Origin of the sequence: Paraburkholderia unamae (genome assembly GCF_003268775.1) — a bacterium.
GTDB classification, from domain to species: Bacteria; Pseudomonadota; Gammaproteobacteria; order Burkholderiales; family Burkholderiaceae; genus Paraburkholderia; species Paraburkholderia unamae.
The window spans coordinates 1-113,029 of the sequence record NZ_QLSU01000002.1 but is presented as its reverse complement, the minus strand read 5'-3'; the positions used below and the strand labels follow the sequence as shown (position 1 = coordinate 113,029).

At 66.7% G+C, this 113,029-nt stretch carries 104 protein-coding genes, 2 pseudogenes and 1 riboswitch (1 of these 107 cut by a window edge); of the genes and pseudogenes, 59 read left to right on the top strand and 47 right to left on the bottom strand.

Annotated elements, in window-relative coordinates; translation table 11 throughout:
* Positions 1–1,867, top strand: the 3' portion of a protein-coding gene (gene flhA / locus C7401_RS03110; protein ID WP_112169897.1) for a flagellar biosynthesis protein FlhA. It extends 233 nt beyond the left edge of the window; only the last 1,867 of its 2,100 coding nucleotides appear in the window; its start codon lies beyond the left edge, outside the window; it ends in the stop codon at positions 1,865–1,867.
* Between the two features lie 44 nt (positions 1,868–1,911).
* On the opposite strand, the gene C7401_RS03105 is transcribed toward flhA, so the two are convergent.
* Positions 1,912–2,226, bottom strand: a complete 315-nt coding sequence (locus tag C7401_RS03105) for a helix-turn-helix domain-containing protein (protein ID WP_112169896.1) — start codon at positions 2,224–2,226, stop codon at positions 1,912–1,914.
* On the bottom strand, positions 2,223–2,567 hold the full coding sequence (locus C7401_RS03100; protein ID WP_112169895.1) for a type II toxin-antitoxin system RelE/ParE family toxin: 345 nt from the start codon (positions 2,565–2,567) through the stop codon (positions 2,223–2,225). Before C7401_RS03100 ends, C7401_RS03105 begins: the two co-directional genes overlap by 4 nt.
* Positions 2,568–3,026: 459 nt before the next feature.
* On the opposite strand from C7401_RS03100, the gene flhF reads away from it, so the two are divergent.
* The 3 genes and pseudogenes from flhF (at position 3,027) to C7401_RS03085 (ending at position 7,135) form a co-directional block, all read left to right on the top strand.
* Positions 3,027–5,192, top strand: coding sequence for a flagellar biosynthesis GTPase FlhF (gene flhF / locus C7401_RS03095; protein ID WP_112169894.1), 2,166 nt, complete (start codon positions 3,027–3,029; stop codon positions 5,190–5,192).
* Positions 5,185–6,009, top strand: a pseudogene (locus C7401_RS03090) (MinD/ParA family ATP-binding protein); the annotation flags it as partial. The gene flhF and the pseudogene C7401_RS03090, both read left to right, overlap by 8 nt.
* Before the next feature lie 394 nt (positions 6,010–6,403).
* Positions 6,404–7,135, top strand: coding sequence for an RNA polymerase sigma factor FliA (locus C7401_RS03085; RefSeq protein ID WP_112169893.1), 732 nt, complete (start codon positions 6,404–6,406; stop codon positions 7,133–7,135).
* A 158-nt stretch (positions 7,136–7,293) separates the two neighbouring features.
* On the opposite strand, the gene C7401_RS03080 is transcribed toward C7401_RS03085, so the two are convergent.
* The 3 genes from C7401_RS03080 to flgA all read right to left on the bottom strand — a co-directional run bounded on the left by C7401_RS03080 (position 7,294) and on the right by flgA (position 9,697).
* A complete protein-coding gene (locus C7401_RS03080; RefSeq protein ID WP_112169892.1) occupies positions 7,294–7,737 on the bottom strand; it encodes a flagella synthesis protein FlgN in 444 nt (147 codons plus the stop codon).
* A gap of 46 nt (positions 7,738–7,783) precedes the next feature.
* Positions 7,784–8,149 carry a flagellar biosynthesis anti-sigma factor FlgM gene (flgM, locus tag C7401_RS03075; RefSeq protein WP_112169891.1) on the bottom strand — a complete coding sequence of 122 codons (366 nt, stop codon included), beginning with the start codon at positions 8,147–8,149 and terminating at the stop codon, positions 7,784–7,786.
* Between the two features lie 168 nt (positions 8,150–8,317).
* Positions 8,318–9,697, bottom strand: a complete 1,380-nt coding sequence (gene flgA, locus C7401_RS03070; RefSeq protein ID WP_258396818.1) for a flagellar basal body P-ring formation chaperone FlgA — start codon at positions 9,695–9,697, stop codon at positions 8,318–8,320.
* Between the two features lie 246 nt (positions 9,698–9,943).
* Between flgA and C7401_RS03065 the strand changes: the two genes are divergently transcribed.
* The 12 genes from C7401_RS03065 (at position 9,944) to flgL (ending at position 22,191) form a co-directional block, all read left to right on the top strand.
* Positions 9,944–10,480: a flagellar basal body protein gene (locus tag C7401_RS03065; RefSeq protein ID WP_112169890.1), complete on the top strand. Its 537-nt coding sequence runs from the start codon at positions 9,944–9,946 to the stop codon at positions 10,478–10,480.
* Positions 10,481–10,557: 77 nt separating this feature from the next.
* Positions 10,558–10,983: a flagellar basal body rod protein FlgC gene (gene flgC, locus C7401_RS03060; RefSeq protein WP_112169889.1), complete on the top strand. Its 426-nt coding sequence runs from the start codon at positions 10,558–10,560 to the stop codon at positions 10,981–10,983.
* A gap of 194 nt (positions 10,984–11,177) precedes the next feature.
* Positions 11,178–11,822 (top strand): flagellar hook assembly protein FlgD, encoded by a 645-nt coding sequence (locus tag C7401_RS03055; protein WP_112170273.1) that lies wholly within the window; start codon positions 11,178–11,180, stop codon positions 11,820–11,822.
* Between the two features lie 38 nt (positions 11,823–11,860).
* Positions 11,861–13,114, top strand: a complete 1,254-nt coding sequence (flgE, locus tag C7401_RS03050) for a flagellar hook protein FlgE (RefSeq protein ID WP_112169888.1) — start codon at positions 11,861–11,863, stop codon at positions 13,112–13,114.
* Between the two features lie 26 nt (positions 13,115–13,140).
* The gene (flgF, locus tag C7401_RS03045) at positions 13,141–13,902 is read left to right on the top strand and encodes a flagellar basal-body rod protein FlgF (protein ID WP_112169887.1); all 762 of its coding nucleotides are present in this window, start codon (positions 13,141–13,143) and stop codon (positions 13,900–13,902) included.
* A 74-nt stretch (positions 13,903–13,976) separates the two neighbouring features.
* Positions 13,977–14,765, top strand: a complete 789-nt coding sequence (gene flgG / locus C7401_RS03040) for a flagellar basal-body rod protein FlgG (protein WP_112170272.1) — start codon at positions 13,977–13,979, stop codon at positions 14,763–14,765.
* Between the two features lie 35 nt (positions 14,766–14,800).
* Complete coding sequence (locus C7401_RS03035) at positions 14,801–15,517, top strand: flagellar basal body L-ring protein FlgH (RefSeq protein ID WP_112169886.1); 717 nt, start codon at positions 14,801–14,803, stop codon at positions 15,515–15,517.
* Positions 15,511–16,710 (top strand): flagellar basal body P-ring protein FlgI, encoded by a 1,200-nt coding sequence (locus tag C7401_RS03030; RefSeq protein WP_112169885.1) that lies wholly within the window; start codon positions 15,511–15,513, stop codon positions 16,708–16,710. The genes C7401_RS03035 and C7401_RS03030 overlap by 7 nt, the downstream gene beginning before the upstream one ends.
* 11 nt (positions 16,711–16,721) lie before the next feature.
* Positions 16,722–17,711 carry a flagellar assembly peptidoglycan hydrolase FlgJ gene (flgJ, locus tag C7401_RS03025; RefSeq protein ID WP_112169884.1) on the top strand — a complete coding sequence of 330 codons (990 nt, stop codon included), beginning with the start codon at positions 16,722–16,724 and terminating at the stop codon, positions 17,709–17,711.
* A gap of 232 nt (positions 17,712–17,943) precedes the next feature.
* Positions 17,944–18,705, top strand: coding sequence for a flagellar brake protein (locus C7401_RS03020; RefSeq protein WP_112169883.1), 762 nt, complete (start codon positions 17,944–17,946; stop codon positions 18,703–18,705).
* 193 nt (positions 18,706–18,898) lie between these two features.
* Entirely contained in the window at positions 18,899–20,932 is a 2,034-nt protein-coding gene (gene flgK / locus C7401_RS03015) for a flagellar hook-associated protein FlgK (RefSeq protein WP_112169882.1), read from the top strand.
* 14 nt (positions 20,933–20,946) lie between these two features.
* The gene (flgL, locus tag C7401_RS03010; protein ID WP_112169881.1) at positions 20,947–22,191 is read left to right on the top strand and encodes a flagellar hook-associated protein FlgL; all 1,245 of its coding nucleotides are present in this window, start codon (positions 20,947–20,949) and stop codon (positions 22,189–22,191) included.
* A gap of 89 nt (positions 22,192–22,280) precedes the next feature.
* Here the strand turns inward: flgL and fliR are convergent, their stop codons facing one another.
* From fliR to fliF, 13 genes are all read right to left on the bottom strand, one after another.
* Positions 22,281–23,072 carry a flagellar biosynthetic protein FliR gene (fliR, locus tag C7401_RS03005; protein WP_112169880.1) on the bottom strand — a complete coding sequence of 264 codons (792 nt, stop codon included), beginning with the start codon at positions 23,070–23,072 and terminating at the stop codon, positions 22,281–22,283.
* Between the two features lie 37 nt (positions 23,073–23,109).
* Positions 23,110–23,379: a flagellar biosynthesis protein FliQ gene (gene fliQ / locus C7401_RS03000; RefSeq protein ID WP_112169879.1), complete on the bottom strand. Its 270-nt coding sequence runs from the start codon at positions 23,377–23,379 to the stop codon at positions 23,110–23,112.
* Between the two features lie 10 nt (positions 23,380–23,389).
* On the bottom strand, positions 23,390–24,130 hold the full coding sequence (fliP, locus tag C7401_RS02995; RefSeq protein WP_224040141.1) for a flagellar type III secretion system pore protein FliP: 741 nt from the start codon (positions 24,128–24,130) through the stop codon (positions 23,390–23,392).
* 102 nt (positions 24,131–24,232) lie between these two features.
* A complete protein-coding gene (fliO, locus tag C7401_RS02990; RefSeq protein ID WP_112169877.1) occupies positions 24,233–24,829 on the bottom strand; it encodes a flagellar biosynthetic protein FliO in 597 nt (198 codons plus the stop codon).
* Positions 24,826–25,299, bottom strand: a complete 474-nt coding sequence (gene fliN / locus C7401_RS02985; RefSeq protein WP_112169876.1) for a flagellar motor switch protein FliN — start codon at positions 25,297–25,299, stop codon at positions 24,826–24,828. The genes fliO and fliN overlap by 4 nt, the downstream gene beginning before the upstream one ends.
* Positions 25,292–26,290, bottom strand: a complete 999-nt coding sequence (gene fliM / locus C7401_RS02980; protein ID WP_112170271.1) for a flagellar motor switch protein FliM — start codon at positions 26,288–26,290, stop codon at positions 25,292–25,294. The genes fliN and fliM overlap by 8 nt, the downstream gene beginning before the upstream one ends.
* 46 nt (positions 26,291–26,336) lie before the next feature.
* Positions 26,337–26,840, bottom strand: a complete 504-nt coding sequence (gene fliL / locus C7401_RS02975; RefSeq protein ID WP_112169875.1) for a flagellar basal body-associated protein FliL — start codon at positions 26,838–26,840, stop codon at positions 26,337–26,339.
* 276 nt (positions 26,841–27,116) lie between these two features.
* A complete protein-coding gene (locus C7401_RS02970; protein WP_112169874.1) occupies positions 27,117–28,841 on the bottom strand; it encodes a flagellar hook-length control protein FliK in 1,725 nt (574 codons plus the stop codon).
* A gap of 21 nt (positions 28,842–28,862) precedes the next feature.
* Complete coding sequence (gene fliJ / locus C7401_RS02965; protein ID WP_112169873.1) at positions 28,863–29,315, bottom strand: flagellar export protein FliJ; 453 nt, start codon at positions 29,313–29,315, stop codon at positions 28,863–28,865.
* Positions 29,315–31,057, bottom strand: a complete 1,743-nt coding sequence (gene fliI, locus C7401_RS02960; RefSeq protein WP_112169872.1) for a flagellar protein export ATPase FliI — start codon at positions 31,055–31,057, stop codon at positions 29,315–29,317. The genes fliJ and fliI overlap by 1 nt, the downstream gene beginning before the upstream one ends.
* Entirely contained in the window at positions 31,051–31,728 is a 678-nt protein-coding gene (gene fliH / locus C7401_RS02955; RefSeq protein ID WP_112169871.1) for a flagellar assembly protein FliH, read from the bottom strand. The genes fliI and fliH overlap by 7 nt, the downstream gene beginning before the upstream one ends.
* Positions 31,721–32,716 carry a flagellar motor switch protein FliG gene (gene fliG / locus C7401_RS02950; RefSeq protein ID WP_112169870.1) on the bottom strand — a complete coding sequence of 332 codons (996 nt, stop codon included), beginning with the start codon at positions 32,714–32,716 and terminating at the stop codon, positions 31,721–31,723. Before fliG ends, fliH begins: the two co-directional genes overlap by 8 nt.
* Entirely contained in the window at positions 32,706–34,508 is a 1,803-nt protein-coding gene (gene fliF, locus C7401_RS02945) for a flagellar basal-body MS-ring/collar protein FliF (RefSeq protein WP_112169869.1), read from the bottom strand. The genes fliG and fliF overlap by 11 nt, the downstream gene beginning before the upstream one ends.
* Before the next feature lie 284 nt (positions 34,509–34,792).
* Between fliF and fliE the strand changes: the two genes are divergently transcribed.
* From fliE to C7401_RS02920, 5 genes are all read left to right on the top strand, one after another.
* Positions 34,793–35,128 carry a flagellar hook-basal body complex protein FliE gene (fliE, locus tag C7401_RS02940; protein WP_112169868.1) on the top strand — a complete coding sequence of 112 codons (336 nt, stop codon included), beginning with the start codon at positions 34,793–34,795 and terminating at the stop codon, positions 35,126–35,128.
* 181 nt (positions 35,129–35,309) lie between these two features.
* Positions 35,310–35,756: a flagellar export chaperone FliS gene (gene fliS, locus C7401_RS02935; protein ID WP_112169867.1), complete on the top strand. Its 447-nt coding sequence runs from the start codon at positions 35,310–35,312 to the stop codon at positions 35,754–35,756.
* Entirely contained in the window at positions 35,753–36,085 is a 333-nt protein-coding gene (locus C7401_RS02930) for a flagellar protein FliT (protein WP_112169866.1), read from the top strand. The genes fliS and C7401_RS02930 overlap by 4 nt, the downstream gene beginning before the upstream one ends.
* A gap of 56 nt (positions 36,086–36,141) precedes the next feature.
* Positions 36,142–37,818: a flagellar hook-length control protein FliK gene (gene fliK / locus C7401_RS02925; RefSeq protein ID WP_112169865.1), complete on the top strand. Its 1,677-nt coding sequence runs from the start codon at positions 36,142–36,144 to the stop codon at positions 37,816–37,818.
* A complete protein-coding gene (locus C7401_RS02920) occupies positions 37,818–38,243 on the top strand; it encodes an EscU/YscU/HrcU family type III secretion system export apparatus switch protein (protein ID WP_112169864.1) in 426 nt (141 codons plus the stop codon). The genes fliK and C7401_RS02920 overlap by 1 nt, the downstream gene beginning before the upstream one ends.
* Here C7401_RS02920 and C7401_RS02915 read toward each other — a convergent pair.
* Positions 38,221–39,639, bottom strand: a complete 1,419-nt coding sequence (locus C7401_RS02915) for a coniferyl aldehyde dehydrogenase (protein WP_112169863.1) — start codon at positions 39,637–39,639, stop codon at positions 38,221–38,223. The two genes, C7401_RS02920 and C7401_RS02915, sit on opposite strands and share 23 nt — an antisense overlap.
* 75 nt (positions 39,640–39,714) lie before the next feature.
* The gene (locus C7401_RS02910) at positions 39,715–41,442 is read right to left on the bottom strand and encodes an isovaleryl-CoA dehydrogenase (protein WP_112170270.1); all 1,728 of its coding nucleotides are present in this window, start codon (positions 41,440–41,442) and stop codon (positions 39,715–39,717) included.
* 367 nt (positions 41,443–41,809) lie between these two features.
* Between C7401_RS02910 and C7401_RS02905 the strand changes: the two genes are divergently transcribed.
* Entirely contained in the window at positions 41,810–43,438 is a 1,629-nt protein-coding gene (locus C7401_RS02905) for a GMC family oxidoreductase (protein ID WP_112169862.1), read from the top strand.
* Positions 43,439–43,672: 234 nt separating this feature from the next.
* A complete protein-coding gene (locus tag C7401_RS02900; protein WP_112169861.1) occupies positions 43,673–45,457 on the top strand; it encodes an OmpA family protein in 1,785 nt (594 codons plus the stop codon).
* Positions 45,458–45,547: 90 nt separating this feature from the next.
* On the opposite strand, the gene C7401_RS02895 is transcribed toward C7401_RS02900, so the two are convergent.
* Positions 45,548–46,495 carry a LysR family transcriptional regulator gene (locus C7401_RS02895; protein WP_112169860.1) on the bottom strand — a complete coding sequence of 316 codons (948 nt, stop codon included), beginning with the start codon at positions 46,493–46,495 and terminating at the stop codon, positions 45,548–45,550.
* A 154-nt stretch (positions 46,496–46,649) separates the two neighbouring features.
* On the opposite strand from C7401_RS02895, the gene C7401_RS02890 reads away from it, so the two are divergent.
* The 15 genes from C7401_RS02890 to C7401_RS02825 all read left to right on the top strand — a co-directional run bounded on the left by C7401_RS02890 (position 46,650) and on the right by C7401_RS02825 (position 64,142).
* The gene (locus C7401_RS02890) at positions 46,650–47,129 is read left to right on the top strand and encodes a CidA/LrgA family protein (RefSeq protein ID WP_372460394.1); all 480 of its coding nucleotides are present in this window, start codon (positions 46,650–46,652) and stop codon (positions 47,127–47,129) included.
* A gap of 39 nt (positions 47,130–47,168) precedes the next feature.
* On the top strand, positions 47,169–47,891 hold the full coding sequence (locus C7401_RS02885) for an LrgB family protein (protein WP_112169858.1): 723 nt from the start codon (positions 47,169–47,171) through the stop codon (positions 47,889–47,891).
* Between the two features lie 139 nt (positions 47,892–48,030).
* A complete protein-coding gene (locus C7401_RS02880; RefSeq protein WP_112169857.1) occupies positions 48,031–48,798 on the top strand; it encodes a glycosyltransferase family 2 protein in 768 nt (255 codons plus the stop codon).
* Between the two features lie 106 nt (positions 48,799–48,904).
* A riboswitch (S-adenosyl-L-homocysteine riboswitch) is annotated at positions 48,905–49,010 on the top strand.
* A gap of 33 nt (positions 49,011–49,043) precedes the next feature.
* A complete protein-coding gene (gene ahcY / locus C7401_RS02875; RefSeq protein ID WP_112169856.1) occupies positions 49,044–50,462 on the top strand; it encodes an adenosylhomocysteinase in 1,419 nt (472 codons plus the stop codon).
* A 158-nt stretch (positions 50,463–50,620) separates the two neighbouring features.
* A complete protein-coding gene (locus C7401_RS02870) occupies positions 50,621–50,974 on the top strand; it encodes a phage holin family protein (RefSeq protein WP_028203399.1) in 354 nt (117 codons plus the stop codon).
* Positions 50,975–51,005: 31 nt separating this feature from the next.
* Positions 51,006–51,836, top strand: coding sequence for a methylenetetrahydrofolate reductase [NAD(P)H] (gene metF / locus C7401_RS02865; protein WP_112169855.1), 831 nt, complete (start codon positions 51,006–51,008; stop codon positions 51,834–51,836).
* Between the two features lie 240 nt (positions 51,837–52,076).
* Positions 52,077–55,958: an O-linked N-acetylglucosamine transferase, SPINDLY family protein gene (locus C7401_RS02860; RefSeq protein WP_112169854.1), complete on the top strand. Its 3,882-nt coding sequence runs from the start codon at positions 52,077–52,079 to the stop codon at positions 55,956–55,958.
* A gap of 39 nt (positions 55,959–55,997) precedes the next feature.
* Positions 55,998–56,237, top strand: a complete 240-nt coding sequence (locus tag C7401_RS45310; protein WP_220092804.1) for a hypothetical protein — start codon at positions 55,998–56,000, stop codon at positions 56,235–56,237.
* A gap of 12 nt (positions 56,238–56,249) precedes the next feature.
* Complete coding sequence (locus C7401_RS02855; protein ID WP_112169853.1) at positions 56,250–57,884, top strand: ABC transporter substrate-binding protein; 1,635 nt, start codon at positions 56,250–56,252, stop codon at positions 57,882–57,884.
* Between the two features lie 126 nt (positions 57,885–58,010).
* Entirely contained in the window at positions 58,011–59,024 is a 1,014-nt protein-coding gene (locus tag C7401_RS02850) for an ABC transporter permease subunit (protein ID WP_112169852.1), read from the top strand.
* Between the two features lie 54 nt (positions 59,025–59,078).
* Complete coding sequence (locus C7401_RS02845; RefSeq protein ID WP_112169851.1) at positions 59,079–59,996, top strand: ABC transporter permease subunit; 918 nt, start codon at positions 59,079–59,081, stop codon at positions 59,994–59,996.
* 2 nt (positions 59,997–59,998) lie between these two features.
* Positions 59,999–60,997 (top strand): ABC transporter ATP-binding protein, encoded by a 999-nt coding sequence (locus C7401_RS02840; RefSeq protein ID WP_112169850.1) that lies wholly within the window; start codon positions 59,999–60,001, stop codon positions 60,995–60,997.
* Complete coding sequence (locus C7401_RS02835; RefSeq protein ID WP_112169849.1) at positions 60,994–62,028, top strand: peptide ABC transporter ATP-binding protein; 1,035 nt, start codon at positions 60,994–60,996, stop codon at positions 62,026–62,028. The genes C7401_RS02840 and C7401_RS02835 overlap by 4 nt, the downstream gene beginning before the upstream one ends.
* Entirely contained in the window at positions 62,006–63,202 is a 1,197-nt protein-coding gene (locus C7401_RS02830; protein WP_112169848.1) for a TraB/GumN family protein, read from the top strand. Before C7401_RS02835 ends, C7401_RS02830 begins: the two co-directional genes overlap by 23 nt.
* Positions 63,203–63,344: 142 nt before the next feature.
* Positions 63,345–64,142 carry a glycosyltransferase family 2 protein gene (locus C7401_RS02825; RefSeq protein WP_112169847.1) on the top strand — a complete coding sequence of 266 codons (798 nt, stop codon included), beginning with the start codon at positions 63,345–63,347 and terminating at the stop codon, positions 64,140–64,142.
* Between the two features lie 55 nt (positions 64,143–64,197).
* Here the strand turns inward: C7401_RS02825 and C7401_RS02820 are convergent, their stop codons facing one another.
* The 5 genes from C7401_RS02820 to pxpB form a co-directional block, all read right to left on the bottom strand.
* Positions 64,198–65,151 carry a DUF979 domain-containing protein gene (locus C7401_RS02820; RefSeq protein WP_112169846.1) on the bottom strand — a complete coding sequence of 318 codons (954 nt, stop codon included), beginning with the start codon at positions 65,149–65,151 and terminating at the stop codon, positions 64,198–64,200.
* Positions 65,148–65,888, bottom strand: coding sequence for a DUF969 domain-containing protein (locus C7401_RS02815; RefSeq protein WP_112169845.1), 741 nt, complete (start codon positions 65,886–65,888; stop codon positions 65,148–65,150). The genes C7401_RS02820 and C7401_RS02815 overlap by 4 nt, the downstream gene beginning before the upstream one ends.
* A gap of 284 nt (positions 65,889–66,172) precedes the next feature.
* The gene (gene pxpA / locus C7401_RS02810) at positions 66,173–66,928 is read right to left on the bottom strand and encodes a 5-oxoprolinase subunit PxpA (RefSeq protein ID WP_112170269.1); all 756 of its coding nucleotides are present in this window, start codon (positions 66,926–66,928) and stop codon (positions 66,173–66,175) included.
* Positions 66,929–67,010: 82 nt separating this feature from the next.
* Positions 67,011–68,066: a 5-oxoprolinase subunit C family protein gene (locus C7401_RS02805; RefSeq protein ID WP_112169844.1), complete on the bottom strand. Its 1,056-nt coding sequence runs from the start codon at positions 68,064–68,066 to the stop codon at positions 67,011–67,013.
* Positions 68,063–68,722, bottom strand: a complete 660-nt coding sequence (gene pxpB, locus C7401_RS02800) for a 5-oxoprolinase subunit PxpB (RefSeq protein ID WP_112169843.1) — start codon at positions 68,720–68,722, stop codon at positions 68,063–68,065. The genes C7401_RS02805 and pxpB overlap by 4 nt, the downstream gene beginning before the upstream one ends.
* 215 nt (positions 68,723–68,937) lie before the next feature.
* On the opposite strand from pxpB, the gene C7401_RS02795 reads away from it, so the two are divergent.
* Positions 68,938–69,450 carry a winged helix DNA-binding protein gene (locus C7401_RS02795; protein ID WP_112169842.1) on the top strand — a complete coding sequence of 171 codons (513 nt, stop codon included), beginning with the start codon at positions 68,938–68,940 and terminating at the stop codon, positions 69,448–69,450.
* A gap of 47 nt (positions 69,451–69,497) precedes the next feature.
* Here C7401_RS02795 and C7401_RS02790 read toward each other — a convergent pair whose 3' ends face one another.
* Positions 69,498–70,112 carry a 5-formyltetrahydrofolate cyclo-ligase gene (locus C7401_RS02790; RefSeq protein ID WP_373864416.1) on the bottom strand — a complete coding sequence of 205 codons (615 nt, stop codon included), beginning with the start codon at positions 70,110–70,112 and terminating at the stop codon, positions 69,498–69,500.
* 20 nt (positions 70,113–70,132) lie between these two features.
* On the opposite strand from C7401_RS02790, the gene C7401_RS02785 reads away from it, so the two are divergent.
* The 4 genes from C7401_RS02785 to C7401_RS02770 all read left to right on the top strand — a co-directional run bounded on the left by C7401_RS02785 (position 70,133) and on the right by C7401_RS02770 (position 75,117).
* Positions 70,133–72,106 (top strand): lytic transglycosylase domain-containing protein, encoded by a 1,974-nt coding sequence (locus tag C7401_RS02785; protein WP_112169841.1) that lies wholly within the window; start codon positions 70,133–70,135, stop codon positions 72,104–72,106.
* 111 nt (positions 72,107–72,217) lie between these two features.
* Positions 72,218–73,174 (top strand): complex I NDUFA9 subunit family protein, encoded by a 957-nt coding sequence (locus C7401_RS02780; protein ID WP_112169840.1) that lies wholly within the window; start codon positions 72,218–72,220, stop codon positions 73,172–73,174.
* Positions 73,175–73,228: 54 nt separating this feature from the next.
* On the top strand, positions 73,229–73,879 hold the full coding sequence (locus C7401_RS02775; RefSeq protein ID WP_112169839.1) for a glutathione S-transferase family protein: 651 nt from the start codon (positions 73,229–73,231) through the stop codon (positions 73,877–73,879).
* Complete coding sequence (locus C7401_RS02770) at positions 73,876–75,117, top strand: multifunctional CCA addition/repair protein (protein WP_112169838.1); 1,242 nt, start codon at positions 73,876–73,878, stop codon at positions 75,115–75,117. Before C7401_RS02775 ends, C7401_RS02770 begins: the two co-directional genes overlap by 4 nt.
* A gap of 28 nt (positions 75,118–75,145) precedes the next feature.
* On the opposite strand, the gene C7401_RS02765 is transcribed toward C7401_RS02770, so the two are convergent.
* Both C7401_RS02765 and C7401_RS02760 read right to left on the bottom strand, forming a co-directional pair.
* Positions 75,146–75,340, bottom strand: coding sequence for a DUF2905 domain-containing protein (locus C7401_RS02765; protein WP_112169837.1), 195 nt, complete (start codon positions 75,338–75,340; stop codon positions 75,146–75,148).
* A gap of 20 nt (positions 75,341–75,360) precedes the next feature.
* The gene (locus tag C7401_RS02760; RefSeq protein WP_112170267.1) at positions 75,361–76,563 is read right to left on the bottom strand and encodes a class I SAM-dependent methyltransferase; all 1,203 of its coding nucleotides are present in this window, start codon (positions 76,561–76,563) and stop codon (positions 75,361–75,363) included.
* A gap of 106 nt (positions 76,564–76,669) precedes the next feature.
* On the opposite strand from C7401_RS02760, the gene C7401_RS02755 reads away from it, so the two are divergent.
* The 7 genes from C7401_RS02755 to C7401_RS02725 all read left to right on the top strand — a co-directional run bounded on the left by C7401_RS02755 (position 76,670) and on the right by C7401_RS02725 (position 84,224).
* Positions 76,670–77,449, top strand: coding sequence for an SDR family oxidoreductase (locus C7401_RS02755; RefSeq protein WP_112169836.1), 780 nt, complete (start codon positions 76,670–76,672; stop codon positions 77,447–77,449).
* Between the two features lie 214 nt (positions 77,450–77,663).
* The gene (locus tag C7401_RS02750) at positions 77,664–78,059 is read left to right on the top strand and encodes a dihydroneopterin aldolase (protein ID WP_112169835.1); all 396 of its coding nucleotides are present in this window, start codon (positions 77,664–77,666) and stop codon (positions 78,057–78,059) included.
* A gap of 3 nt (positions 78,060–78,062) precedes the next feature.
* Positions 78,063–79,061: a tRNA 2-thiocytidine(32) synthetase TtcA gene (gene ttcA / locus C7401_RS02745; protein ID WP_112169834.1), complete on the top strand. Its 999-nt coding sequence runs from the start codon at positions 78,063–78,065 to the stop codon at positions 79,059–79,061.
* Between the two features lie 192 nt (positions 79,062–79,253).
* The gene (glmU, locus tag C7401_RS02740) at positions 79,254–80,615 is read left to right on the top strand and encodes a bifunctional UDP-N-acetylglucosamine diphosphorylase/glucosamine-1-phosphate N-acetyltransferase GlmU (protein ID WP_112169833.1); all 1,362 of its coding nucleotides are present in this window, start codon (positions 79,254–79,256) and stop codon (positions 80,613–80,615) included.
* 72 nt (positions 80,616–80,687) lie between these two features.
* Positions 80,688–82,514 carry a glutamine--fructose-6-phosphate transaminase (isomerizing) gene (glmS, locus tag C7401_RS02735; RefSeq protein ID WP_112169832.1) on the top strand — a complete coding sequence of 609 codons (1,827 nt, stop codon included), beginning with the start codon at positions 80,688–80,690 and terminating at the stop codon, positions 82,512–82,514.
* A 292-nt stretch (positions 82,515–82,806) separates the two neighbouring features.
* Positions 82,807–83,565: an SIR2 family NAD-dependent protein deacylase gene (locus tag C7401_RS02730; RefSeq protein ID WP_224040723.1), complete on the top strand. Its 759-nt coding sequence runs from the start codon at positions 82,807–82,809 to the stop codon at positions 83,563–83,565.
* Positions 83,566–83,717: 152 nt separating this feature from the next.
* The gene (locus tag C7401_RS02725; protein ID WP_181565481.1) at positions 83,718–84,224 is read left to right on the top strand and encodes a CinA family protein; all 507 of its coding nucleotides are present in this window, start codon (positions 83,718–83,720) and stop codon (positions 84,222–84,224) included.
* Positions 84,225–84,655: 431 nt separating this feature from the next.
* Here the strand turns inward: C7401_RS02725 and C7401_RS02720 are convergent.
* Positions 84,656–85,145: pseudogene (locus C7401_RS02720) on the bottom strand (aspartyl/asparaginyl beta-hydroxylase domain-containing protein); the annotation flags it as partial.
* Between the two features lie 14 nt (positions 85,146–85,159).
* Positions 85,160–86,077 (bottom strand): DMT family transporter, encoded by a 918-nt coding sequence (locus C7401_RS02715; protein ID WP_112170266.1) that lies wholly within the window; start codon positions 86,075–86,077, stop codon positions 85,160–85,162.
* Positions 86,078–86,507: 430 nt separating this feature from the next.
* On the opposite strand from C7401_RS02715, the gene C7401_RS02710 reads away from it, so the two are divergent.
* Positions 86,508–86,729: a hypothetical protein gene (locus tag C7401_RS02710; protein WP_112169828.1), complete on the top strand. Its 222-nt coding sequence runs from the start codon at positions 86,508–86,510 to the stop codon at positions 86,727–86,729.
* Positions 86,730–86,847: 118 nt separating this feature from the next.
* On the opposite strand, the gene C7401_RS02705 is transcribed toward C7401_RS02710, so the two are convergent.
* Both C7401_RS02705 and C7401_RS02700 read right to left on the bottom strand, forming a co-directional pair.
* Positions 86,848–87,132, bottom strand: a complete 285-nt coding sequence (locus C7401_RS02705) for a hypothetical protein (protein ID WP_112169827.1) — start codon at positions 87,130–87,132, stop codon at positions 86,848–86,850.
* 103 nt (positions 87,133–87,235) lie between these two features.
* Positions 87,236–88,054, bottom strand: coding sequence for a Mut7-C RNAse domain-containing protein (locus C7401_RS02700; RefSeq protein ID WP_112169826.1), 819 nt, complete (start codon positions 88,052–88,054; stop codon positions 87,236–87,238).
* A 151-nt stretch (positions 88,055–88,205) separates the two neighbouring features.
* Between C7401_RS02700 and C7401_RS02695 the strand changes: the two genes are divergently transcribed.
* Together C7401_RS02695 and C7401_RS02690 are read left to right on the top strand one after the other, a co-directional pair.
* A complete protein-coding gene (locus tag C7401_RS02695) occupies positions 88,206–89,090 on the top strand; it encodes an NAD(P)-dependent oxidoreductase (protein WP_112169825.1) in 885 nt (294 codons plus the stop codon).
* 270 nt (positions 89,091–89,360) lie between these two features.
* Positions 89,361–89,726 carry a response regulator gene (locus C7401_RS02690; protein ID WP_112169824.1) on the top strand — a complete coding sequence of 122 codons (366 nt, stop codon included), beginning with the start codon at positions 89,361–89,363 and terminating at the stop codon, positions 89,724–89,726.
* Positions 89,727–89,958: 232 nt separating this feature from the next.
* Here C7401_RS02690 and argC read toward each other — a convergent pair whose 3' ends face one another.
* From argC to C7401_RS02675, 3 genes are all read right to left on the bottom strand, one after another.
* Positions 89,959–90,906 carry an N-acetyl-gamma-glutamyl-phosphate reductase gene (argC, locus tag C7401_RS02685; protein WP_112169823.1) on the bottom strand — a complete coding sequence of 316 codons (948 nt, stop codon included), beginning with the start codon at positions 90,904–90,906 and terminating at the stop codon, positions 89,959–89,961.
* Positions 90,907–91,159: 253 nt separating this feature from the next.
* Complete coding sequence (locus C7401_RS02680; RefSeq protein ID WP_112169822.1) at positions 91,160–91,741, bottom strand: flavodoxin family protein; 582 nt, start codon at positions 91,739–91,741, stop codon at positions 91,160–91,162.
* A 178-nt stretch (positions 91,742–91,919) separates the two neighbouring features.
* The gene (locus tag C7401_RS02675; RefSeq protein WP_181565491.1) at positions 91,920–92,444 is read right to left on the bottom strand and encodes a YbhB/YbcL family Raf kinase inhibitor-like protein; all 525 of its coding nucleotides are present in this window, start codon (positions 92,442–92,444) and stop codon (positions 91,920–91,922) included.
* A 336-nt stretch (positions 92,445–92,780) separates the two neighbouring features.
* Between C7401_RS02675 and C7401_RS02670 the strand changes: the two genes are divergently transcribed.
* The gene (locus C7401_RS02670; RefSeq protein WP_112169820.1) at positions 92,781–93,479 is read left to right on the top strand and encodes a response regulator; all 699 of its coding nucleotides are present in this window, start codon (positions 92,781–92,783) and stop codon (positions 93,477–93,479) included.
* Between the two features lie 103 nt (positions 93,480–93,582).
* Here the strand turns inward: C7401_RS02670 and C7401_RS02665 are convergent, their stop codons facing one another.
* On the bottom strand, positions 93,583–94,269 hold the full coding sequence (locus tag C7401_RS02665; protein WP_028203433.1) for an orotate phosphoribosyltransferase: 687 nt from the start codon (positions 94,267–94,269) through the stop codon (positions 93,583–93,585).
* Positions 94,270–94,698: 429 nt separating this feature from the next.
* On the opposite strand from C7401_RS02665, the gene C7401_RS02660 reads away from it, so the two are divergent.
* Positions 94,699–95,946, top strand: coding sequence for an MFS transporter (locus C7401_RS02660; protein ID WP_112169819.1), 1,248 nt, complete (start codon positions 94,699–94,701; stop codon positions 95,944–95,946).
* A gap of 248 nt (positions 95,947–96,194) precedes the next feature.
* Positions 96,195–98,480, top strand: coding sequence for an NADP-dependent malic enzyme (locus C7401_RS02655; protein ID WP_112169818.1), 2,286 nt, complete (start codon positions 96,195–96,197; stop codon positions 98,478–98,480).
* A gap of 85 nt (positions 98,481–98,565) precedes the next feature.
* Here the strand turns inward: C7401_RS02655 and C7401_RS02650 are convergent, their stop codons facing one another.
* Positions 98,566–102,168, bottom strand: a complete 3,603-nt coding sequence (locus tag C7401_RS02650) for an indolepyruvate ferredoxin oxidoreductase family protein (RefSeq protein ID WP_112169817.1) — start codon at positions 102,166–102,168, stop codon at positions 98,566–98,568.
* Between the two features lie 431 nt (positions 102,169–102,599).
* Between C7401_RS02650 and C7401_RS02645 the strand changes: the two genes are divergently transcribed.
* The gene (locus tag C7401_RS02645) at positions 102,600–102,788 is read left to right on the top strand and encodes a hypothetical protein (protein ID WP_112169816.1); all 189 of its coding nucleotides are present in this window, start codon (positions 102,600–102,602) and stop codon (positions 102,786–102,788) included.
* Positions 102,789–102,956: 168 nt separating this feature from the next.
* Here the strand turns inward: C7401_RS02645 and hppD are convergent, their stop codons facing one another.
* Complete coding sequence (gene hppD / locus C7401_RS02640) at positions 102,957–104,054, bottom strand: 4-hydroxyphenylpyruvate dioxygenase (protein WP_112169815.1); 1,098 nt, start codon at positions 104,052–104,054, stop codon at positions 102,957–102,959.
* A gap of 139 nt (positions 104,055–104,193) precedes the next feature.
* On the opposite strand from hppD, the gene C7401_RS02635 reads away from it, so the two are divergent.
* A complete protein-coding gene (locus C7401_RS02635; protein WP_112169814.1) occupies positions 104,194–104,688 on the top strand; it encodes an Lrp/AsnC family transcriptional regulator in 495 nt (164 codons plus the stop codon).
* Between the two features lie 100 nt (positions 104,689–104,788).
* On the opposite strand, the gene C7401_RS02630 is transcribed toward C7401_RS02635, so the two are convergent.
* The 8 genes from C7401_RS02630 to paaA all read right to left on the bottom strand — a co-directional run bounded on the left by C7401_RS02630 (position 104,789) and on the right by paaA (position 111,070).
* Positions 104,789–105,454 (bottom strand): GNAT family N-acetyltransferase, encoded by a 666-nt coding sequence (locus C7401_RS02630; RefSeq protein ID WP_112169813.1) that lies wholly within the window; start codon positions 105,452–105,454, stop codon positions 104,789–104,791.
* Positions 105,455–105,695: 241 nt separating this feature from the next.
* Positions 105,696–106,298: a TetR/AcrR family transcriptional regulator gene (locus C7401_RS02625; protein ID WP_112169812.1), complete on the bottom strand. Its 603-nt coding sequence runs from the start codon at positions 106,296–106,298 to the stop codon at positions 105,696–105,698.
* Between the two features lie 6 nt (positions 106,299–106,304).
* Entirely contained in the window at positions 106,305–107,126 is an 822-nt protein-coding gene (locus C7401_RS02620; protein ID WP_112169811.1) for a DUF1835 domain-containing protein, read from the bottom strand.
* A gap of 164 nt (positions 107,127–107,290) precedes the next feature.
* A complete protein-coding gene (paaE, locus tag C7401_RS02615; protein ID WP_112169810.1) occupies positions 107,291–108,379 on the bottom strand; it encodes a 1,2-phenylacetyl-CoA epoxidase subunit PaaE in 1,089 nt (362 codons plus the stop codon).
* A 1-nt stretch (position 108,380) separates the two neighbouring features.
* On the bottom strand, positions 108,381–108,908 hold the full coding sequence (gene paaD / locus C7401_RS02610; RefSeq protein WP_112169809.1) for a 1,2-phenylacetyl-CoA epoxidase subunit PaaD: 528 nt from the start codon (positions 108,906–108,908) through the stop codon (positions 108,381–108,383).
* Positions 108,909–108,939: 31 nt separating this feature from the next.
* A complete protein-coding gene (gene paaC, locus C7401_RS02605) occupies positions 108,940–109,746 on the bottom strand; it encodes a 1,2-phenylacetyl-CoA epoxidase subunit PaaC (RefSeq protein WP_112169808.1) in 807 nt (268 codons plus the stop codon).
* Positions 109,747–109,755: 9 nt separating this feature from the next.
* The gene (paaB, locus tag C7401_RS02600; protein ID WP_112169807.1) at positions 109,756–110,040 is read right to left on the bottom strand and encodes a 1,2-phenylacetyl-CoA epoxidase subunit PaaB; all 285 of its coding nucleotides are present in this window, start codon (positions 110,038–110,040) and stop codon (positions 109,756–109,758) included.
* Positions 110,041–110,071: 31 nt separating this feature from the next.
* Positions 110,072–111,070 carry a 1,2-phenylacetyl-CoA epoxidase subunit PaaA gene (gene paaA / locus C7401_RS02595; RefSeq protein ID WP_112169806.1) on the bottom strand — a complete coding sequence of 333 codons (999 nt, stop codon included), beginning with the start codon at positions 111,068–111,070 and terminating at the stop codon, positions 110,072–110,074.
* Between the two features lie 264 nt (positions 111,071–111,334).
* On the opposite strand from paaA, the gene C7401_RS02590 reads away from it, so the two are divergent.
* Entirely contained in the window at positions 111,335–112,594 is a 1,260-nt protein-coding gene (locus C7401_RS02590) for an SGNH/GDSL hydrolase family protein (protein WP_112170265.1), read from the top strand.
* Positions 112,595–113,029 lie beyond the last annotated feature (435 nt).

Sequence of the window (113,029 nt, the reverse complement as noted above, 5' to 3'; positions counted from 1 at the left end):
GCTGCTGTTCTCCACGCTGCTGCGGCTTTCGCTGAACGTGGCCTCCACGCGTATCGTGCTGCTCGATGGGCACTCGGGGCCGGGGGCGGCGGGCCAGGTGATCGAGTCGTTCGGCCACTTCCTCGTGGGCGGCAATTTCGCCGTGGGTATCGTGGTGTTCGTGATCCTCATGGTCATCAACTTCATGGTGATCACGAAGGGCGCGGGCCGTATCGCCGAAGTGTCCGCGCGCTTCACGCTCGACGCGATGCCCGGCAAGCAGATGGCGATCGACGCCGACCTGAACGCGGGCCTCATCAACGAGGACGCCGCGCGCAAGCGCCGTAGCGAAATCTCCCAGGAAGCCGAGTTCTACGGTTCGATGGACGGCGCGAGCAAGTTCGTGCGCGGCGACGCCATCGCGGGCCTGCTCATCATGGTGATCAACATCGTGGGCGGGCTGATCGTGGGCGTCGTGCAGCACGGCATGCCGCTCGCCTCGGCGGGCGAGACCTATACGCTGCTCACCATCGGTGACGGTCTGGTCGCGCAGATTCCTTCGCTCGTCATCTCCACCGCGGCGGGCGTGATCGTCTCGCGCGTGGCGACCAACGAGGACATCGGCACGCAGCTCACCAGCCAGCTCTTCACGAACCCGCGCGTGCTGATGATCACGGGCACGATCATCGTCATCATGGGCCTGATTCCGGGCATGCCGCACTTCGCGTTTCTGCTGCTCGGCGGCGGCGCGATCCAGCTTGGCCGGGTGATGAAGAAGAAGACCGAAGCGAAGAACGCGAGCGCCGTGATCGCCGACGCCGTGCCGGCCGCCCTCACGCCGACGGAAAGCGCCGAGGCGACCTGGGACGACGTGGCGCTCATCGACACGCTCGGCCTCGAAGTGGGTTACCGCATCATTCCGCTCGTCGACAAGAACACCGATGGCGAGCTGCTCAAGCGCATCAAGAGCATCCGCAAGAAGTTCGCGCAGGAAATCGGCTTCCTGCCGCCTGTCATCCATATTCGCGACAACCTGGAGCTGCGCCCGAACGCCTACCGCATTGCGCTCAAGGGCGTGGAAGTGGGCACGGGCGAGGCGTATCCGGGCCAGTGGCTCGCGATCAACCCGGGCCAGGTGAGCGCGGTGCTGCCGGGCACGCCGACCACGGACCCGGCGTTCGGCCTGCCTGCCGTGTGGATCGATTCGAACGTGCGCGAACAGGCGCAGGTGTTCGGCTATACCGTGGTCGATTCGAGCACGGTCGTGGCGACGCACCTGAACCACCTCGTCGTGATGCACGCCGCCGAGCTGCTCGGGCGGCGCGAGGTGCAGGCGCTGCTCGAACGCGTGCAGAAGGACACGCCCTCGCTCGTGGACGACCTCGTGCCGAAGGTGCTGCCGGTCACGACGCTGCAAAAGGTCTTGCAGAACCTGCTGGAAGAAGGCGTGCCGATTCGCGACATGCGCACGATCATGGAGTCGCTCGCGGAGCACACGCCGCGCCTGAGCGACGCGCACGATCTCACGGCGGTGGTGCGCATCTCGCTTGGCCGCGCGATCACGCAGCAATGGTTCCCCGGCAACGCGGACATGCAGGTGATGGGCCTCGACGCGAACCTGGAGCGCGTGCTGTCGCAAACGCTCACCTCGGGTCCGAACCCAGGCCTCGAACCCGGCCTCGCGCACACGCTGCTCACGCAGACCGAGCAGGCGATGGGGCGTCAGCAGGCGCTGGGCCTCGCGCCCGTGATGCTCGTGCAGCACGCGCTGCGGCCGATGCTCTCGCGCTTCCTGCGCCGCAGCCTGCCGCAGCTCAAGGTGCTGTCGTACGCCGAAGTGCCGGACACGCGCAATGTGAAGGTGGTGAATGTGATTGGAGGGAATTGAGGCGCTGGCGTTCGACGGGCAAGGTCAGGCGCCAACACGGATCATCACAGCGCTTCGAGAAGCTCAAGCGTTTCCGGGTGCTTCTCGACGAGCTTGATGAGCACGGCGGCCTGCGCATTGGGTTTCGCCTTGCCCTGCTCCCAGTTTTGCCAGGTGCGGACATTGACACGCAGGCGTCGCGCCATCACGGCCTGCGACACGTTGACCGACTCTCGCACAGACTTGATTTCCTCCGCAGTGACGTCGATTGCGTCCGGCACGGCCAGTGTCACTTTGTGCAGCGTAAGCTTGCCCTCGCGTTCCGCGGCGAGTTCGTCGAACCCTTGTTTCAGGGCATCGAAAAGCTGGCCTTTTTTCATTTCGCTATCCTCCGCTCAATCTCGGCATCCAGCATGGCGCCGAGCGCCTTCGCTTCATGGGGCGTGAGATCGTCCATCTCATCCTTGGCGTAGATGTAGAACATCCAGAACTGTGTGCCGCCGACCCAGTAGTAGTAGATCACCCTGAGCCCGCCGCGCTTGCCTTTCTGGCGTCGCGAATCCTTGCAGCGCAGCTTGCGCAATCCGCCAGTGTGCTTGATGAGATCGCCCTTTGCAGGATTGACCAGCAGTTCGTTCTGGAGCGCGCGGTATTCCTCGTCATCGAGGTAATCCGGGCGGCGCACGCGGAACAGGGAAAGCTCGACAAAGCTGGCATCCATAAGCACGGTCCAATTATACGTAATTTGCGTATGATTTGCGGAGACTCAACTGCCGCGGAGTTTGGCAGCGAGTTTGGCAGCACCAGGAACCTCCGGCTCGCGAACGACGCTTTCGTTCGGGCGTCCACGCCCCGTACTCCTGTTAAAGCGCGCTTATTGCGTGCTCTTTTGACGCTCAACAAGTCTGGGCGGCCGGCCCGACATGCCGACGCAATCCCGTTGCAGCGGCTCGCCCCGTCGTTGCGCGAGCGCGTTCGCGCTGCGCCCTCCGCGCGCCGATTCCATGAATAGCCCACATTTCCCCGCCCTGATCCATCGATCGTGAAGGGCGTGCCTTCGAAATAATTCCAACATCGGAAAAGGCTTTGCGCGTGACGCGCGGCCAGCAGCCATTCCGCGCCATTCCAGCAACAGACGTCCGGCGGCGGCCAAAGCCGCTCACCTCATCAGGGGCTCAGCTTGAACATTCGCAAATTCATCGGTGGCAACAGCCGCGACGCGTTACGGCTCGTACGCGAAGCGCTGGGTGCGGATGCCGTCGTGTTGTCGAACCGCACGCTCGATGACGGCAGCGTCGAAATCGTCGCGCTCGCGGATCGCGACCTCGCGGCAATCGCGCCCGCCGATGGCGCCGCGCAAGGGCAGGGCGCTCAAGGCGCTCAGGCCGGCGGCTTCGCGCAGCCGTCCGCCGCCGCGACGCAAATGCCTCGCACGCCGCGCGCCGCGCTGGGCGCGCCGTCGAGCGGCGCGGCCCCGGCCGCTGCGGCCACGGGTGCGAACCCCTATGCGAGCGGCATGCCGGATGTGTTCTCGTCGGTGTTCGGCGCGAGCCCCGAAGTGGGCGCGGAAGGTGACGGCGCGAGCGCCGATGCAGACGCCGACGCCGACAGCGATCACGCCGCCGACGCCGCCGTTTCGCTCGGCCAGGACGCCGCGCCGGCCTCGTCGCGGGCCGCAGCGGGCCAGCAGGCCACGCGCTCGCCGATGCCGCCGACGCTGCAATCCACCATGCAAGCCGCGCCGCAACCCGCTCGTCAGGCGACGCCGAATCCGCACGCCTCGCTGCTGCCGCCGCTGCATGGCATGAGCGAGCCGGCTTCCGCTTCGACCGCATCAACCATCGCACCGACTATCGCGCCAACGTTCGCGCCATCGTTTGCCCCGGGCGTGAACCCGGCCGCCAACGGCATGCAGATCAACGCCACCACGGTCTCCGACGCGCCCGTCGCCGCCCGCGAAGCCGCCTCGCGTCTCGAACAGGCCGCCGCCCACGCCTCGCCCGAAGCGCTTTCCGCGCCGCGCACGATGGCCGAATCGAACCCGTGGCTCATCGACCACGCCCGCCGGATCGCGAACCAGCAGAGCGGCGTGCGCGAGCCGGGCATGACGCCCTCGGCCGCGGCGGCGCGGGGTATGGGCAGTGTCGCCGACCCGGTGCGCCCGCCCGACATCGACGCGAGCACGCCCGACTGGGCGCTCGAAGCGGCCCACGCGGCCGCGCGCCGTGCCGCGCAGCGTCTCGGCCACAGCCCCGACGCCGCGGGCCCGCCGCCCGTCACCGCCAACCGCAACGCGCAGGCGGGCGCCGAAGGCGCGCCCGCGAACGCGGCGCAGACGGTGAGCGAAGCGATCCGCTCACGCATCGAACAGGTGGTCAACGAGACCGTGATGAACGAGCTCGCTTCGATGCGCGGCATGATGGAAGAGCAGTTCGCGGGCCTCCTGTGGGGCGAGCGCCAGCGCCGCAGCCCGGTGCAAGGCGCGCTCACCAAGCAGCTGTTCGCCGCGGGTTTCTCGGCGCAGCTCGTGAAGATGATGATCGACCGCCTGCCCGCGGTCGAGACCGAAGAAGCCGGCATGGAGTGGCTCCAGTCGGTGCTCGAATCGAACCTGCCCGTGCTCGAAGACGAAGAGGCGCTCATGGAGCGCGGCGGCGTGTTCGCGCTGATGGGCCCGACGGGCGTGGGCAAGACCACGACCACGGCCAAGCTCGCCGCGCGCTGCGTGATGCGCTTCGGCGCGAGCAAGGTCGCGCTGCTCACGACCGACAGCTACCGTATCGGCGGCCACGAGCAACTGCGCATTTTCGGCAAGATCCTCGGCGTTTCGGTGCACGCGGTGCGCGACGGCGCGGACCTGCAACTCGCGCTCACGGAACTCAAGAACAAGCACATCGTGCTGATCGACACGATCGGCATGAGCCAGCGCGACCGCGCCGTGGCCGACCAGATCGCCATGCTGTGCGGCGCGGGCCGCCCGGTGCAGCGCCTGCTGCTGCTCTCGGCCACGAACCACGGCGACACGCTCAACGAAGTCGTGCAGGCCTACCAGAGCGAAAACGCACCGCTCACGGGCTGCATCCTGACCAAGCTCGACGAGGCGACCAACCTCGGCAGCGCGCTCGACACGGTGCTGCGCTACAAGCTGCCGGTTCACTACGTCTCGACGGGCCAGAAGGTCCCCGAGAACCTTTACGTGGCGACGCGCCGCTTCCTGATCCGCAGCGCGTTCTGCATTCCGCGAGAGAGTTCGCCGTTCGTGCCGCACGAAGACGATATCCCGGCGCTGCTGTCGGCACTCTCGACGCGTTCGAATTCGCAGGCTCCCGAGGTCAGGTTTGGATAAGTTCGTGATCGATCAGGCAGAGGGGCTGCGGCGCCTGCTGGCGCGCGAAGGCTCGCGCGTGGTGGCGGTGACGGGCGGCGCTGGCGCGCCCGGGCGCACGACCGCCGTGGTCAATCTCGCGGCGGCGCTCACCGCGCAGGGCAAGGACGTGCTCATCGTCGACGAGTGCCTGGGGCCGCGCTCCGTGTGCGCGCTCGTGGGCGGCGTGCGCGGCGCGGGCAACTTCGCCGCCGTGATGCGCGGCGAGCGCACGCTCGAAGAAGCCGTCGGCCGTCACGCGCTCGGTTTCGGCGTGCTGGCGGCCTCGCGCGACAACCGCGCCCAGTACACGAGCGCGCAACTGCAAAAGGTGCTCTCGGGCCCTGCCGACATCGTGTTGATCGACGCGCAGCTCGACGCCGAAGGCGCGCTCTCGCCGCTCGCCATGCACGCGCACGACGTGCTGATCGTGATGCGCATCGGCGCGCAGGCGATCACCGACGCCTACGCGTGCATGAAGCGGCTGCACTTCGCGCATGCGATCGCACAGTTCCGCGTGCTCGCGAACCACGTGACGAACGTGCCCGACGCGCAAGCCGCCATCGAAAATCTCGCGGGCGTGGCGGGGCGCTACCTGAGCGTGTCGCTCGAAAGCGCGGGCTACGTCGCCGCCGACCCGTATATGGCGCAGGCCTTCAAGCTCGCGCGCTGCATCGTCGATGCGTTTCCGTCCACGGCCGCCGCGCGCGACTTCCGCCACGTGGCCGCGGAGCTGCCGCACTGGCCGATGCGTCCCGCCGTTTCGGCGTGCTCGCCGGCCACGGCGCGCGGGCGCGCGCCGTTCGCGGCCATCGACGCCGACGACCCGCAAGTCGGCGCGTCGACCGAAGCACTCGAGGACCAGCCGGACCTCGCCACGCAGGAATCCCGTGACGCGCATGCCCGGCATGACGCCCACGGCAGGGATGTCACGCACGGCGCGCCGCAAGCCGCCGACGGGACGAACGCAGCACAGGCAGCACATGCAGGACACGCCGCACACAGCACGCTCGCCGCGAACGCAGATTCGTTCGTGGCGGCCGTGACGGGTGTGCATACCGCACCCGATGCACCATCCGCGACCGCGCCGGCCCACGTGGGCTGGCTGGCCGAGACGCCCGCGCAGCGGCCGTCGCCGCAGCACGTCTGACGTGCGCACGACGCAGCGAGGGACATGAGAAGTGGAGAGCACGATGTATAACGCTCAAGGAAAAATTTCGCAGGCCGACGTGCTTGCGAAGTACGCGCCGCTCGTGAGGCGGCTGGGGTTGCAGCTCGTCGCCAAAATGCCGGCGAGCGTCGACCTCGACGATCTGATCCAGGCCGGCATGATCGGCCTGCTCGACGCGGCGAACCGCTACAAGGAAGATCAGGGCGCGCAGTTCGAGACCTATGCGAGCCAGCGCATTCGCGGCGCGATGCTCGACGAGCTGCGCAGCAACGACTGGCTGCCGCGCAGCCTGCGCCGCACGTCGCGCGAAGTGGAGAGCGCGGTGCACCAGGTGGAGCAGCGCCTTGGCCGCTCGGCGAGCGAAACCGAGGTCGCCGATCACCTGAACATGCCGCTCGACGAATACCAGTCGATGTTGCAGGACCTGCATGGCAGCCAGCTCATCTACTACGAAGACTTCGACCGCTCGGCCGAGGACGAGCCGTTTCTCGACCGCTACTGCGTCGATCACTCGGACCCGCTTTCGGCGCTGCTCGACGACAGCCTGCGCGGCGCGCTCGTCGAGGCGATCGAGCGCCTGCCCGAGCGCGAGAAGCTGCTGATGTCGCTTTACTACGAGCGTGGCATGAACCTGCGCGAGATCGGCGCAGTGATGGAGGTGAGCGAGTCGCGCGTGTGCCAGCTGCACAGCCAGGCCGTGGCGCGCCTGCGCACGCGGCTGCGCGAGATGTCGTGGGCGAGCGCGGAGAATTGAGGCGATAGACGGCCCCGCGTGTGCGGTTCGCGGGCCGGGTGCAGTGCGAGAGCCGGGGTGCGGGAGCGCTTCGGCTCTTTTTTTGGGGCAAAGAGGCTCGCACCAACAAAAAAGCCGAAGCGTCCCCGCTCCGGCTTTTTTACGCACCGCCCAAACGCCTACAGCCCGAACGCCGGCAACCGTCCGTCGGGACCGTACAGCATCGCGCCATTGCCCGTCTCGCCGCGCAGGATCGCCAGCGCGCGCCGGTTATGTTCCATGCGCGTGCGGATCATCATGCCGATCGTGAGGTTCTTGCGGCGCGCGCGCTCGGTCGAGCCCTTGAGCAGCGCCCACTGGCTCGTGAGGCGCGCGTCGCCGTCACAGGCCATCTCGATGCCCTTGCGCCCGCCCGGCAGGCCAAGGCCCGCCAGTTGCGCGTCGCGCGCCTTTTCGAGGCCCGCCAGACGCTGCGTGAGCGTGGTCTTCTGCTCGACGATCTGCGGCAGCGCCTCCATGCCGTCGGCCGACACGAGCGCCTTTTCTTCATAGGCGAGCAGCGACGCGAACGCCTCAACCGTGGCGTGTTCGTCGATCAGCGTGGCTAGCAGGGCATCTTTCATCGAGGGGCACCAGAAAATTCAGTGTTTGCGCAGCACGCGGGCGTCATCAGTTGCCCGACGCGGGCCTCATCAGCTCGCGCGCGGTCTGGAGCACGCCGTCGGCGATCTTGCCGGCGTCGATCTGCAACGTGCCGTTGCTGATGGCGTCCTTGATCGACTGCACGTGCGCCACGTCGATATCGGCCGCGCCGCTCGCCGCGAGCGAGCGCAGCGTGGAGGAGAGGGAAGAAAGGCTCACGTTCGCATCGCCTTGTGAAGCGCCGGATGCGTTCGCGGCGCTCGCGCTGCCAGCGGCGCCGGACGTGGCCGCGGTATTCGAGGCGCTCACGGCGCCAGCCGAATCGCCTTGCGAACGCGCGACGCCATCTTGAAGCGCGCGCGGATCATTGCGGGTGGAGGAGTCAACTTTCACGATGGGCTTCCTGATCGATTTGACCTTGATAACGGCATGAGGCGGGCCGAACTTTAGCGCGAAAGTCCCGCCGTTACACGCTGTTACGTGTGCTGGCGCACACAGTCGCAACCGGGGCGCAACCAGGCCCGTTCAGGTCGCGCTCGATCCGTCTCATCCCAATCCGCCCTAAATCTGGATCTGCACCGTGCCGGCGTCCTTGACCACGCCGGTGATGACCTGGCCCCCGCTCGTGCGCACGCGCACCTGCTGGCCCGGCTCCGCGTTGCTGAGCGCGCTGCCTTCGGCGGAGATCGTGAAATTGGTGCCCACGGCGATCACCTTGACGGTCTGTCCGATGATGACCGACGCCGCGCTGCGCAGCATGTCGGTGCGCAGCGGCAGACCGGCGGAGATGCGCATGCGGGCGACGGCGCCGCTCGCCTGGTTGGGGTCGGTGACGACGGTCTGCGGCAGGCTCGCGAGGTCGCCCGAGCGCGGCATGAAGTCGGCGGCCGAGAGGGCCTCGCCCGCGCCGATCTGGCGTGCGGCCACGTAGTACGTGATGTCGACGGCGACGCGCGCGCCCACGTAGAGCGTCCACGGCTTCGCGCCGATGCAGCGCATGCCCACGGTCGTGCGGCCGAACGTGCGCGCGCCCGGCGGCATGAACGGTTCGAGCGAAGTGCAGGCCGCAAGGCCGCGCGGGAACACCGGCGAGACCGTGACCGTCACGCGGCCGGGCAACCCCGCCGACTGCTGCTGAAGGAAGGCCAGCGCGGCGGCGCGGATCGATTCGCCGTCCTGCTGGCCGGGCGGTGTGGCCTGGGTGTTCATGGCGACCGCGCTGGCGTTTGTGCCTGTGTTTGCGCCTGCGCTCGCAACCGGCTTCGCGGCGGGCGCGCCGTTCGCGCTCGCGGCGTCGACCACCACGGGCGCCACGCGGTTCGCCGCGCTCGCGACGTTCACGCGTTGCAGCGCGCCCGCGCTGTTTGTCGCGCTGTTCACGCTGGCGGGCGGCACGCGTGCAGGCTGCGCGCTCGTGCCCGGCGCGGGAATCGTGACGATGCGCGGCGCGTCGGCTTGCGACGTGCGCTCGCCGGGGCCGGGGATCGTGATCATGCCGGCGGAATCGACGCCGGCGCGCGCATCTTCGGGCACGCCGTGCGCGTTGAGGTCGGCGTAGCTCGCCGCGCGCAGCGGCGCGGGCGTACCGGCTTGGGCATTCGCGGCCGAATTGACCGGCGTGTTAGTCGGCACATTGACTGGCGCACTCGCGGCGGCACTGGCCGGCTTCGTATTCGTGGCATTCGTGGCGTTCGTCGCGAGCATCGCGCTCATCTGCGCGGCGTCGGTGCCTGCGCGGTCGCCGTTACCCGCGATAAAGACCTGGCCGCCCGCGCCCTGCGGCGCGCTCTGCGCGTGCGCGGCCGTGCCGCCCAGCACGAAGGCGAGCGCGCAGGCGCATGAAGCGGCCCACGGCGAAACGCCTGGCAACGCCCACGACAAGGCGCGCGCTCGCCGTTCCAGGCCGGCGCGCGGCCCACGGAAAGAGGCAGTCTGCGGCATCGTCGTTCTCCATCGAATGCATTGACACGCCTCGCATTCTAGGCGGCGCCCCCCGCGAGCTTGCGTCGAATAGAGGGGCGCTTTACCGGCTATTCGTCCGATTGGTTCTTGCCAGCCCCGCCTAAGATTCCACTCCATGCGCAAAGGCTTGCGGGCCGCGCGCTTAACGTTTGCGCCGGTTTCCACGCCGCTGGCGATGCCGCCGCGCTCACGCCTATCCACCTTTCGCGTCACGGAGAACGCCCGATGCTGGACAAACTCGATGCCGAATTCGCCTTCGGGCGCGAAGCGCTCGACGTGCGCGCCACGCGGCAGGCGTTGATCTCGTCGAACATCGCGAACGCCGACACGCCGGGCTACCAGGCGCGCGACGTCGACTTCGCGGCTTCGCTCGCGGGCGCGCTGCGGCAGTCGGGCACGGGCGCGTCGGCCGGCACGACGGGACTGGTTGCCGCGGTGGCGGGCACGGCGGGCGGCAACGCCCAGCCGCTCGCCATGGCGCAGCCCGCGGGCGTGACGAGCGGCATGCAGATGTCGTCCACGACGCCGGGCCACATGGCCGGCGACGCGAAGCTGATCCCGACGGGCGGCCCGGCCGACACCTACAAGAGCCAGCTCATGTACCGCGTGCCGATGCAGCCCGCGCTCGACGGCAACACGGTCGATCTCGACACCGAGCGCGTGCAGTTCGCCGACAACGCGCTGCACTTCGAGTCGGGCATGACCGTCGTCTCGCAGCAGATCAAGACGATGCTCTCCGCCATCACCTCGGGCTCGACCTGAGCGGCGCGCCCGGAACACGAATGAAGCAGCGACCAACGCGCGCAGCGGCGCGCACCTGATGTGAGGTCAACGAAACCATGCCATCCCTGATGAACATCTTCAGCGTTGCGGGCTCCGCCATGACGGCGGAATCGCAGCGACTGAACGTGACGGCGTCCAATCTCGCCAACGCCGACAGCACGACCGGCCCCGACGGCCAGCCCTACAAGGCGAAACAGGTGGTGTTCGCGGTCAATCCGCTCGGCGGCGCGCGCACGGCCTCGGGCCAGCAGGTGGGCGGCGTGAAGGTGACGGGCGTGGTGGACGACCCCACGCCCATGAAGCAGACCTACGACCCGTCCAACCCCTCCGCCAACGCGGACGGCTACGTGACGATGCCCAACGTCGATCCGGTGCAGGAGATGGTGAACATGATCTCGGCGTCGCGCTCGTACCAGGCCAACGTCGAAACGCTGAACACGGCCAAGCAGTTGATGCTCAAGACGCTCACGATCGGGACCTGACGCAGGTACGTGAAGCGGCCCCATCGGCACCACACGCATAACGCAGCAAACACAGAGACCAGCGGGCGCGAAACCATCCAGCGCCCGTCACCACACGCCAAGCACGAAGCGCAATCGAGGAGAACGCGTTGAGTTCCAGCAACACAACCATCGGCGGCAGCACCGCCACCGTGTCGCAGCAACTGCTCGACACCATGAACGGCACGAGCTCCAGCTCGTCCTCGTCGACGAGCGGCACGAGCGCGAGCGATCTGCAAACGACCTTTCTGCAACTGCTCGTCGCGCAGTTGCAGAACCAGGATCCGACCGATCCGATGGACAGCTCGCAGATGACGTCGCAGCTCGCGCAGATCAATACGGTCTCGGGCATCCAGCAGCTCAACACGTCGCTCTCGTCGCTCTCCACGCAGCTTTCGGCGGGCCAGAACGCCCAGGCCGCGCTGCTGATCGGCTCGACCGTGCTCGCTCCCGGCAGCAGCGCCGCCGTGTCGAGCGGCACGGCGCCGCAGCTCGGCGTGACGCTGCCTTCGGCGGTGTCGGACGTGAAGCTCACGATCACGAACTCGGCAGGCCAGGTCGTCAACACGCTCGACCTCGGCGCGCAGTCGGCGGGCACGGTGCCGGTCACCTGGAACGGCAAGGACACCTCGGGCAACACGGTCGCCGACGGCACCTACACGATCACCGCGAGCGCGACGACCAACGGTCAGTCGGCCACCGCCACGGCGCTCGTCGCGAGCCAGGTGCAGGGCGTGGTCCAGCAGTCGGACGGCTCCGCGAGCCTCTCGCTCGCCAACGGCAAGACCGTCGCGCTCTCGAGCGTCGGCGCCATTCTCTGAACACGATAATCAACGCAAACAGCGCGGAGTAGACGAACATGGGCTACCAGCAAGGATTGAGCGGCCTCGCCGCGGCGTCGAACGACCTCGACGTGATTGGCAACAACATCGCCAACGCGAACACGACCGGCTTCAAGCAAAGCACGGCGCAGTTCGCCGACGTGTACGCGAACACTGTCGCGACGGCGGTGGGCAACCAGATCGGCCTCGGCGCCGCGCTCTCGACCGTGCAGCAGGACTTCTCGCAAGGCACGATCACCACGACGGGCCAGGCGCTGAACGTCGCCATCAACGGCAACGGCTTCTACCAGATGTCGAACAACGGCACGATCACGTACTCGCGTAACGGCGTGTTCCAGCTCGACAAGAACGGCTACATCACCGACGCGGCGGGCAACGACCTGATGGGTTACGCCGCCGATTCGAACGGCGTGATCAACTCGGCGCAAACGGTGGCGCTGAAGGTGCCGACCACCAACATCGCACCGCTGCCGACGTCGAACATCACCGCGCAGCTGAACCTGAACGCGCAGGCCACGGCGCCGACGACGAAGACGTTCGATCCGACCGACTCGACCAGCTACAACTACTCGACGTCGATCACGGCCTACGACTCGCTCGGCGGCACGCAGCAGGTCAACCTGTATTTCGTGCAGAACGCAACCGGCTCGGCTCAAGTCTATGCCGTCGCCGCCGGCCAGACGACCGATCTCGGCACGATGTCGTTCGATTCGTCGGGCGCGCTGACGGCCACGACCGACTCCACGGGCACCGCAACCGCCGCGCTCGGCGAGTTCAAGCTCAACGTCGCATCGACGGCCGACCCGACCAAGCTCGACGACGGCGCCTCGCCGCTCAGCCTGACCCTCAACTTCACCGGCACGACGCAATACGGCGGCGCCTCGGGCGTGAACAACCTCGCGCAGGACGGCTACGCGAGCGGCACGCTGTCGAACTTCACGATCGGCTCGGACGGCACCATCACCGGCAACTACTCGAACGGCCAGACCATGGCGCTCGGCCAGATCGTGCTCGCCAACTTCAACAACCCGAACGGCCTCCTGAACCTGGGCGGCAACCAGTTCCAGCAGACGGCCGCCTCGGGCGTCGCGCAGGTTTCGACGCCGGGCAGCACGAACCACGGCACGCTCACGGGCGGCGCGCTCGAAGCGTCGAACGTGGATCTGACCAACCAGCTCGTCGACCTGATCACGGCGCAGCGCAACTACCAGGCGAACGCGCAGACCATCAAGACGCAGCAGACCGTCGACCAGACGCTGTTGCAGATGTAAGCGCCTAACCACGCACCGGGCACATCATGGACCGACTGATCTATACCGCGATGACGGGCGCGAGCCAGGCGCTCGAGCAGCAGGCCGTCGTCGCGAACAACCTTGCGAACGTCTCGACCACGGGCTTTCGCGCGCAGCTCGCCAACTTTCGCGCCGTGCCGATGTCGTTCGGCGACGGCTCGACGGTGAACGACCAGACCACGCGCACCTACGTGCTCTCGTCGACGCCTGGCTCGGACATGACGCCCGGTGCGATCTCGCATACCGGCAACCCGCTCGACATCGCCGTGCAGGGCGCGGGTTTCATCGCCGTGCAGACGGCCGACGGCAACGAGGCCTACACGCGTGCGGGCAACCTGCACGTCGATGAAAACGGCCAGCTCGTCACGGCCAGCAACCAGCAGGTGATCGGCGGCGGCGGCCCGATCGCGGTGCCGCCGGGCTCGGCGGTCACGATCGGCACGGACGGCACGGTGTCGGCCATCGCGCCGGGCAGCCCGCCGATGGCGATCGCCATGATCGACCAGATCAAGTTCGTCAACCCGCCCGCGGGCTCGCTCACGCGCGGCGACGACGGCCTCTTTCGCACGGCGGACGGCAACCCCGCCGACGCGGACCAGACCGTGCAGATCGCCACCGAGTCGCTCGAGGGCAGCAACGTGAACCCCGTGGCGGCGATGGTCTCGATGATCGCCAACGCGCGGCAGTTCCAGATGCAGACCAAGCTCTTGCAGAACGCCGACCAGAACGAGCAGAGCGCGAACCAGCTGCTCAACTTCAGCAGCTAAGCCATTTCGAAGCCATTGAAGGCCGCTCGCGCCGCATCATGCGCCGCGCGAAGCCGGGCCGGGAGAAAGACACCGTGAACCGATCGCTTTACATCGCCGCCACCGGCATGCAGGCCCAGCAGTCACAGATGGACGTGATTTCGAACAACCTCGCGAACGTGAGCACCAACGGCTTCAAGGGCTCGCGCGCGGTGTTCGAGGACCTCATGTACCAGACGCTGCGCCAGCCGGGTGCGAACTCGACCCAGGAAACCGAACTGCCCTCGGGCAGCCAGGTGGGCACCGGCGTGCAGCAGGTGGCGACCGAGCGTCTCTACACGCAAGGCAATCTGCAACAGACCGGCAACTCGAAGGACGTGGCGATCAACGGCGCGGGCTTCTTCCAGGTGCAGATGCCCGACGGCACCACGGCCTACACGCGCGACGGCTCGTTCCAGACCAACTCGCAGGGCCAGCTCGTGACCTCCAGCGGCTACCAGGTGATCCCGGCGATCACCGTGCCCGCCAACGCCACCTCGCTCACCATCGGCAGCGACGGCGTGGTCACGGTCACGACGCCGGGCTCGGTCAACAACACGACCATCGGCTCGCTCCAGATCGCCATGTTCATCAACCCGGCCGGCCTTCAGTCGAACGGGCAGAACCTGATGTCGGAAACGGCTTCGTCGGGCGCGCCCACGGTGTCCACGCCGGGCCAGAACGGCTCGGGCACGCTCAACCAGGGCTATGTGGAAGCGTCGAACGTGAACGTGGTGCAGGAGCTCGTGAACATGATCGAGACGCAGCGCGCCTACGAAATCAACAGCAAGGCGGTCACCACTTCCGACCAGATGCTGCAAACCCTCAGCCAGATGTCGGTCTGAGGACAGGTCCTTAGTTAAACGAGTCGGTGATCAGCATGTCGCAGTCCGTACGAACCCATCCTCGCACCCGCGCGGCGCATCCGGGCCACCCCCGCGCGCTCGTGGCGGGCGTGGCGCTCGCGTTGCTCGCGGGCTGCGCCTACATCCCGAACAGGCAACCGATCACGCAGCAGCCCATGACGGCGGTGCCGCCCGCGCCGCCCGTCAACAACTCGCCGGGTGCGATCTACAACCCCGGCTACGCAGGCAGGCCGCTGTTCGAGGACCAGCGTCCGCGCAATATCGGCGACATTCTCACGATCGTCATCTCCGAAAACATCAACGCGACCAAGTCCTCGGGCGCGAATACCAAGCGCGGCGGCAGCACGAGCTTTCAGGTGCCGACCTACGGCTTCGCGCCGGGCTTCTTCTCGCGCGCCAACCTCGCGGCGTCGGGTGCGAACCAGTTCGACGCCACGGGCGGCGCGAATGCCTCGAACACGTTCACGGGCGTGATTACCGTGACCGTCACGAACGTGCTGCCCAACGGCAATCTCGTCGTCTCCGGCGAGAAGCAGATGCTCATCAACCAGGGCAATGAATACGTGCGCCTTTCCGGCGTCGTCAATCCGAACACCGTTGCCGGAGACAACTCCGTGCTCTCGACCGACGTCGCCGACGCGAAGATCGAATACTCCGCGAAGGGCGTGATCGACGAGGCCGAGACGATGGGCTGGCTGCAACGCTTTTTCCTGAACATCGCGCCATGGTGAAGATCCGCTTCCATCGTTCGCGCCACTCGCGCGTGAAGGACGTGCTCGCCGCCTTCGGCGTGGCGTTCGGCTTCGTGCTCGCCTGCGGCGCCCTCGTCGCCTATGCCACGCCCGCGCGCGCCGAGCGCGTGAAAGACCTGGCCACGTTCCAGGGCGTGCGCGACAACCCGCTCATCGGCTACGGTCTCGTGGTGGGTCTGGACGGCACCGGCGACCAGACCACCCAGGCGCCGTTCACGACGCAAACGCTCGCGAACATGCTCGCGAACCTGGGCATTTCGATCAACAACACGTCGACGGCCTCGGGTTCGTCGTCCACGCTCAACAACATGCAGTTGAAGAACGTGGCCGCGGTCATGGTCACGGCCGTGCTGCCGCCGTTCGCGCGGCCCGGCGAGCAGATCGATATCACCGTGTCGTCGCTCGCCAACGCGAAGAGCATTCGCGGCGGCACGCTGCTGCTCACGCCGCTCAAGGGCGCCGACGGCCAGGTCTACGCGCTCGCCCAGGGCAACGTGGCCGTGGGCGGTGCGGGCGCCTCGGCCAACGGTAGCCGGGTGCAGGTGAACCAGCTCGCGGCGGGCCGCATCGCGGGCGGCGCGATCGTCGAGCGCGCCGTGGTGTCGCCGGTCTCGCAGCAAGGCGGCATCCTCACGATGACCGTCAACGACATGGACTACGACACCACGCAGCGCATCGTCTCGGCGGTCAACAACATGTTCGGCCAGGGCACGGCCATGCCGCTCGACGGCCGCACGATCCAGGTGCACGGACCGGCCGACCCCGGGGCGCAGGTGGGCTTCATCGCGCAGATCCAGGATCTCAACGTGAGCCCGGCCCAGCCGGCCGCCAAGGTGATCCTGAACGCGCGCACCGGCTCGATCGTGATGAACCAGATGGTCACGCTCGATAGCTGCGCGGTCGCGCACGGCAATCTTTCCGTGGTCGTGAACACGCAGACGGCGGTGAGCCAGCCCGGCGCGTTCTCCAACGGCCAGACAGTGGCGACGCGCCAGTCGCAAATCCAGCTAAAGCAGGACAACGGATCGCTCAAGCTCGTGACCGCGGGCGCCAATCTCGCTGAAGTCGTGAAGGCGCTCAATGCGCTCGGCGCGACGCCGGCGGACCTCATGTCGATCCTTCAGGCGATGAAGGCGGCGGGCGCGCTGCGCGCCGACCTCGAGATCATCTAAGGGGGTGAAACTTGGATAACACGAAGAACATCGGCGGCAGCCTCGATCTGACCAACCGCTTCGCGCTCGACGTGCAGGGTTTCGACTCCATGCGCGCGGCCGCCAACGCCTCGCCGCAGCAGGGCGTGAAGATGGCCGCCAAGCAGTTCGACGCCGTATTCACGCAGATGATGCTCAAGAGCATGCGCGACGCGACGCCCGACGACGGCCCGCTCGACTCGCACGACAGCGCGCAGTTCACCTCGATGCTCGACCAGCAGCTCTCGCAGCAGATGTCGAACAAGGGCATCGGCGTGGCGAACGCCATGCTCAAGCAGCTCATGCGCAGCATGGGCGGCGCCAACGGCGCGGGTGGTGCTGGTGGCGCGGGCGGCGTGGCGGGCGCGATCTCGGGCCTGTCGGGCTCCGACGCGAGCGAGGGCAACCTCGCGATGCTCAACGCACTCGGACGCGCCTATGGCAACGCGGCGGCCAACGGCGCGCTCGCCAACGGCTCGGGCTACAGCGGCAACAGCGCGCTCACGCCGCCGGTCAAGGGCAACGGCGACGCCTCGGTGGATGCCTTCGTCGACAAGCTCGCCAACGCCGCGCAGCAGGCCAGTTCCAGCACGGGCATTCCGGCGCGCTTCATCCTCGGCCAGGCCGCACTGGAATCGGGCTGGGGCAAGCGCGAAATCAAGAAGGCCGACGGCTCGACGAGCCACAACGTGTTCGGCATCAAGGCGACGAAGGACTGGACCGGCAAGACCGTCTCGACGCTCACGACCGAATACGTGAACGGCGAGCCGCACCGCGTGGTGGAAAAATTCCGCGCCTACGACTCGTACGAGGACGCGATGACCGACTACGCCACGCTGCTGAAGAGCAATCCGCGCTATGCGTCGGTGATCAACGGCTCGAAGAGCGCCGAAGGCTTCGCGCAAGGCATGCAGCGCGCGGGCTACGCGACCGATCCGCACTACGCGAAGAAGCTTCTGACCATCATGCAGCGGATGGCGTAAGATCGCCCCGCGCAAACGTTGCTTCGGCGCCGTAGCCGGAAAATGCCGCACTCTCGCGCCGCGCACCGGACGAGGGTGCGTTTTTTTTACGCCGAATCCCTAAATTTTTGGCCCGGACTGCCGCTAATGCAGGCGAGATGAAAAAGCAGACCGGGGGGAAATACCCTCCGAACGGCGCGCGCGGGCAAGCTCGGACAGCGCGCCGGCACGTTCACGAATTTCCGGCAGGCCGATGAATACCGTTCAGTCGAATCCACAGGAAGCAGGCGAGGGCGCGGAAGGCTCCCACGATTTCGGGCGCCGCAATCCGCTTGAGATCGGCGTCCAGCTACGCAACCTCGTCAACCGCGGCGACTTCCTCACGCTCCAGTATCGCGGCGGGCAGCTCGTCACACGCATTCTCGCCGTCAACGGACGCGAGCGCACCTTCGTGTTCGACTGGGGCGCGATGTCCGAGCAGAACGCGGGCGTGCTCGCCGCGCCCGAGTGCCAGTTCCACGCCTCGCCCGACGGCGTGCGCGTGGAGTTCTCCACGGCAACGCCGCGCCGCACCGAATTCGAAGGGCGCCCCGCGTTCGAAGCCGACTTCCCCGAAGTGCTGTTCTACGTGCAGCGGCGCGAGTATTTCCGCGTCGACACGCCCGTGCTCGAACCGTGCATCTGCCGCGGCGACCTGCCGAGCGGCGGCGAGCGCTTCGCCTACGAGGTGCACGATTTGTCGCTGGGCGGCCTCGGGCTGCGCACGACCGACGAGCGCGTCGCGGTGCTCGACATGGGCCTGCATCTGCCCGACGTCGAGCTCGACCTGCGCGCGCACGGCAAGCTGCGCGTGGATCTCGCGCTCGTGGTGCTGCGCTTTATCGACCTGCCCAATGGCGATCGCCGCTATCACCTCGGTTTTCGCTTCGAGGCGCTGCCCGGCGCGTCCGAAAACACGTTGCAGCGCTATATCACGCAGCTCGAGATGAAGCGTCGCGCGCTCGCGCGCGCTTGAGGCGAGGGGCGCGCGTGCGCCCGCCCGTTGCGCCCGTTGCGCCCATTGCGCCGGCATCAGACGTGAAGCGCGAGCCCACCCGCGCTAACGTTTTCGCCCTCATCGGGCGCTCAATTTTCGCAACGCGCTGCCGTTATACCGTGAGTTCACCCACGCGGTTTGCCAGGGGGCAGGCCGTTTTCGAGGATCACGCATGTCCAACATCTTCTCGATCGGTCTGAGCGGCCTCCAGGCTGCACAGATTGGTATCGCGACCACCGGCGAGAACATCAGCAACTCGACGACGGCGGGCTACACCGTCGAGTCCCCGGTGTACCAGGAGTCGGCCGGTCAGTACACGTCGAGCGGCTATATCGGCGGCGGCGTCACCACCGCGACCGTGCAGCGCGCGTACAGCCAGTACCTCACGACGGCGCTCAACAACGCGCAGTCGACCAACAGCTCGTACACGGCTTCGTACACGCTCGCCACGCAGCTCTCGAACCTCGTGGGCAGCCCGACCTCGGGCATCGCCACGGCGGTCACGAACTTCTTCTCGGGACTGCAAAACGTCTCGAATTCGCCTTCCAGCACCGCCGCGCGCCAGACCGTGCTGTCCGACGCGCAGACGCTCGCCACGCAGATCAACGCCGCGGGCCAGCAGTACGACGCGATGCGCCAGAGCGTGAACACTCAGCTCACGAGCGCCGTCACGCAGATCAACAGCTACACGCAGCAGATCGCCAACCTCAACGCGCAGATCACGAGCGCGAGCGCGACCGGCCAGCAGCCCAACCAGTTGCTCGACCAACGCGACCAGGCGGTCGCGAACCTCTCGCAACTGGTCGGCGTGCAGGTCGTGCAGGGCAGCAGCGGCTACAGCGTGTTCCTCGGCAACGGCCAGCCGCTCGTGGTGAGCAACCAGAGCTACAACCTCGGCACGCAGCCGTCGAGCACGAATTCGTCGGAACTGGCGGTCACGTGGGTGGGTATGAACGGCGCGAGCGCGTCGTCGCTCGGCACGCCGCAGGTGTTGAACTCGGCGGCGCTGCAAGGCGGCACGGTGGGCGGTCTCGTCTCGTTCGTGCAGGACACGCTCGATCCCGCCGAAGCGCAACTCGGCGCGATCGTCACAAGCTTCGCCGCTCAGGTGAATGCGCAAAACGCGCTTGGGCTCACGCTCTCGGGTGGCGCCGGCGGCGATCTCTTCACGGTGGGCAGCCCGGTCGTCACTGCGGCTTCGGGCAACGCCGACGCGTCGCTCACGCCGTCCGTGCAGCTCACGGGCGACACCTCGGCGCTGACGCTCACCGACAGCTATGCGCTCAGCTACGACAACGCCTCGTCCACCTGGACGCTGACCGACTCGACGACGAACACGAAGGTCGACAGCGCGACGCCTGGCGCGACCTCGCCGTTCACGATCGGCGGTCTTTCGATCACGCTTCCCAGCACGCCGACCGGGGACGATTCGTACACGATCCAGCCGCTCTCGGCCAACCCGCTTTCGACCTTCTCGGTTGCGACCAGCGACCCTGCGGCGATCGCGGCGGCGACGCCCGTGGTGGTGTCGGCCGCCACGACGAACGCGGGCACGGGCAACGTGACGCAGGGCTCGGTCGGCACGGGCTATTCGACCACCAACCTGCCGGCCACACTCACCTACGACTCGTCGGCAGGCACGCTGACCGGCCTGCCCAACGGCACGGTCGTGCAGGTCACGGTGGGTGGCGCCACGACCTCCGTGACGGTCGACAACACCACGACGCCTCCGACGAACCCGCCGTACGACCCGACCAACGGCGCGAGCTACACGATCACGAACCTGACGGATTCGAAAGGCGCCAACGGCGTCGCGACCAACATCAGCTTCACGATGTCGGGCACGCCGTCGAACAACGACTCGTTCACCATCGACGGCAACAAGAGCGGCACGCAGGACGGCCGCAACGCGCTCGCGCTCGCCAACCTCACGTCGAGCACGGCGTTCAGCGGTTCGCTCACGCTCACGTCGGCGTACGCGAACTACGTCAACTCGATCGGCAACACCGCGAGCCAGTTGAAGGCGCAAAGCACGTCGCAGGCGTCGCTCGTCACGCAGCTCACTTCGCAGCAACAGTCGGTCCAGGGCGTAAACCTCGACGAGGAAGCGGCGAACCTGCTGCAATATCAGCAGCTCTATCAGGCCAACAGCAAGGTGATCCAGACGGCGGCTTCGCTGTTCCAGACCTTGATCGGCATTTTTTAGTAAGGCGCTGACCCATGCGTATCGCGACTTCCCAGATTTTCTCCACCAACGTGGCGACGATGGAGAACCAGCAGTCCCAGCTTCTCCAGGTCCAGCAGCAGATCGCAAGCGGCGTGGCGATTTCGAACCCCGCCGACAATCCGCTCGGCGCCGCGCAGGCCGTGACGCTGTCCGCCACCAGCGCGACGCTCACGCAGTACGCGTCGAACCAGAGCACGGCGCTCACCGCGCTGCAACTGGAAGACACGACGCTCACGAACGTGACGAGCACGATGCAGAGCATCAACTCGCTCATCATCGAAGCGCAGAACGGCTCGCTCACCGACACCGCGCGCCAGGCGATCGCCAAGCAGATGCAGGGCTACCGCGACCAGTTGATGACGCTCGCCAACACCACGGACGGCGCGGGCAACTACATCTTCTCGGGCTTCACGAGCACCTCGCAGGTGTTCTCGAACAATTCGTCCGGCGGCGCGACCTACAACGGCGACTCGGGCCAGCGCGTCATGCAGGTGGCCAGCACGCGCTCGATCTCGGTGGGCGACACGGGCGCCACGGTGTTCCAGAGCGTGCAGGCCGTGGGCTCGGACATCGTGCCTTCGGGTAGTACGGCGACTACGCCGAACACGGGCACGGGCGTGATCAGCGCCGTGACGGTGACCGATCCGACGCAAGCGACCAACAACGACAAGTACACGATCAACTTCGTCACCGACACGGCAACGAACAAGCTCGCCTATACGGTGACGGACGGCACGGGTACGCCTTCGAGCCCTGTGGACTTTACCGACGGCGACACCATCGACCTCGGCACCGGCATGAAGGTGACGATCACCGGCACGCCCGCCGTGGGCGATTCGTTCGGCGTGTCGCCCGCCACGGCGTCGCAGAACACCGATGTGTTCGGCACCATCGACGACATCATCAGCGCGCTGAATACGCCCGCGAGCGGCTCGCCCGCCGCGGCCGCGAACCTCAACAACGCGCTGAACACGGGCCTCACGCGCATCGGCAACTCGCTGTCGAACGTCATCACGGTGCAGGCTTCCGTGGGCGGCCGCGAGCAGGAAGTCAAGGCGTTGCAGACGGTCACGTCGAACAACTCGCTCCAGGTCACCTCGAACCTCACCGACCTCACGAGCACCGACACGGTGGCGGCGATCAGCCAGTACGAGCAGCTTTCGAACGCGCTCACGGCTTCGCAAAAGAGCTTCGCCGCCACGCAGAACCTGTCGCTGTTCCAGTACATCAACCCCTGACGCAAACGCGCGGCACGGTCGAAAAAAAAGCGGACTCCGGTCCGCTTTTTTGTTGGTTCGCCACGCGCCGTTTGCGTCTCGTTCGACGCTCACCCAGGCGGGCGCAGCGCCCCGGCCACGCGCCCCATCTGGTCGATGCCGCTGTCGAACAGGCGGCCGAAGTAAGGAATCAGGTTCGGCATCATGATCTGGATGAGGAACAGGCCCACGAGCATGGTGAGCGCGAAGCCGATCTGGAAAATGCCGATCTGCGGGGCCGCGCGATTGAGAATGCCGAGCGACAGATTGGTGATGAGGAGCGCCACCACCACCGGCAGCGCGAGCAGCAGTCCCGAGGAGAGCACGACCGCGCCGTAGCTGGCGATCGAGCGCCACGCGCTCGCGCCGAGCACGTTCGCCGTGACCGGCACCGACTGGAACGTGGCGACGAGCGCCGCGATCATTTGCAGATGGCCGTCGAACGCGAGGAAGGCGAGCATCGCCATCATGTTCAGCCACGAGGAGAGCGCGGGCGTGGTGGTGTTGGCCTGCGGGTCGAAGAAGCTTGCGAAGCCCAGACCCATGCCGAGGCCCATCAGGTCGCCGGCCGTCGTGACCACGGCGAACACGAGCTGCATGGTGAAGCCGAGCGCGACGCCGATGAGGAACTGGTTCACGAGTATCCACACCCCTTCGGCGGAGAACACCGTGACTTGCGGCATCGCGCCGAGCGTGGGCGCGACAATCAGCGTGATGAAGCCCGCGAGGCCGATCTTCACGCGCGTGGGCACCGAGCGGTTGCCCACCACGGGCGCGACCGCCACGAGCGCGAGAATGCGCGTGAACGGCCACAGGAACGCCGTGAGCCAGGCGTTGAGCTGCGCGTAGGTGACAGTGAACATGGTGGGCCGGAAGCCGCAGGCGGCGCGCGAGGCGCGCCTAGCCCGCGATCTGCGGAATGCTCGTGAACATGTGGTGCATGTAGTCGAGCATCTTCGTGAGCATCCACGGCCCGGCGATCACGAGCGTGACGGCAATGGCGATCAGCTTGGGGATGAACGAGAGCGTGGATTCGTTGATCTGCGTGGCCGCCTGGAAAAGGCTCACCACGAGACCCACCACGAGCGACACGAGCAGGAGCGGCGCGGCAAGCAACAGCGCGACGTACATCGCATCGTGCGCCAGCGTCATGACCATTTCTGGCGTCATGTCAGTCTCCTCAGGTGAAGCTCTGCGCGAGCGAGCCGATGATGAGCTGCCAGCCGTCCACGAGCACGAACAGCATGAGCTTGAACGGCAGCGAAATGGTCGCGGGCGAGACCATCATCATACCCATCGACATCAGCACGCTCGCCACCACCATGTCGATGATGAGAAACGGAATGAAGACCGTGAAGCCGATCTGGAAGCCCGTCTTCAGCTCGCTCGTGACGAACGAGGGCACGAGCAGCGTGAGCGGCACGTCCTCGGGGCCTTGCATGGGCGCCGCGTGCGAGATGCGCGCGAAGAGCGCGAGATCGGACTCGCGGGTCTGACGCAGCATGAACGTCTTGAAGGGCGCGACGCCGCGCGCGACGGCGTCGTCCATCGAAATCGTGCCCGCCGCGAACGGCTTGTAGCCGTCGTTGTAGGCTTTGTCGAGCACCGGCGACATCACGAACAGCGTGAGAAAGAGCGCAAGGCCCACGAGCACCTGGTTGGGCGGCGTGGTCGTCGTGCCGATCGCCTGGCGCAACAGCGAGAGCACGATGATGATGCGCGTGAAGCTCGTCATCATCAGCACCATCGCGGGCAGGAACGACAGCATCGTGAGCAGCAGCATCGTCTGCACGCTCAGCGAGTAGGTCGTGCCGCCGTTCGGACCGGGGCTCGTGTTGAAGGCGGGCAGGCCCGCCGCTTGTGCCGCCTGCGCGTGCGCGATATGCGGCAGCGCAAAGGCGAGAGCGCCCGCGCCGAGCATCAGCGCGAACGGCAGCGCCGTGCGCGCGATCTTCGCGAGGGAGTCGAGGCGCGCGCGGGCTTCACCGCCTGCGGGCGTCGCTGGGAGGGAACTGCCGTGCATTTACTGCGCTCCGCCGTCGTGACGTGTGAAACGCGTCTTGAAGCGTTTGTCGGACTCGCTTTTCAGCGCGTCACGAAAGCGCTGGGCGAAGGTGCCTGAGAGGGCGGGGCCGGCTGTGGCGGGCCCCGTGACGCCGGCGGGCAGCTCGCCCGCGGGCATGCTGTGCAGGAGCCGTACGTTGCCGGGCGCGGCGCCCAGCACGAGCCAGGTGTCGCCGATCTCGACCACGGCCACGCGCTCCTTGCCGCCGAGCGAAGCGCCGCCCACGGTGCGCACGAGCGCGTTTTTCATGCCGCCTTGCAGGCCGAGACGCCGCGCGAGCCACGCGCAGCCGAATACCACGCCGATCACGAGCGCGAGGCCGAGCACCGTCTGCACGACGGCGCCGAAGCCGAGCGCGGGCACCGCGCTGCCGGCGATCACGGCCGAAGCGCCCGTGCTGCCCGAGGCCGCGCGCGTCGCTTCGTTGACGGCCTTGAGATCGGCGGCCCGCGCGCTCACCACGGCGAGCAGCGCGGCGCCGGCGAGCGAGAGGTGCACGGCGAGGCGCCACGAAAATCGCAGCAGCCGCGCGCCGGGAACAGCCTGGGGATTCATCGGTTCAGCTTCCGGATCCGCTCGGACGGCGTGATGATGTCGGTGAGACGAATGCCGAACTTGTCGTTCACGACCACCACTTCGCCCTGGGCGATGAGGCAGCCGTTGACGAGCACGTCCATCGGCTCGCCGGCGAGGCCGTCGAGCTCCACCACCGAGCCCTGCGCGAGTTGCAGCAGGTTGCGAATGGCGATCTTGGTGCGCCCGAGCTCCACGGTCATCTGGACGGGGATGTCCAGAATCATGTCGATGTCGTTGGCCGTGCGCGAGGAATCGACCTTCGAGAGCGGCTGGAACACGCCGGCCGTCGTGGGGGCGGCGGCGCTCACCTCGTTGCCGTTCTGCTCGGCGAGCGCGCTCGCCCAGTCGTCCATCGAGTCGGCGCCCGCGTCCTGCGCGGCGGCGTCGAAGCCCGGGTCGAGCACCGGCTCGTCTGCGTTCGTGCCGCTCGTGCCGTTTACGTCACTCATATCCACCTTCCTTCATCGTGTCGGCTGCGCTGATCATCTTCTGGACCCGCAACGCGTATTGACCATTGAAAATTCCGTAGCCGCACTCCATCACCGGCACGCCGTCGACCTTGGCGACGATGTGCTCCGCGATGTTGATGGGCAGCACGTCGCCCTTCTTCATGTTCAGGATCTGCTCGAACGTCACGGGGATCTGCGCGAGATCGGCCGTGAGCTCGACTTCGGCGGCCTGCACCTGCTGCGAGAGCACGCGCACCCAGCGGCGGTCCACGTCGAGCACTTCGCCTTGCAGCGGCGAGGCGAGCACGTCGCGAATCGGCTCGATCATCGAGTAGGGCATGCAGATGTGCAGCGTGCCGCCGGTCGGGCCGAATTCGATCGAGAACTGCGTGACGATCACGATCTCGTTGGGCGTGGCAACGTTTGCGAACTGCGTATGCATTTCGGAGCGCACGTACTCGAAGTTGAGCTGCCGCACGCTTTTCCAGGCGGTCGTGTAGTGCTCGAACACGAGGTTGAGCAGCTTGCTGATGATGCGCTGCTCGGTCTGCGTGAAGTCGCGGCCTTCCACACGCGTGTGAAAGCGCCCGTCACCGCCGAACAGGTTGTCCACGACGAAGAACACGAGGTTCGGGTCGAACACGAACAGCGACGTGCCGCGCAGCGGCTTCACGTGCACGAGGTTCAGGTTCGTCGGGATCGGCAGGTTGCGGGTGAATTCGCTGTACTTCTGCACGCGCACCGGGCCCACCGAGATTTCGGCGGTGCGGCGCATGAAATTGAAGATGCCGACGCGCAACAGGCGCGCAAAGCGCTCGTTGATGATTTCGAGCCCGGGCATGCGGCCGCGAACAATCCGTTCCTGCGTCGCGATGTTGTAGGGACGTACGCCCTGCTTCTCGGCCTGGTTCGAATCCTGGTCGACTTCGCCGGTGACGCCCTTGAGGAGGGCGTCGACCTCCTCCTGGGACATGAACTCGTCGTGACCCATCGTCATGATGACTGGCCCTCCATCGCGGGATACATGTCAGCCGCGCTCACTGGACGACGAATTCGGTGAACAGCACGTCGTCCACGCGCATCGGCTTTTCGTTCGGGCCCGAGGGCTGCGAGATCAGCACGGCGAGCTCGGTGGCGAGCGCACGCTTGCCGTCGAGCGGCGCGAGGTCGGACGGATGCTTGTTCGAGAGCGCGAGCAGCACGCGGCTGCGGATCTCGGGCATGCGCGCGACGAGCGCGTCCTGGGTGGCCTGGCTGTCGAGCTTGAGCGTCAGGCCGATGCGCAGGTAGTGCGATTCGCCGTCGTCGGATTGCAGATTGACGGTCATCGGCTCGAGCGCGTAGTAGACGGGCGCGGCCGCAGGCGCCGCGGCGGGCGCGGCCGGCGCGCTTGCCGCGTGGCGCGACATGAAGAACCACGTCGCGCCGCCCGCCGCGGCTGCGGCGAGGATCGCAATGAGCGCGATCACGAGGATGCGCTTCATCGGTCCGGGTTTCGCGCCCTGGGGCGCGGCTTGCTGGGATGCGGTCGTGGTCGCCATGTCGGAAAGAGAGCCTGGATGCTTGCGAAGGTCCGGAGAACCGACCTGATGGTCAGTCCGGGCAGCTTGCATTGTTCCGGCTTTTGCCTTTCAGCGATGGGAGGAATAGACGGGGGAATTCCGGCTATCTCGTGGTTTTGTTGCGCGCCGCGCGAAGCCGCGCGCCCAAAGGCGCCGCGCCGCCGCACCCGTCTGCGCGGGCATGGCGGGGCATACGGCGGCGCGTGAGGGGAGGAAGACGCGGCTGCGTGTCTGTTGCGCCGCGGTTGCCGCGCGTCAGGCGAAGGTGTCGATCAGGCCGACGCTGCGCTGTGTGGTGCTGGTGGCGCTCGTGTCCGTGTCGTCGGTGCTGGCGCTCACGGTGCCGCTCGTGCCCGACCCCGAACTCTGGCTGCCGGAGCCGCCCGAGCCGCTGCTGTCCTGCTGCGCCTGCTGGTTCATCTGCCGCGAGAAGCCGTCGCTCACACTTGCGCTGCCAAGGCCGATGCCGTTCTGCTCCATCGACTCGCGCAGCTTCGGCAGGGCCGCCTCGACGGCCTCGCGCACCTGCTGGTGCTGCGAGACGAAGAGCGCGTGCGCGTGGCTTTGCGTGACCTGAAGCACAACCTGGAGCGGTCCGAGATCCTTCGGATTGAGCGTGAGTTCGGCCGACTGCTGGTGCGCGCTCGAAAGGAACACGACCTTCTGGCTGAGCGCGTCTTCCCAGGCGCTCGTGCCGACCTGCGGCGCGAGTGTGGCGCTGGCGGCCGCGGCGGCCACGGGATTCGCGGCGGCGCTTGCCGTCTGCGCGGCCTGGGTCTGCGCCGCCGTGGCGGCGGCGATGGCCGCGGCCTGGTTTGCCGCCTCGTTTGCTGCGAGCGTATCGGCTGCCGTGGCGCTGGCCTGCGTGCCGGAGCCCGACTGTTGCTGCGCCGCCGCCGCGAGCGCGTCGGTGGCCGTTTTCGCGGCGTCGGCGGCCGTTGCCGTGGCGCTCTTCGCCGCGTCGGCGCTCGCGCCGCTGCTGGCCGCCGTGCCGAAGGCCTTCTCCTGCGCATGCGCGCTCAGGTGCGAGGCGAAGCTGCTCGCAATACCGGCGCCCGCGCTCGTGCTTGTGCTCGTGGCGTCCGTGGCGGTCGTGCCGGTCGCGGCGGCGCTCGTCACGCGCGTGGCGGGCACGCCCGCGCCGCCGCGCAGTGTGGCGAGCGCGGCCTGGAGCGCTTCGTGCACCGACTTCGGCGTGGCGGTCGTGCTGCCGCCCGTGGCCGAGCCGTCGCCCGCCGTGCTCGCGCCCGCGACCGTCGTGGCGGCCGTAGCCGCTGCTGCGGCGGCCGCCGAGGCGACACCCGCGAGCGTGCTGTCGCTGCTTGCCTGGCTCGTGCTGCTGCCGTTCGTCGTGTCGGTTTGCGCTTGTTGTGCTTGCTGCGTTTGCTGGGCCTGTTGCGCCTGCTGGGCTTGCTGCGCCAGGGCAGCGGCGGCCTGCGCGCCCGCCGCTTCGGCCTGCTTTTGCTGGGTGCGCACGGCGTCGACGCGATGATCGGCACCGGACGCGTGCTGCGTACCTTGACCGCCGCTCGTGCCGGCTGTTTGCGAGGTGTTGCCGGTGTTGCTGGTGCCGCTGCTGCTCGTCGTGTTTTGCGACGCGCTGCTGCCCGCCGACGTGCTCGCGCCCGACTGGCCGTAGGCGTTCGACTGCGCGCCTTGCGACGACTGCGCCGTTGGCGTGGATTGCGACGTCTGCGCGGACTGCGAAGTTTGTGTGGACTGCGCAGCCTGCGTCGATTGCGCCGATTGTCCCGACTGTGAGCTTTGCGACGACTGCGATGCCTGCGACGACTGCGTGGACTGTGAGCTCGCCGCGCTCATGGCGGCCTGCGAATTCTGCGCGCTGATGCGCTGCTGGAGCGCTTGCGCGAAATCCGGGGTGGACGAGTCGGCCTGGCTGGCGGCGTTCGACGCGCTGTTGCCCGACACGGCATCGGCGGCGGCCCCGAGAAGCGAGGTGACGGAGGAGAGGAGCGACATGCTGGCGGCCTCGAATGCGTGTTACGGGTGTTGCGACGAGCGCATGCGTAGCACGCGGGCGGCGTACTCGTCGGCGTCGCGTTGTTCGCGGCGGGCATCCTTGCGGGCCTGCACCTCATCCTGGCGCGTTTGCAGCACTTCGTACGAGCCGAGCTTCTGCTTGCTGCGCTGCCATTCGGGCTTGGCGGCTTCCACGCGGGCTGTCGCCTGCTCCAGAATGCGCCGCTGCTGCTCGATCGCGGCGTCGAGCGTGTCGATGAACGCCTGGAAATTGCGCACGTTGCCGGCGGCCATGCCGCTGCGCGCCGATTCGGTGAAGCGCGTGTGATACTCGTCGCGGTACGTGATGAGCGCCTCGAGCTGCTTTTCGACCTCGCCGCGCTCGCGCTGCACGCGGCCGAGCTTTTGCGTCGCGGCGTCCACGTCGTCCTGAGCGAGGCCAATCAAGGTTTGCAGCGCGGTTTGCTTCGTCATCATCTGGCTCCAATCAGTTGGCCGAGCATCTCGACGCTCTGATCATAGTTCGCGGTTTCGCGAAAACCCTGCTGAAGAAAGGCCTCGATACGCGGATACAACGCGATCGCGCGGTCGAGCACGGCGTCGCGCCCGGTCACGTATGCACCCACGTTGATGAGGTCGCGGTTGCGCTGGTAGCGCGAAAGCATCTGTTTGAACGCGCGCGTCTGGTTCAGATGCCGGTCGTCGATGAGCGCGGTCATCGCGCGGCTGATCGATGCTTCGATGTCGATGGCCGGATAGTGCCCGGCCTCGGCGAGCGCGCGGGAGAGCACGATATGGCCGTCGAGAATCGCGCGCGCCGAGTCGGCGATCGGGTCCTGCTGGTCGTCGCCTTCGGTGAGCACGGTGTAGAACGCCGTGATCGAGCCGCCGCCCTCGGGCCCGTTGCCGGTGCGCTCGACGAGCGCCGGCAGCTTCGCGAACACCGAAGGCGGATAGCCCTTGGTCGCGGGCGGCTCGCCGATGGCGAGCGCGATCTCGCGCTGCGCCATCGCATAGCGCGTGAGCGAGTCCATGAGCAGCAGCACGTGCTTGCCCTGGTCGCGAAAATACTCGGCGAGCGACGTGGTGTACGCGGCGGCCTGCATGCGCAGGAGCGGCGACACGTCGGCGGGCGCGGCCACGACGACGGAGCGCGCGAGGCCTTCCGTGCCCAGGATCTGCTCGATGAATTCCTTTACTTCGCGGCCCCGCTCGCCGATCAGGCCGATCACGATCACCTCGGCGCTGGTGGCGCGCGCCATCGTGCCGAGCAGCACCGATTTACCCACGCCCGAGCCCGCGAACAGGCCCATGCGCTGGCCGCGCCCGACCGTGAGGAGCGCGTTGATCGCGCGCACGCCCACGTCGAGCACCTTGTGGATCGGCTCGCGGTTCAGCGGGTTGATGACGGGTGCGGTGAGCGGTGCGTCGGCCTCGGTATTGAGCGCACCGAGCCCGTCGAGCGGCTTGCCCGAGGCGTCGACCACGCGGCCGAGCATGCCCCAGCCCACCGGCAGGCGCTTGGCGCCCGCCATCGGGTCGGCGATGGGCGCGGTTTCCAGCGGCCAGACGCGCGCGCCGGGCAAGAGGCCCGCGACCTGGGTCGTCGGCATCAGAAAGAGTTTGTCGCCGCCAAAGCCGACCACTTCGGCTTCGGCCATCGGCAGCGAGCTGCCCGGCGGCAGTTCGATCATCACCTCCGCGCCCACGGCGAGGCGCAGCCCCACGGCTTCGAGCACGAGGCCCGCGGCGCGCGTGAGACGCCCGCAGCCGCGCAGCGGCAGCGCAAGCGCATTGCGCTCGCGCACGCGGTTCAGGACCGTGTTCCAGGAAACGAGGTGGGGGTTGGCCGGGTCGTAATTCGCCGGCGGCGTGTAGGGGGCCGCCTCGGGCGCGGCGTTGGTTTCTGCCGCGTCGGCCGCGTCGCCAGAGTCGGTCGCATCGGCCGCAAGCGCGGCGCTGATCGCGTCGATGGCGTCGATCTCGCGTGCCTTGCGCGCCTTGCGGCCGCTTGAGCTGCTTGAGCTGCTTGAGCTGCTTGAGCCGCTTGCGCCCTTGGAGCCAGCGCCGCCGTCGTCGCCCACGAGCACCGCGCCGGTTTGCGCGGGGTCATGCGCGTGCGGGCCGAATGAGGCGAGCGCGAGTTCCTGCTCGAGCGGCGTGAGGCCGCCCGTGTGTATCGTCTTTTGGCTCGTCGGGGTGGGCGGGTTCACCATGGCCTTGCCTTGCCGAGCGCCGCGCTCACGCGTTCCCAGCGTGAGTTGACGCTGGCGTCCGTTTCGCCCGTCGCGGCCTGCGCGCGGCAGCCGCCGCGCTCGATCGCCGGGTCGGTGCGCACGCTCCAGCCGCGCGCCTGCAAGTCTTCCATCAGGTAGGCCTCGACGATCGGCAGATCGGCCGGGCTCACCACGAGCTGCGGCGAGCCGACGAGCTGCGGCTCGGCGGCCAGCACTTCGCGCGCGACCGCGACGAGCGCCGTGGGGTCGTGCTGCACGTGCTGGCGCACGACCTGCTGCGCGATGTCGAGCGCGAGCTCGACGAGCGTTTCGGCCACGCCCGCCTGCACCGTTTCGAGCGCGTCGCTAAAGCGGCTCGCCAGCGCCGCGAGCTGCGCCGCTTGCGCGCGCGCCTCGGCCTGGCCCTGCTCGAAGCCCTGCTGGCGGCCCTGTTCGTGGCCGGCCTGATAGCCGAGCGCCTGGCCCGCCACATGGCCGGAGCGCAGCCCTTCCTGGTGCGCGGCGTCGCGCAGGCTCTGGAGCTGCGCCTCGAAGGCGGCTGTCTCGTCGGGCGTGGGCGGCGGCGGCGGGGGAGGCGGCGGATCGAACGACGCCATCTCCCAGCGCTGGTACGCCGAGCGATGGCCGTTCGCGGAGGTCGTGTCAGACATAAGCGTCTTCTGCCTTGCCGCCGATCACGATCTGACCGCTTTCGGCGAGATTGCGCACGATTTGCAGGATGCGGCGCTGTTGCGCCTCGACTTCCGAGACGCGCACCGGGCCGCGCGCGTCGAGGTCTTCGGCGAGCAGTTCGGCCGCGCGCTGCGACATGTTCGAGAGGAACTTGGTGCGCAGCGCGGGCGGCGCGCCCTTGAGCGAAATGATGAGCGACTCCGACTCGACTTCCTTGAGCAGCAGCTGGATCGCGCGGTCTTCGAGGTCGAGCAGGTTCTCGAACACGAACATCTGGTCGATGATCTTCTGTGCGAGCTCGGCGTCGTACTGGCGCACGTTTTCGAGCACGCCTTCTTCGTGCTGGCTCGTCATGAAGTTGAGGATCTCGGCCGCCGTGCGGATGCCGCCCATCGGGCTGCGCTTGAGGTTGTCGCTGCCCGAGAGCAGGTTCGTGAGCACGTCGTCGAGCTCGCGCAGCGCCTGCGGCTGGATGCCGTCGAGCGTCGCGATACGCAGCAGCACGTCGTTGCGCAGGCGCTCGGCGAAGCACGAGGCGATTTCCGAGGCCTGGTCGCGGTCGAGGTGCACGAGGATCGTGGCGATGATCTGCGGGTGCTCGTTCTTGATGAGCTCCGCCACCGACCCCGAGTCCATCCACTTGAGGCCTTCGATGCCGCTCGTGTCGCCGCCTTGCAGGATGCGGTCGATGATCGCACCGGCCTTGTCCTCGCCCAGCGCCTTCGTGAGCACGTTGCGGATGTAGTCGTTCGAGTCGAGCGAGAAGGCCGTGTGCTGCTCGGCTTCCTTCACGAAGTCCTGCAACACGGCTTCGATTTCTTCGCGCTTGACGTTCTTGAGCGCCGCCATGGCGGCGCCGATTTTCTGCACTTCGCGCGGACCGAGGAACTTGAAGACCTCGGAGGCCTCCTGCTCGCCGATCGACATGAGCAGCAGCGCGCTCTTGGTTGCGCCTTCAGCGTTCATCGTTCACCCAGCTCTTCACGACGGTTGCGACGATCTTCGGATCCTGGCGCGCGATGTTGCGCGCGTATTCCAGGTTGCGTTCGAACTTGTTCTTCTCGTTTTCGAAGGCGAGCAGGGCGGCTTCGCTGTCCGCGCCGTCTTCGCCTTCGCCGGCGGCGGCGCGCGCGGACTCGGGAATGCCGTCGAGCAGCAGCGGCTCGCCGTCGGCCATGCCGGGCAGCGCGGGCGCCACCGGCTCGGGCGGCGGGAACGCGCGGCGCAGCGCCGGCTTCACCATCACGAAGTAGAGGAACAGTGCCACCGCGCCAATGCCAAGCCACGTCGCGATCTGCTTGGCGAGCGCGATGATGTCGGGCTGACGCCACCACGGCAGGTTCGCGTTCGGGTCGACTTCCTGCTGGAACGCGGCGTTCACCACGTTCACCGAGTCGCCGCGCTTCGCGTCGTAGCCCATCGCGTCCTTCACGAGCTGCTCGACCTGCGCGAGCTTCTGCGCGTCGAGCGGCTGCATGGTGGCGTGACCCTTGGCGTCGACCTTCGGCTGATAGTTCACGATCACGGCCACCGAGAGGCGCTTGACGTCGCCCGGCGCCTGTTGATAGTGGCGCACGGTCTTGTCGAGCTCGTAGTTCGTGGTGGTGTCGCGATGATCGGAAACCGGCACCGCGGCAGAGGCGCCGTTCGCGCCCGCCGGGGCGCTCACGGGCGCGGAAGCGGGCTGCGGCGGCTGGTTCGTGAGCGCGCCGGGCACGCCGCCCGCGCCGCCTTGCTGCATCTCCGTGGAGATGTTCTGCTGCTGGCTGCGGATCGCGGCGGCCTGCTGGTTGCCGTTCGGGCCGTAGGCTTCCGAGGTCTGTTCGAGCTTGGAGAAGTCGAGGTCGGCGCTCACCTGCGAGCGCGCGTTGCCGGCGCCGAAGAGGGGCGCGAGGATCGCGTCGATGCGCGCCTGGGTGTCGTGCTCGACCTGGCGCACGAACTTGAGCTGCGAGGCGTCGAGGCCCACGCCCGTCGCGCTTTGCGTGAGCAGGTTGCCGTCCTGGTCGACCACTGTGACGTTGCGCACGGGCAGGTCCGGCACGGCCGAAGCCACCATGTGCGTGATGGCGGCGACCTGGCCGTCGTCGAGGATGCGGCCCGGATACAGGTTCACGAGCACCGAGGCGGAAGGCGCCTCGCGCTCGCGCACGAACACCGAAGGCTTCGGAATGGCCAGATGCACGCGCGCGGACTTCACGCTCGCGATCGACTGGATGGTTTGCTCGAGCTCGCCTTCGAGCGCGCGCTGGTAGTTGATCTGCTCGGCGAACTGGCTGATGCCGAACTTCTGGTTGTCCATCAGCTCGAAGCCGACCGACCCGTTCTTCGGCAGGCCCTGGGAGGCGAGGCGCAGGCGCATTTCGTTGACCTGCTCGGCGGGCACGAGAATGGCGCCGTTGCCGTCGGAAAGCTTATAGGGAACGTTTGCGGCCTGGAGCGCGGTAATGATCGCGCCGCCGTCACGGTCCGACAGGTTGCTGTACAGCACCTTGTAGTCGGGCGCGCGCGACCACAGCACGAGGCCGGCGACCACGGCTACGAGCAACGCCACGGCGAAGATCAGCGGCGCGCGCGGGTTGCCGCGCACGTTGCGCAGCGACGAGAGCGAGCCCAGGCGCTGCGCGAAGCCGCCGCCGAGGTCTTCCGCGCCGCCCACGCCTGCACCCGCGCCGACGCCGGGCGAGGCGCCCGCGCCAGAGGGGGCGAGGCCCATGCGGGCGTCGGGGTTGATCAAAGAGTTGGCAGACGAATCCATGCGACGGGTTTCTCCGGAGGCTTCCAGGTCTCGCCGCGCACGGCGGAGACTTTCACGTCAGGCATTATCCGCAGCCCATGGCAAGCCGATTGCGCGAATAGAGCCGGGTTTTCCCCCTACTTTCGGGGCTGCCGGAACGGGCCCGCTGCTATGCTCTCCTCCAGATTCGGCGCTCTGTCAGCGCGCCGTGCCGCTCCGGCGCTGCCGCATTGCAGCGAACGCCGCCGCCGGCCAGGGGCTCCTCCCCCTGAATTTCCCGCGTGTCCCCTTTTCGTGGAGCAAACATGACCGTGCCAGTATCTCCGCTCACGTCCGCCCTCGCGCAAATGCAGTCGATGGCGACGCAGGCGGCCGGCGGCCCCACCGCAGCCGACGAGAAGTCGGGCGCGGCGACGGCCGGCGGGTTCGCTTCGGCGCTCAAGGCGTCGCTGGACAAGATCAGCGACGACCAGCAGAAGGCGGTGGGCGAGTCGCAGGCGTTCGAACTTGGCGCGAACAACGTGTCGCTCAACGACGTGATGGTCGACATGCAGAAAGCCAATATCGGCTTCCAGTTCGGCCTTCAGGTGCGCAACAAGCTTGTCACGGCCTACACCGACATCATGCAGATTCAGGTCTGAGGCTGACCGAATCGGTGAGAGAAGCGGTGACGGAAGCGGTGGCTGAAGCCTTCGTCCGCGCGGCGCGCTAAAGCTTCCCCCTCTACGTTCCGATAACCCGGCTAGAACCGCACGGTGTCGCGAGCTTCGCGGCGCACCGGGCGGGTGCACCCACAGCCAAACGTATCGAGGAGAAGCGCCGATGTTTTCCCCTGCCCACTCTGGAGCCAACGCCTATTCACGCGTAGGCGTCGAAACGGGGGTCATGGGTGCGAGCCCGCACAAGCAGATCACGCTCCTGTACCAGGGAGCGCGGCAAGCCATTGCGCTGGCGCGTATGCATTTGCAGGCGGGCAATGTCGGCCCGCGCTGCGAGGCGGTCGCGAAGGCGATCCGGATTGTCGAGAGCGGGCTCCAGCTCGCGCTGAACCTGGAGGCGGGCGGGCAGATCGCCCAACGCCTCAACGCGCTGTACAGCTACATGACACGGCGCCTGCTGGAAGCCAATATCAATCAGAGCGAGACCATGCTGATCGAAGTCGACGGTCTGCTGGCTACGCTCGAGGAAGCCTGGGTGGGGATCGGGCCGGAAGTGGCGAGGATGGGCGAACAGTCGTCCGCGCCACCGCCCGGCTCATTGACGAGATGAGTTCAAAAGCAGACTACTTCGCGCGCTACGAAGCGATCGCGGCCGTCTCGGGGCAGATGCTCTGCGCCGCGCGCGACGCACACTGGAACGATCTGATCGGCTTGCAGGAGGAGTATCGACATCTCGTCGATGCCCTGAAGGACGCCGAAGGGATCGTACGGCTCACGGTCGCCGAACGCTCGCGCAAGTACGAGCTGATTCGACAGATACTCTCCGACGACGCCGCCATTCGCGACCTCGCGAGTCCCTGCATGGCGCGACTCTCGGCGCTTTTCTACGGCACCGCGCAACCCGCGCGGGTCTTGCAGGAAATCTACGGGGCGCGCTAGCGCGGTGAGTGCCGTGAAGCTGTGAGCGCGGCGCTCGCGCGCAGATCCGGAAAACCATGAACGGAATCGACACGGGAGCCGCCGCGCTCCTCGCGAGCCGCATCGCGGCGCTGACGCCGGTTGGCTCGCAAGGCAGCGCCGGAGCGGCGCAAACGGGCGTCTCCGCGCTCGCGACAGGCACCGCCGCGCTCGCCGACACCCAGGCGGGCACGAGCGCCTCGCAGGACTCGGCGCAGACCGTGCTCTCGGCGGTTGCGCTCGCGCTCGACGCCATCATCCGCTCAGGCGGCGAAGCGACGCCTGCCGTGGTCGGCCGCGCGCCGCTCTGGGCCAGTCCCGAAGCCGACGCGCAGACGGGCGCGCCAGGCGGCGCGGCGTCGTTGCCGCTGCCCTTGCCGCCGGGCGGCACCGCGGGCTCGCAAGCCGAAGCCGCCGCCGCCGCGCTGCTCGCGGATGTGGCGATCGCGGTGCAGGGCGAGGCAGCGGCCGACCTTGCCGATGCGGCCGGCAGCGCCAGCACGCAGGCGGGGGCACCCGCACAAGGCACGCCCGCCCAGTCAGGGCCGGCCGCGCAAGCGCCTTCGGCCCCGCAAACCGGCCAGAGCGCACAGACAACCCAGACACCACAGACAGCGCAGACCGCCCACGCCGCCCAGACCGCCGCTGCCGCGCAGACGGGCCCGGTGGCCGCGCTCGCGGCTTCGCTCGCGCGGACCGTGAGTACGAGCGGACTGTTCTACGAGGCGCATCTCGCGCAGTGGCTGCGCGGCCAGCGCACGCCCGCCGACCTCGCCGACGAACCGCAGAACCGGCTCTTTACCGCCAACGCGCAACTCTCGCTCGACTGGGCCCACGCCTCGGACGATATCGACGACGTGCAGTGGACCGAATTGCTCTCCGGCACGGCGAGCGACGCCCACGGCAGTGCGCGCGGCGAAGCGGGCAATGCCGCGAACACGCCGAATATGCCGAACGCGCCAAATATGCCGAACCCTGCCGACGCGGGCCTCGCGCGCGCGTTCTCCGCGCTGCCCGAGGCGCACGCCGAAGCGCTGATGGCACAGCTGCCGGGCCAGGCCCAGGCGCGCGCGGGCGTCCTGCTCGCCGATACGCTGCTGCCCGCCATGCACGACGCCACCGCGCAATCCTTGGGCGCGTCGGTACATGCGTCGGTGATTCCGCTCGTGCGCCAGCAGCTCGATCTGCTCGCGACCGGCGAGTTTCGCTGGAACGGCGAGGCGTGGCCCGGCGTGCGGGTGGACTGGAGCATCCAGCAAGACGACTACGAGGCGCGCGACCCGCGCCACGGCGGCGGCGCGGACGGCGACGACATCCCGTGGCGCACGCGCCTCACGCTCGCGCTGCCGAAGCTCGGCACCGTGGACGCCGAACTCACGCTCACCGGCGCGACGCTCGCGGTGCGCGTGCAGGCGAGCACGGGCGGCGCCGCGCGTCTGAACGCCGAGAGCGAGGCGCTGCGCGGGCGGCTCGAAGCGCTCGGCCTCACGCTCGCGGGGTTGTCGATTCGCGAGATCGGCAGTGGCGTCACGACGAACGCCGCCGAGGCGGCACGCGCCGCGAGCGCCTACGCCGCGCAAACGGAGCCGGCGAGCGCCGCGGCGGGTGCATCGCACGCGCCGAATGGGCCGAATGGGCCGAATGGGCCGGGCACGCCGGAAAAATCAGGCACACGCGACGCCGCGGGCGCGAACGATCAGGACTGGGAACTGTGATGAGCCGCACGCACCGCAAGAGCGCCGCAGCGCTCGCCTACGACGCGCCCGAGGCGGACGGCGCGCCGCGCGTGGTCGCGAAGGGCTACGGCCTCGTCGCGGAGATGATCGTGCAGCGCGCGAAGGAAGCGGGCCTCTACGTGCACGAAGCGCCGGAGATGGTCTCGCTGCTGATGCGCGTGGACCTCGACGCGAAGATTCCGCCACAGCTTTATCAGGCAGTGGCCGAACTGCTCGCGTGGCTGCATCGCCTCGAAGCGCAGGACGAGGCGAAGCCCGAGAGCGCCGCCGAAGCGCAAGACGCCAAGGCCGCCGCAAACGCAAACGCAAACGCAGCAGGACGCAGCATCCACGAGATCCGCGCGATCGGCGGAGCGCACGGCGGCCGCCCCGCGCTGCCCTTCAAGCCTTCAACATCAACTTGATCAGCAGGCCGAACAACCGACCGTAAGGCGGCGCGATGAGCCCGCGCGCGTTCAGCCGCGCCTGGGTGAACACGGGCTTCATCTTCGAGAACGTGACGAAGCCCTCGTAGCCGTGATACGCGCCCATGCCGCTCGCGCCGACACCGCCGAACGGCAGCCCCTCGGCCGCGATGTGCATGAGCGTTTCGTTCACCGCCATGCCGCCCGCCACCGTTTCGCGCGTCACGCGCTCAACCGTGCGGGCGTCGTCCGCGTAGAGGTAGAGCGCGAGCGGGCGCGCTCGCGCGTTCACGTAGCGCAGCGCTTCGTCGAGCGTGTCGTAGGGCACGAGCGGCAGCATCGGCCCGAAGATTTCCTCCTCCATGAGCGCAGTTTGCGCAGGCGCGTTCGTCACGATGACGGGTGCGAAGCGCCGCGTGGCCGCGTCGTGCGTGCCGAGCGCGTGGAGTTGCGCGCCGCTCGCTCCGGCTTCGTCGGCGAGGCGTTGCAGGCGCTCGAAGTGGCGCGCCGAGATGATCGAGGTGTAGTCGCGGTTGTTGGCGAAGTCGGGATAAAGCTGCGCAAAACGCGTGCGCGCGCGCGCGATGAAGGCGTCTTCCTGGCCGCGCGGCAGCAGCACGTAATCGGGCGCGATGCAGGTTTGGCCGGCGTTGAGCGTCTTGCCGAGCAGCAGGCTGTCGACCGCGTCATCGAGCCGCGCATGCTCGCCGATGATGACGGGCGACTTGCCGCCCAGTTCGAGCGTGACCGGCGTGAGGTTCGCGGCAGCCGCGCGCATGACCTCGTGCCCCACGCGCGTCGACCCCGTGAAAAGCAGGTGGTCGAACGGCAGCGCGCTGAAGGCGGCGCCAACCGACGCATCGCCGTTCACGACCGCCACGTGGTCGCGCGCGAAGGTCTTGCCGATCAGTTCCGCGAAGAGTGCCGAGGTGCGCGGCGTCAGCTCCGACATCTTGATCATCGCGCGGTTGCCCGCCGCGAGCGCGCACACGAGCGGGCTCGCGGCGAGCAGCAGCGGATAGTTCCACGGCACGACGATGCCCGCCACGCCGAGCGGCTGCGGCACCACCTTCGCGCGGCCCGGCAGCAGCCACTTGCCCACGGCGCGCCGCTGCGGCTTCATCCAGCGCGCGCCGTGCCTGAGCGCCGCATCGATTTCCTGCTTGAGGACGACGAACTCCGCGAGCGCGACCTCCGCCTTCGAGCGCTGGCCGAAGTCGGCGTTCATCGCTTCGGCGAGCGCGTCGCGGTGCGCGAACAGCACGTCGCGCAGCGCCTTCAGGTTGCGCGCACGCACGTCCCATGCGGGGAACGGCTCGCGCAGGAAGGCGTCGCGCTGCGCGGCGAGGAGGGCGGCGAGCGGGGCGCGCGCGTCGCCTTCGTGTGTGCTGTCCATGCTGTGTGCTTCGGCTGCGTGAGACGCGAGGTGTTCAGGCAAATCCTGCTTCATGGTCGGTCCTCTCGGGGCTCCTTAGTGCGAGGCGAACGCCCGCTCGATGATTTCCGCGTGATCGAAGCGCGCGGGCAGCGTGCCGAACACGCGGTCGCAGTCGGCGTCGTGTTCGTCGAGACGCGTGGCGATGAACGCATCGGCCATGACCTGCGGCCCTTCGCGCAGCAGCATGGCCTGCGCGATCAGCACGATCTGCTGCGCGATGCGCCGCGCGCTCGCCTCGCGCGTGCCGGGCGCGCCGTTGAGCAGCACCGAGAGCCGGTCGAGCGCGGCGTTGAGCACGGGGTGCGTTTGCGCGTCGCGCCGCCACGCGAGAAAGAGCGCCTGCGCGGCGTCGGCTTCGCGCTCCAGCGCGCGCAGCACGTCGAGGCACATCACGTTGCCCGAGCCTTCCCAGATCGAGTTGACGGGCGCCTCGCGGTAAAAGCGCGCCATCGGCCCTTCTTCGACGTAGCCGTTGCCGCCCCAGACTTCCATGGCCTCGCCCGTGAACGCGAGCGCGCGCTTGCAGACCCAGAACTTCGCCGCGGGCGTGACGATGCGCCGCCAGGCGCGCGCTTCGAGCGACGCCAGGTCGCCGTTTGTGCTCGCATCGCCCGCTGTGGCCTCGGCGTTGTTCTCGAACGCGCGCGCAAGACGCATGAAGAGCGCCGTCGCCGCTTCCGATTCGAGCGCGAGATCGGCCAGCACGTTCTGCATGAGCGGCTGTTGCGCGAGCACGCGGCCGAAGGCGCTGCGGTGGCGCGCGTGGTGGATCGCCTGCACGAGCGCGGCGCGCATGAGCGCCGCGCTGCCGATCACGCAGTCGAGCCGCGTGTAGTTCGCCATCTCGATGATGGTGGGCACGCCGCGGCCTTCGTCGCCGATCATCACGCCATAGGCATCGAAGAACTCGACTTCGCTGCTCGCGTTCGAGCGGTTGCCGAGCTTGTTTTTCAGACGCTGCACGTTGACGGCGTTTTTCGTGCCGTCGGGCCGGTAACGCGGTACGAAGAAGCACGAGAGACCGTCGTGCTCCGTGGTGCGCGCGAGCACCAGATGCGCGTCGCACTGCGGCGCGGAGAAAAACCACTTGTGGCCGGTGAGCCGATACGCCGCGCCGCGCCCCGTTTCGATTCCGGCGGCTCGCGCCTCCGTGCGGTTGCTGCGCACGTCCGAGCCGCCTTGTTTCTCGGTCATGCCCATACCGATCATCATCGAGCGCTTTTGCGCGAGCGGCAGGTCGCGCGCGTCGTGCTCGCGCGTGTAGAGCGGTTCGCGCAGCGCCTCGAACAGGGCGGGCTCGCGCTGTAGCACGGCAATGCTCGCGAACGTCATGGTGAGCGGGCACAGCGACCCCGACTCCAGTTGCGCGTGCAGGAAATAGCCCGCGCAGCGCGCGGCCATCGCGCCCGGACGCGGGTCCGAGTATGGCAGCGCGTGCAGGCCTTGCTCGCGCAGCAGCGCCAGCAACTGATGCCAGGCGGGGTGGAATTCGATCGCGTCGATGCGCTCGCCGCGCGGGCTGTGCGTGTGCAGTTCCGGCTCATGGCGGTTGGCGAGATCGGCGAGCGCGAGCGTTTCGGCTTTGCCGAGCACCTCGCCGTGGCGCGCGAGCGCTTCGCGGTGCCAGTCGGCGCCCGCGCGCGCAAGCGCTTCACCGAGCGCGGCGTCGGTGGTGAAAAGGTTGTAGTCGACGAGCGGCGGCGCCTGATTCGTGACTTCGTGGGTCGTGCCGGGGCGATGCGTGAGTTCCGTCGGGTTCATCTGCGTGTCTCCCATGCAAAGGCGCGGCGGCGTGCATGATGCGCTGCCATTCGTATTGTGTTCGCTGTCGTGGCAAGCAGGCCGCTGCAAAGCGGCCGCTGTGTGCGTCGCGTCCGTCACCTGAGCGATGCGTGGGCGCTCCAGCGCTCCCTGCGCATCTCCGGGGTCCCCGTGCCGCTTGCCGGAACCTCGCGGTTTTCAGCGTGCTCGGCTGAACCGCCTTTCATCATAGGCGGCTACGCGTTTCCCGGTTTAGAGGGGATGCTCTGACATAAAAGCTGACCCCGGCATCGGACGCTTCCTACAATGCGCCATTAAAGCCGGAAACGAACGAGCGTGCAAATAGCGCGCCGGACAGAGGGAGACGATGCAATACGACTACATCATCGTAGGCGGCGGCTCGGGTGGCGCGGCGCTGGCGGGCCGTCTGGCCGAGCGCTGTCCCGGTGCGAGCATCGCGCTCATCGAAGCCGGTCCGCACACGGCGCGCAATCCGTTCGTCAACATGCCGCTGGGCGTCGCCGCGCTCGTGCCGTTCCGCACGAAAAACAATTACGCGTACGAAACCGTGCCGCAAGCGGGACTCGCCGGCCGGCGCGGCTATCAGCCGCGCGGCCGCGGCTTCGGCGGCTCCAGCGCCATCAACGCGATGATCTACACGCGCGGCCATCCGCTCGACTACGACGAATGGGCGCAACTGGGCTGCGCCGGCTGGGCGTGGCGCGACGTGCTGCCGTACTTCCTGCGCGCCGAGGACAATGCGCGCGGCGCGAGCGCCTGGCACGGCGTGGGCGGCCCGCTCGCCGTGGCCGATCTGCGCGAGCGCAATCCGGTGGCGGCGCGCTTCGTCGAGGCTGCGCGCGAGGCGGGATTTCGCCTGAACGACGACTTCAACGGCGAGCAGCAGGAGGGCGTCGGCTTCTATCAGGTGACGCAGCGCGGCGGCGAGCGCTGCACGGTGGCGCGCGCGTATTTGTATGGCCGCGAGCGGACGAATCTGCATTTGATCGCGGGCGCGACGGTCCTGCGCGTGAGCTTCGACGGCGCGCGCGCGAGCGGTGTCGAGCTTGCGCGCGGCGGGGCGGTCGAAACGCTGCGTGCGCGCGCCGAAGTGATACTCGCGGCGGGCGCATTCAACTCGCCGCAACTGCTGATGTGCTCGGGCATCGGTCCCGCCGACGAACTCCGCGCGCTAGGCATACCGGTGCGCCACGACGCGCCCGAAGTGGGCCGCAATCTGCTGGATCACATCGACTTCACCTTCAACAAGCGCGTGCATTCGAGCGAGACCGTGGGCTACTCGCTGCGCGGCGCCGCGCGCATGACAGCGGGTCTCGCGAAGTATCTGCACGGGCGGCGCGGCATGCTCACGACCAACGTCGCGGAGGCGGGCGGCTTCCTGAAGAGCCGCGCGGAGCTGGCACGGCCCGACCTGCAACTGCACTTCTGCACGGCCATCGTCGACGATCACAGCAGGCGGCTGCACTGGGGACACGGCTATTCGCTGCACGTGTGCGTGCTGCGCCCGGCGAGCCGCGGCACGGTCACGCTCGTGAGCGCCGATGCGCGCGTGGCGCCCGTGATCGACCCGCGTTTTCTCTCCGATGCGCGCGACCTCGATCTGCTCGTCGAAGGCGCGCGCATGGCGCGGCGCATCCTCGACGCGCCCGCGCTCGCGAAAATGGGCGGGCGCGAGCTCTACACGCATGCGGGGCAGAGCGACGCGCAACTGCGCGAGACGATCGCCCTGCACGCCGACACGATCTACCACCCCGTCGCGACCTGCCGCATGGGCGGCGACGCGCGCTCGGTCGTCGACGCGCAATTGCGCGTGCGCGGCGTGGAGGGATTGCGCATCGCGGACGCCTCCGTGATGCCCACGCTCATCGGCGGCAACACGAATGCGCCGAGCGTGATGATCGGCGAGCGCGCCGCCGACTTCGTCGCGCATGCGCGTCTCGGGCGCGCTGCCGATATCCAACGCGTCACTGTCTGACGCGCTACTTCGTTGTTTCTTGCTTTTCGCTGACTCATCGCAGGTTGCGAAACGTGGCGCACTGTCGCCTCGTTTCCACTCGAACGCCGCGAATAATCCGAGTTTTATAGGTTTTTCGTCAAAGAATGTTCGGTCCGCCGGTTACGCGCAATTTCGAGATTTCGCACTCCCTATAATCGCGCTCGCATTTGGGCGTGTCAGGTGGCGCGTCCGCGAACTGGAGGGTCCGCCTCGATGAGCATCAATGTCTTTCATCTGCTGGAAACCGTTTTGAGCGAGCAGGTCGTCAAATCGCTCGGCGCGCGCTACGGGCTCACGCCCGAACTCACGCGCAAGATCTCGGGTGCCGTGGCGCCGGCGATCATGGCCGCCATCATGCATCGCGGCACGACGCCCGAGGGTGCGCGCAGCCTGTTCTCCACGATCATGTCGCCCGAGGTCAATGCGCAGATCGGCAAGCAGTTGCCCGACCTGCTCACGAGCACGGCGGGCCTGAGCCAGCTCGAAGCCACCGGCCGCGAACTCGTGCAGAAGGCGACGGGCGCGAATGTCGGCGCCCTTTCCGACGCCGTCGCGGCGCAAACGGGCACGCCGCAATCCACGGCCTTTTCGCTGGCCGGCGTGGTGGGCGCGGCGATGATGGGGATTCTGAAGCACCACTTCACGGCTTCCCAGGGCTTCGTCGGGCAACTGCCGACGCTGCTCGGTCATCAACTGTCGTCGGTCAACGCGAGCCTCACCGACCGTCTCGCGGGCGCCGTGGGCCTCGGCAGCGCCGCCGCCTTCGCGGGCTCGATCCTGAGCCGCCTGAAGGATGTTTCCGCGCATCTCGATCATCCGCAGCCGGTGGTGCGTCCGGTGCCCGCTTCGGTGCCGCCGCAAACCGTTGGCATGTCCACGCCGCCCATCGTCGAGGAAAAGCGCCGTCATCACTGGCTGTGGTGGCTGCTCGCCGCGCTTGCGCTGATCATCGCGTTCTTCGCGCTGCGTTCGTGCCAGCACGACGAGCAAGCCGCTCCGGAAGCGGCGGCAAGCGCGCCGCCGGCGGCGGCAAGCGCGCCGCCGGCGGCGGTTGCGGCGTCCGACGCGGCTTCCGATGCAGCGGCGCAATCGGCAGCTCAAGCCGCTTCGCAAGCTGACAGTGCTTCCGCTGCGGTCGCGGCCTCGGGCACGGTCGCTTCGGGCGCGGTGGCCGCCGTGGCTGCGAGCGACGCCGCACCGGCGCCGACCCAGGACTCGCACCTCTCGTTCACGGTCGACAAATCCGGCGTGCCGACGATCACCGCGACGGTGGGCACGGAAGCCGAGAAGCAGCAACTCATGGACGCGCTCACGAAAAAGTTCGGCGCAGGCAAGTTCACGGCCAACGTGAACGTCGACGCGGCGACGAAGCCCGCCGAATGGCTCGCGCACCTCGACGGCCTGCTGCCGCTGATGGCGCTGCCCGGCGCGGAAGTGAAGATCGACGGCACGCACGTCGAACTGAGCGGCGCGGCCGCCGACGCGAAGGCAGGCTGGCTCGACAAGCTCAAGGCGTTGTTCGGCTCGGGCTTCGACATCGGCGTGTTCAACGTGCAGAAGGCCGTGGCCGACGCCACGCAGTCGTTCCGCGACGCGGTGAAGGGCCTGTTCGCCACCGACGCTTCGTGCGCGGGCGCCGATGTGGCGAAGGTACTCAACCTGCAAGTGGTGAACTTCAAGACGGGCAGCTCGATCGTGCCGGCCTCCGCTGCCGACGATCTGCGCCAGTCGGCGCGGGCGCTCATCGCGTGCTCGAAGCGCGGCCAGCCGGTCTCGCTCGAAGTGGCGGGCTACTCGGACAACGTGGGCGACAAGGCGGCGAACCTCGCGCTTTCGAAGCAGCGCGCGCTCGCGGTGCGCACTTACCTGGCGTCGCAGGGCGTGCCGCTCAGCCGGCTCACGGCGCAAGGCTACGGCGACGTCAATCCGGTGGAAAGCAACGACACGGAAAGCGGCCGCTTCCACAACCGCCGTATCGAGTTCATCGCGAAGCAGTAAGGGCGCGGTGTGATGCGGCAGTCATGCGGCAGTGATGCAGGAAGCCGTCCGGCGCGAGCCGGGCGGCTTTTTGTTTTGCGCTGTCCCGCTTCAGGACGCTTGCCCCGGCCGCTTTTCCAGCCCCGGCGGGTGCACGAAGTCATCGAGAAACGTGAACGGCTTGCCATACTCTGCACGCGCGACGTCGAGCCACGCGCGCGCCGCGTGAGAGAGATAGCCGCTGCGCTTCCAGCCAATCGCCATGTCCCAGGTGATTTGCGGCTCGCTCACGGGCAGGCAGGTGAAACGCTCGGCGTCGAGGCGGCGCACGTACGGCGCGGGCAGGAGCGCAATGCCCACGCCCGCGAGCACGAGCGCGGCCATCAGATCCCAGTGGCCGCTGCGCCCCACCACCTGCGGCACGAAGCCGGCCGTGCGGCAGGCGTTCAGCACGACGTCATTGAGCGCGAGGCTTTCGCCGTAGAACACGAACGGCTCGGCGGCCAGCTCCGCAAGCGGCACGGCCAGCTTGTTGTCCCAGCGCGAGCCGCGCCGCGCGACGAGCCACAGCAGCTCGTGCGCGATCGGCAGAACGTCGATGAGCGCCGGGTCCACGGGCAGCAGCACGCCGCCCAGCTCCAGCTCGCCCGAGATCAGCGCGGCCTCGATTGCGCGCGAACCCTGCTCGAAAAGCTTGAGCTCGATCTTCGGATAGCGCTGCCGGAAGGTCGCGATGGCGGGCGTGAAAAGCGAGCCGCCCATCGGCGGGATGCCGATGGTGAGCTCGCCGCGCCCGAGCGTGCCGAGATCCGCGAGTTCGGCCTGCAACTGCGCCTGCGCGGCCAGCACGTCCTGGCCGCGCTGATAGACGATGCGGCCCGCGTCGGTGAGCACCATCTGGCGCGCGTCGCGCAGGAGCAACTGCGTGCCGGTTTCGTCTTCGAGCGCCTTCACCATCTTGCTGATGGTCGGCTGCGTGACGTGCAGTTTCTCGGCCGCGGCGGTGAAGCTTTGTTGCCGCACCACCTCGATGAAATAGCGAAGCGCGCGCAGTTCCACGATCGGGACTCCAGAAGTGTGCAGAAAAAACCCTAAACGGGACGCCAGGCTGGTGCATTCCAATATGGAATGAGCAAAATGATCCTAAGTCATTATGTTTATGCTGCGCTGCACCCTATACTGACTTCCACTCCAGTGTCACTTAGGGTTTGCCATGACTGCGCCGAACACGTCCGCAACAGTCTCCGAAAGCGCCGCGCCCGGCACGGGCGGGATGGCGGCCGTGAGCCGCCGCATCGGCCGTATCGCGGTGCAGTCGGCGTTGCTCGCGGGGCTCTGGTATGTCGCCGACATGCTCACGCGTCTCGCGCACCTGCCGGTGCCCGGCGGCGTGGTCGGCCTCGTTTTGCTGCTCGCGCTGCTCTTTTGCGGCGGCGTCACGCCGCGCTGGGTGAAGGCCGGCGCCGACTGGCTGCTCTCGGACATGCTGCTGTTCTTCATTCCGGCCGCCGTGGCGGCCGTGAAGTACGGCGGCCTCTTTCGCGCCGACGGCTGGCGTCTCGCGCTCGTGGTGGTGGGCGGCACGCTCATGGTGATGGTGGCCGTGGCGTTCGCCGTCGAACAGGCCGCGCGGCTGGAGCGGCGTCTCGCGCTGCGCCGCGTGCGTCATACGCGCCATCTGGCGCGGGCCTGAGGTCCAACGTTCTGAATCGAGAGTGAGGGTGATGGCGTCATGAACGCGTTCTATTCGTCCCTGTTCGCCGACGACGCGGCGCGGCTCATCGCCGCCGGCTGCTTTATCCTCACGGTCGCGCTCTATTTCGCCGCGAAGGCGCTCTATGCGCGTTATCGCTCGCCCTGGCTTACGCCGCTCGTCGCGGTGCCGGTGGTGCTCGGCGTGCTCGTGCTCGCGCTCCATATTCCGTATCCCGTCTACTTCCAGGACACGCGCTGGCTCATGTGGCTGCTCGGCCCGGCCACGGTGGCCTTCGCGGTGCCGATCTACGAATACCGCGACCTGCTCAAGCGCCACTGGATCTCGCTCGCCGTGGGCGTGACGGTGGGCATCGTCGTGGCGGTGGGCGGCTCGCTCGCGCTTGCCAAGCTGCTGCATCTCTCGCCCGAACTCCAGCGCAGCCTGATGACGCGCTCGATCTCCACGCCGTTCGCGCTCGCCGTGTCCGACAAGATCCACGCGCCGCGCGACCTCACCGCGCTGTTCGTGATCGCCACGGGCGTGTGCGGCATGCTGTTCGGCGAACTGGTGCTCGGCCTCGTGCCGCTGCGCACGCGGCTTGCGCGCGGCGCGCTCTTTGGCGCGGCGGCCCACGGCGTGGGCACGGCGAAGGCGCGCGAACTGGGCAGCGAAGAAGGCGTGGTCGCGAGCCTCACGATGATGATCGCGGGCGTGGTGATGGTGCTGCTCGCGCCCGCGCTGGGGTTCTTGCCGATTTGACCGGGACGGGCGCGTGGCGTGGCCGCGCCCGGACTTTATCGGGATGGGCTTTTTTCCGACGCGGGTAGGATTCGCCGCATTGTCGCGTAAGCCGCTGGGATAGCGGCTTGCGCGTTTCCGGTCACCATCACCTCGTTTCATGCAACCCATCACCATCATCGTCGCGTGCCACAACGGCGCGACCACGCTTGCCCGCGCGCTCGACAGCGCGATCGCGCAGGGCGAAGCCGAACGCATTCTCGTCGTCGACGACGGCTCGACCGACGCCTCCGCCAACATCGCACGCATCTACGCGATGCGCGAACCGCGCGTGCGGCTCGTACAGATGCCCGGCACCGGCGGCGCGGCCCGCGCGCGCAACTGGGGCGCGTTGCAGGCCACCACGCCGTACCTCGCATTCCTCGAAGTCCGCGACGAATACCTGCCGGGGGCGCTGGCCGCCGCTCACGCGCATCTGGTGCAGCATCCGCACGAAGCGGCGATTCGCCTCGATGTCGATTACGACGGCTTCCCGGAGCGGTTCACCACGCACCCCGATTTCGCCAGGCATACCGAAGCGCTCAGCAACACCGTGCCGAGCAGTCTCGTGATCCGGCGCGGCGCCTTTCTCGCGCTCGGCGGCTTTCCCATGGACGAAACCTTTCGCCGCTATGGCGGTGAAGACGGCGCGCTTGCGTGGGCGCTCCATGAGGCATTCGGACAGCGCCGCCTGATCGACGCGAAGCGGGTGCGCCTGCACTACCAGGCGGGCACCTACGCGGAACACTATCTGAGCATCCAGCTCGGCCTGAGCGACGTGCCGGCGGCCACGCAGGACGAGACGCTGCGCGCATCGCGGGCCTTTCTCGCCGCGGCGATGGCGAGCGTGCAGCAGACGCGCGGACTCAGCGTGAGGCACGCGGCCTGATGAGGCACGAGCGAGGGCGGCACCGGTTGCGGCACCGATTGAGCCGCAAATCGCCGCACCCATCTCGTCGCGCAGCCGCCATCCCGATTTGCTACAATCACGCCTCGTCTTCGAGGAGCGTTGCGACGGGTTTTCTGTAATCCGCCAGGCTCGAAGGCGCTCAATACGGCGGATTCCCTGAATCCGCCGCACTGAAACGGCGCTCACGTCTTTAATTTCTAGTCACTTTTAGAAAGGAGGGCGTGATGAACGCCGCAGTTCCGCAAGATCAAGCCAAAGATTTCATCGTCGCCGACATGTCGCTCGCAGCCTGGGGCCGCAAGGAACTCGACATTGCCGAGACCGAAATGCCGGGCCTCGTGCAAACCCGCGAAGAATACAAGGCGCAGCAGCCGCTCAAGGGCGCGCGCATCGCCGGTTCGCTGCACATGACCATCCAGACGGGCGTGCTGATCGAAACGCTCACGGCACTGGGCGCCGACGTGCGCTGGGCCTCGTGCAACATCTTCTCGACGCAAGACCACGCTGCTGCCGCCATCGCTGCGGGCGGCACGCCGGTGTTCGCGTTCAAGGGCGAATCGCTCGACGAATACTGGGAGTTCTCGCACCGTATTTTCGAATGGCCGAACGGCGAGTTCGCCAACATGATTCTCGACGACGGCGGCGATGCCACGCTCCTGCTGATCCTCGGCTCGAAGGCTGAAAAGGACCGCTCGGTCATCGCCAAGCCGACGAACGAAGAAGAAGTCGCGCTGTACAAGTCGATTGCCGCGCACCTCGACGTCGACCCGACGTGGTACTCGAAGCGCCTCGCGCACATCAAGGGCGTGACCGAAGAAACCACGACGGGCGTGCACCGCCTGTACCAGATGGAAAAGGAAGGCCGTCTGCCGTTCCCGGCCATCAACGTGAACGACTCGGTCACGAAGTCGAAGTTCGACAACCTGTACGGCTGCCGCGAGTCGCTCGTCGACGGCATCAAGCGCGCGACCGACGTCATGATCGCGGGCAAGATCGCTGTCGTGGCCGGTTACGGCGACGTGGGCAAGGGCTGCGCGCAATCGCTGCGCGGTCTGGGCGCCACGGTGTGGGTCACGGAAATCGATCCGATCTGCGCGCTGCAAGCCGCGATGGAAGGCTACCGCGTCGTGACGATGGAATATGCCGCCGACAAGGCCGACATCTTCGTGACGGCCACGGGCAATTACCACGTGATCGGCCATGACCACATGAAGGCGATGCGCCACAACGCGATCGTCTGCAACATCGGCCACTTCGACTCGGAAATCGACGTCGCTTCCACGCGCCAGTACCAGTGGGACAACATCAAGCCGCAAGTCGACCACATCATCTTCCCGGACGGCAAGCGCGTGATCCTGCTGGCCGAAGGCCGCCTCGTGAACCTGGGCTGCGCCACGGGCCACCCGTCGTTCGTGATGTCGAACTCGTTCACGAACCAGACGCTCGCGCAGATCGAACTGTTCGTGGAAGGCCAGAAGTACGAGAACAAGGTGTACGTGCTGCCGAAGCATCTGGACGAGAAGGTCGCGCGCCTGCACCTCGCGCGCATCGGCGCGAACCTCTCCGTGCTGTCCGACGACCAGGCTGCGTACATCGGCGTCGACAAGAACGGTCCGTTCAAGCCGAACCACTATCGCTACTAAAGCGATACATCGCGATACAAAGTGGGCTGCGGTTTTAAGCCCGCTTTAAGCGGTCAGGCGGATGCTGCCCCTAATCCCCGCGCCCCATGCGGAGACCGCGGGCGGCATCCGCCGCCGGCACCTGGCGACACAAAAGCAACGACGCAAAAGGAGTCCTTATGACCGTGCTGCTGACCTGGCTGATCAACGCGCTCGCGCTCCTGATCATCACCTGGCTCGTTCCGTCGATCCACATTCGCAGCTTCGGCACCGCGCTCATCGTCGCGATCGTGCTCGGCCTCATCAACGCCGTGCTGCGCCCGCTGTTGATCGTGCTCACGCTGCCCGTGACGATCCTCACGCTCGGCCTCTTCATCCTCGTGGTGAACGCGCTGTGTTTCTGGCTGGCGGCGTCGCTCCTCAAGGGCTTCGAGGTGTCGGGCTTCTGGTCGGCCTTCTTCGGCTCGATCCTGTACAGCATCGTGTCCTGGCTGCTTTCGGCGCTGATCTTCGGTAACCGCAGCCTCGGCTGATGCCGGAAAAGGCCTCACTGGCCTCATCAACATGAAACCGATCGAACTCTCATTCGAATTCTTCCCGCCGAAGACTCCGGACGGCATCGAGAAGCTGCGCGCCACGCGCGCCGAGCTCGCGACGCTCAAGCCGAAGTTCGTCTCGGTGACGTTCGGCGCGGGCGGCTCCACGCAACAGGGCACGCTCGACACCGTCGTCGATATCGCGAAGGAAGGCGTCGAAGCGGCGCCGCACCTCTCGTGCATCGGCTCCTCGAAAGAGAGCCTGCGCGCGATTCTCGGCGAGTACCGCTCGCACGGCATCCGTCACATCGTGGCGCTGCGCGGCGACCTGCCTTCGGGCATGGGCGCGGTGGGCGAGTTGCGCTACGCGTCGGAACTCGTCGCCTTCATCCGCGAGGAAACCGGCGACGCGTTTCACATCGAAGTGGCCGCGTATCCCGAGTACCATCCGCAGGCGCGCTCGCCGCGCCACGACCTCGAAGCGTTCGCGCAGAAGGTGAAAGCGGGCGCCAATTCGGCGATCACGCAGTACTTCTTCAACGCCGATGCGTACTTCCGCTTCGTCGAAGACGCGAAGAAGCTGGGCGTGGACATTCCCATCGTGCCCGGCATCATGCCGATCACGAACTACTCGCAGCTCATGCGCTTTTCGGAAATGTGCGGCGCGGAAGTGCCGCGCTGGGTCGCGAAGCGCCTGGAGAGCTTCGGCGACGACCGCGAGTCGATTCGCGCGTTCGGCCTCGACGTGGTGACGGACCTGTGCCGCCGCCTCGTCGAGGCGGGCGTGCCGGGCATCCACTTCTATACGCTCAATTCGGCGGCGGCCACCCGGACGATCTGCCAGCGCCTGGGGTACTGACGTCAACGCCGCGCGGGTCGCGTACCCGCGTAGGGCATGTCATCCAGAAAACCGCGTGGTGCCGCTTTTGCGGCCCACGCGGTTTTTTCTTTGGGGGACAGAGTGTGGATGTATTAGTTCACGCGGCGGGCTGATGCAGATCAGGCTCGACAATTTGAGACATGACGAGAATCAAAACTTTTTCGTTTTCCGGCCTGCGGCAGGACGCACCGCGAGCAGCACCAGGCCGGCATCTTCGCCATGACTCTCTCTACCATCGCCAACCCTGACGCAGAGCATCCAGCCTGGTCCTACACGCAAGCCCTGGATGCCTGGCAAGCCGGCGCACACGACGAGGCGCTCGCAAGCTGTACGCAACTGCTAGCCGCCGACCCGCATGACGCCGATGTTCTGCAACTCGCCGGCGTGCTTCACATCGGGCGCGACCAGGGCATGGCGCGTACGCTGCTCGGCCGGGCGCTGGCCGTGCGTGAGGACGCCGACGTGCTCGTGAACCTCGCGCTGACGTACGACGCCGCTGAAACCGCACAGCGCGAGGCGTTGCTCGAGCGCGCGCTCGAACTGAATCCGCAATCCACGCATGCGCTCAACAATCTCGCGAATCTCTATGGTGAGCGCGGCGAACTCGGGCGCTCGCTCGCCTGCTTCGAGCGCCTGCTCTCGATACAGCCCGACAATGCGCTTGCCCACTACAACTACGGCAGCCTGTTGCTCACCAATGGGGCGGCGGGGCGGGCGGAAGTGTCACTGCGCCGTGCTGTCGAACTAGACCCCGCGTATGCAAACGCGTGGAATAACCTCGCGAGTGCGCTGATCGGGCTGAACCGGTTTTCGGAGGCGCTGGTGCTGCTGAAGCACGCCTGCTCGGTGCTACCGGCGTCGGCGGACATTCTCATGACCGTGGGTATTCTGTACAGCCTTCTTGGCCGTCACGCCGAAGCGCATGCAACGCTTGCGCGGGCGGTGGAGATGGAGCCGCACAATGCCTCGCCCTGGAATTACCTGGGCGCGCTTTTCTACGATCTGGGCCAACTGGACAAGGCACGACCGGCGTTTGTGCGCGCCATCGAGCTGCGCCCCGGTTACGCCGACGCGCACGGCAATCTGGCCTCGGTGCTCAAGGCGGCGGGCGATATCGAGGCGGCCATCAGCGGGTACCGCAGTGCGTTGGCGTGCGATCCCGGCAATCGAGCCATGCACGCCAATCTCGCCTATGCACTCACATTCGCGACGGACGACGCCGCCACGATCCGCGCCGAGGCCGAGGCCTACAGCGCGCGTCACGAAGCGCCGTGGCTCGCGCAGGCGGTGACGCACGCCAACTCGCCCGAACGTGCGCGGCGGCTGCGCATCGGCTACATGTCGCCGGATTTTCGTCAGCACTGCCAGGCGCTTTTCATGACGCCGCTGCTCGCGCATCACGACCATCGGGCGTTCGAGATCGTCTGCTACTCGACCACGTCGCGGCCCGACGATGTCACGCGCCGTCTCGCAAGCTATGCGGACCTCTGGCGCGACGTGCGCGAGTTCGACGACGAACGGCTCGCCCGGCAGATTCGCGACGACGGTATCGACATCCTCGTCGACCTGACCATGCACATGGACGGCGCGCGGCGACTCGTGTTTGCGCGCCGGCCCGCGCCCGTGCAGGTCGCGTGGCTTGCGTATCCGGGCACCACGGGCAGCGCCGCGATCGGCTGGCGGCTCACCGATCCGTGGCTCGATCCGCCGGGCGTGCCGGGCGTCGATGCGCAGTACACCGAACGCTCGCTGCGCCTGCCCGATTCGTTCTGGTGCTACGACGCGCAGGCCCCCGGCGTCGAGGTCGGCACGTTGCCCGCGCTTGCCGCGGGCCATATCACGTTCGGCTGCCTGAACAATCCCTGCAAGCTCACCGACGCGACGCTCGCGCTCTGGTCCGGCGTGTTCGCGGCGCTGCCCGATGCGCGGCTCGTGCTCCTCGCACCCGAGGGCGAGGCGCGGGCGAAACTCGCCGCGCGGCTCGCCTCGCACGGCGTGGAGGCGGCGCGCGTGCGCTTCGTCGGCATGCAGGCGCGCGAGGACTATTTGCGCACCTGGTCGCAGATCGACATCGCGCTCGACACCGTGCCGTACAACGGCCATACGACGAGTCTCGACGCGTTCTGGATGGGCGTGCCCGTCCCCACGCGGGTGGGTCGCGCGGTTGCCGGGCGCGCCGGTCTTTCGCTGCTCGCCAACCTTGGCTTGCGGGATCTGGCCGCGCACAGCGACGCCGAATACGTCGCCATCGTCACGGCGCTGGCGCGCGACCTGCCTCGGCTCGCGGCGCTGCGGGCGGGCTTGCGCGAGCGCATGACGGCCTCGCCGCTCATGGACGGCGCGCGCTTTGCGCGCGCCATCGAGGGCGCCTACCGGCAGATGTGGGGCGCGTGGTGCGCCACGGCGGCCACCGGCGAGCCGGAGGACGCCCGCGCCTGGTTCGACCGGGGCAACCTGCTGCGCGACCAGGGCGACGTCGCGCAGAGCGAGGCCGCGTTCCGGCGTGCCGCCGAACTCGCGCCCGATGATCCCGCGGTGTTGAGCAACCTGGCCAGTCTGATTGCGCAGAACGGCCGCTACGCCGAGGCGCAACGGCTGCTGGAGCGCGCGCTGGCCGTGCGCCCCGACTTCGCCGGAGCCTGGCGCAATCTCGCCAACGTGTTCATGGCAACCGACCGCAAGGGCGAGGCGATCGAGGCATACCGGCGCGCGATCGATCTCGCGCCCGGCTTTGCCCGCCCCCGCGTCCTGCTTGCCGCGTTGCTCATGAGCGCGGGCGAGACGGCCGCGGCCATCGGGGAGTTGCGCCACGCGGTGGCGGACGATCCCGCCGACGTTTGCGCGCACAGCGACCTGGCCTACGCCACGATGTTCGTGACCGACGACGGCCACGCCATCCGCGCCGAGGCCGAAGCGTTCAGCCGGCGGCACGAGGCGCCGCTGATAGCCGTGCCGGCGTGGCACGCCAATGTGCGCGACCCGGCGCGGCGCCTGCGCATCGGTTACGTTTCCCCCGATTTTCTCAACCATTGCCAGTCGCTTTTCACGTTGCCGCTCCTGGCTCACCACGACCACGCCGCGCACGAGATCTTCTGCTATGCGAGCGTGGCGCGGCCCGACGTGGTCACGCGGCGCATCGCGAGCCATGCCGATGTCTGGCGCGACGTGCACGCGCTCGACGACGCGCAGCTCGCGCAACAGATTCGCCACGATGGCATCGACATCCTCGTCGACCTGACGATGCACATGGCGAGCGCGCGGCGGCGTCTCTTCGCCATGCGGCCCGCGCCGGTGCAGGTCGCGTGGCTGGCCTATCCGGGCACCACCGGCAGCCCTGCAATGGGCTGGCGGCTCACCGACCCGCGTCTGGACCCCGAAGGCGCGCCCGAGGTCGACGCGCAGTACACCGAACGATCCCTGCGCCTGCCGGACACATTCTGGTGCTATGCCCCGTTCTACGATGCCGACCGCACCGCGCAGCCCGGCTCGCTGCCCGCGCTGGCTGCGGGCCACATCACGTTCGGCTGCCTGAATAATCCCTGCAAGCTCACCGACGCCACGCTCGCGCTCTGGTCCGGCGTGTTCGAGGCGCTGCCCGACGCGCGCCTGATGCTGCTCGCCGCATCAGGTTTGGTGCGGGACCGGTTGAAGACACGCTTCGCCATGCATGGCATCGATCCCACGCGCGTCACATTCGTGGGTTACCAGAACCGGCTCGACTACCTGCGCACCTACGCGCAAATCGACATCGCCCTCGACACCTTCCCGTACAACGGCCACACCACGAGCCTCGATGCGTTCTGGATGGGCGTGCCGGTGCCCACGCGCGCGGGCCGTTCGGCCGCGAGCCGCGGTGCCCTCTCTCTGCTCGCGAACCTCGGCCTGACCGATCTGGCCGCGCACAGCGACGCGCGCTACGTCGCCATCGTGAGCGATCTCGCCCGCGATCTGCCGCGTCTCGCCGCGCTGCGTGAGGGCTTGCGCGAGCGCATGCTGGCCTCGCCGCTCATGGACGCGCCGCGCTTCGCGCGCGCCATGGAGGCCGCATTCCGGCAGATGTGGCGCGCCTGGTGCGAAGAGGTATCGCCACTCGCCGCTTGAGCGTCGCCCCCGTCGCGGCGCGCGGCAATTCGGCGCGCTATGTTCCTGTTCTACAAGGCGATCAAGAGAAACGAACCAGGAAACCGCGCGGAAACCGCAAGCAAACAGCAAGGAAGCGACAACGAAAAACGGGGACAAGCGTACGTTGCGCCGCAGCATGCGGCAACGATGACGCCTGTCAACCCGGCGTTTTCCACAGGCGACGGGACTTTTGGCTTGCTTGTGACTGCGGCACGTGCTCAAGTAAGATCGCGCTACGCTGGCGCAAGCCGGCACTGAACTGGAGGAAACATGAAAGAAAACAAACTGTTGCGTGCTGCACGAATGACGTCTCTCGTGGCGCTCGCAGCGGCATCGATTGCTGGAGCCCCGCTCGCGCACGCCGCGCAAAGCATTCCGAACAAGACGCTTGTCTACTGCTCGGAAGGCAGCCCCGCCGGCTTCGACCCGGCCCAATACACGACCGGCGTCGATTTCACCGCGAACACGTTCACCGTCTATAACCGTCTCGTCGAATTCGAACGCGGCGGCACCAAGGTCGAACCGGGGCTCGCGCAATCGTGGGACGTTTCCCCGGACGGCAAGACCTACACGTTCCATCTGCGTCATGACGTGAAGTTCCAGACCACCTCGTTCTTCAAGCCCTCGCGCGAATTCAACGCCGACGACGTCGTGTTCACGTTCGACCGCATGCTCAACCCGAACAACGCGTTCCGCAAGGCGTACCCGGTGTCGTTCCCGTACTTCACCGACATGGGCCTCGACAAGCTCATCGCGAAGGTCGAGAAGGTCGATCCGTACACCGTCAAGTTCACGCTGAACGAGCCGAACGCGCCGTTCATCCAGAACATGGCGATGGAATTCGCCTCGGTCCTCTCGGCTGAATACGCGGATCAACTGATGAAGGCCGGCAAGGCCGCCGACATCAACCAGTACCCGGTCGGCACGGGTCCGTTCATCTTCAAGAGCTACACGAAGGACGCGACCATCCGTTTCGACGGCAATCCCGACTACTGGAAGCCGGGCGCCGTGAAGCTCGCCAAGCTGATCTTCTCGATCACGCCGGACGCCAGCGTGCGCGTGCAGAAGATCAAGCGCGACGAGTGCCAGGTGATGAGCTACCCGCGTCCCGCCGACATCGCGCCGCTGAAGGCCGAGGCGAACATCGCGATGCCGTCGCAGCCGGGCTTCAACCTGGGCTACCTGTCGTACAACGTCACGCACAAGCCGCTCGACAACGTGGACGTGCGCCACGCGCTCGACATGGCGATCAACAAGAAGGCGATCATCGACTCGGTGTACCAGGGCGCGGGCCAGCTCGCCACCAACCCGATGCCGCCGACCCAGTGGTCCTACGTGAAGAACCTGCCGGCCAACGCATACGATCCGGCGAAGGCCAAGGCGCTGCTCGCCAAGGCGGGTCTGTCGAACGGTTTCGAGATCACGCTGTGGGCCATGCCCGTGCAGCGCGCCTACAACCCGAACGCACGCTTGATGGCCGAAATGATCCAGTCCGACTGGGCCAAGATCGGCGTGAAGGCGAAGATCGTCACGTATGAGTGGGGCGAGTACATCAAGCGCGCGCACGCGGGCGAGGACGACTCGATGCTGATCGGCTGGACGGGCGACAACGGCGACCCCGACAACTGGCTCGGCACGCTGCTCGGCTGCGAGGCCGTGAACGGCAACAACTTCGGCAAGTGGTGCTACAAGCCGTTCGACGACCTGGTCCAGAAGGGCCGCCAGACGTCGGACGTGGCGCAGCGCACGAAGTTCTACCAGGAAGCGCAGCAGATCTTCGCGAAGCAACTGCCGTTCTCGCCGATCGCTCACTCGACCGTCTATCAGCCGGTCAGCAAGAAGGTGATCGACATGCGCATCGAACCGCTCGGCTACGCGCGCTTCGACGGCGTGGGCATGCAGTAACGTTGATCGGTAGCTTTCGCCCGGCTTTCACCTGATCGGAAAGCGGGCGGAATATGGTCCGGCGACCGGGGTCACGAGCCCCCGTCGCCGGTTGCGTTTCATTTCAAGCTTTCGGGGGAACACCACATGTTCCGCTTCGTATTGCGCCGCATCGGCATGGTGATACCCACGTTCATCGGTATCACGATCCTCGCGTTCGCACTCATCCACCTGATTCCGGGCGACCCCATCGAAGTGATGATGGGCGAGCGCGGCGTCGATCCGCAAATGCACGCCGAGGCGATGCACCGCCTGGGGCTCGACGAGCCTCTGCCGATGCAGTATCTCCACTACGTGTGGCACGCTGTTCACGGCAATCTCGGCACTTCGATCATCACCAATACGAGCGTGATGGGCGAATTTCTCGCGCGCTTTCCCGCCACCGTCGAACTCTCCATTTGTGCGCTCCTCTTCGCGCTGGTGATCGGCTTGCCGGCCGGCGTGTTCGCGGCGCTGAGGCGCGGCACCGCCGTCGACCACGGCGTGATGGGCACCGCGCTCACCGGCTATTCCATGCCGATCTTCTGGTGGGGGCTCATCCTCATCATGGTGTTCTCGTCGAAGCTCGGCTGGACGCCCGTGTCGGGCCGCATCGCCGTGGAATTCGACATTCCGCACGTCACGGGCTTCATGCTGATCGACTCGCTCCTGCCCGGCACCGACGAAGGCTCGTTCCGCTCCGCCTTGAGCCACCTGATCCTGCCCGCCATCGTGCTCGGCACGATCCCGCTCGCCGTGATCGCGCGCATGACGCGCTCTTCCATGCTCGAAGTGCTGCGCGAGGACTACATTCGCACCGCGCGCGCCAAGGGCCTGTCGCCCTTGCGCGTGATCGTCGTGCATGCGCTGCGCAACGCGCTCATTCCCGTGGTGACGGTGATCGGCCTTCAGGTCGGCACGCTGCTTGCGGGGGCCGTGCTCACCGAAACGTTGTTCTCCTGGCCCGGCATCGGCAAATGGCTGATCGACGCGATCAGCCGGCGCGACTATCCGGTGGTGCAGGGCGGCATTCTCATGATCGCGACGCTCGTGATCCTCGTGAACCTGTTCGTCGATCTGCTGTACGGCGTGCTCAACCCGCGCATTCGACATACGAGGTAAGCGAGCCATGACAATGCACACCCCACAACATCACAATCAAACGCAGGAGGCATGATGGCTGACATTCAGAACACCGTGCCTCGCGCCGTCACGCCGCCTTCGGGCCGCGCGCTCGTGCTGCGCGAATTCTGGGCGAACTTCTCGCGCAACAAAGGCGCCGTGGGCGCCGGGATCATCGTGCTCGCGTTGATCTTCATCGCGATCTTCGCGCCGCTGATCGCGCCGCACAGCCCTATCGAGCAGTACCGCGACAACGTGAAGATTCCGCCCGCCTGGCTCGACGGCGGCAACTGGAAGTTCATTCTCGGCACCGACGAAGCGGGCCGCGACATCCTCTCGCGTCTCATGTACGGCGCGCGTCTGTCGCTGTGGATCGGCTGCGTGTCGGTCGTGCTCGCGCTGATTCCGGGCATCGTGCTCGGGCTCGTGGCCGCGTTCTTCGAGAAGTGGGCCGACACGCCGATCATGCGTCTCATGGACGTGCTGCTCGCGCTGCCTTCGTTGCTCCTCGCCGTGGCCGTGGTCGCGATCATCGGTCCGGGTCTCACCAACACCATGCTCGCCATCGCGATCGTGGCGTTGCCCGGTTACGTGCGTCTCACGCGCGGCTCGGCTTTGGGCGAACTGCACAAGGAGTACGTGACCGCTTCGCGCGTGGCCGGCGCCGGCACGATGCGGCTGATGTTCTCGCAGGTGCTGCCCAACTGCACCGCGCCGCTCATCGTGCAGGCCACGCTCGGCTTTAGCTCGGCGATTCTCGACGCCGCCGCGCTCGGCTTCCTCGGCCTCGGTGTGCAGCCGCCGCGGGCGGAGTGGGGCGCGATGCTCGCCTCCGCGCGCGACTACATCGACAGCGCATGGTGGATCGTCACGATGCCCGGTCTGTCCATCCTCGTTTCGGTGCTCGCAATCAATCTGCTCGGCGACGGGCTGCGCGACGCACTCGATCCCAAGCTCAAGCGGATGGCCTGATCATGACTCAAGACCTTTTGACCATCCGTAATCTGGCGGTGAACTTCAACGGCCTGCCAGCCGTCGACCGCGTGAATCTTTCCGTGGCGCCGGGCGAAGTGCTCGGCATCGTCGGCGAATCGGGCTCGGGCAAGAGCGTGACGATGATGGCGCTCATGGGCTTGATCGACGCGCCCGGCAAGGTGACGGCGGATTCGATCACGTTCGACGGACGCGATCTTCTCAACGCCACCGGCAAGGACCGTCGCCGCATCGTCGGCAAGGACATCGCCATGGTGTTCCAGGACGCGCTCACGAGCCTGAATCCGAGCTATACCGTCGGCTATCAGATCAAGGAAGTGCTCAAGCTGCACGAAGGCTTGCGCGGTTCCGCGCTGCATGCGCGCGCGCTGGAGCTGCTCGACCAGGTGGGCATTCCCGATGCGAAGAACCGCATCGACAACTTCCCGCACCAGATGTCGGGCGGCATGAACCAGCGCGTGATGATCGCGATGGCCGTGGCCTGCAACCCGAAGCTTCTGATTGCCGACGAGCCCACCACGGCGCTCGACGTGACGATCCAGGCGCAGATCATGGAACTGCTCGTGCGCTTGCAGAAAGAGCGCGGCATGGCGCTCGTGCTGATTTCGCACGATCTGGCCGTTGTTTCGGAAGTCGCGCAGCGCGTGGCCGTGATGTACGCGGGCGAGATCATCGAGACGAACCGCGTGCCGGACATCTTCTCGCGCCCGCATCACCCGTACACGGAAGCGCTGCTCGCGGCGATTCCCGAGCACAACAAGGGGGCGATGCGTCTTGCCGCGCTGCCCGGCATGGTGCCCGGCCGCGACGACCGGCCGAGCGGCTGCTTGTTCGCGCCGCGCTGCAAGTACGTGGTGGACGACTGCATGAAGGCGCGGCCCGCGCTCGACGCGGTTGCCGATGAAAGCGGCTATGCGCAAGTGCGCTGCATCAAGCCGCTGAACGCGGCGGTGAATCTTTCCAACGGAGGCGCGCGATGAACGCAGTCCAGCAACACGCGGCTCGTGAGGACCACAAAGACGACAAGGTTCTGGTCGCGGAAGATCTCAAGAAGCACTACACCGTCAAGCGCGGCATGTTCGGCACGGGTACCGTGAAGGCGCTCAACGGCGTGTCGTTCTCGCTCACGCGTGGGCGCACGCTCGCCGTGGTGGGCGAGTCGGGCTGCGGCAAATCGACGCTGGCTCGCCAGCTCACGATGATTGAGCCGCCCACGGCGGGCAAGCTCACCATCGACGGCGAAGACGTTGCGCACGCCAACACGGCGAAGATCGCCGCGCTGCGCCGCCGCGTGCAGATGGTGTTCCAGAACCCGTTCGCCTCGCTCAACCCGCGCAAGACCGTGGAGCAGACGCTCGGCGAGCCGCTCGCCATCAACACGCGGCTCACGGCCAGCGAGCGTGCGGACCGTATCGCGCACATGATGCGCATCGTGGGCCTGCGGCCCGAGCACGCCAAGCGCTATCCGCACATGTTCTCAGGCGGCCAGCGCCAGCGCGTGGCGATTGCGCGCGCGATGATTCTCGACCCGCAGATCGTCGTGGCCGACGAGCCGGTGTCCGCGCTCGACGTCTCGATCCAGGCGCAGATTCTCAATCTGTTTATGGACTTGCAGGAGCAGTTCCGCACGAGCTACGTGTTCATCTCGCACAACCTGGCCGTGGTCGAGCACATCGCCGACGACGTGATGGTGATGTACCTGGGCGGCGTGGCGGAACTGGGCGACAAGCACACGGTGATCACGCGGCCGCGCCATCCGTACACGCGCTCGCTGCTCTCGGCCACGCCCGCGATCTTCGAGGCGGACCGGCACGTGAAGATCAAGCTGGAGGGCGAATTGCCTTCGCCGCTCAATCCGCCGTCCGGTTGCACGTTCCACCAACGTTGTCCATATGCGATCGACCGGTGTCGTAAGGAAGTTCCGGCACTACGCGAAGTGGATGGACGTCAGGTATCCTGCCATCGTGCAGAGGAGGTGGGGGAAGAGGATGGGCGGCCCATGCCGGCCTGAAGCGACGACGGCGCGTCGTTTTATTGTTGCGCGCTGCCAGCGAAGAGGCGGCCGTCGCGCCGTGTTTTTCGCCGTTTTTCGTACTGCTTTGTCCACCGTTTCACCTGCCGTGGCGGTCGTGGCCGCGCTGTTGCGCGCGCTCGTGCTCGCGCTTCTGGCCGGCGCGTGGCCCGGTTCGCTGCCCGCCGCGTTCGCGGCGGGCGCGGCCGCCAACACGCCCGGCGCCCGCCCGAGCGTGCCGATGCCCGCGGGTGGCGGCATTCCGGGCTTCCACGCCGCGCCCGCCGTGCCGAGCTATGCCTCGGGCACCACGGCTGGCGGTCCCGTGCGCACGCAACCCGCGCGCATGCCGTTCTACGTCGCCACGCGCGGCAATCTCACCATTTATCTGCTGGGTACGCTGCACGTGGGCGACCCGGCCGACTATCCGGCGGGGCAGCCGTTTCGCCCGCCCATTCTCGCGGCGCTCGCCGCCTCGCCGATCCTCGCGCTCGAGCTGTCGCCCGACGACCTGCTCGTTTCCCAGGACGACGTCTCGAAATACGGCGTGTGCAGGAATCCCTGCCTGCCGGGCCTCTTGCCCGAGCCGCTCTGGCAGAAGCTGGAGGCGCGCATGCGCGGCAATCCGGAGGCGCTGGCCGAGATCCGCAAGATGCGGCCGTGGCTCGCCTCGCTGCTCGTCGAAACGTACGACTCGCTGAGCGCGGGCCTGCAAACCGAGTACGGCACCGAGGCGCAATTGCAGAACGTGTTCCTGCGCTGGAAGGGGCGCCGCATCGTCGGGCTGGAGACGCTCGCCGAGCAGATGCGCGCCTTCACGAACCTGAACCTCGCGCAGCAGCGCGAGATGCTCGCTCAGGACCTTGCGCAAACGCCGGCCCAGAACGTGGCCGACGTGCAGACGCTGCTGCGCCTGTGGCGCGTGGGCGACGCCGACGCCATCGCCGCATGGGAGGCGGCGCGCACCGAGAAGCTCTCGCACGACGCGCGCGTGGCGGCTTCGGTCGACAACCGCATCGTCTACGAGCGCAACCGGCGCTTCGTTTCGCGCATGCAACAGTACGTCGCGCCCAACAAGCCGCTGTTCGTCGCGATTGGCGCGCTGCACCTGGGCGGGCGCCGGGGTGTGCTCCAGTTGCTGCGCCAACGCGGCTTCACGGTGGAGCCGGGCTGAGCGCGACTCGCCTTGCCCGCGCTGTCAGCGCCGTGCGCCACCTTGCGCTTGCTCAAGCGCGCACGCGTTTAGTCGGTATTCGATATCGAGACATAGGACGCGCACCTAACATGCGGATTTTTCCGCTGCCGAGGTTCTCGCCATGTCTCCTACTTCCGCCGCCGGGGCGAGCGCACCCTGTGTGAGTGTCGTCACGCCCACCTGGAACCGCGAAGCGTTCCTGCCGCTCGCGTACCGGTCGTTCGCGTCGCAGCGCGCGCTCGCGCTGGAGTGGATCGTGATCGACGACAGCGAAGCGCCCAGCGCCTACATGGCGAGCCTGCGCGACGAGCGCGTGGTGTACCGGCATTTGCCCACGCGCCTGTCGATCGGCGAAAAGCGCAATCTCGCGGCCGAACTCGCGCGCGGCGAGATCATCGCGCACTTCGACGACGACGAGATCTATGCGCCCGATTACCTCGGCGCGATGCTCGGCCAGATGCGGCGGCACGAGGCGCAACTCGTCAAGCTCGGCGCGTTTTTCCTCTATAGCCGCGTGTATGGCCAGTTCGCGTACTGGGACCTGATGCGCAAGAGCGGGTTGCACTTCTGCTGGAGCGACCGGCCCATGACGGCGCTCAACTTCCCGCACGAGAACGCCGCTTTCGCGGACAACCATCTGGGCTACGGCTTCAGCTACCTGTACACGAAACGCTTGTGTGCGTCGCAGCCCTTCGAGCATCGCTCATTCAACGAAGACGGCATGTTCGCGACGGCCGCTCGCGCGCGCGGCGCGCGCATCGCGCTGCCCACCGACGACGTGGGCTTGTGCCTGCACGTGCTGCATGCTCACAACACGTCGAAGTGCTTTCCGCAGTATCTGCTGCCCGACGTGCTCGTCGCGCGGCAATATCCGCACTTTTGCGAGGCGCTCGACGCGGCCTCGCTACGCGGCAACTGAGGCCATGAAAAAAGCCGGCGCGAGGCCGGCTTGCTTCATCGGACTGCGGCCGCGCTCAAAACCCGAGCACGTTCAGCAGCACGATATTGGCCACGAGAATGCCCAGCGCCGTGGGCACCTGCACGCGGATCACCGCGTTCTTGTCGGGCAGTTCCAGCAGCGCGGCGGGAACGATGTTGAAGTTCGCGGCCATCGGCGTCATGAGCGTGCCGCAGTAGCCCGAGAACATGCCGATGGCGGCCATCATCGCCGGGTTCACATGGAACACGCCTACCAGCACCGGCACGCCCACGCCGCCCGCCATCACCGGAAACGCCGCGAAGCCGTTGCCCATGATGATCGTGAAGAGCGCCATGCCCACGCAGTACACGACCACGGCCACGAAGCGTATGTCCATGTTGATGTAGGACGTCGTGACGTGCGCCACGGCCTTGCCCACGCCCGCGTCCGAGAACACGAGGCCGAGCATGCCGAGCATCTGCGGCAGCACGGCGGCCCACGAGAGCGCGTCGACGAGGCGGCGCGTTTCCTTCATCGACTGGCCGACGCTGTCGCGCGTGATGAGGCACGCAATGGCGAGCGCGATCACGCAGCCCATGCCGAAGCCGATCAGCGTGACGTTCTTCGGGTCGACGAGCGGCGTGCCGCCGATCACGAGATGGCTCGCCGCGAGCGTGAGGATGACGGTGACGGCGGGAATGGTGAGCGCGGGCACAAACAGCTTGTTGCCAAGACGTTTCGCGCTGGCGATGCGGGTTTCGAGCGCGAGCACCTTGGGCTTGCCCGCCGTCACGCCGCCGAAGCCCGCGATGAGCGCCATGGCGAGCACGAGCACGCCCACGACTTCGGCGGGCAGGCGGCCGCCCACCAGAAAGATCAGTGCGTAGAGCAGCCAGAAGCCGCCCGCCGTGAAGCGGCGCGGATGCTCGCGATCCACGACGATCATGCCGCCGACGACGAGCAGCACGATGCCGACCAGCCAGAACAGCCAGTTGAGCGTGAGCGTCATGCTTCGTCTCCCTGCTGGCGAGGCGTGTTCGCCGCTTTTGCAGCCTGTGCGCCGCCCAGTTCCCGCTCCAGCTTGCGATCGAGCAGCCAGAGCCGCGTGCCGTGAATCAGGAACGCGCAGATCGCCGTGGGAATGCCCCACAGCGCGACGTGAATCGGCTCGACCGACACGCCCGCTTCCTTGAGCAGCGTGACCATCAGCACGATCGCGCCGAACGCCACGAAAATGTCCTCGCCGAAGAAAAGGCCCACGTTGTCGGTCGCGGCCGAGTACGCGCGCAGCTTGAAGCGCACGGCGTCGGAGAGCTTGCCGAAGCGGTTCTCGGTGGCGCCTTCGGCCATCGGCGCGATGAGCGGGCGCACCATCTGCGGGTGGCCGCCCAGGCCCGTGAGGCCGACCGCGGCGGTCAACTCGCGCACGAGCAGATAGACGATCAGGAGGCGCCCGGCGGTGGCCGCCTTGATGTTGCCGATCCAGATCTGCGCGCGCTCGCGCAGGCCGTGGCGCTCCAGCAAGCCGATTACCGCGAGCGGCAGCAGGATGATGAGCGGGATGTTGCGCGTCTTGATGAAGCCGGTGCCGATGGCGGCGAGAACCCTGGTCGTATCGAAGCCCCCGGCGAAGCCGGTGACGACGGCCGCCGCGGCGACGATCAGCATCGGATTAAACCGTAACAGGAAGCCGGCGATGATGACGGCCACGCCTATCAGCGGCCATAAGTTGATGGTGCTCTGCATGTGGATCTCCAAACGTATTGGCTTGTCGTGATTGCCGCGGATAGCGGCGAAACGGTCCGGCCCGCCCGGCTGCGGATGGAGCAGGGGGCGCGCGGCCGCGTTGTCTTTCCGGCTCTGGCGGCCGTTCGTACAACTACGAACCTGATGCGAACAACAACTGCACTTGCTGGTGGGGAATTGCCTTGTGAAACCGGTGGCGATGCGCCGGGAGCGGCGCGCGGCGCGAAAACGTCGCGCGTGCGCCCGTCATCGTGTCCTGTTTGGGCTGCGCGTGCCGCGCACCGTTAGCCTTCGACCGCGCCCGCCGCGCGCACGCCGATGCCCGCGTCGTTGAGCGCCGTGCGGATGCGCCGCGCGAACGCGAGCGCATGCGGCCCGTCGCCGTGCAGGCAGATCGTTTGCGCGTTGAGCGGCACCCAGGCGCCGTTCACGGCCTGCACGCGTTGCTCGCGGATCATCGCGAGCGTGCGCGCGAGCACGATGTCTTCGTCGTCGAGCAGGGCGCCCGGCTCGCTGCGCGGCACGAGCGAGCCGTCCGCGCGATAGCCTCGGTCGGCGAACACCTCCTCGACGGCCACGAGCCCCGCTTCGCGCGCCGCCGTGACGAGCCCGCTGCCCGCGAGCGCGAACACCGTCACGGACGGATCGAAGTCGTGCACGGCGGAGACGATCGCCGCGGCGATCTGCGGGTCGCGCGCGGCCTGGTTATAGAGCGCGCCGTGCGGCTTCACGTGGGCGATGCGCCCGCCTTCGGCCTGGGCGATCGCGGAGAGCGCGCCGAGCTGGTAGAGCACGCCCGCGTAGATTTCCTCGGGCGGCAGGTTCATCTCCTTGCGGCCGAAGTTCTCGGGGTCGTTGAAGCTCGGATGCGCGCCGATCGACACGCCTTTTTCCACGGCCCAGCGCACGCATTCGCGCATGGCGTTGGCGCCGCCCGCGTGCCAGCCGCACGCGATGTTGGCCGAACTCACGAGGTCGAGCAGCGCCTCGTCGGAGCCGCAGCCTTCGCCGAGATCGGCGTTCAGATCGATGGTGGTCATGATGGATTCCTCTTGCTGCTTGTCTTGCCGATGTTGCATCGATATTGCGTAAGGGTGGCGCCCGACGATGAGCGCCGGAAATTCACGCGCTCGCGCGGCGGCTCGCGTAGCGCTCGTCGTGCATGGCGATCGCGGCGTCGATCTGCCGCAAATACGCCCGTTCCTCTTCCAGCGCCCGGCGCGCCACTGCGGGTGTGGCTTCCACGAAGCGCACGCCGCCCGTGAGGCGCACCTGCGCGAGCTTCCAGAGGTCGGCGCGGATCACCGAGCCGATCTTTGGATAACCGCCCGTGGTCTGCGCGTCGGCCATCAGCACGATGGGCTGGCCGTTGGGCGGCACCTGGATCGTGCCGGGCAACACGGCGTGCGAGAGCAGGTCGCGCCCGTCCTCGCGCGCGAGCGGCGTGCCCGTGAGGCGAAAGCCCATGCGGTTGCTGTTGGGCGTGATCTGCCATTCGTCGGACCAGAACGCGCGCTGCGCGTCGGCCGTGAAGCTGTCGTGCTCGGGGCCGCGCAGCACGCGCACGGGCACGGCCCAGGCCATGCCGTCCGGGTGGCGGCCGCGCCGGTGATGCGGCTCGTCGGCCAGCGCGAAGTTGCACCACACGGGCGCCTTCACGCCGAACGCGGGCGCGCCCGGATCGAGCGCGGCGCGCTCGCGGGCCGGCGCGAACGACGCGCCAATGGCGAGGCGGTCGCCGTCCTTGAGCGCGCGCCCCGCGAGGCCGCCGAAGCCCGCCGCGAGGTCGGTGCTGCGCGAGCCGAGCATGGGCAGCACGTCGATGCCGCCCGCCACGCACAGATAGGCGCGCATGCCGCGCTTCGAGCCGTTCAGCACGAGTTCTTCGCCCGCGGCCACGGGCAGGCTCCACCACGACCACACGGGCTTGCCGCCGAGCGTGGCGCCGAAGTCGGTGCCGGTGATGGCCACGCGCGTGGCGCGCGCAAAGCGCAGCGCCACGGGGCCGAAGGTGATTTCCAGGCCAGCCGCGTCGGGCCGGTTGCCGACCAGGCGGTTGCCCACTTCGAGCGCCAGCGCATCGAGCGCGCCGCCGGTGGCGACGCCCAGATGCCGGTAGCCCGGGCGGCCGAGATCCTGGACCGTGGTGAGCAGGCCCGCGCGCAGGACTTCGATCATGCGTGGAGCTCCGCAATGGTGAAGCGCACGCGGTCGCCGGGCATGAGCAGCGTGGGCGGATTGCGCGCGGGGTCGAACAGCTTCTCGGCGGTGCGGCCGATCAATTGCCAGCCGCCGGGCGAGGCGGCTGGATAGATGCCGGTCTGCTCTCCGCCGATGCCCACCGACCCGGCCGGGACGGCAAGGCGCGGCTCGCGGCGGCGCGGCGTGTGCAGCGCGGCCGCGAGCCCGCCGAGGTAGGCGAAGCCGGGCTGAAAGCCGAGGAAGAACACGGTGTAGACGCCTTCGGCGTGGCGCGCGGCGACGTCGGCGGCGGCAAGGCCGCAGTGCTGCGCGACCGTTTCGAGGTCGGGGCCGTCCGCGCCGCCATAGATCACGGGAATCGCGACCTCGCGGCCCGCTTCGTTCGTGACCTCGGCGTCGCGCCAGGCCTCCTTGAGCGCGCCCGCGAGGGCGGCGGCGTCGGCGGCGAGCGGATCGAACGTGATCGTCAGGTTGTTCATGCCGGGGACCACCTCGCGTACGGGCGCCCAGCCGCGCGCGAGCGCGGCGACGGCCCAGACGCGACGCTGGACTTCGAGCGTGGCGGGCGGCGGCGCTTCGCAGACGAGCGCTTCGTCACCAAGAGGAAAGATGCGGGGATCAGAATTCGGCATGTTGGATCGATCAAGGGACGGTTCGACCGGTCAAAAATCAGTACAGGGAGACACACCAGCGGACGGCCGGCACCGTTCTTTGCTAGCGTACATTGTCGATAAATTATCTACAAATTATCAATAAGCGTTTATGCCAGGCGCACATCGACGCGGGCTGCAATTACACTCACGGCACGCCTCGTTCCCTCTTCGTCCTCCGACCACAGGTTTTTGCCATGTCGCGCCAGCCGACCAAGATCGTTTCGTCTGAGCATCTCGTCTCCGAGTCGAGCGCCGAGCTTTCCGAGTTCGAGTACGCGCTCATCATGGCGAGCAACGCGTTCAACCGCTGGATGGTGCGCTGCATGTCGGCGGCGGGCGTGAAGGACATGACGCCGATCGAGGTGTCGCTGCTCCATCACGTCGGCCATCGCGAGCGGCGCAAGAAGCTCGCGGACATCTGCTTCGTGCTCAACATCGAGGACACGCACGTCGCCACGTATGCGTTGAAGAAGCTCGTTTCCAGAGGGTACGTAAAAAGCGAAAAGACCGGCAAGGAAGTCTTCTTTTCGGTCACGCCCGAGGGGCACGACCTGTGCCTGCGCTATCGCGACGTGCGCGAGAGCTGCCTCATCGCCACGCTCAAGGAAAGCGGCCTCACAAACCAGCAGATCGGCGACGCCGCGCAGCTCATGCGCAATGCTTCGGGGCTCTATGACACGGCGGCGCGCGCCGCCGCTTCGCTTTGATGCTGATGCGCCGAAAGCGCTGAATACGCGCAACCGCCGGGGCGACCTTAGCGCACGCGGCGCCGCGCGCCAAGGTGCGTGTCGGACTCGGTGACCACGGCATCCAGCGGCAGGTCGTGCGCCTCGCGCGCGAGCACGCCGTCTTCGATGCGGCACGCTTCATAGGCGACGCCCACCGTGACGGGCAAGGCCGCGCCGGGCCACGCGGCGAGCGTGCGGTCGTAGTAGCCGCCGCCGTAACCGAGCCGGTAGCCGTCGCGATCGAAACCCACGCAGGGCACGAGCAGGAGTTCGGGCGCGATCGCTTCGCGCGCCACGGGCTCGGGTATGCCGTGATGGCCTTCGCGCATCGGCGCGTCGGGGGTCCATACGTGGAAGACGAGCGGCGCGTGGCGCTCGGCGATGGCGGGCAGGGCGGCGCGGCGCGAGGTGTCGGCGGCGAGCCAGGCGGCGATCCAGGCGCGCGCGTCGAACTCGCCGCGCAAGGGCCAATAAAACCCGATCGAACGCGGCTGGAATTGCGAGACGAGAGCGTCGAGACGAGCTGTCAGCGCAGCGCCGATTGCCACGTCCGAAGATGCCTCAATTCGCCGAGGAAGCAGCCTTGCACGCCAGTCCTTTTTGGATTCCGCATGGGGGTTGCGTGCTATGCTTGGGTTCACCTCGCGCTCCAGAAATAACGATGTCCAAACGCCTTGTCCGAGTATATCGCGTGGTCGGTCTAGCGCTGACCGCCGCGGCACTCGTAGCATGCAGCACGGCGGACGCCGTGCGACCGGTCGCACTGCCCGTCGGGGCGGCACTCACAAGCGACGATCAGACCTTCATCCAGCTTCGCGAAGCCGCGCGCAACAACGACCCCGCGCGCGCCGCGCAACTCGCTGCGACGATTCCCGATTACCCGGCGCCGTCGTATCTCGAATACTTCCAGCTCAAGCCGCAGCTTTTCGATTCGCAGGGCCACGCGCGCATCGACGCGCCCGATGCGCCGGTGCTCTCGTTCTTGCAGCGCTACGACGGCCAGGCGATCGGCGACCGCATGCGCAACGACTATCTGCTCGTGCTGGGCGCGCGCCACGACTGGGCGAACTTCGACAAGCAATATCCGCGCTTCGTGCTCAACGACGACACGCAGGTGAAGTGCTACGCGCTGGAGTCGCGCGCGGCGCGCGGCGAAAACGTGACGAACGACGCGCGCGCGCTGCTCGTCGAGCCGCGCTATTACGGCGACGGCTGCGTCGATCTCATCACGGCGCTCGCCATGAAAGGCCAGTTCTCGAACGACGACGTGTGGCAGCAGATCCGCCTCGCCTACGAGCAGAACCAGACCTCCACCGGCGCGAAGCTGCTCGACGGCCTGGCGCAACGTCCCGATCCCACCGCGTTCAGCCAGGCCGTGAGCACGCCGCCGCTCACGCTCGCGCAAGGCGTCACCGCCGACCCGCAATCGCACCAGCTCGCGCTGCTCGCCGTCACCGTGATGGCGCGCAACGACCCGTCCATGGCCGCGGCCACGTTCGCCACCGTCGCGCCGCAGCTCAGCTCGCCCGAGCGCGCGATCGGCTGGGGCACGATCGGCTATCAGGGCGCGCTCAAGCGCCTGCCCGCCGCGCTCGGCTGGTATCGCCTCTCGGTCAACGCGCCGCTTTCGAACGCGGCTTACGAATGGCGTACGCGCGCGGCGCTCCTCGGCGGCGACTGGACCATGGTGCGCTGGTCGATCGAGCAGATGCCGGCCGATCTGCGCGCGCAGCCGTCATGGGTCTACTGGCATGCCCGCGCGCTCAAGCAGGCGGGCGAAACGGGGCAGGCAAGCCAGGAGTTCGGGGCGATCGCGCAGGGCTACAACTTCTACGGCCAGCTCGCCACTGAAGAACTCGGCCAGAAGATCACGATTCCGCCCAAGACGGCGGTGAGCGACGCCGAAATCGCCCAGGCCGCGCAAACGCCGGGCTTCGCGCTCGCGCAGCGTTTCTACGCGCTGAATCTGCGGCTCGAAGGCAACCGCGAGTGGAACTGGCCGCTGCGCGGCATGAGCGACCGGCAACTGCTGGCCGTCGCCGAATACGCAAAACGCATCCAGTTGCTCGATCGCACCGTCAACACGGCCGACCGCACGCAAACCGAGCACGACTTCTCGCTGCGCTATCTCGCGCCGTTCCGCGACGTGGTGGAGCGCGACGCGCAGACCAACGGCCTCGACGTGGAATGGGCCTACGGCCTGATCCGCCAGGAGTCGCGCTTCATTCTCAACGCGAAGTCGGGCGTGGGCGCGAGCGGCCTCATGCAGATCATGCCGGCCACGGCGCAGATGGTCGCGAAGAAGATCGGCCTTGGCACGCTCTCGCGCGACCAGCTCAACGATCTCGACACCAACATCCTGCTCGGAACGAACTATTTGTCGATGATCTACAATCAGTTCGATGGCTCCGCCGTGCTCGCCACCGCCGGCTACAACGCCGGGCCGGGGCGCCCGCGCGCGTGGCGCCAGTCGTTGCAGGGGGGCGTCGAGGGCGCCATCTTCGCGGAGACCATTCCGTTCCAGGAAACCCGCGACTACGTGAAAAACGTGTTGTCGAACACGGTCTACTATGCGGCGCTGTTCGAGGGCCGTCCGCAATCGCTGAAGGCGCGTCTCGGCTATATCTCGCCGTAAGCGCCTCGCCGTCACGCCACGGCACGCGGCGTGCGCCGCCTCATGCGGGGCGCGCCGCGGGACGAACCGGACCTCGTACGCGGCGGCGCCGCCTGCCCGAGGAGGTCGAAGATGAGACATCAAGCCATTGCGGTCATCGGCGGTTCGGGATTCATCGGCAGCCATCTCGTCAACGCGCTCGTCGAAGCGGGCAAGGACGTGCGGGTCGCCACCCGCCGCCGCTTCAACGCCCGCCATCTCACCCTGCTGCCCATCGACGTGGTCGAGACCGATGTGTCCGACCCGGTTGCGCTCGCCGCGTTCGTCGAGGGCATGGATGCGGTCATCAATCTCGTCGGCACGCTCAATGGGGGGCGCGGCGATCCCTACGGGCCGGGCTTCGCGAAGCTGCATGTCGAACTGCCGACAAAGATCGTCGCCGCCTGCGAGGGCAAGGGCGTCCACCGGCTCATCCACATGAGCGCGATCGGCGCCGATCCGCGCGGGCCGAGCATGTATCTGCGCTCGAAAGGCGACGGCGAAAAGGCGGTGCACGCCGCCACGGCGCTCGCCACGACGATATTCCGGCCCTCGGTCGTATTCGGCCCCGAGGACACGTTTCTCAACCGCTTCGCGCTCCTCCAGCGGCTTTTTCCCATGATTCCGCTCGCCATGCCGGACGCGAAGTTCCAGCCGGTGTTCGTGGGCGACGTGTCGAGGGCGATCGTCAACGTGCTCGATCTGGACGCCGCGAGTGGGCACACGTACGAGCTCGGCGGCCCGACCGTCTACACGCTCGAGCAGTTGTTCCAGTATTGCGGCGAGGTGGTGGGCCGCCACGCGCGCATCGTGCGGCTGCCCGATGCGTTCGGCCGCTTGCAGGCGCTTTCCTTCGAAATGGCGCCTGGCGTGCCGGTGCTCACGCGCGATAATCTCGATTCGATGAAGGTGGACAGCGTGCTTTCGGGGCCGCTCGCGCCGGAGCTCGACATCGAGCCTGCCAGCATCGAGACGATCGCGCCGCTCTATCTCGCCGACGCCTCGTTGCGCTCGCGGCTGAATCTCTTTCGGGCCAGCGCCGGGCGCTAGCCGAAAGCGGCCTGGCCGCCGGCACTCTTTCAACTCACTACGGTCATTGGAACCATGAAGCTCGTCATCGGAGACAAGAACTATTCGTCGTGGTCGCTGCGCCCGTGGGTGCTGCTCAAGCATTTCGGCATCCCGTTCGAGGAAGTGCTGATCGAGCTCGACGAACCCAACACCAAGTCCTCGATCCTCGCGTTCTCGGCCTCGGGCAAGGTGCCGTGCCTCGTCGCCGACGACGGTTTTGCCGTGTGGGATTCGCTCGCGATTGCCGAGACGCTTGCCGAGCGTTTCCCGCAGCACGCGCTGTGGCCGCGCGACGCGAACGCGCGGGCCCGCGCGCGCAGCGTGAGCGCCGAGATGCATTCGGGCTTCGGCGAACTGCGCAACGAGATGCCGATGAACATCCGCAAGGTGAAGCCGGGCGCGGGCGCGACGCCGGGCGCGCTCGCCGATGTCGCGCGCATCGACGCGCTCTGGCGCGAGTGCCTCGCCGCGAGCGGCGGGCCGTTCCTGTTCGGCGAGTTCACGATTGCAGACGCCATGTATGCGCCGGTCGTCATGCGCTTCAACAGCTACCAACCGAAGCTCTCGCCCGAAGCCGCGGCGTACGCGCAGCGCGTGAGCGCATTGCCCGCTCTCGCCGAATGGGTGGCAGCCGCGCGCCGCGAAACCCACATCGTCGCTGACGACGAGCGCGACGACGCATGAAGATCTATGTCGTAGGCGGTGCGATTCGCGACGCGATGCTCGGGCTGCCCGTGCGCGATCGCGACTATGTCGTGGTGGGCGCGACGCCCGAGCAGATGGCTGCACAGGGTTATCGTCCGGTGGGCAAGGACTTTCCGGTGTTCCTGCATCCCGAAACGCACGAGGAGTACGCGCTCGCGCGCACCGAGCGCAAGACGGCGGCGGGCTATCACGGCTTCCAGTTCTTCTATGCGCCCGACGTGACGCTCGAAGAGGACCTCGCGCGGCGCGACCTCACCATCAACGCGATGGCGCAGGAAGTGCAGCCGGGCGGCGTGCTGACCGGGCCGGTGGTCGATCCGTTCGGCGGCGCGCGTGATCTGCAAGCGCGCGTGTTTCGCCATGTGAGCGACGCGTTCCTCGAAGACCCCGTGCGTATTCTGCGCATTGCGCGCTTCGCCGCGCGCTTTGCCGACTTCACCGTTGCGCCCGAAACGCTCGAACTCATGCGCGAGATGGTGGCATCGGGCGAAGTGGACGCCCTCGTGCCCGAGCGCGTGTGGCAGGAAATCTCACGCGGCCTGATGGAGGCGAAGCCTTCGCGCATGTTCGAGGTGCTGCGCGATTGCGGCGCGCTCGCGCGCGTGCTGCCCGAAGTCGACGTGCTGTGGGGCGTGCCGCAGCGCGCCGACTATCACCCGGAAATCGATACGGGCGTGCACGTGATGATGGTGATCGACCACGCGGCGGCGCAGGGCTACACGCTGCCGGTGCGCTTCGCCGCGCTCACGCACGACCTGGGCAAGGGCACGACACCCGAAGACGTGCTGCCGCGCCATATCGGCCATGAGGGGCGCAGCGTCGATCTGCTCAAGCCGCTGTGCGACCGTCTGCGCGTGCCCAACGACTGCCGCGAGCTGGCGCTGCTGGTTGCGCGCGAGCACGGCAACATGCACCGCGTGATGGAGATGGGCGCTGCCGCGCTCGTGCGCATGCTCGAACGCTGCGACGCGCTGCGTAAGCCCGCGCGCTTCGCCGAGGCGCTCCAGGCCTGCGAGTCGGATTTGCGCGGGCGGCTGAACTGGGAGAACGCGCCTTATCCGCAGGCCGAGCGGCTGCGCGTAGCCCTCGTGGCGGCGCGCGGCGTGGATGCCGGCGCGATTGCACATTCGATCGAACGCGGCGGGGCCGAGAAGATCAAGGAAGCCGTGCACGAGGCGCGCATCGCGGCGGTGGAAGGCGCGCTGACGGCGGCCTGAGTTGATCCGGGCGGTTGCGCGCGCTCGCTCAGAGCGCGCGCACGAGAAACGAAAGCGCCATCGAAAGCACGAGCGTCGACATGAACGGCAGCGGATACTCGCGGCCGAAAATGCGCAGCGTGACGTCGCCGGGCAGCCGTCCGATGCCGAGCTTGCGCAACCACGGCTGCGCACCCGAGAGGATCGCCACGGCGATGAAGGTGGTGAGGAACCAGCGGATCATGGTCGCGTGGGCGTGAGCGCTCAGAGAGTGTGGCTGCGGTCGCCGCGGGCAAACGCGGTGAGGGTGGCGTCGATGCCGCGCGAAAACGCGATCACCTTGAAGAGTTCGCCCATCTCCGCTTCGGAAACGAGCTTTTGCACGGCGTTCGCGGCGGGCAGGAAGCGCTGCGGGTCGCCGGGATCGATCTCGCCGAGCACTTCGGTAATCCCGGCGTTCATCAGAAAGCGCGCCTGCGAGGTAAAGCCTAGCAGGTCCGCGCCCGCTTCCACGCCGGCTTCGGCAATGCCCGTGAATTCCACGTGCGCGGTGATGTCCTGCAACCCCGGATAGAGAAACGGGTCGCCGTGCGCGCGGTGCCGGTAATGGCACATCAGCGTGCCTTGTGCGCGTTGCGGGTGGTAGAACTCGTGGCGCGGAAACCCATAGTCGATGAAAAACGCCGCGCCGCGCTGGAGCATCGAGCACACGGTGCGCGTGAACGCGAGCGCCGCCTCGTGCGTTTCGGTCAGGTAGTCCTCGCTGCCTTCGACGCCCGCAAGCACGCCCTCGGGCCAGTTCGCATCGCGCCCGGAGTTGGCCGGCTGGTCGGCGAAAACGAACGCGCCATCGGCGTTCACGCCCACGCCGCGCTCGTGCCACACGGCATCCTTGCGCGCGAAGAGGCGCACTGGCATGGCGTCGAGCACTTCGTTGCCGATCACGACGCCTTCGAATTGCGCGGGCAGCGCATCGAGCCACGTCACGCGTTCGAGGAGCGCGGGCGCGAGCTTCGCGATCGTTTCGCGCTGGCGCTCGCGCAACTCGCCCGAGAGATCGACGATCGCGTAGGAGTCGAACGGCACGCCCAAGGCGTCGAGTGCGAGCATCACGCCCGCGGCGAGCCGGCCCGTGCCCGCGCCGAACTCCATCAGGCGGCGCGTGCCGCTGGCGGCCAGCGCCTCGCCCACGGCGCGCGCGAGCGTTGCGGCGAACAGCGGCGAAAGCTCGGGCGCGGTCACGAAGTCGCTGCCGTCAGCGGCCAGCAGGCCGAACTTGCGCGCGCCGCCGCCGTAGTAACCGAGTCCCGGCGCGTACAGCGCGCGCTCCATGTAGCGGTCGAACGGCAGCCAGCCGCCCGTCGACGCGATCTCTGCGCGCAACGTGGCGGCGAGCGCCTCGGACTGCGCGAGCGCGATCGGCTCGGGAACAGGTAAACTATCGGGTTCGTGAGCTTTCGGATTCATCCCGGCATTGTAAATGAGCGCAACTCCCGGCATCCGCCCGGCTGACGCCGGCGGCGCGTCCGTCCGCGAACCGCAATCTGTATCGCACCCCAATTCTGACGCCGCCATGCAGGCGCCTGTGGTGCTGGTGACGGGCGGAGCGCGCCGCATTGGCCGCGAGCTGTCGCTCGGCTTTGCGGCGCGCGGCTGGGACGTCGCCGTGCATTACGGCGAGTCGCGCGAGGCCGCCAACGACGTCGTCGCGCAGATCGCGGCGCTGGGCCGCAAGGCCGTGGCGCTGCACGCCGATCTGGGCAATGAGGACGAGGTCGCGCGGCTCGTGCCGGATTGCGTGGCCGCGCTGGGCCGCCCAGCGTGCGTGCTCAACAATGCCTCGCGCTTTGATGAAGACACCGCGCGCGACGTGGGCTACGTGAAGCTGTTGCAGCTCATGGCGATCAACGTGGGCGCGCCGCTCGTACTGGCGCGCACGCTGTACGAGGCGACGCCCGAGGCGGCCGCGAGCGACGAAACCTTGCGCACCTGCGTGATCAACGTGCTCGACCAGAAGCTGTACAACATGAACCCCGACTATCTGTCGTACACGCTGACGAAGGCCGCCTTGCAGAACGCCACTGTCGCGCTTGCCCAGGCGCTCGCGCCCAAGGTGCGCGTGGTGGGGCTCGCGCCCGGTCTCACGTTGCAGTCGGGCGACCAGACGCCGGAGAGCTTTGCCGCCGCGCATCAGGTTACGCCGCTCAAGCGCGCGTCGAGGCCCGCCGATCTCGTGGAAGCCGCGCTGTATCTCGCGAAGGCTTCGGGCGTGACCGGCACGACGCTCGTCGTGGATGGCGGCCAGCACCTCGTGCCGCTGCCGCGCGACGTGATGTTTTTGACGGGCGGCTGAAGCCCGGCGCTTGGCGCACCTCGGTTGCGCCAAGTTTTGCAACTAAATGCATAGCACGCTGCGCGCAGAACTGCGGGCCAGCGGCGCTAACGAAGACTAAGGAACGCAAGCCGCCGCGCACGAGCGGCTTTGCAGACCGGCTGAACGACCCGCCGGGCGCGCCGCGCCCCGCCCACGTGCGAGAGAACGCACGCTTTTATCGACTGGAAGATACATGTCCACCGTTTTGCTTCACCCCCGGCTCGCCGACTGCCGCCGGCTTTTCCTGCGCGACTACGAAGTGCACATCAACATCGGCGTGCATGACTTCGAAAAACGCGGCGAGCAGCGCGTCATCATCAACGTCGATCTGTTCGTGCCGCTCGCCTCGACCACGCCGCACGAGGACAAGCTGCGCGAAGTCGTGGACTACGACTTCATGCGCGCGACCGTCGCGCAGCGCGTGGGCAAGGGCCATATCCATTTGCAGGAGACGCTCTGCGACGATCTCGCCGCGGCGCTGCTCTCGCACGAACTCGTGCGCGCGGTGCGCGTCTCGACCGAGAAGCCCGACGTCTATCCGGACTGCGACGCGGTGGGCGTCGAGGTCTTTCGCATCAAAGAGGACTGATTCATGAACGCCCCCGAAACGCTCCCCGTCGGCGAGGACGCCACGCACGACGAAACCGCGAACGCCGAGCAAAGCGAGGAATCCGGCCGCCGCGCGCTCACGCGCCGCGAGCAGAAGGAAGCCTACGAGAACAACAAGCTGTTCAAGCGCATCGCGCGCCAGGTCGGCCAGGCGATCGGCGACTACAACATGATCGAGAACGGCGACAAGGTGATGGTTTGCCTGTCGGGCGGCAAGGATAGCTACGCGATGCTCGACGTGCTCCTGCGCCTGCGCGAGCGCGCGCCGATCGATTTCGACATCGTGGCCGTGAACCTCGACCAGAAGCAGCCGGGCTTTCCCGAGCACGTGCTGCCCGAGTATCTCGACCGTGTGGGCGTGCCGTACCACATCGAGAATCAGGACACCTACAGCATCGTCAAGCGCCTCGTGCCCGAGGGCAAGACCACGTGCTCGCTGTGTTCGCGCCTGCGCCGCGGCATTCTGTACCGCGTGGCGGGGGAACTCGGCGCGACCAAGATCGCGCTCGGCCATCATCGCGACGACATCCTGCAAACGCTGCTGCTGAACCTGTTCTACGGCGGCAAGCTCAAGGGCATGCCGCCCAAGCTGCAATCGGACGACGGCAAGAACGTGGTGATCCGGCCGCTCGCCTACGTGAAGGAAACCGATCTCGAAAAGTACGCGGAACTGCGCGAATTCCCGATCATTCCGTGCAACCTGTGCGGCAGCCAGCCGAACCTGAAGCGCGCCGAAATGAAGGCGCTGATCCGCGAGTGGGACAAGCGCTTTCCTGGCCGTGTGGAGAACATGTTCAACGCGCTCGGCAACGTGGTGCCCTCGCACCTCATGGACACGAAGCTGTTCAACTTCGCGGACCTGCGCGCGACGGGCGTGGGCGATCCGGCGGGCGACATCGCGTTCGACGAGGAGCCGTGCTCGACCGACCCGGCGCCCGCCGACGGCACGACGATCAAGTTCACGCCGTTCGACGATCTTTGAGCCGCGCCGGCAATCGATGGTGTTCAAACGCTCCGACCCCGCATCGGAGCGTTTTTTCATGGCCGGCCGGCGCGCAGAAATGAGGTTGTAAAAGAGTGTTTGTCCGGGCGCGAATGCCCGCCAGGTCAACGTCCTGGGGATACCCCCCATGCTAGAATCGGACGCTTCTTTCCTCATCCAGTCACCGATGCAATGAACATCGTGATCCTCGCGGCAGGCATGGGCAAACGCATGCACTCCGCGCTGCCCAAAGTGCTTCACCCGCTCGCCGGCAAGCCGCTTCTCTCGCACGTCATCGACACCGCTCGCACGCTTTCGCCCACCCGCCTCGTGGTGGTGGTCGGCCATGGCGGCGAAGCCGTGCGCGAAGCCGTTGGCGCGCCCGACGTCCAGTTCGCCGTGCAGGCGCAGCAGCTCGGCACGGGCCACGCGCTCGCGCAGGCGCTGCCGCTGCTCGACACGAGCGTCCCCACGCTCGTGCTTTACGGCGACGTGCCGCTCACGCGCGCCTCGACGCTCGAGCGCCTTGTCGACGCCGCCGGCCAGAACGGTTACGGCATCCTGACCGTCACGCTCGACGACCCGACCGGCTACGGCCGCATCGTGCGCGACGCGGCGGGCAAGGTCGTGCGCATCGTCGAGCAGAAGGACGCGAACGAAGCACAACGCAAGATCGCCGAGATCAACACCGGCATCGTCGTGACGCCCACCGCGCCGCTCGCGGGCTGGCTCGCCGCGCTGAAGAACGACAACGCGCAGGGCGAGTATTACCTCACCGACGTCGTGGAAGCCGCGATCGCCTCCGGCCACCCGGCCGTGACCGCGCAGCCCGACGAAGAATGGGAAACGCTCGGCGTGAACAGCAAGCAGCAGCTTGCCGAACTGGAGCGCGTGCATCAGCGCAACGTGGCCGAGGCGCTGCTCGTGGCGGGCGTCACGCTCGCGGACCCGGCTCGCATCGACGTGCGCGGCTCGCTCACCTGCGGGCGCGACGTGTTCATCGACGTGAACTGCGTGTTCGAAGGCGAGGTGACGCTGGCGGACAACGTGAGCGTGGGCCCGAACTGCGTGATTCGCAGCGCGTCGATCGGCGCGGGCACGCGCGTGGACGCCTACACGCACATCGAAAGCGCGGCAGTCGGCGCGAACGCGGTGCTCGGGCCGTACGCGCGCCTGCGCCCCGGCGCAACACTCGCCGACGACGTGCACGTGGGCAACTTCGTCGAAGTGAAGAACGCGAACATCGGCGTGGGTTCGAAGGCGAACCATCTGAGCTACGTGGGCGACGCCGACGTGGGCGCGGGCGTGAACATCGGCGCGGGCACCATCACCTGCAATTACGACGGCGCGAACAAGCATCGCACGGTCATCGAAGACAACGTGTTCGTGGGTTCCGATACGCAGCTCGTCGCGCCCGTGCGCGTGGGCCGCGGCGTGACCATCGCGGCGGGCACGACGGTATGGAAGGACGTGCCGGAGGGCACGCTCGTGCTCAACGAGAAATCGCAGATCGCGAAAACCGGCTACGTTCGGCCGGTGAAGAAAAAGAAGTGAACGGTTGAATTCCGGCGTCGCGCGTCAAAAGCTGCGCGGCGCCCACGCCTCTCATTGCAAAGGATCGAATCCATGTGCGGCATTGTCGGCGCGGTAGCGCTTCGTAACATCGTTCCCGTCCTGATCGAAGGACTGCGGCGCCTCGAATATCGCGGCTACGACTCGTGCGGCGTGGCCGTCGTGACGGCCGACGGCCCGCAGCGCGTGCGCAGCGTCGCACGCGTGGCCGAACTCGACGAGCAGGTACGCGAGGCGCATTTCGAAGGTGTGACGGGCATCGCCCACACGCGCTGGGCCACGCATGGCGCGCCCACCGTGAACAATGCGCACCCGATCTTCTCGCGGGACACGCTCGCGATCGTGCATAACGGCATCATCGAGAACTACGAGTCGCTGCGCGACATGCTGCGCGCGAAGGGCTACGAGTTCGTCTCGCAGACCGACACCGAAGTCATCGCCCACCTGATCCACAGCCTCTATCGAGGCGACCTGTTCGCCGCCGTGCGCGAGGCCGTGCAGCAACTCGCGGGCGCCTATGCGATCGGTGTGGTACACAAGAGCCAGCCGCATACGGTGGTGGGCGCGCGTGCCGGTTCGCCGCTCGTGGTGGGCTATGGCAAGGGCGAGAACTTCATCGCATCCGATGGACTCGCCATTGCGGGCAGCGCCGAGCACATCAGCTATCTGGAAGAAGGCGATGTGTGCGAGATCACGCTGGAAGGCGTGCGCATTGCCGACCGCGCGGGCAACATCGTGACCCGCGAAGTGCGCGACGTGCAGGCCTACGGCGCATACGGCGGCGCGGTCGACCTCGGCCCGTATCGCCACTACATGCAGAAGGAAATCTTCGAGCAGCCGCGCGCGATCTCCGACACGATTCCCGCTACCGACGCCTTCACGCCCGAGCTTTTCGGCGAGAACGCGGGCGAGGTGTTCAAGGGCATCGACAGCATCCTGATTCTCGCGTGCGGCACGAGCTACTACGCGGGCCTCACGGCGAAGTACTGGCTCGAAACGGTGGCGAAGATCCGCACCGATGTCGAGATCGCAAGCGAATACCGCTACCGCGAGTCGGTGCCGAATCCGCGCTCGCTCGTCGTGACCATCTCGCAGTCGGGCGAAACCGCCGACACGCTCGCCGCGCTCAAGCACGCGCAGTCGCTCGGCATGGAGCACACGCTCGCGGTGTGCAACGTGGCGACGAGCGCGATGGTGCGCCTCACCGAACTCAAGTTCCTCACGCACGCGGGGCGCGAGATCGGCGTGGCGTCGACCAAGGCGTTCACCACGCAGCTCGTGGGCCTCTTCATTCTCGCGGTGACGCTCGGCAAGCTGCGCGGTCATGTGAATGCCGGGCAGGAAGCCGCGTACCTGAAGCTGCTGCGTCACCTGCCGGCCGCGCTCAACGGCGTGCTCGCGCTGGAGCCGCAGATCATCGCGTGGTCGGACGAGTTCGCACGCAAGGAAAACGCGTTGTTCCTGGGGCGCGGGCTGCATTACCCGATCGCGCTCGAAGGTGCGCTCAAGCTCAAGGAAATCTCGTACATCCACGCCGAGGCGTATCCGGCGGGCGAGCTCAAGCACGGGCCGCTCGCGCTCGTGACCGAGGCGATGCCGGTGGTGACGGTGGCGCCCAACGACGCGCTGCTCGAAAAGCTCAAGTCGAACATGCAGGAAGTGCGCGCGCGCGGCGGCCAGCTCTACGTATTCGCCGACGCCGACACGCATATCACGAGCGAAGACGGCATTCACGTGATCCGCATGCCGGAGCACTACGGGCTGCTTTCGCCGATCCTGCACGTCGTGCCGCTGCAAATGCTCGCGTATCACACGGCCTGCGCGCGCGGCACCGATGTGGACAAGCCGCGCAATCTCGCGAAGTCGGTGACGGTGGAGTGAGGTTGTTCTCGTGCGGCCGCCGGCCGCGCTGAGAACGTCTTGAAAAAGGGGATGCCCATGCGGCATCCCCTTTTTGTTTTGCCGATCGCAGCAGGAGGCGTTCAGAGGCCGCTCAGGCGGCTCGCACGGATCGCTTGCGCCCTGGGCCCTCGGCGCGCCGCCGCGTCGTCTCCACGGGTGCGTTTCATGCCCGCAGGCGTATCGCGTGCAATCCGCGCGACTTCGCCCCGAAAGGTCCAGCCGAAAGTCCGTTGGACGATCATAATGTCGCCGTTCGATCAAGGAGATGACAGTGGCGCAATCCCTGCAACCGCGGCAGTCCGGCAGACTGCCCCGCCTGTTCGTGTTTTCCGGTGCGGGCCTGTCTGCGGAGAGCGGCATTTCCACGTTCCGCACCGGCGACGGTATCTGGTCCCATGCGAACATCGACGAGGTCTGCAACTACCTCACATGGCGCCGCAACCGCCCGGCGGTGTTCCGCTTTTACAACCAGCGCATTGCCGAATGCGGCGACGCGCGCCCGAACGGCGCCCATCGCTTGCTCGCGCAGTGGCAGGACGCCTGGGGCACGGAGCGCGTGCATCTCGTCACGCAAAACATCGACGACATGCTCGAGCAGGCCGGCGCGCGCCAGGTCACGCACCTGCACGGCGACATGATTTCGCTCCTGTGCACCGACTGCGAGTATCGCTTTCCGGCCTCCGGCAAGGGGCTCGACCCGCAGGCCGCTTGCCCGTCTTGCGGACAGGTGGAGGGGGTGAAGCCCGGCGTGGTGTTCTTCAACGAAGCCGCCCCCGAGTACGAGACGCTTTGGAACATCCAGCGCGACATGACGCCGGACGATCTCTTTCTCGCAGTGGGCACGGCGTTCGAGGTGATTCCGCCCGAGCGCCTGCTGCCGCCTGAACGCTGCGGGCGCTACGAGCGCAACTTTCTCGTCGACCCGGCGCCGCGGCGCACGGACTGCTTTGGCGTCGTGGAGGCCGAGCCCGCGACGACCGGCTTGCTGCATCTCGAACCGGCCATCGAACGGATGATGACGGGCGGCTAGCCGCGCGGCAGCGTTTCGGCGCACTCATGCAAGGGCGTGCATCCTCGGGATGCACGCCCTTTTTCGTTGCGCGGATTGTGGCGGATTCGTGTGTGGGATTCGTGCAGGGCACGCGTGCGACACTCGCGTTTTCGTTTCCCTGCGTTGTCGCCATGAACATTTCGAAGCAGATCGTCGGCTATCTGAAGACGCGCGCGCTCGTGCTCGTGAGCGTGGAGACCTGCACGGGCGGCGCGATGCTCGCCGATCAGCGCGGCGCGGCGGGATGTCTCGATCTCGGCTATGTCGCGCATGCGGCAACGGCAATCGCGGCGCTGCCGGGCGTGAGCGCGCCGACGATCGAACGCGACGGGCTGGTCAGCGAGGCCGTCGCGCGCGAAGCCGCCGAAGGCGCGCTGATCAAGGGCGTTGGGCGATGGGGCAGCGCAAGCGTTGCGCTGGCGAGCATCGGCTTGCTCGCGCACGCAGAGGACGAAGAGGACGACGCAGTTTCCACCGTGACGCATTGCTTCGCGTGGGCATGTATCGACAACGGGCGGGTGCTTTGTGCCAGCGAGACGGTCGGCTTTTCAGGCAGGCGTCACGAGATTCGCCGATCGATCGCGCGGCGCGCGCTGCTCGGCTTTCCGCGTTTCGTCGATCGTGTTCTTGCGCGTTGAGGTTGACGTTGAAAAGGAGGCGATGACGACCTTGCGCGAATGCGCAGCACGCGAGCGCAGCGAGCGTCGCGCGTTTTCTCCATATTCATATCAGTATTTATATTTATATGTAGTAATAGTTAACAAGTACTGGCGTTGACTGTGGACAACAGAGAAATTGCCTGTTGGCTCATATCGATGCGAAACGGATAGCCATGCGGAAAAACCCTGAACGCATCGCGCGCTTCCGGGATAACTTTTCAAGCGGTTTCACTGCGCGCCGGGTTATCAAGAAGTGGTCCACAGGTCGTTCGCCAGGTCATCCCCAGGTTGTCCAGAGGCAGGCGTGGATAACCTGGCGTGGGCGTCATGCAATCGCACGTTATCCACATGCAAAAAATAGCGCCGCCCAGAGGCGACGCCATTCGTCGAGAAAGACGTGAAGTGACGGGTCAGCGCCAGAAAATCGCTAGCGCGATACCGCCGAACAACACCTGTTTGACGACGTAATAAACGCTGCGATTCCATGCCGTCAGGCGCTTGCCCGCGAGGCGCACCGAATACACATAGCGGAACGCGCCATTGAGGCCCCCCGTGCGGTCGCCGGTTTCGTTCGAAGAGGATGAGGCGATCCTGACGCGTCTTGTTCTGCGCGTGATGCAGACAGGTTCCATCGAACACGACGTCCTCGCTGTCACGCCAGGAGTCGGGAATGTCGTCGACGATGATCGCGCAACGGTCGTCGTTCCGCGTGCTGAGGCAGAGGTGATAGCGCAGCGACCCGGCAAACGGATCGCGGTGCGGATTGAGCGAGCCGTCGGCGGGCTGCATCGCGAACATCGCGGCCTTCACGGCGGGAATGCGCTGGAGGATTTCGATCGTGCGCGGGCAGGGCGCGGCGGCCGAAGGATGCGGCCGGTCATACCACTTCAGGTAAAAGCGCTATCTGCGGGGTTTTACGCGGTCTCGGCAGGCTGTGTAGCCGCGCGCTGGCGAGCAAGCACGCGGGCCTGCCAGGCCGGCACCAGTTGACAGGCAAGCAAGCCGGTCAGCATGAGCGCGCAGCCGGCGAGGGCGCGCGGCGTGAGCGTTTCGCCGAGCGCGGCCCAGCCCGCGAGCGCGGCGAACACGCCTTCCATGCTGAAGATCACGGCGGCGTGGGCGGGCGCGGCGTCGCGTTGCGCGACGACCTGGAGCGTGTAGCCGACGCCCACCGAGAGCGCGCCGCCGTAGAGGATGGTGGGCGCGGCGCGCACGATGGCGGCGGCGCTCAGCGGCTCGCAGACGAGCCCGATCGCGAGGCACACCACGCCGCAGGCGACGAACTGCACGATGGAAAGCGCGAGCGGATCGTGGCGCGGCGCGTAGTGGCCCACGAGCATCACCTGGATCGAGATCACGAGCGCACAGCCGAGCTGGTACCAGTCGCCGTACATCACCGAGAAGTGTTCGTTGATGCTGAGGAAGTAGAGTCCGACCGCCGCGAGCGCCGCGCCGAGCCAGGTGCCGACGCCCGTGCGGTGGCGCAGCATGATGCCGAGCATCGGCACGATCACGACGTAGAGCGAGCTGATGAAGCCGGCGTTGGCGATTTTGGTGTAGCCGAGGCCGATCTGCTGAAGCGAGATGGCGACGGCCAGCACGATGCCGAGCACCGCGCCCGAACGCAGCAGTGCGCGGTCGAACAGCGCCGGGGCCGCCATGCTGCCTGAAGCCGGACGAACAGCCACGCGGCGGCGCACGAGTACGAACGCCGTGACCACGCCCGCGCCCAGCAGAAAGCGCAGGCCGGTGAACAGGAACGGGCCAATGGCATCGAGGCTCAGGCGCTGGGCGACGAACGCCGAGCCCCAGATCAGGGCGGCTGCGAGCATCAGCAGATTGGCGCGCAGGTGGAGACGGGCGGCGGATTGCAAGGGGAGAATCTCTTTTTGCGTGGAACAGACGCGACAGCGTTTTCGAAATGGGGCCGTGAGTCGGGCCGCATCGTTTATCGCGATTTCATCTGAATCTGGCACGAATTTGACGGCGACGAGGCGCGGCTCCGGTCGATTCAACGCATTACGTGAAAAGACCGCGACCTTCCGGAAAACGAACGCGTAAATGCCGATCGTATCCGAATTGAAAGGGAATTGTCTCCCGGAAAATACACCCGGCTATTTGCGGATGACAAACGCCCTACGCTGCGTAATACTGCTTCGCGCGAAACGCCCGCCCAGATCGGCAAGCGGATCGTTTCGCAGTTTTTTGCTGTTCTAATTCACAACGTGCCGGTCATTATTTGTCAGGTTTGGGGAACAACAGATGAAAAAGATTCTCGCCTCGCTCATCGCAGCATCCGTCGCACTGATTTCGGCTCAGGCATTTGCACAAGACGCTTCGGCTCCCGCTGCAACCGCACCGGCAGCCAGCGCGCCGGCAAAGGCCAAGAAGCAACACAAGCAACTCAAGCACCACGGCAAGCGCGCTGCTGTGTCGGAAGGCGCATCGGCTGCCGGTACCTCCGACAAGGGCCAGGCGAACTAAATCGCCTGCTCGGCCGGGACGCGCGTGATGGCGACATCGCGTGCATCCCCAGCCATGAAAAAGCCAGAGCATTTGCTCTGGCTTTTTTTTCGCCTGTGGCGCGGGGCGACTGCGGCGCTCAGGACGCTTCGCGCGCGAGCCCGGCTTCCAGCAGCTCGGTGAGGAGGCCGTTGAGGCCTTCCGGATGGGTTTCGGCGCGCGCCTTCAGCTTCGCGACGAGTTCGGCGTTCAGCTTGCACGCGAACGGCACGAGGCCTTGCGCCTGGTCCAGCTTGCGCTGCTCGCGGCGGTCCAGCGTCGGCTGTGCCGAGGCTTTGCCGAAGCGCTCGGGGCCAGCCTTGCTGGTCGCCTGCATCAGTTTCAGCGCCTTGTTCTTTTCAAGGTCGGTTTTCTTCATGGCCATCTGTCGTGCTCCGGTGTTGGGCGGTGGCGCGCATTGTACGCAAACGCCCGCGCGCGTCCATCGCCGCTATGTGCCTGAATGCTGCTGGATGCGCCGCCACGCGTCATTCCGCTGCGGCGCCTGGCGGCGGCGCGTGGCCATTGTGTCTGTCGCGGTCGTCGTGCGTTTCGCGGGTATCGTCCGGCCGGCGCGTCAGCGCGTCCATCAGCGTGCGCATGCGCTGCCAGTGCGAGCCCTCCCAGAACACGCGCTCGCACACGTCGCAGGTGACAAAGCGCGCTTGCCGCTCGAACACACCCTCCGGCACGCGCTCGCGCACGTCGGCCCGCTCGATGGGCCGCAGCGGCGCGTTGCAGGTGAGGCATAGCCGGAACGGCCGGGCGCTCGCCGCGAGATCCAGCCGCTCGAAAATCTCGTGTACCTGCGCGCGCGGCTTGAGCGCGCGCACGTAGCAACCGTGCGTGATGGTGCGCCGCTTGAGCAGTTCGCGATCGCGCGTGAGCACGATGCGATGCTCGGCGGCGGCCAGCGCCTCGATTTCGTCGTCGGGGAAGTGGTTGTCGTAGAGCGTGTCGAAGCCCGCGAGGCGCAGCAGTTGGGCGAGACCGCCCAGATGCGCGTCGGCGACGAAGCGCAATTCGCGCAGCGGCGCGTCGCGCACGCGCAGCAAGGGCCGGATGTCGAGCGCCTCGAACTTCGGATAGACCGCCACGCGGTCGCCGTCCGCGAGAGGATGCTCGAAGCCGACCGATTCGCCGTTCACGAGGATCAGCTCCACTTCGGTGTGCGGCACGCCCAGCGCCTCGATCATGTGCTTGGCCGTGGCGTTGCGCGCGCAGGCGCAACTGAACGCGCGCCTGCGCAGCGGCCGCGCAAGAAAGTCGTTCAGCTCCTCGTAGAAGCGGAAGGTGGCGGTGACCATGCGAAGCAGTATCGCACCGCGTGCGCAGGCTTGCGCGCGATTGCCACGGACGCGTCTGCCGACTCCGCGCCGGCAGCCAGGGCCGCCTTGTGCTGTACTTGGCGCTTTCCCCGGGTTTCCCCCGATCGATTCTGAGTGGAAGGAGCATGCGATGGACATCGGTTTTATTGGTCTTGGCGAAATGGGCGGCGCGATGGTCGGCAATCTGCTGAAGGCGGGCCACACAGTGCGCGTGTGGAACCGCACGGCGGGCAAGGCTCAGGCGCTCGCCGCGGCGGGCGCTCGCATCGTCGGCGCGCCGGGCGAGGCGTTCGGCGGCGACGCCACCATCTCGATGCTCGCCGACGACGCGGCGCTGCGCGAAGTGTTCGACGCGACGCTGCTCGACCACGCGCCGCAAGGGCTCGTGCACGTGAACATGGCGACGATTTCGGTGGCGCTCGCCGAATCGCTCGCCCAGGCGCACGCCGGGCGCGGGCTGCATTACGTGGCGGCGCCGGTGCTCGGGCGGCCCGATGCCGCGCAGGCGGCGAAGCTCACCATCATGGCCGCGGGGCCGGCCGAGGCGATCGACCGCGTGCAGCCGCTTTTCGATGTGATCGGGCAGAAGACGTGGCGCGTCGGCGCCGTGCCGCAGCAGGCGAACGTAATGAAGCTCGCGGCGAACTTCATGCTGGCGTCGGCCGTGGAATCGCTCGGCGAGGCGGCGGCGCTGCTTGACGGCTACGGCGTTGCGATGCGCGACTTTCTCGACGTCGTGACGAGCGGACCGTTTCCCGGCCCGGTGTACACGGGCTACGGCGGCATGATCGCGCAGCGGCGCTACGAGCCCGCGCTTTTCAAGGCGCGCCTTGGCCTCAAGGACGTGCGGCTCGCGCTCGCCGCTGCCGACGCAGTGGCGACGCCCATGCCGGTGGCCAGCGTGCTGCGCGACAGCCTGCTCGAAGCGCTCGCGCACGGCGACGGCGAACGCGACTTCGCCGTGCTCGGCAAGGTGGCGGCGCGCCGCGCGGGGCGCGGGGAGCAGGGCGGCTGATTCGCCGGATGAAGTGGGGCGCGGCGAACGTTCTCGCCGCTTTGCCGATCAAAATCTTCAGTGGAGCGCGCGGTGACGCACAAATACCCGCGCGCCAGCCAGGGACAATGTGGCGCATCGCAACGGACGGTGGCCGGATTGATTCGCGGCGCCGCATCACGGATGCAGGGACGGGGAACCGGTGACGATGGCAGGGCTCGAGACTGACCCAACGACCGACCAACGGCGCGGAAGGGGCTGCCGGGTCCATTTCAGGGCAGGAGACGGCGAATGGACACACACATCCTGATCGCCGATAACGACGAAAAATCGCTGGACGGGCTCAGCACCTTGCTGACCGACCTGGGCTACGGCGTGTCCGTGGCCCGCACGCTTGACGAAGCGCTCACTGTCGCAGCCCGCGATGCGCCCGCCGTGGCGATCGTGGCGCTTTCCCTCGCCCAGGACGAACCCGTAGTTCTCGTGCGACGACTGCGTGCGGTGAGCGGCGAGCGCGCGCCGCTCCTGATCGGGCTGGGCGGCTGGGGCGAGTCGCGCCACCGCGAGGAGGCGCTTGCAGCGGGCTTCGACGTGCACCTCGTGCGGCCGGTGGGGCTCGATCAACTGATGTTCATTCTCTCGATGACAGGCCCGTGACAAACATGTTGTTGTGACGCAACATTCAGGGTGCGCACTACTTTACATGTTGCATTGCATCACGCTAGTCGCTATACTGGTTCTTGTCTCCTCCATGTCTCCTCTGATATGGATTCAGCCCGCCAACCATTGGCGGGCTTTTTTTTGCCCGTGCGTTTTGCAGGGCGGCAAGGCGTAAAAAAACCGGCTCCTGGAGCCGGTTTTTTGTTTGCACCGCGCTTCGCGGAGCGCTTCAGGCGTTAAGGCCGGTGTTCTCGGCCGCGCCGATCGCGAGGTTCATGCACTGGATCGCCGCGCCCGAGGCGCCCTTGCCCAGGTTGTCGAGGCGCGCGACGGTCACGAACTGCTCGTCGTTGCCGAACACGAACAGGTCGACGCGGTTTGTATCGTTGTTCGCCTGCACATCGAACATGCCGGCATCGAGGTTCTCATCGGCGTTGAAGGGCGCCACGCGCACGAACTGCTCGCCCGCGTAGTACTCGGCGAACAGCGCCTGCACGTCTTGCGGCTTCGCATGGCGCGTGAGCTGCTTCGGCGAGAAGTAGGTCGTGACGGCGAGACCCTTGTAGAACGGGCCGACGATCGGCGTGAAGACCGGCGCCGACTTCAGGCCGCCATGCACCGCCATTTCCGGCAGATGCTTGTGCGTGAGGCCGAGCGCGTACGGGCGCGGGCTCGCGAGCTTCGCGTTGCCGCCGGCTTCGTACTCCGCGATCATCTTCTTGCCGCCGCCGCTGTAGCCCGTGAGCGAGTAGCTATGCGCGGCGAAGTCCGGCGCGACGAGGCCCGCCTCGACGAGCGGGCGCATTGCCAGGATGAATGCCGACGCGTGGCAGCCCGGCACCGCGATGCGCTTCGACTGGCGCACCTTCTCGCGCTGCGCCTTCGTGAGCTCGGGCAGGCCGTAGGCCCAGTCGGCCTGGGTGCGGAACGCCGTGCTCGCGTCGATCAGCACCGTGCGATCGTTCTCGACGAGCGAGGCCGACTCGCGCGAGGCGACGTCGGGCAGGCACAGGAACGTCACGTCCGAAGCGTTGATGAGACGGCGGCGTTCCTCGACGTCCTTGCGCTTCGCATCGTCGATACGCAGGATCTCGACGTCGGTGCGCGGCGACAGGTATTCAAAAATCTTCAGGCCGGTCGTGCCTTCCTGTCCGTCGACAAAAACTTTCGTGCTCATCTCGATCTCTCTGAACGCGGGAATTCGGGGTCGCAAACACTGCGGGTTGCAAGGGCCGGTTCGGCAATGCGCCGCCGGAACGGTATTTTAAGACGTCAGGCGGGCACACGTGTGACCGTGCCGGGAAAAAAATCGGGGCTTACCCGAGGGCTTGTCTGTGAAGGCGTGGTGCGCCGCCGCGCGCGGCCCGCAGGCCGGCTTCGCACGGCGGCGTGCGATTGCTTCGGGGACCGAACGGAGTGGCGGCTCGCGCTCAGGCGTTCGCCGCGCGGCCGGCCAGCCAGCGGTCCGTCACGGTGGCGACACGCACGCCGAAGGCGCGGGCGGTTTCGAGGTCGCCGGCGGGCGGCGCTTCCTCGGGCGTGGCGTCGGCCGGCGACTGCGCGAGCAGCCCCGTGAAGCCCCCCACGAAGTTCACGTCGTTGCGCGTGGCGGCCTTCGTGTTGGCGGGCAGCATGCCGGTGCCGGTCCAGACCATGCCGTGCTGCATCGCCAGCGTGACGAAATACTGGATCGTCGAGAACTTGTCGCCGTTCATCGTCGCCGAGTTGGTGAAGCCTGCCGCGATCTTGTCTTTCCACTTCTGCGTGAACCAGGCCTTCGAGCTTGCATCGGCGAACTTCTTGAAGTCGGCGGACGGACCGCCCATGTAGGTCGGCGCGCCGAACACGATCGCGTCGGCGGCGTCGAGGTCGGCCCAGCCCGCATCGTCGATTTCATTGACCGCTATCAACTTCCCATCGGCGCCCGCGCCCAGCAGGCCCGCGAGCACGCTTTCCGCAAGTTTCTTCGTATGGCCGTAGCCGCTGTGATACGCAATGACGATTCTGGACATGGACGACTCCATTCAAGGGAGGGGACAATGCGGCGCGCCGCTGCCAGCGCCTCGGCCCGGCGCGCGACGCATCATCTTAATCACATCCATGCCGCCTCACGCGCCGTGTGACGCGCGCCGTGCGGAACGACTCTTTTTCTTCGCGCGAAGCAATCTCACGCCGCCCGCGCGGGCCTGGTCAGCGGCCGTAGGTCACGGTGATTTGCGCGCTGCCGAGCGACAAGCCGCTGATCTCGCGATCGAATAGCGCGGCGGGGCGCCCCTGCGCGAGTGGCAGCGTTTCGACGCGAAGCGCATAAACGGTGACGACATAACGATGCGGATTGCCCGGCGGCGGACAGGGGCCGCCATAGCCGTCGACGTTGAAGTCATTGCGCGCCTCGATCGCGCCGAACTTGCGCAGTGCGCCCGATGCGCTCGCGTTTTCCGGCAGGCTCGTGACGTTTGCCGGAATGTTGGCGACGGCCCAGTGCCACCACCCGCGTCCCGGTGCGTCGCGATCGAAAATCGTGATGGCGAAACTTCGTGTGCCCGCCGGAGCATTGCGCCACATCAAGCCAGGTGAATGATTCGGCCCATTGCAACCGGCATCGTTGAAGATCTGGCTCGGACCGACCGTTCCGCCTTCAACGAAGCTGGGGCTGGATAGCCTGAAATTTTCGCCTGCATGGGATAAGGCCGCCGGCATTGTGACGCACGTCATGACAACGCCGGCCAGCGCAAACGCATGACGAAAGCAACTCGGCCCGAAGGCATAGGGAGTACGCATTAGCGAGTTCTCCTGTATGTTTGTCAAATCCGGTCCACAGAGTCCTGAAGGAAATGTTTGATTTGTGCTCCGGACCGAATTTGCTTCAATATAGCGGTATTAATAAGTTACGTTTCGCCTGCATGCGTACAGATTATTCGTGAGGATTCCGCTATAGTCTTACATTACCCTGCTCGGGGCAGGTGGGGTTGTAGGGCGCCAGAAAGAAGAAGCGAAACAGGGGCTGGCCGCGCGCCGGAAGAGAAACAGGTTTGCCTACACGGAGGGGTAATGCAGCAGCCAATCAGGGTCGTAGTCGCCGACGATCATCCGGTGATCTTGTTTGGTGCCGAACACGCACTGCTCAATTTCCCCGGTATTCAGGTTGTTGGTCGTGCGCGCCAGTCCACCGAGCTGGTCAAGGCGTTGCAGTCCGGTCCCTGCGATGTGCTCGTGACCGACCTCGCCATGCCGGGAGGCCAGTACGGCGACGGTTTGCCGCTCATCGGTTATCTACGGCGCAATTTTCCGAACATTCCCATCGTCGTCCTGACGATGCTCGAAAACGCCGCGCTGCTCAAACGTCTGAGCGAACTCGGCGTGATCGCGGTCGTGCACAAGTCCGACGACCTTAGCCATATCGGGCTCGCCGTGCAGCACGTGAGCCGGAATATCGAATACTTGAGTCCGCAGGTGAAGACGGCGCTCGATCAGTTGCGCATCAATAGCGGCGGTAAAACGGATGAAGTCATTCTCTCAAAACGCGAACTTGAAGTCGTAAGACTCTTTGTTTCAGGAATGACGATTAAAGAAATATCCGAAAAACTTAGCCGTAGTATCAAGACAATTAGTACACAAAAGAATACGGCAATGAGAAAGCTGGGACTCGATCGCGATTCCGAGCTGTTTCAATATGCGCAGAGTAATGGTCTGCTCAATCTCTCCTCGCATGCACCCGACGAGGGCGGCGAAGCGGAAACCACGCATTGATCTGGCCGCACTGACGTCGTGCGCAGGCCGAAAAAAAGCCATCTGCTTTTGAGGCAGATGGCCTTTTTGCTGCGCGCGTGAAAGCGCGCGCGCAGACTCCTGTTTATTGCGGTGCCGACGTCGCGCCGCCGTGCGCGGCCGACCACTCGGCCGGTGCGTGCAGGAACTTCTCGACTTCGTCGAGCGTCTTCGTTTCGAAGTAGCCCGACTCCTTGGCGACGCGCAGCACGTCCCACCACGTGGCGAGCGCATGCAGGTCGACGTCGATGTCCTTCAGGACCGAGACGCTTTCCTTGAAGATGTTGTAGTGGAACAGCACGAAGCAGTGGTTCACCTGCGCGCCGGCCGTGCGCAGCGCGTTGATGAAGTTGATCTTGCTGCGGCTGTCGGTGGTCAGGTCTTCGACGAGCAGCACGCGCTGGCCTTCGGTGAGGAGGCCTTCGATCTGCGCGTTGCGGCCGAAACCCTTCGGCTTCTTGCGCACGTACTGCATGGGCACCATCAGGCGGTCGGAGAGCCATGCCGCGAACGGGATGCCCGCGGTTTCGCCGCCGGCCACGGCGTCGATCTGCTCGTAGCCGACGTCGCGCAGGATCGTGGCTTCGGCCATTTCCATCAGGCCGCGGCGCACGCGCGGATACGAGATCAGCTTGCGGCAGTCGATATAGACCGGGCTCGCCCAGCCGGAGGTGAAGATGAAGGGCTTTTCGGCGTTGAAGTGCACGGCCTTCACTTCGAGCAGCATTTTCGCGGTTGCGTCCGAGATCGTCTGGCGATCGTAGCCTGTCATGGGCGAATCCTTGGGTATGAGTGCGGGAGGAGGGTGGGCGCGTGGCCCGGTGGCGCTGGCACGGCCGGCGCGAAGCATGGCTTCGGCGCCGGCGGTGCGCGGTCCGGGGGCGTGGATCGTCTGACTTCATCCGACGTTCTGTCAGACTGACTCGCTCGGTCCGGACGGCTTCTCTTGCGCGCGTAGGCCGGTATTTTACCCGACTTGACGGCCGCCGACGAGTCGTCGCCGGCAACCATCGGCGGCTATGTGGGGCGCGAACGCCGGGCGGCATTGCCAGCCGGGCGTCGCGCTTGTTTTCCGGTTGCTTGCCACTGACTTTTCCACCTGGTTTCGCGCTTTGTTTCCGGGTTGTGACGCCTGTGCAGCGCCTTTACACTCACGCCGGGTCGCGTTCCCGCATGCGCGCCCGTTCCTCAGGATCCCCCCATGACCGTCGTTTCCCCGCCCGCCACCTCAGCCGCCGCCGCGCGTGGCCACGCCCTGCGTGCGCTCGTCGCCTCGGTGCTCGGCTATGCAATGGACGGCTTCGATCTGCTGATGCTCGGCTTCATGCTGCCCGCGATCAGCGCCGATCTCCATTTGAGCGGCGCGCAGGCCGGTGCGCTCGTCACGTGGACGCTGGTTGGCGCGGTCGTGGGCGGCATCGTCTTCGGGCTCCTGAGCGACCGCTACGGGCGCGTGCGCGTGCTCACGTGGACCATTCTGCTGTTCGCGGTCTTCACCGGCATGTGCGCGCTCGCGCGCGGCTATGCCGACCTGCTCGTCTACCGCACGATCGCGGGCATCGGGCTTGGCGGGGAGTTCGGCATCGGCATGGCGCTCGTCGCCGAGGCGTGGCCCGCGCGGCTGCGCGCGCGGGCGTCGTCGTATGTCGGGCTCGGCTGGCAACTGGGCGTGCTGGCCGCTGCGCTGCTCACGCCGTTGCTGCTGCCCGTGATCGGCTGGCGCGGCATGTTCGCGATCGGGCTGCTGCCGGCCGTCGTCTCGTTCGTCGTGCGCCGCCGCGTGGAGGAGCCCGAACTCTTCGTCGAGCATGCGCAGCGCATGGCCGCGTCCGCCAAAGCCGAGCGTCCGCGCGCGCTGCGCATGCTCGTGGCCGACGCGCGCACCGCGCGTGCGAGCTTCGGCGTGGCGATACTGTGCTCGGTGCAGAACTTCGGCTACTACGGGCTGATGATCTGGCTGCCCGCGTACCTTTCGAAGGCCTTCGGCTATTCGCTCACGAAGTCCGGCCTCTGGACCGCCGCAACGGTGGCCGGCATGGCGCTCGGCATCTGGTTGTTCGGCATCGCGGCCGACCGGTTCGGCCGCCGGCCCGCGTTTCTGTTTTATCAGGCGGGCGCCGTGGTCATGGTGTTCGTCTACGCGCAGCTTTCCACGCCGTTCGCGCTCCTGATCGGCGGCGCGGCGATGGGCGTGTTCGTGAACGGAATGATCGGCGGCTATGGCGCGCTCATTTCCGAGCTGTACCCGACCGCGGCGCGCGCCACCGCGCAAAACGTGCTCTTCAACATCGGCCGCGCCGTGGGCGGCTTCGGGCCGCTCGCCGTGGGCGCGCTGGCCGCGCGTTATTCGTTCACGGCGGCGCTCGGCATGCTCGCCGCCATCTACGTGCTCGACATCCTCGCCACGCTCTTCCTGATTCCCGAACGCCGGGGCGCCGCGCTCGACTGAGCGTCGTTCAAACATAAGACAAAAGAGCGCGCCACGTCGCGTGGCGGCACGGCGCGTGATTGGCCGGGCGAATTCCCGGTATCAGTCTTTGACCCACGTGGACGCGTAGGGCACGAGGTGTACACTAATCGGCCCCGCTGGGACGCTCGCGTGGCGTGATACGCCAATGCGCCGATGCGCCAGCCGGCGGGCTTACGAACATAAAACATTCTCTCTCTCACGTCTCTCACGTCCAGGCAGGCCTGAAAATGGATGAACAACTGAAGCAAAGCGCCCTCGCGTATCACCAGAATCCGAGGCCCGGCAAGATTTCGGTCACGCCGACCAAGCCGCTGTCGAACCAGCTCGATCTGTCGCTCGCGTACTCGCCGGGCGTCGCGGCCGCGTGCGAGGCGATTCACGCCGATCCGCTCGATGCGCAGAAGTACACCTCGCGCGCCAATCTCGTGGGCGTCGTGACCAACGGTACGGCCGTGCTCGGCCTTGGCAACATCGGCCCGCTCGCGGCCAAGCCGGTGATGGAAGGCAAGGGCTGCCTCTTCAAGAAGTTCGCCGGCATCGACGTGTTCGACATCGAACTCGACGAACTCGATCCGGACAAGCTGGTCGACGCCATCGCGATGCTCGAGCCGACGCTCGGCGGCATCAACCTCGAAGACATCAAGGCGCCCGAGTGCTTCTACATCGAGCAGAAGCTGCGCGAGCGCATGAAGATCCCCGTCTTCCACGACGACCAGCACGGCACGGCCATCATCGCGTCGGCGGCGATCCTCAACGGCCTGAAGGTCGTGGGCAAGGAACTCGGCAGCGTGAAGCTCGTGTGCTCGGGCGCGGGCGCGGCGGCGATTGCATGTCTGGACCTGCTCGTGAAGTTGGGCCTCAAGAAAGACAACATCCTCGTCACCGACTCGAAGGGCGTGATCTACGAAGGTCGCGGCAATCTCGATCCGTCGAAGGCGCGCTACGCGGCCAACACCGAAGCGCGCGCGCTCGGCGACGCCATCAAGGGCGCCGATGTGTTCCTCGGCTGCTCGAGCGCCGGTGTGCTCAAGCCCGAGATGGTCAAGGAAATGGGCGACAAGCCGCTGATCCTGGCGCTCGCCAACCCGGAGCCGGAAATCCGCCCGGAAGAAGCGAAGAAGGTGCGCCCGGACGCGATCATCGCCACGGGCCGTTCGGACTATCCGAACCAGGTCAACAACGTGCTGTGCTTCCCGTTCATCTTCCGCGGCGCGCTGGACGTGGGCGCGACGACCATCACGGAAGAGATGAAGCTCGCATGCGTGCGCGCGATTGCCGAACTGGCCGAGGAAACCGACCAGGGCGACGAAGTGGCGAAGGCTTATGAAGGTCACACGCTCGAATTCGGCCCCGAGTACCTGATTCCGAAGCCTTTCGATCCGCGCCTCATCATCAAGATCGCGCCCGCTGTGGCGCAGGCCGCGATGGATTCGGGCGTGGCGACGCGTCCGATCGAGGACATGGAAGCCTACCGCGAGCAGCTTGGCGCGACGGTCTACCGCTCGGGCATGGTGATGCGTCCGGTGTTCGCGGCGGCCAAGGCCAACTGCGCGCGCATCGTGTTCGCCGAGGGCGAAGACGAGCGCGTGCTGCGCGCCGCGCAGTTCGTGCTGACCGAGAAGATCGCCAGGCCGATCATCGTGGGCCGTCCTTCGGTCGTGGAAATGCGCCTGAAGAAGATGGGCTCGAAGCTGCGTCCGGGCACCGACTTCGAGATCGTCGATCCCGAAGACGATCCGCGCTTCCAGAAAAGCTGGCAGGCGTATCACGAACTCGGTGCGCGCCAGGGCATCACGCCTGACGTGGCGAAGGCGTCGGTGCGCAAGTTCAACACGCTGATCGGCGCGATCCTCGTGCATCTGGGCGACGCCGACGGCATGATCTGCGGTCTGCTCAACAGCTTCGACTATCATCTGAAGTTCGTCGATCAGGTGTTCGGCAAGGCCAAGGAATCCGAGAACTACGCGGCGATGAACCTGCTGATGCTGCCGGGCCGCAACATCTTCATCAGCGACACCTACGTGAACGAAGTGCCGAGCGCCGAGCAACTCGCCGACATGACGATTCTCGCCTCGCGCGAAATCGAGAAATTCGGCATCACGCCGAAGGTCGCGCTGCTTTCGAGCTCGAACTTCGGCAGCGTGCGTTCGTCGACCTCGCAGCGCATGCAGGCCGCGCGTGAGCTGATCGCCGCGCGCGCGCCGCAACTCGAAGTGGACGGCGAAATGCACGGCGACGCGGCGCTTTCGGAACTGATCCGCAAGCAGTCGTTCCCGGGCACCACGCTCACGGGCGAAGCAAACCTGCTGATCATGCCGAACGTGGAAGCGGCCAACATCGCCTACAACCTGCTGAAGGTGATTGGCGGCGAAGGCGTGACGGTCGGTCCGTTCCTGCTGGGCGCGTCGAAGCCGGTGCACATCCTCACGCCGGCGGCGACCGTGCGGCGCATCATCAACATGACGGCGGTGGCTTCGGCCAACGCCAACGTGGCGAAGGCGGCGGCGAAGTAAGCCGCGCTCCGGATGATCGCCTGATGTGAAAAGGGCGCTCCGTGTTGCACGGAGCGCCCTTTGTTTTTACCGCTTCAAGCAGGCCTCAAGCCGCGTGCCGCGCGGCGCCGTTTTCCGGCGAGCGCCACTTCGCGAGCAACGTCGCCCACTTCGCACGCGTGGCCGTGAGGTTGTTTTCCTTGACGTGGCCGTAGCCGCGAATCGCGTCGGGCAGGTTCGCGAGTTCCACCGCGAGCGGCAGATTCGCCTCGCCAAGCCCGCCGATCACCTCGCGCATCAACGCTTCGTACTCGCCGATCAGCGCGCGCTCATGGCGGCGTTCCTCCGTGCGGCCAAACGGATCGAGCGCCGTGCCGCGCAGGAACCTGAACTTCGCGAGCATACGCATGGCGGAGAGCATGCGCGGGCCGTACTGCTTCTTCACGAGCTTGCCCTTGTCGTCGTGCTTCGCGAACGAGGGCGGCGCGAGATGGAAGTTGAGCTTCCAGTCGCCTTCGAAGCTTGCCCTGATCTTTTCGACGAACGCCGGATCGGCATAGAGTCGTGCGACCTCATACTCGTCCTTGTAGGCCATCAGCTTGTGCAGGTTCTTCGCCACGGCTTCGGTGAGCGGGGACTGGCCGTCCGGATGTTCGAGCTTCGCCTCGGCCCGGCGCACGTCGTCGACGAATGCCCGATAGCGCTGCGCATACGCCTCGTTCTGATACGCGGCGAGATACTGCGCGCGCTTTTCGATGAGCGTGTCGAGCGCCTTGGGCGTGTGCAGCGAGACGATCTTCGCGCCCACAGCGTCGGCGTTTTGCTCGGGCAGCGGGCGCTTCACCAGTTGATCGACAGCCGCGCGATCATGCGCCACGCGGCGGCCCCACTCGAATGCCGCGAGATTCTTCTCGACCTGCACGGCGTTCAACTCGATCGCGCGCACGAGCGACTCGTGCGTGAGCGGCAGCCAGCCCTTTTGCCATGCGTAACCGAGCACGAACGGGTTCGTGTAGATCGCGTCGCCGAGCAGCGCGAGCGCGTAGCGGTTCGCATCGACGGTCGCGACGTTGTCCGTGCCCGCCGCCGCGCGCACGTCGGCCTCGGTGTTCGAGCCCGGGAATTGCCACTGCGGGTTCTTGATGAACTCGGCGGTCGGCGTGGGCGCGCTGTTGAGCACCACGTGCGTTTCGCCTTCCTGCATGCGCGAGACGCAGTCGTCGCCGGCCGTGACGATGGCGTCGCAGCCGATCACGAGGTTCGCCTCGCCCATGGCGATGCGCGTGGCGTGGATGTCGTCGGGGCGGTTGGCGATCTGAACGTGGCTCATCACCGCGCCGCCTTTTTGCGCCAGGCCCGTCACGTCGAGCACCGTCACGCCCTTGGCTTCGAGGTGCGCGGCCATGCCGAGCAGCGCGCCGATGGTCACGACGCCCGTGCCGCCCACGCCCGTCACGAGCACGCCATACGGGCGGCCGATGGCGGGCACGTCAGGCGTCGGCACGCCCGGCATCGATTCGCTCGCCACGCCGTTCGCTTTCGGCTTGCGCAACTGGCCGCCTTCCACCGTCACGAAGCTCGGGCAGAAGCCCTTCAGGCACGAGAAGTCCTTGTTGCAGGTGGACTGGTTGATCTGCCGCTTCGTGCCGTATTCGGTGTCGAGCGGCTCGACGCTCAGGCAGTTCGACTGCACCGAGCAGTCGCCGCAACCTTCGCACACGGCCTCGTTGATCACCACGCGCTTTGCCGGATCGGGATACGCGCCGCGCTTGCGGCGGCGGCGCTTTTCGGTCGCGCAGGTCTGGTCGTAGATCAGGATCGTCGTGCCGGGAATCTCGCGCAGTTCGCGCTGGATCGCGTCGAGCTGATCGCGGTGATGGATCGTCACGCCCGGCGCGAGCTTCGTGGCCGGTTCCCCTTCGTACTTCCCGGGTTCGTCGGTGACGATCGCGATCTTCGCGGCGCCTTCGGCGGCGACCTGATGCGTGATCTGCGGCACGGTGAGCGTGCCGTCCACCGGCTGGCCGCCCGTCATCGCAACGGCGTCGTTATAGAGGATCTTGTAGGTGATGTTCGCCTTCGAGGCGATCGCCGCCCGGATGGCGAGCAGCCCGGAATGGAAGTAGGTGCCGTCGCCGAGATTCGCGAACACGTGCTTGTCGTTCGTGAACGGGGCCTGGCCGACCCACGCCACGCCTTCGCCGCCCATCTGGCTGAACGTGCTCGTGCTGCGGTCCATCCACACGGTCATGTAGTGGCAGCCGATGCCGGCCATCGCGCGCGAGCCTTCGGGCACGTTGGTCGACGTGTTGTGCGGGCAGCCGGAGCAGAACCACGGCTTGCGCTCGACCTGCACGCGGGGCTTCGCGAGCGCCTTTTCCTTTGCCTCGATCACGGTCATGCGCGCGGCGATGCGCGCGCGCACGTCGGAGGGCAGTTCGAACTTGTCCAGGCGCGTGGCGATGGCCTTGGCGATGATCGCGGGCGAAAGCTCGTAGTGCGCGGGCAGGAGCCAGTTTCCCATCGGCACCGACCACTCGCCGCCTGCGCCGTCCTTCTCGTCGAACTTGCCGTACACGCGCGGACGCTGCGCGTCGGGCCAGTTGTACAACTCTTCCTTGATCGCGTATTCGAGGATCTGGCGCTTTTCCTCGACTACGAGAATCTCGTCGAGCCCGCGCGCGAACGCGTGCGCGCCCTGCGCCTCGAGCGGCCACACGCAGCCCACCTTGTAGAGGCGGATACCGATGCGCGAGCAGGTTTCGTCGTCGAGACCGAGGTCGGTGAGCGCCTGGCGCACGTCGAGATACGCCTTGCCGCCCGTCATGATGCCGAAGCGCGCGTGCGGCGAGTCGATCTCGACCCGGTCGAGCTTGTTCGCGCGCACGTAGGCGAGACCGGCGTACCACTTGTAGTCGAGCAGACGCGCTTCCTGCACGAGCGGCGGATCGGGCCAGCGGATGTTCAGGCCGCCCTCGGGCATCGCGAAGTCTTCCGGCAGGATGATGCGCGTGCGATGCGGGTCGATCTCGACCGAAGCCGACGATTCGACCACGTCGGTCACGCACTTCATCGCGACCCAGAGACCGGAATAGCGGCTCATCGCCCAGCCGTGCAGGCCGAAGTCGAGGTATTCCTGCACGTTCGAAGGGAACAGCACCGGCAGGCCGCAGGCCTTGAAAATGTGCTCCGACTGGTGCGCGAGCGTGGACGACTTGGCCGCGTGGTCGTCGCCGGCGAGCACGAGCACGCCGCCGTGCGGCGATGAACCGGCCGAGTTGCCGTGCTTGAACACGTCGCCGCTGCGATCGACGCCGGGGCCCTTGCCGTACCACATCGAAAACACGCCGTCGTACTTCGCCGACGGGTACAGGTTGACCTGCTGCGAGCCCCAGACGGCGGTCGCGGCGAGATCTTCGTTCACACCGGGCTGAAAGACGATCTGATGCGCGGCGAGATGCTGCTTCGCTTTCCAGAGGGACTGATCGAGACCGCCGAGCGGCGAGCCACGATAGCCAGAGATGAACCCCGCGGTATTGAGACCGGCGGCCTTGTCGCGTTCCTGTTGCAGCATCGGCAGGCGGACCAGCGCCTGGATGCCGCTCATGTACGCGCGGCCGCGTTCGAGGGTGTATTTATCGTCGAGCGTGACGGAAGCGAGTGCGGCTTCGAGCGAAGCGCGCTGACCTGCGTCTAGCGGGGCATTCATTATGTGTCTTCCTCCATCCAACCAATCCGTTGTGGGATCGCCAGAACTTCAGGACCTCGGCATCTTGTGAATGCGTTGGCCGGGGTCGCCATATTGGCTTCTTTTGTTCGATAGTAGCACTCGGACAAACCCGCCGCTCTGGCCGGCGGGTGGGGCAGAGCGCATTGCGCTGCATCTTTCGGGCCTGGGGTTGAGTCTGCTGCGCAGCCTGCGTCAGCGTGTCGCGAAAGCAGGCTGAAACACCCGTGTAATAAAGGATGTATCGAATTCCTCTGAGGAGTAACAACGTGTAAAACTTGCACTACCTCGGAACCGGTCTTGAATATCCTGTCTAACTCCCTCACCTGTGCGAACCGCGCAGCTTCCCTGGCTGTTAACAGTTATTAAAAGGGGTACTACTGCGAAAGGCAGTCCAAAAAAAGGAGTCCAGCATGAATAATCGACATATCCAGACCTTTCTGACGGTCTCGGCTGCGTTCTTTGCCATGAGCGCGCCCTTGCATTCGAACGCCAGCACGAAGAGCGGCGAGAGTGCGACGACCCGATGCGCCCAGTACACGCTGAGCGCCAAGGCTGAAACGAACGTCATGCCGGCCGTGAAGGCCGAGCGCAAATCCTGATGCCGCGCTGATCAGCGCAGCATTGCCATTCATCTGAATCCGTCGCCGAGGTGTGCGGCGGCGGATTCAAAAGTGAAAAGGGCGAAGATCGCGTGATCTTCGCCCTTTTTGTTTTGCGTTGGCCGGATTTGGCCGCTCTGATTGGCTGCGCCAAGCGGCCTGTGCGGATCAGGCCTTGTCCTGCACCACGCCGCGGCGGATCTGGTCGAGTTCGATCGACTCGAACAGCGCCTTGAAGTTGCCCTCGCCGAAGCCCTGATTGCCCTTGCGCTGGATGATCTCGAAGAAGATCGGCCCGATCTGGTTTTCCGTGAAGATTTGCAGCAGCAGGTCTTCGGGCAAGCCGTCGATCAGGATCTTGCGCTTCTTGAGCTCGTCCAGCGGCTCGGTGTGGCCGGGGATGCGGCGGTTCACGAGCTCGTAGTACGTGTCGATGGTGTCGAGCAGCGCGATCTTCGAGGCGCGCAGGCCATCCACCGTGCCGTAGATGTCGTTCGTGCCGAGCGCGATGTGCTGGATGCCCTCGCCGTGATAGGCGTCGAGGTATTCCTGGATCTGGCCCGCCGTCTCGCCGCCTTCTTCGTTGATCGGGATGCGGATCTTGCCGCAGGGCGAGGTCATCGCCTTCGACTTCACGCCCGTCACCTTGCCTTCGATGTCGAAGTAGCGGATTTCGCGGAAGTTGAAGAGGCGTTCGTAGAACTCCGCCCATTCGTTCATGCGGCCGCGATGGACGTTGTGCGTGAGGTGGTCGATATAGGTGAGGCCGTGGCCGACCGGGTTCTGCTCGGCGCCCGCAATCGGTTCGAAGTCGACGTCATAGATGCTGATGTCGCCAATGCTGCCCGGCGCCGCGCCGTTCTTGCCGCGCCAGCGGTCGACGAAATAGATCAGCGAATCGCCAATGCCCTTGATGGCCGGAATGTTCAGCTCCATCGGGCCCGTCTTGTTGTCGAAGCCCCATGCGCCCAGTTCGAGCGCGTGCTTGTACGCCTTGGCGGCGTCCTGCACGCGGAACGCGATCGCGCAGATCGACGGGCCGTGCAGGCGCGCGAAGCGTTGCGCGAACGAGTCGGGCTCGCCGTTGACGATGAAGTTGATGTCGCCCTGACGGTAAAGCGTCACATCCTTGTGGCGATGGCGTGCGATGGCCGTGAAGCCCATGCGCTCGAACAGCTTGCCGAGCGCCTTGGGGTCCGGTGCGGTGTATTCGATGAATTCGAAGCCGTCGGTGCCGACGGGGTTCTCCCAGGTGGGGACCTGCATGGTTGTCTCCTGACTGCTGTAGGTCAAATTTCGTGAGGAAAGTGTAGACCGCCGTATTGGGAGAAAACTTGCGAGTTGGGTCGCGTTGTCATCTGTTTGCGCTATAAACTGCCTTGAGTGAACGCTTGGACGGCAGAAAATGGCAACCATCGAATTAGACGCGATCGACAGGCGTATTCTGGGGATTCTTCAGGAGAACGGCCGGCTCTCGAACCAGGAGATCGCCGAGCGCGTGAATCTCTCGCCCAGCCCTTGCCTGCGACGCATCCGGCGGCTGGAAGAGGGTGGCGTGATACGCGGCTATGTGGCGTTGCTCGACGCCCAGAAGCTCGGGCTCGACTTGCTCGCCTATGTGAACGTGCGGCTGGAAAAGCGCGGACCCACGGCGGCGGGGCGCGAGGGCGTGACGCACGCGGAGCTGTTTCGCGCGGCCGTGCAGACCTGGCCGGAAGTGGTGGCCTGCCACGCCATGACGGGCGACATGGATTTTCTGCTGCGCGTGCAGGTGGAGGACATGGCGCACTTCTCGCGCTTCGTGCAGGACCAGTTGCTGCACCATCCCTCGGTGGTCGACGTGAAATCGAGCTTTTCGCTCGAAACCTTCAAGGAAACGACGGCGCTGCCTATTCGTTGATCGTGTTGAGCGTGTTGAGCGCGCGCCAGGCCGCGCAGACGCAAAAAAAGCGGCCGAAGCCGCTTTTTTCAATGCATCAGTCTGTCCCGAAGGGCAGGAGTCAGGCCGCGACTGCTTGCGGCAGGATCGTCTCGAACAGCTTGCTGGCCTGGCGCGCCTGGCGCTTGAGCGCGTAGTCGAACACGGCGGCTTGCTCCTGGAGCATTTCCGCGATGATGCTGCTCTGGTCAGCCGGTTCCAGCGAGAGGTATGCGTCGGCTTCGCCGTAGGCGTATTCGATCTTCATGCCCGACTTCTTCGCGATGTGCATCATCGTCGAATTGCGCGACAGGCAGTGCATGTAGAGCGTGGTGACGTGCGTGTTGCGGCTACGGATGGACGCGCGCCCGAACAGCTTCGAGCCGATGCCCTGGCCGCGCGCGCTTTCCAGCACAGAGACGCCGAATTCGGCGGTGCGGCCGTTGCCGTCCGCGGGCAGATAGGCGAGATGGCCGACGCCCACGAGTTGCAGTTGATGGTCGAACACGCCGAACACGGTGTCGCGCGTGAAGTCCATCGAGCGGACATAGTTCTCGATCACGTGATCCGGCGCGGCCTGGCCGAAGCGCAGCAGGCGGTCGTCGCTGTCGAGCGCGAGAAAGTGCGCGAGCAGCCGATCACGGTCAGCCGAAGTGAGCACTCGCACCATGACGGGCGCATGACCGGGCGTCAGCGGGCGAACGGACGACAGGATCGGCTCGTTGGCTTGGGTCGAAAGCGGGTTCATGGTGGGTTCTCCTTAAAATGTCTGCGTCATGATGCAGCGCAAAACGCATTCTAGCGGAAACCCTGGGTACGCTCTAGGGAAAACCCGAAGTGCAAATTTGAGTGTTGCGCCTAATTGATAAAATTATAGGCGCAAGCTGTTGATTATTAAGGTGTATTCGTAGTGCGTAGGTTGACGTGTCAACTGTTGCCGCGATACGTCATGTCGCATCGCAGCAATCCGGCCCGAAAATTGGGTCCGCTCAAGCGCCTTTCAGACCGTGATCGACCACGGCGATCACCTGTTCGGCGAAGTCGCGATACCCCATGCGGCCGCCGGGCTTGAGCCACGTGAACGTCCAGTTGATCATGCCGAACACCATCATCGTCAGCGCGGTCTGGTTTTCCGACGTCACCCGGCCCGGGTAGGCGCGCGCGAGCTGGCGGGTAAAGGCGGCGACGACGTCGCGCTGGCGGTTCAGGACGATTTCTCGCTGGGCGTCCACCAGGTATTTGACGTCGTTCAGGAGCGCCACGTGGCGGCTGTGCGAGGTCTCGTACTCCACCAGAAACGCGCGGATCAGCTCGGCAAAGCTTTCGCGCTCGTCGAGTCCGCGCCGCTGGCTCGCGCCTTCCACCTCCGCGATGATCAGCATGAGTCGCTTGGTGTAGCGGTCGAGCAGGTCGAAGAGGATCGCTTCCTTGCTCTCGTAATAGTGATAGAGGCGTGCTTTCGAGGTGCCGCTGGCGGCCGCGAGGTCGGACATCGAGGTGCTCGGGTAGCTCGTCTGCGCGAACTTGGCGGCGGCGAGTTCGAGGATCTGGTCGCGTTGGGTTTCGTGGTCGGGCGCTCGGGTGCGTGCCATGTTGGTTCAGCGGGGGAGGGAAAGATGCGCAGCGGTTTGCGGCAGGGGGGCGCGCGTCGCGCGGGCGGCGGCGGCCAGCGGCGCGCAGGCCGCGCACATGTCGTCGCGCAGGCGGAGTTCTTCGGCGGCGGCCAGTTCGCGCAGGCGCCACAGCACGATGGGCTCGCCGACCGTGAAGCCCGCACCGCGGGTGAGCGCCGCGCCGAGCGCGTCGCTCGCAAGCCAGGCGGTGGCCGCCGGACGGGCCTCGTGTGCGTCGAGCACGTCGAGAATCAGCGTGTCGAGGTCGCCCCACGTGCCGCTCGTGAACGTGTTGTCGCGCCAGCGGCGCGTTTCGCCGTTGGCGAACTTCGCTTCCTGCCATTCGAGCGCGAGGCGCGTGATGCGCAGCACCGAAATCGGGGCGGCGTCGGGCAGCCGCGCTTCGAGGCGCGCCGTAGCGTTCGGACCCGAAATTTCGTCGGCGGCAAGGCGCACTTCGTTGAGCCGCTGCGGGACGTTGCGCAACCGGTAGCAGACGCGCCGCAGCGCGAGCTGATGTGCCGCGTCGTTCGTATGCCAGATCACCACGTGGGCGTCGTCGGCCTCGAGGTCGACGAGCGCCGCGCAGTCGTCGCGCGCGAGCGCGGGCGACACGTCGCCGAGGCGTTCCCAGAAGGCGGCGCGCTGCGCCACGCCGGGGTCGCCGGCTTCGTCGATGTCGCGCAGCGGGCCCACCGTCAGGTCGTCGCGCAGGGCGATCACGCGGTCTGGGCGGCCTGCCCCTTCGAGAGCCTGGCGCAGCGTCGCCGCTGCCGGCTCGCCGTAAATGAGGTGAATCGTGGTCATCGACAACTCGTTGCGTTCACGACGAACGCCTGAATGCCCGAAAGCGCGCAAAAACACAAAAGGAGCGGCCCGCCGATGTGCAGCGCTGCGCTGCAACACCGACGGGCGGCCCCTAGTGTAAGCGGATCGCCTGTAGGCCGAAAGCGTGCTGTTGCTCTAACGCCTTAACGTTCGTCGAAACTCACGACCACACGCTCGCTCACCGGATGGCACTGGCAGGTGAGCACGAAGCCGTCCTTCACCTCCTGCTCTTCGAGCGTGTAGTTCTTGTCCATCTTCACTTCGCCTTCCAGCACCTTGGCGCGGCAGGTGCAGCACACGCCGCCCTTGCAGGCGTACGGCAGCGCCAGACCCGCCTTCAGGCCGACGTCGAGCAGGCTCACGCCCTCGTACGGCAGGCGCATCTTGCGCTTCTTGCCGTCGATCACGATCTCCAGATCGGCGGCCGGCGTGCTTTCCGTGATTTCGACGGCCGGCACGCCCGCCTGCGGCAGAGGCGAGCCAAAGCGCTCGACGTGCACTTTTTGTTGCACCACGCCCGCATCCTTGAGCGCGGCCTCCGCGGCGTCCATCATCGGGCCGGGACCGCAGATGAAGGCTTCGTCGATCTCCTCGGCCGGCAGCAGCGTTTCGAGGAACGCCGCGCACTTGGCCTGATCGAGCACGCCGTTGAAGAGTTCGACGTCCTGGAGGTCGTCGGAGAGCACGTGATAGAGCCGGAAGCGGCTCATGTAGCGGTTCTTCAGGTCTTCCAGCTCCTCGGCGAACATGATGGCGTCGACGCTGCGGTTGCCGTAGACCAGCGTGAACGCGCTGCGCGGCTCGGTTTCGAGCGTCGTCTTGATGATCGCGAGCACCGGCGTGATGCCCGAGCCGCCCGAAAACGCCACGTAATGCTTGCCGTGGTCGGCGTTCAGGTGCGTGAAGAAGCGCCCGTCGGGCGTCATCACTTCGATTTCGTGGCCCGGTGCAAGCTGGTCGAACGCGAAGTTCGAGAAACGCCCGCCGCGCACGCGCTTGATGCCGATGCGCAGTTCGCCGTCGCGGTCGTAATCGGTCACGCCCACGCAGATCGAGTACGAACGGCGCGTTTCCTCGCCTTCGATATGGGTCTTGAGCGTGACGAACTGACCCTGGGTGAAGCGATACGCGTCGCGCAGCTCGGGCGGGACTTCGAAAGCGACAGAGACCGCGTCCGCGGTTTCGGGCCGCACTTCACGGATGCGCAGCGAATGGAATTGCGGAGTGGCCATATCAGTACGGTTTGAAGTAGTCGAAGGGTTCGCGGCAGTCGATGCAGCGGTACAGCGCCTTGCACGCGGTCGAGCCGAACTGCGCGAGGCGTTCGGTGTGCTTCGAGCCGCAGTGCGGGCAGGCGGGCGCGGGCAACTTCGGGATGAATGTGATGGGCTGTTCGCTCGTGCTTTGCGCCCCGCCGCCGCAGTTGCCGGTGGGCGGCGCGATGCCGTAGGCGCGCAGCTTCTCGCGTGCTTCGTCGGTGATCCAGTCGGTGGTCCACGCGGGCGAGAGGGTCGTCGCGATGCGGTAGGGGGCGAGGGCGGCGGCGTCGAGCGCGTGCGCGACGTCTTCCGCGATCTGCGACATCGCCGGGCAGCCGGAGTAGGTGGGCGTGATAACCACTTCGATCTGGCCGTCGTCGGCGCGGCGCACGTCGCGCAGGATGCCCAGTTCGCGGATCGACACGACCGGGATCTCCGGATCGGGCACCGATTCCAGCACTGCCCAGGCGCGTTCGAGCGCGTGATCTGCCGTTGCTTGCATCGTGACTTCCTCGTTTCCTGCGTGGGGGTGCTTACCAGCGCGCGTCCGGATGCTGGCGCGCGAGGCTTTGCATCTCGGCGAGCACGAAGCCCATGTGTTCCGAGTGCTCGCCGTGCTTGCCGGTCGTGATGTGCTTCACCGGCGCGGGCAGCGTGAGCGTGGCTTCTTCGAACGCGGCTTCGACATCGGCGCGCCACGCGGCTTCGAGCTGGGCCGCGAGCGGCGCGATGCCGGCTTCGGCCACGGCCGTTTCCACGGCGTCGGTGCTGAAGAATTCGCGCGTGTAGGGCATCAGCCAGTCGAGCGCGGCCTGCGCGCGGCGGTGCGATTCGTCGGTGCCGTCGCCGAAACGGACCAGCCACTCGCGCGCATGGTGCACGTGGTAGCGCGTTTCCTTGATCGAGCGCTCGGCGATCGCGGCCAGCTGCGGGTCGGCCGAGCGCAGCAGCGCGGTCCACAGATGCGCCATCAGCGTGGCGTAGAGGAAGTTGCGCACGATCGTCACGGCGTAATCGTTGGACGAATGCGTCGTGCCGGCGAGCGGGCCGAAGTGCGGCAGTTCGACGAGCGTGTAGTTCGCGAACTCGCGCTCGGCGCGGAAGTAGGCGTAATCGTCTTCAGTGCGTTCGCGGCCGGTGAGCGCCTTTTCGAGCGTGGCGGCGTGCGTGTAGAGCAGGCGCGCCTGACCGATCAGGTCGAGGCTCATGTTGGCGAGCGCGATGTCTTCTTCGAGGATCGGGCCGTGGCCGCACCATTCCGTATTGCGCTGACCGAGGATCAGCGCCGAGTCGGCAAGGCGCAGCACGTACGCGAGTTGTTCAGGCGTGGGCGTCGTCATGTTGCGCTCTTACATGTGGTTGACTTCGTCGGGCAGCGTGTAGAACGTCGGGTGGCGATAGATCTTGTCGCCGGCCGGTTCGAAGAGCTCGGCCTTCTCGTTCGGATCCGACGCCGTGATTGCCGACGACGGCACCACCCAGATGCTCACGCCTTCCTGACGGCGCGTGTAGACGTCGCGCGCCATGCGCAACGCCATCGACGCGTCGCAGGCGTGCAGGCTGCCGCAATGCTTGTGGTCGAGGCCCTGCTTGCTACGCACGAACACTTCCCAGATCGGCCATTCCTTGTTCATCGTGAATCTCCTTCCTTCCTGATTGTGTGGGTCACGCGGCGTGCTTTTCGGCGCGCTGACGCTGCTTTTCGGCATGGGCGAGGGCGGCTTCGCGCACCCACGCGCCTTCGTTGTGCGCCTTCACGCGTGTGCCGAGACGTTCGCGGTTGCACGGGCCGTCGCCATTCACGACGCGCCAGAATTCTTCCCAGTCGATCGTGCCGTAGTCATAGTGGCCACGGGCTTCGTTCCATTTGAGGTCCGCATCGGGCAGCGTCACGCCCAGCACTTTGGCTTGCTCGACGGTCGCGTCGACGAACTTCTGGCGCAGGTCGTCGTTCGAGATGCGCTTGATGCCCCATTTGGCCGACTGGTTGCTGTGGACGGAGTCGGCGTCGCTCGGGCCGAACATCATCAGCACCGGCCACCACCAGCGGTTCACGGATTGCTGCACGAGCTCGCGCTGCGCTTCGGTGCCTTGCATCATGGCGAGCAGGGCGTCGAAGCCCTGGCGCTGGTGGAACGACTCTTCCTTGCAGATGCGGATCATGGCGCGCGCGTACGGACCATAGGTGCAGCGGCACAGCGGAATCTGGTTCATGATCGCGGCGCCGTCCACGAGCCAGCCGATCACGCCGACGTCCGCCCAGGTGGGCGTCGGGTAGTTGAAGATGCTCGAATATTTCGCCTTGCCGGCGTGCAGCGCGTCGATCAGCTGGTCGCGCGAGACGCCGAGCGTTTCCGCCGCGCTATACAGATAGAGGCCGTGGCCCGCTTCGTCCTGCACCTTGGCGAGCAGGATCGCTTTGCGCTTCAGGCTCGGGGCGCGGGAAATCCAGTTGCCTTCCGGCAGCATGCCGACCACTTCCGAGTGCGCGTGTTGCGAGATCTGGCGCACGAGCGTCTTGCGATAGGCTTCGGGCATCCAGTCCTGCGGCTCGATCTTGCCGTCGGCGGCCATGATGGCGTCGAACTGCACTTGCTCGGCCGAGGCAGCGTCCGCGTCGAGCGGGGCGACGTTGCCGGGGATGTCGAGGGATTGCGTGTACATGGAGACGCTCTCGTCGAAGTTGGGGATCGGGTTTGGGTACGGGGAGCAGTATAAACCAACCGACCGGTCGGTAAATGAATTTTTTGAGGTGGCGCAAAAAGGGGCGGAGAGACGATTGAGTTTTAGTGGATCGGCGGCCGAAATGCGTGGATTTCAAGCATCGGGGACATGAGGCCGGCAGGGGCGCGGAATTGTCAGGCGGATGGAAGGTTGTGTCGCGAGCCATGGGGCACAATGGCCGTTTGCCTGCACACTGGTTCACGCATGAAGATTTCCTTTGCCCCTCTCGCGGCGGCCGCCGCGCTGTTTGTTTCGCTCGGCGCCGCCGCGCCGGCGTTCGCCGATCAGGCTTCGGGCGCCTGGGTCACGAACTGGGCCACGGCGCTCCAGTCGATCCCGCAACGTGATTCACTGCCGGCGCTTTATCGCGCGCCGGAGGTCGCGGGGCGCACCGTCCGGCAGATCGTCTTCCCGACACTCGGCGGCACGGTCGCGCGTGTGCACATCAGTAATCTGTACGGGAGCACGCCGCTCGTGATCGAGGCGATGGCGATCGCGCCGTCGGCTGGCGGCGCTGCGGCGAGCGAGTCGGGCACGGTGCGCGTGACGTTTGGCGGCCGCGCCGCGGTGTCGGTGCCGCCCGGCGACGGGCTCGACAGCGACCCGGTGCATATCGACCTGAAGGCGGGGGCGCCGTACGCCATCAGCTCCTATATGGGAGCCGGGCAGAAGATGGTGGCGTGGCATCGGGTGGCGAGCCAGGTGAACTATGTCTCGCGCCCGGGCAATCATGTCGCCGATCCGTCGATTGGCGCGTTCACCGAGCGCTTTACGCAGTACGCGTGGGTAACGGGGCTGGCGGTCGAGGCGCCGGGCGCGTCGACGGTGGCGGCGATCGGCGATTCCATTACCGACGGCATGCGCTCCTCGCTCAATCAGAACCGCCGCTGGCCGGACGCGTTGGCACGCCGTATCGCGCAGTCGCTGCGCACGGATCTCGCCGTGATCGACCTTGGCATTAGCGGGAACCGCCTGCTGAGCGATTCCCCTTGCTATGGCGAGGCGCTCGAGCGGCGCTTTGGCCGCGACGCGCTTGGCCACGCGGGCGTGAAGACGGTGGTGCTGCTCATCGGTATCAACGACATCAACTTCCAGGCGATGCCGGCGCGCTCGGGACTCGATTGCGACTTTCCTCATACGCATGTGGACGCGAACGACCTGATCGCGGGGTATCGGCGCGTGATCGCGCAGGCGCACGGGCGCGGTGTGCGCATCCTCGGCGCGACGCTGACGCCGGCGTCGCTGCCGCCTGAGCGTGAGGCGATTCGCACTGCGGTGAACCAGTGGATCCGGACGAGCGGGGCCTTCGACGGCGTGGTGGACTTCGACGCCGCGCTGCGCGACCCGGCCGATCCAGTGCGCCTGCGCTCTGGCTATGACAGCGGCGACCACATCCACCCGAGCGACTCGGGCTACGCGGCGATGGCCAACGCGGTGCCGCTGGGGGCGCTTGGCGGGAAGTAATGAAATTTTCGCGCAGCCCCCTTGCGGGGCGGCGCGGGCGGGGTTAAGATTCGCCCCCTTCGCAGTTCGATGTCTCTGATATCCGGGTTTGCGAAGGCCGCCGCGGAAACCGGCGGACGCAGGAGTCGACAGCTTTTTAAGCGGTAAGCGAAAAAAAGGGGTTGACGAAGCGGAAAAGATTCTTCATAATCTCGTTTCTCTGCTGCTGACGCAGCAACGCAGAAAGAAGCCGGTAGTCAAGCAGTTCTAATGGCAACTTCGCGATCGATCTTTAAAAATTTACAGCCGATAAGTGTGGGCGCTTGATGCGGTGACGCGGCCTGACCTTGTTCTTCGGAGCGAAGTCGGGAGTAGCGAAAGTATCAAGAGTCTCACACTAAAGTAAGTCAGGTTTTTGAATTTATTCAGAACCTGTCAGCTTTGAGTGAGCGACTG

Bases quoted from the DNA above. Each gene is read 5' to 3' on its own strand.
- C7401_RS03105 (WP_112169896.1), bottom strand. From the start codon at position 2,226: ATGAAAAAAGGCCAGCTTTTCGATGCCCTGAAACAAGGGTTCGACGAA.
- C7401_RS03100 (WP_112169895.1), bottom strand. From the start codon at position 2,567: ATGGATGCCAGCTTTGTCGAGCTTTCCCTGTTCCGCGTGCGCCGCCCG.
- C7401_RS03085 (WP_112169893.1), top strand. From the start codon at position 6,404: ATGTATAACGCTCAAGGAAAAATTTCGCAGGCCGACGTGCTTGCGAAG.
- C7401_RS03080 (WP_112169892.1), bottom strand. From the start codon at position 7,737: ATGAAAGATGCCCTGCTAGCCACGCTGATCGACGAACACGCCACGGTT.
- flgA (WP_258396818.1), bottom strand. From the start codon at position 9,697: ATGCCGCAGACTGCCTCTTTCCGTGGGCCGCGCGCCGGCCTGGAACGG.
- C7401_RS03065 (WP_112169890.1), top strand. From the start codon at position 9,944: ATGCTGGACAAACTCGATGCCGAATTCGCCTTCGGGCGCGAAGCGCTC.
- flgC (WP_112169889.1), top strand. From the start codon at position 10,558: ATGCCATCCCTGATGAACATCTTCAGCGTTGCGGGCTCCGCCATGACG.
- C7401_RS03055 (WP_112170273.1), top strand. From the start codon at position 11,178: ATGAACGGCACGAGCTCCAGCTCGTCCTCGTCGACGAGCGGCACGAGC.
- flgE (WP_112169888.1), top strand. From the start codon at position 11,861: ATGGGCTACCAGCAAGGATTGAGCGGCCTCGCCGCGGCGTCGAACGAC.
- flgF (WP_112169887.1), top strand. From the start codon at position 13,141: ATGGACCGACTGATCTATACCGCGATGACGGGCGCGAGCCAGGCGCTC.
- C7401_RS03035 (WP_112169886.1), top strand. From the start codon at position 14,801: ATGTCGCAGTCCGTACGAACCCATCCTCGCACCCGCGCGGCGCATCCG.
- C7401_RS03030 (WP_112169885.1), top strand. From the start codon at position 15,511: ATGGTGAAGATCCGCTTCCATCGTTCGCGCCACTCGCGCGTGAAGGAC.
- C7401_RS03020 (WP_112169883.1), top strand. From the start codon at position 17,944: ATGAATACCGTTCAGTCGAATCCACAGGAAGCAGGCGAGGGCGCGGAA.
- flgK (WP_112169882.1), top strand. From the start codon at position 18,899: ATGTCCAACATCTTCTCGATCGGTCTGAGCGGCCTCCAGGCTGCACAG.
- flgL (WP_112169881.1), top strand. From the start codon at position 20,947: ATGCGTATCGCGACTTCCCAGATTTTCTCCACCAACGTGGCGACGATG.
- fliR (WP_112169880.1), bottom strand. From the start codon at position 23,072: ATGTTCACTGTCACCTACGCGCAGCTCAACGCCTGGCTCACGGCGTTC.
- fliQ (WP_112169879.1), bottom strand. From the start codon at position 23,379: ATGACGCCAGAAATGGTCATGACGCTGGCGCACGATGCGATGTACGTC.
- fliP (WP_224040141.1), bottom strand. From the start codon at position 24,130: ATGCTCGGCGCGGGCGCTCTCGCCTTTGCGCTGCCGCATATCGCGCAC.
- fliO (WP_112169877.1), bottom strand. From the start codon at position 24,829: ATGAATCCCCAGGCTGTTCCCGGCGCGCGGCTGCTGCGATTTTCGTGG.
- fliN (WP_112169876.1), bottom strand. From the start codon at position 25,299: ATGAGTGACGTAAACGGCACGAGCGGCACGAACGCAGACGAGCCGGTG.
- fliM (WP_112170271.1), bottom strand. From the start codon at position 26,290: ATGGGTCACGACGAGTTCATGTCCCAGGAGGAGGTCGACGCCCTCCTC.
- fliL (WP_112169875.1), bottom strand. From the start codon at position 26,840: ATGGCGACCACGACCGCATCCCAGCAAGCCGCGCCCCAGGGCGCGAAA.
- C7401_RS02970 (WP_112169874.1), bottom strand. From the start codon at position 28,841: ATGTCGCTCCTCTCCTCCGTCACCTCGCTTCTCGGGGCCGCCGCCGAT.
- fliJ (WP_112169873.1), bottom strand. From the start codon at position 29,315: ATGACGAAGCAAACCGCGCTGCAAACCTTGATTGGCCTCGCTCAGGAC.
- fliI (WP_112169872.1), bottom strand. From the start codon at position 31,057: ATGGTGAACCCGCCCACCCCGACGAGCCAAAAGACGATACACACGGGC.
- fliH (WP_112169871.1), bottom strand. From the start codon at position 31,728: ATGTCTGACACGACCTCCGCGAACGGCCATCGCTCGGCGTACCAGCGC.
- fliG (WP_112169870.1), bottom strand. From the start codon at position 32,716: ATGAACGCTGAAGGCGCAACCAAGAGCGCGCTGCTGCTCATGTCGATC.
- fliF (WP_112169869.1), bottom strand. From the start codon at position 34,508: ATGGATTCGTCTGCCAACTCTTTGATCAACCCCGACGCCCGCATGGGC.
- fliE (WP_112169868.1), top strand. From the start codon at position 34,793: ATGACCGTGCCAGTATCTCCGCTCACGTCCGCCCTCGCGCAAATGCAG.
- fliS (WP_112169867.1), top strand. From the start codon at position 35,310: ATGTTTTCCCCTGCCCACTCTGGAGCCAACGCCTATTCACGCGTAGGC.
- C7401_RS02930 (WP_112169866.1), top strand. From the start codon at position 35,753: ATGAGTTCAAAAGCAGACTACTTCGCGCGCTACGAAGCGATCGCGGCC.
- fliK (WP_112169865.1), top strand. From the start codon at position 36,142: ATGAACGGAATCGACACGGGAGCCGCCGCGCTCCTCGCGAGCCGCATC.
- C7401_RS02920 (WP_112169864.1), top strand. From the start codon at position 37,818: ATGAGCCGCACGCACCGCAAGAGCGCCGCAGCGCTCGCCTACGACGCG.
- C7401_RS02915 (WP_112169863.1), bottom strand. From the start codon at position 39,639: ATGGACAGCACACACGAAGGCGACGCGCGCGCCCCGCTCGCCGCCCTC.
- C7401_RS02910 (WP_112170270.1), bottom strand. From the start codon at position 41,442: ATGAACCCGACGGAACTCACGCATCGCCCCGGCACGACCCACGAAGTC.
- C7401_RS02905 (WP_112169862.1), top strand. From the start codon at position 41,810: ATGCAATACGACTACATCATCGTAGGCGGCGGCTCGGGTGGCGCGGCG.
- C7401_RS02900 (WP_112169861.1), top strand. From the start codon at position 43,673: ATGAGCATCAATGTCTTTCATCTGCTGGAAACCGTTTTGAGCGAGCAG.
- C7401_RS02890 (WP_372460394.1), top strand. From the start codon at position 46,650: ATGACTGCGCCGAACACGTCCGCAACAGTCTCCGAAAGCGCCGCGCCC.
- C7401_RS02885 (WP_112169858.1), top strand. From the start codon at position 47,169: ATGAACGCGTTCTATTCGTCCCTGTTCGCCGACGACGCGGCGCGGCTC.
- C7401_RS02880 (WP_112169857.1), top strand. From the start codon at position 48,031: ATGCAACCCATCACCATCATCGTCGCGTGCCACAACGGCGCGACCACG.
- ahcY (WP_112169856.1), top strand. From the start codon at position 49,044: ATGAACGCCGCAGTTCCGCAAGATCAAGCCAAAGATTTCATCGTCGCC.
- C7401_RS02870 (WP_028203399.1), top strand. From the start codon at position 50,621: ATGACCGTGCTGCTGACCTGGCTGATCAACGCGCTCGCGCTCCTGATC.
- metF (WP_112169855.1), top strand. From the start codon at position 51,006: ATGAAACCGATCGAACTCTCATTCGAATTCTTCCCGCCGAAGACTCCG.
- C7401_RS02860 (WP_112169854.1), top strand. From the start codon at position 52,077: ATGACTCTCTCTACCATCGCCAACCCTGACGCAGAGCATCCAGCCTGG.
- C7401_RS45310 (WP_220092804.1), top strand. From the start codon at position 55,998: ATGTTCCTGTTCTACAAGGCGATCAAGAGAAACGAACCAGGAAACCGC.
- C7401_RS02855 (WP_112169853.1), top strand. From the start codon at position 56,250: ATGAAAGAAAACAAACTGTTGCGTGCTGCACGAATGACGTCTCTCGTG.
- C7401_RS02850 (WP_112169852.1), top strand. From the start codon at position 58,011: ATGTTCCGCTTCGTATTGCGCCGCATCGGCATGGTGATACCCACGTTC.
- C7401_RS02845 (WP_112169851.1), top strand. From the start codon at position 59,079: ATGGCTGACATTCAGAACACCGTGCCTCGCGCCGTCACGCCGCCTTCG.
- C7401_RS02840 (WP_112169850.1), top strand. From the start codon at position 59,999: ATGACTCAAGACCTTTTGACCATCCGTAATCTGGCGGTGAACTTCAAC.
- C7401_RS02835 (WP_112169849.1), top strand. From the start codon at position 60,994: ATGAACGCAGTCCAGCAACACGCGGCTCGTGAGGACCACAAAGACGAC.
- C7401_RS02830 (WP_112169848.1), top strand. From the start codon at position 62,006: ATGGGCGGCCCATGCCGGCCTGAAGCGACGACGGCGCGTCGTTTTATT.
- C7401_RS02825 (WP_112169847.1), top strand. From the start codon at position 63,345: ATGTCTCCTACTTCCGCCGCCGGGGCGAGCGCACCCTGTGTGAGTGTC.
- C7401_RS02820 (WP_112169846.1), bottom strand. From the start codon at position 65,151: ATGACGCTCACGCTCAACTGGCTGTTCTGGCTGGTCGGCATCGTGCTG.
- C7401_RS02815 (WP_112169845.1), bottom strand. From the start codon at position 65,888: ATGCAGAGCACCATCAACTTATGGCCGCTGATAGGCGTGGCCGTCATC.
- pxpA (WP_112170269.1), bottom strand. From the start codon at position 66,928: ATGACCACCATCGATCTGAACGCCGATCTCGGCGAAGGCTGCGGCTCC.
- C7401_RS02805 (WP_112169844.1), bottom strand. From the start codon at position 68,066: ATGATCGAAGTCCTGCGCGCGGGCCTGCTCACCACGGTCCAGGATCTC.
- pxpB (WP_112169843.1), bottom strand. From the start codon at position 68,722: ATGCCGAATTCTGATCCCCGCATCTTTCCTCTTGGTGACGAAGCGCTC.
- C7401_RS02795 (WP_112169842.1), top strand. From the start codon at position 68,938: ATGTCGCGCCAGCCGACCAAGATCGTTTCGTCTGAGCATCTCGTCTCC.
- C7401_RS02785 (WP_112169841.1), top strand. From the start codon at position 70,133: ATGTCCAAACGCCTTGTCCGAGTATATCGCGTGGTCGGTCTAGCGCTG.
- C7401_RS02780 (WP_112169840.1), top strand. From the start codon at position 72,218: ATGAGACATCAAGCCATTGCGGTCATCGGCGGTTCGGGATTCATCGGC.
- C7401_RS02775 (WP_112169839.1), top strand. From the start codon at position 73,229: ATGAAGCTCGTCATCGGAGACAAGAACTATTCGTCGTGGTCGCTGCGC.
- C7401_RS02770 (WP_112169838.1), top strand. From the start codon at position 73,876: ATGAAGATCTATGTCGTAGGCGGTGCGATTCGCGACGCGATGCTCGGG.
- C7401_RS02765 (WP_112169837.1), bottom strand. From the start codon at position 75,340: ATGATCCGCTGGTTCCTCACCACCTTCATCGCCGTGGCGATCCTCTCG.
- C7401_RS02760 (WP_112170267.1), bottom strand. From the start codon at position 76,563: ATGAATCCGAAAGCTCACGAACCCGATAGTTTACCTGTTCCCGAGCCG.
- C7401_RS02755 (WP_112169836.1), top strand. From the start codon at position 76,670: ATGCAGGCGCCTGTGGTGCTGGTGACGGGCGGAGCGCGCCGCATTGGC.
- C7401_RS02750 (WP_112169835.1), top strand. From the start codon at position 77,664: ATGTCCACCGTTTTGCTTCACCCCCGGCTCGCCGACTGCCGCCGGCTT.
- ttcA (WP_112169834.1), top strand. From the start codon at position 78,063: ATGAACGCCCCCGAAACGCTCCCCGTCGGCGAGGACGCCACGCACGAC.
- glmU (WP_112169833.1), top strand. From the start codon at position 79,254: ATGAACATCGTGATCCTCGCGGCAGGCATGGGCAAACGCATGCACTCC.
- glmS (WP_112169832.1), top strand. From the start codon at position 80,688: ATGTGCGGCATTGTCGGCGCGGTAGCGCTTCGTAACATCGTTCCCGTC.
- C7401_RS02725 (WP_181565481.1), top strand. From the start codon at position 83,718: ATGAACATTTCGAAGCAGATCGTCGGCTATCTGAAGACGCGCGCGCTC.
- C7401_RS02715 (WP_112170266.1), bottom strand. From the start codon at position 86,077: ATGCTCGCAGCCGCCCTGATCTGGGGCTCGGCGTTCGTCGCCCAGCGC.
- C7401_RS02710 (WP_112169828.1), top strand. From the start codon at position 86,508: ATGAAAAAGATTCTCGCCTCGCTCATCGCAGCATCCGTCGCACTGATT.
- C7401_RS02705 (WP_112169827.1), bottom strand. From the start codon at position 87,132: ATGGCCATGAAGAAAACCGACCTTGAAAAGAACAAGGCGCTGAAACTG.
- C7401_RS02700 (WP_112169826.1), bottom strand. From the start codon at position 88,054: ATGGTCACCGCCACCTTCCGCTTCTACGAGGAGCTGAACGACTTTCTT.
- C7401_RS02695 (WP_112169825.1), top strand. From the start codon at position 88,206: ATGGACATCGGTTTTATTGGTCTTGGCGAAATGGGCGGCGCGATGGTC.
- C7401_RS02690 (WP_112169824.1), top strand. From the start codon at position 89,361: ATGGACACACACATCCTGATCGCCGATAACGACGAAAAATCGCTGGAC.
- argC (WP_112169823.1), bottom strand. From the start codon at position 90,906: ATGAGCACGAAAGTTTTTGTCGACGGACAGGAAGGCACGACCGGCCTG.
- C7401_RS02680 (WP_112169822.1), bottom strand. From the start codon at position 91,741: ATGTCCAGAATCGTCATTGCGTATCACAGCGGCTACGGCCATACGAAG.
- C7401_RS02675 (WP_181565491.1), bottom strand. From the start codon at position 92,444: ATGACGTGCGTCACAATGCCGGCGGCCTTATCCCATGCAGGCGAAAAT.
- C7401_RS02670 (WP_112169820.1), top strand. From the start codon at position 92,781: ATGCAGCAGCCAATCAGGGTCGTAGTCGCCGACGATCATCCGGTGATC.
- C7401_RS02665 (WP_028203433.1), bottom strand. From the start codon at position 94,269: ATGACAGGCTACGATCGCCAGACGATCTCGGACGCAACCGCGAAAATG.
- C7401_RS02660 (WP_112169819.1), top strand. From the start codon at position 94,699: ATGACCGTCGTTTCCCCGCCCGCCACCTCAGCCGCCGCCGCGCGTGGC.
- C7401_RS02655 (WP_112169818.1), top strand. From the start codon at position 96,195: ATGGATGAACAACTGAAGCAAAGCGCCCTCGCGTATCACCAGAATCCG.
- C7401_RS02650 (WP_112169817.1), bottom strand. From the start codon at position 102,168: ATGAATGCCCCGCTAGACGCAGGTCAGCGCGCTTCGCTCGAAGCCGCA.
- C7401_RS02645 (WP_112169816.1), top strand. From the start codon at position 102,600: ATGAATAATCGACATATCCAGACCTTTCTGACGGTCTCGGCTGCGTTC.
- hppD (WP_112169815.1), bottom strand. From the start codon at position 104,054: ATGCAGGTCCCCACCTGGGAGAACCCCGTCGGCACCGACGGCTTCGAA.
- C7401_RS02635 (WP_112169814.1), top strand. From the start codon at position 104,194: ATGGCAACCATCGAATTAGACGCGATCGACAGGCGTATTCTGGGGATT.
- C7401_RS02630 (WP_112169813.1), bottom strand. From the start codon at position 105,454: ATGAACCCGCTTTCGACCCAAGCCAACGAGCCGATCCTGTCGTCCGTT.
- C7401_RS02625 (WP_112169812.1), bottom strand. From the start codon at position 106,298: ATGGCACGCACCCGAGCGCCCGACCACGAAACCCAACGCGACCAGATC.
- C7401_RS02620 (WP_112169811.1), bottom strand. From the start codon at position 107,126: ATGACCACGATTCACCTCATTTACGGCGAGCCGGCAGCGGCGACGCTG.
- paaE (WP_112169810.1), bottom strand. From the start codon at position 108,379: ATGGCCACTCCGCAATTCCATTCGCTGCGCATCCGTGAAGTGCGGCCC.
- paaD (WP_112169809.1), bottom strand. From the start codon at position 108,908: ATGCAAGCAACGGCAGATCACGCGCTCGAACGCGCCTGGGCAGTGCTG.
- paaC (WP_112169808.1), bottom strand. From the start codon at position 109,746: ATGACGACGCCCACGCCTGAACAACTCGCGTACGTGCTGCGCCTTGCC.
- paaB (WP_112169807.1), bottom strand. From the start codon at position 110,040: ATGAACAAGGAATGGCCGATCTGGGAAGTGTTCGTGCGTAGCAAGCAG.
- paaA (WP_112169806.1), bottom strand. From the start codon at position 111,070: ATGTACACGCAATCCCTCGACATCCCCGGCAACGTCGCCCCGCTCGAC.
- C7401_RS02590 (WP_112170265.1), top strand. From the start codon at position 111,335: ATGAAGATTTCCTTTGCCCCTCTCGCGGCGGCCGCCGCGCTGTTTGTT.